A 115,343-nucleotide genomic window follows, 5' to 3' on the forward strand; every position below is an offset into this window, starting at 1 on the left:
GTGAGCGATGTTGTCCCGTTTGACACACTGGTTGCGTATCCGACAGACGTGACCGAAGTGCCCTTTCAGGATGGGCCATACACTATCGCCGCTAGCCGCAATGCGCCGATTGCAGCGGGGGCACGTTTTCCGGTCGTTCTCTTCTCGCATGGCGGAGGAGGAACGATCAAAGCGGGAGGCACCCCAGCCCCATATGCCGATCTTCTGACGTCGTTGGCGCGCGAAGGTTTTGTGGTGGTGGCGCCTTTTCACCCAGGATCCAAGCTCCCTCGTGAGGCTCTCGAAGACCGCCCCCGCCAGATCCATAGGGCGCTCGATGCCGTATTGGCCGATCCACGCTTCGCAGCGCATGCCGATCGTAACCGCCTTGGCATGACGGGATTTTCTTACGGCGGTGCCGTCACGCTGATTATCGCGGGCGCAGCTCCCAGCCTGGCTCACTTGGCGGTCTACTGCCGAAACCGCACGAACGATCCGATGGTCTGCGACGGCATCCCAACCGACGGCTCTTTGGCCAACGCGGTCGGCAGGAGATCGCCGGATACGCTCGCGGTGAAAGCGCTCGTCCTGCTTGAGCCATGGGGCTCCTTGTTCGATCGGACCGGATTGATGTCGCTCGACATGCCGACCCTGCTCTATCGCGCGGAAAGCAGCGCTCTCCAGGCTGACGGCAACATCCTCGCTCTTGCGGAGGCCTTGCCCCATCCGCCACGGCTAGAGACCGTACCAGGCGGCCATTTCATATTTTTCGGTCCATGCCCTCCGGCGCTGGAAGCGGACGCGCCCGCTGTGTGCAAGGATGCTCCGGGCATCGACCGGGCGGCAATCCATCGACGGATCAAGGTTGAAATTGGGGAATTCCTTCGCCGAAATCTCTAGCATCGCATCGGCGAGGATAAAATTACGGTGACAGTCCAGCACTGTCACCGTAATTCGAGCGATCAGTCGGACGATGGCCGCGACTACAGTGCTTCACGCACCCCTGCATGCCCCGCCGCTTTCGCCGCCTTGACGAGCTTGCGATCGAAGGTGACGAAAGCCTCGCAATGGCCGGATCTCGTCAGATGCAGGGCATCGGCGAAATCCATTCCCCTCTCGGCAAGGTCGAGCGCCGCCGCAACCGTCGCGCCGTCCTCGATCGTGACGGTCGGCAACCCCGCGAAGGCACGAAGCGCGGGTACGATGTCCGCAGTCCGATAGCCGTACGCGCTTCGCAGCACCCACTCGACTTCGAGGAGCACCGTGACGGCGGCGAAGACGTTCTCGCCATCGATCAAGGTGCGGGCACGTGCGGATTGGGTGGCGTGATCCCTGGTCAGGTAACGAACGATCAGGTTGGTATCAATCGCGATCATGCCGCCGCCTGGCTTCGGCCAGCACGCTTGCGTCCATCTCTTCGAGCATTTTCGGCTTGCCTCGGTAAGCCAGGACCCCAAACACCTCTTCCGGTCGCGTCGCCTCAAAGGCCGGCGCCGGCTTCAGCAGGATGCCCTCCGAAGTCTCCTCGACGGTGAGCCGCGTTCCCGCCTTCCACTCCCGCCGTCGGCGGATGGAGCTGGGCAGAATGACCTGGCCTTTGGTGGAAACGATCGTCGTGAGCTTGTCCGTGGCGGCCATTGCCCGACCTTTCCGATGTAAGACAGATGTAAGATAATCGCAGACGGGCCCACGTTCAAGCTGTCAGGTCGCGTGCGGAGGCCGCATCGAGTAGATCCTCCGCCTGTGACGACGATCACGTGGTTCAAAAAAGAAAAGGCCCGGTCACCCGACCGGGCCTTTTCCTTATTCTCAACTCGACGACGCCGCTCAGGCCGCCTTGGACACCAGCGCCTCGCTCTCGATCAGCTCGGTCCCGATCAAATAATCCCGGCAGCCCCGCAGGCTCCGCAGCGCGCGGTTGAAGTCGATGCCTGTCGAGACCAGCGCATGCAGGGTCGCCGGATTGCGCACGATGCCGCGCAGCACGGCGGCGAGGTCGATCTGGCCGTTCGGCTTGATCGCGGCACGGGCAAGCGCCGGCAGCGCGCGGTGGGCGGGGTCGCTGATGACGCGAACCGCGGCAAAGGGCAGCCCGGCTTCAGTGGCGTAGGCGGCCGCGATGTGGCTTTCCATGTCGACGGCAGAAGCCCCGGTCTCCGAATGCAGCGCCGCCTTGCAGGCGCGCTTGGTGACCACTTCCTCGGCACCGGCGAGGCTGCCACGCACCACGCGGCGGCGGCCCGAGGTCAGGCGGTCGATCAAATCGTCGCCGAGCGAGAGCCCTGCGGCCCAACGGGTATCGCCGTCGAGCACCTCGGTCGCCAGCACGACGTCGCCGGAGCGCAGGCTCGGGTCGAGCCCGCCGGCCACGCCGAACGAGATCACGCCGCGAATCGTCTCTGGATCCACCACCGTCAGCAGCGCCCGCAACTGGGTCGGGCTGCTGGATGAACAAATAACGGCCATTCCCGGCCCGGCTGCGATGCGGGCCTCCTGAACCAGTCCGGTCACGATCAGTATCGGCCGCGGGTCGATGGCATTACCCACGGTAAAATAGTCCCCCGTCCCCAAAGTCACATTCCGACCCCTACCACCCTGCTGTTGGTGTTCCGCAAGTTCCGATACCGCGCCAGTGCCCACAACGGAAAGAACTTTGGGTAACCATGATACCGCAGATAGAACACGCGGGGGAAGCCTGTGGCGGTGTACCGCTGCTCGTCCCACAGTCCTTTTTTGTTCTGTGTTGCAATCAGGTACTCCACCCCGCGGGCGACGGCCGGGTGATCAACCTCGCCTGCCGCCATCAGGGCAAGCAAGGCCCATGCCGTTTGCGAGGCGGTCGAGGGGGCGGCCTCCCATCCCCGGTAGTCCAGCCGGTAGCTGACGGCGTCCTCGCCCCAGCCGCCGTCCTCGTTCTGGATCGAGGCCAGCCAGCCGGCGGCCTTCCGAATCATGGGGTCCTTGCGGTCGACCCCGGCCATGTTGAGGGCGCAGAGCACCGACCAGGTTCCATAGATGAAGTTCATGCCCCAGCGGCCGTACCAGGAGCCCTCGGGGTGCTGGGTCTTCCGCAAATAGGCGACCCCGTCAGCCACGTGCTTGCTGGTCTTCTCGGTCTCGCCGAGCTGGGCCAGCATCGAGATGCAGCGCGCCGTGACGTCCTCGGTCGGCGGGTCGAGCAGCGCGCCATGGTCCGAGAACGGGATGTTGTTGAGATAGTATTCGAGATTGTTGACGTCGAAGGCAGCCCAGCCGCCATCGTCGCTCTGCATGCCCTCGATCCACTCCCGGCCGCGATCGATCGCGGCGTCGTAGCCGGTCGCACCGTGCTCCCGGCGCATGCGGTCCATCGACATCACCACCACGGCGGTGTCGTCGAGATCGGGGTAATGCGCGTTGTTGTACTGGAAGGCCCAGCCGCCCGGACGCACGTCGGGCCGCTTCACCGCCCAGTCGCCCTTCACCTCGAGCTCCTGCTTCGGGATCAGCCAGTCGAGGCCCTGCTTGGCCGCCGGCACCGCCTTGTCGCCGCCAGCTTCCAGCAGCGCATGCGCCGTCAGCGTCGTGTCCCACACCGGCGAGACGCAGGGCTGGCAATAGGCTTCGTCGTCTTTGATCACGAGCAGCTTGTCGATGCCCCGGCGTGTGATCGCGCGCGGCGGGAAGTTCTCGTCCTTGCCGAGCGCGTCGTACATCATGACGATGTTGGCCATGGGCGGGTAGATCGCGCCCATGCCGTCCTCGCCGTTGAGCCGCTCCTCGGTGAAGGCGAGCGCCGCATCGATGGCGCGCTTGCGCAAGGCCTTCGGGAACATCGGCTCGATCACGCGCAGAATCGCGTCGAGCGAGCGAAACAGCACGAACCAGGCCATGCTCTGGTGCGGCGCCTTCGCCGTCATGCCGATCGAGCGGGGATCCTGCAGGAACAGCTCGTCGATGCCGACGCCCTTCGGGTTCTTCGCGCGCGGCTTCAGCGCTGCGAGCACCATCAACGGCACCATGGTGGTGCGCGCCCAGTATGAGATCTTGTTGAGGTGGAACGGCGACCAGAACGGCAGCAGCACGATCTCGATCGGCAGCACCGGCACCGCGCGCCAACTCACCACGCCGTACATCGCAAGCAGGAAGCGCGTGAAGACGTTGCTGTTGACGGCGCCGCCGCGCGCGTGGATCGCCTCGCGCGCGCGCACCATGTGCGGGGCGTCGACGGAATCGCCGATCATCTTCAGCGCGAAATAGGCCTTCACGCTGGCGCTCATGTCGAACTCGCCGTCATGCACCAGCGGCCAGCCGCCATGGGCGCCCTGAATGCGGCGCAGGTAATTGGCGATCTTGGCTTCGAGCACGGCATCGACCGGCTCGGCGAGATAGTGGCGCAACAGGACGTATTCGGCCGGAATCGTGCAGTCGGCCTCGAGCTCGAACACCCAATGGCCGTCCGCCTGCTGGAAGTCGAGGACGCCCTGCGTCGCCGATGCAATGCTCGATTCCAGGATGCCCGATTGCAAGATCCCCGATTGAAGGGCTTCGCGGCTGGTCGCGTTCACGGAATCCATCTCGCTCGATTGCTCCGATAGTCGATTGAAATTGGCCGGGACGTCTGCCCGTCAGGGCCGCTTTGCGGCGAGAACCAGATCGGCGGCGCGATCACCGGACCGGACCGATCCCTCGATGGTTGCAGGCAATCCCGTAGCAGTCCAATCACCCGCAAGGAACAGGTTTTTCAGCGCAGTGACCGGCCCCGGGCGCAGGGCATTCTGCGCCGGCGTCGCCGCAAATGTGGCACGGCGCTCGCGCACGATCTGCCAAGGGGGCAATTGAGTGGACAGCTCGCCGGAAACGCCGCCGGCCTTGCAGACGTCGTTCCAGATCGTCTGCGCGAGTTCCTCACGCGGCATGTCGACCAGACGGTCGCTGTTGCTGATGGTCACCGAGAACCGGTTCGGGAACGCGAACAGCCACTCCACGACGCCGCCGATCACGCCGAGGATGGGCGCCGAAGCCGGCGGCGGTGTGATCCGGAAATGCGCATTCACGATGGCGCGATATTCGGTCGGCGTCTTCACGCCCGGCAGCAGGCTCGCAGCAGCCCGCGGCGGCACCGCCATCACGACGACGTCGCCCTCCCCGATCTGAACGACATCCTCGCCGCCGAAATTCAGCGCACTGGCCTTGCCGTCAGTGCTGGTGAAGGACCGCAGCTCATGGCCGAGTTGAACGGTGTGGCCGCGCTCCTGCAGGAACTTCACGGCCGGCTCGATCAGAACGGCGCTAAGGCCGTCGCGCGCGATGAGGGGACGGCAGGCCTGTCCGCCGGCAAGCAGCGTCTCGCGCACGATGGCGCCGGCAAGCCCGGCCGAGCCCTCGGGCGGATCGACGTTGAGCGCCGCGAGCAGCAGCGGCTGCACCAGACGCTGATAGAGCACGCCTTCGCAAGGAATCGATTTGCCGACCAATGTGTCTTCCGACGCCCAGATCAGCGGCGCCAGCTTCAGATAATCGGTGAGGCCGGTGTCGGGCACGCGGCGGCCTTCGTCGAGCACCCAGGTCGGCAGACGACCATTGCCGAGATCGATCTGCCAGCGCTGCCCGGTCTTGATGTCGACGAAGGGAAACTGCGCACTGTCAGGGCCGACGAGGCCGGCCTCGCTGCCGATCGAACGCGCATAGGCGCGCGCATGGCTGTTGCCCGACAGCAGCAGATGATTGCCGTTGTCGATGGTGAGATTGGTGGCGCCGTCGAAATAGGAACGGCAACGGCCGCCGGCCTGCTGCGTCGCCTCGTGCACGGCGACCTTGAAGCCGGCATTGGCGAGCCGCACGGCGGCGGAGAGGCCGGAAATTCCGGCACCGATGATATGAGCTGTCTTTTGCATCAGATGAAAGCGTAGCGAAGCAGGATCAGGATACGTGTGACCTTCGACACACGCACCGGCTGGCGCGGCGCGTTGAAGCCGCGCGCAATCAGCAGATCCAGAATGGAATGATAGTATTTCGACATGATCCGCGGCGCGCGCACCGTGCGGCGCTTGTTGCGGTTCATGATCTCGTCCGACTTCTCGAAATGCGTCTTCGCACGCTGCGTCAGCGGCAGGCAGACCTTCGGCAGCGCGCGCTCGGCGATCACGCGGTTCGGATCGTCGGAGGTGATGCCGGCATGCAGCAGCGCCTCGCGCGGCAGATAGAGCCGGCCGAGGCCAGCGTCCTCGTCGATGTCGCGCAGGATATTGGTGAGCTGAAGCGCGCGGCCCAGATGATAGGCGAGCTGGATGCCGTCTTCCTCGGGCAGGCCGAACACCCGCACCGACAGCCGCCCCACCGCGCTGGCGACGCGATCGCAATACAGATCCAGCGTCGCCATGTCGGGCGCGCGGATGTCCTGCGGGACGTCCATCTCCATACCGTCGACGATGGCGAGGAAATCCTCGCGCTTGAGGCCGAAGGTCTTGACCGAGCCGACGTAGTCCTTCAGCCGCGGCGGCGGATTGCCCTGATAGAGCGCGTCGATGTCGTTGCGCCATTCCTGAAGCGCGGCGAGCCGCTCCGTGCGCGGACCGTCGGAATCGGCGATGTCGTCGACCTGGCGGCAGAAGCTGTAGATCTGGAACATCGCTTCGCGCTGGTCATGCGGCAGGATGCGCATCGCGGCGTAGAACGAGCTGCCGGATGCGGTCGAGCCATAATTGGCGCCGGGCGAGGTCGCCTCAAGCGTCATGTGCAGTCCCCGGTCTGGAAATGGCCTTGCGTCCAATTGCGCGGCGGCCGACCTCGCCGATCATTCCGGCAAGGCTGAAGATGAGCAGTTCGAATTTGTTCAGGTGCACCCGCTCGCGCAGGGGATCGCGCACCTTCAAGAGGCGCACGATACGGTCGGCATAGGCCTGGATCACCGCGACGTCGACGCCGAGGCGGAAATCCCGGATCTCCGCAGCGAGCGCCCTGCCCTCGTCGAGCAGCGCTTCATTGCGCACGGCCAGCGCCTGCAGGCAGGCCAGCATCGCCGGCGGCGACTGCGAAAGCCCGAGCTGCTCGACCGAAGCACCGTGTGCTGCCAGTGCATCGCGCGGCAGATAGACGCGGTTGAGCTCGCGGAAATCCTTGCCGCAATCCTGCAGGTGATTGTTGATCTGCAAGCCTGCACAGAGCGCATCCGATGCGGCCCAGGTCGAGGTGCTCTCGCCGTGGACATCGAGCATGAAGCGGCCGACGGGCATCGCCGAGTAACGGCAATAGTGGATGACCTCGTCCCAGTTCTCGTAGCGCAGCTTGGTCACGTCCATGCGGAAGGCGATGAGCACGTCGAGCGCATGGCGCGGCGCCATGCCGCGCTCGGCCAGTGCACGGCGCAAAATGACGGCCTCAGCCTGGGTGTCGCCCTTGCCAAGCAGTTCCGCCTCGAGCAGGTCGAGATAAGCGAGCTTCTGATCGGGCGGCAGGGTCGCGTGATCGGCAATGTCGTCGGCGGTGCGGACGAAATTGTAATACGCCAGGATCAGGGCGCGATGACGCGGATGAATGATCCAGGACGCGACGGGAAAATTCTCGTCGCGGTCACCTTTACCGGATCGCAATTCGCTCGCAGAGGTCATCGAGGGCTGGTTTACAATCGTTTGGACAGGAAGGGCTTCTTCGCTCGCGCGGGCTCATGCCGGCGATCCGCCGCGGCCCCCATATAGGGGAATACGGCCGTAAAACCAATCCTGTCTCTCGATGGCTGCCCTTCCGCGGATCGGGCCCGAAAAGGCGGCCCCGAGGCCGCCTTTGTGGGCCAGTGGCCGAGCTTACTGGTTGTGGGTCTTCAGGACCTGGTCGCAGGCCTGCGAGATCTTGGCCCGGTTCTCCTTGAGGCAGGCCAGGATGGTGAAATCGCCCTGGTCGATGACCGGGCGGCAGAACTTCTGCACGTCGCGCGTGCAGGCCTTCTGCTCGGCGTCCGTGCCGCGCCCTGCCTGGGCAAAGGCCGCCGTCGAAAGGGATGCCGACAGCAGGGTGAGAGCGACGAGAAGCTTACGCATTGTATTCCTTCATTCTGACGGCAGAATCGCACCGGACCCGGACTGCACAGGGCGGAGGACCGGAACGGATTGTTCTGATGGCAAGTCGCCGCGACAGGTGCGGCCTCAGAGAAGGCACAAGCACTGGCAAATGCGGCCAAATTGGCGCCACGCCCACCAAATCAGGTCTTCCCTGCGCCTTCATTGGCAGATGTAAGAGATTGATACTACGTCATAATTCGGAAGCACTGCGTTTTACTGCATACCTGTTGCAGAGCTGCATCTGTCCGCCCCGCCTTTCCCGCCGGAAACACGCAGAAACAGGGCAAATCGACCGGTCCAGGTCTGGCGAGAGGCGTCGTGAACCGCCATCTCTGGCGGCCGGGCTTTGAACCTGACACTGGCTCGGAGCACTAAACTTTCGATGTGGCGAGACGTTATCACGCGTAAGCGGGCGTCGTTCCAAAACGGGATATTTGAGATGAAATTCTTTGGGCGATCTGGACTGGCAATCAAAGCGGCCGGCATCGGGGCGGCGCTGCTCTTCTCGGTTTCGGCAGGCCACGCTCAGTCGTCCGGCCCGTTTGCCGGTTTCGACGGCGCGTGGACCGGCACCGGCACGGTGTCGCTGTCCGACGGCTCCACCGAGCGGATTCGCTGCAAGGCCGACTACAAGGTCGCCGGCAGCGGCCTCAATTTGAAGCAGGCTCTGCACTGCGCCTCCGACAGCTACAAGTTCGACCTCACCAGCGACGTGACGAGCCAGGGCGAGCGCATCTCCGGAAATTGGAGCGAGTCCAGCCGCAACATCTTCGGCAATCTCCAGGGCACCGCTGGCGGTGGCCAGATCGACGTGTTCGTCGAGGCCAACGGCTTTGCCGCAAATCTGTCGCTGCGCACCAACGGCACCAAGCAGACGGTGCAGATCAGCTCCAAGGGCGAGATCCGCGGCGTCAACATCACGATGACGAAGGGCTGATTTCGTTCAGCTTGAATGGAATCATTAGCCCCCGGTTCTCGCGAGCCGGGGGCTTTTTGCTGGCATGAACTCACCCGGAACGGACTTGCCGAGATGGACCCGATACGCAGACATCTGCTCAAGGCCGCCGGGCTCTTCGTCGCCACTCGCGCCTTCGCCTATGATCAGCAGGGAGCAAACATGCAGCCTTCGTCCGTGAAGCCGCGTCACGTGCTCTGCTTCCTTGGAAAGAATGAAAGCCTGCTGCGACCGCCGAAGGCGGTGGCCGAGACGATCGCCGATTTAGGCTTCGAGATCGACCGCACCCATTCGCAAGCAAAGCCCGATCCGCACATGGAGCGGTCGTTCGGGGTGTGCTGGGACCGCGTCTTCCCGAAGGCATGGTCCGCATCCGACGAAGCGGCCGTGGCCAACCACAAATCAGTCCTCTACGTGCTGGGCCCGCCGATGGCTCAGCAGAAGACGGCCGCCTTTTCAGCCGCGGCCCTGCAGATCGTGGACGAGATGCTCGACGCGGGCGCCGTCGCGGCGAAGGGCGAGAGCGCCGGCGTCGCTCACGGCATCGCGCGGTGGCGAGGTCTCATGGATCAGGCGCGCAAGGGCGCCATAACCAGCCAGGGCCTCAGCATGACCCCCGCCGTCACCAGGGCCTGCCGCCTTGCCTTCGCCAAGCGCCCGCTCGCCGGTAACAGCTATTACGAGACCGTCGGCTATCACCTCGTCGGCCTGCCGGAGGTCCATGTCGCGAAATCGCGCGGCAACGAATGGTCCGCGGTGATGGCGATGGAGGAGATCGCCAACGCCATGGCCGAGCGCGGCATCGAGGCGACGCTGCGCGAGCGCAAGCTCACGCTCTCGCACGAGCAGGACTACGCCGAGGACGACTTCAAGTTCAATCCGTACGGGATCGTCCGGATCGAGGCGTGAGGCAGGGCAGCCTTAGCTGCCTCGCCGCTCAGATTGCCGGCTTGTCGGTCCCCTGCAGCTTGGCGTGCAGGTTGATCAGCCACATCGCCGTCGGCCGCAGGATGAAGAGGTCGGCGACCAAGGCCATCACCATCGAGAAGGCGCTGAGCCAGCCGAACAGCCGCAGCGATGGCAGGTCGGAGAACACGGTGACGACGAGGCCGCAGGCCAGCACCACCGTGGTCAGGATCAACGCCGGGCCGACCAGCACGGTCGCGCGCTCCACCGCGAGCGCCGAGCCGACGCCCGGCTTGCTCTCGAGCCGGAGGCGGTTGAGGAAGTGGATGGTGGCGCTGAGGCCGAGACCGAACGAGACCGTAAGCGCGACGACGCTGGCGAATTGCAGGCCCTCGCCCATCGCCCACAGCACCGTTCCCGACATCACCACCGGGAAGATGCCCGGCAGGATGCAGGCGAACATCACCACCCAGGAGCGGAAGGCGAGGCCGATGAAGATCGCGACCAGCGCGAATTCGACGGTGAGCCCGCGGTTCAGCTTCTCGATCATGCTGGCCGAGTTGCGCGCCGCGATCGCGGCAAGGCCCGTCACCGCGACCTCGTAGCCCGGATGCTTCTTGCGGACGGCGTCGAGCTCGGCATCGAGCTTGTCGACGATCGGCAGGAGCTGGCTGGAATCCTTGTCCGGCACGCGGCCGGCGACCACAACCGCGTCCTGCTCGGCGTCAATGAAGCGCCGCACCAGATGCTCGGGAATGACGCTGACATATTCCTTCAGCGTCGCGACGTCGGCGCTGCCGGCCTTTTCCGCAAGCCAGCGGCGCAGGGTCTCGACCGACCAGACATTGCCGACACCGGCCGCCTTCTCCACGGTCGCATGCACGTCCGCGATGGTCTGCAGCGTCTCCGGCGAATAGAGCGATTCACCCTTGGGGAACTGGATCAGCACATTGACCGGGTTGGCGCCGGTGAGCTTGGCGTCGAGCCGGTTGCTGGCAGCGACCGCCTGACGCTTGTCCGGCACCTGGTCGGCAAGCCGGTAGCGCGGCTCCAGATTGGCGTAGATGACGCCGAGGCCGCCGACGAACAGCACTGCGATCAGGCTGAACAGGCCGGGCCGGCCCACCATCCGCACCGCGATCCAATAGCAGAAATTGCGCAGCGCCTGGACGCCGGCATCCGCGCTCTGGAACTTGACCGCGAACGTCTTCTCGTTGCGCACGAGCAGCACGCCGAACACCGGCACCAGCGACAGCACCGCGACCAGCGCGATGATGGTGGCGGCGAGGCCCGCCTCGCCGAACTTGCGGATCAGGTCCGAGTTGGAGAACTGCAGCGCGATGAAGGAAATGCCGGCGGTGCCGTGCGTCAGCACGCAGGCCGGGCCCACCACCAGCACCGCGTTCTTGAACGCGGTGAACTTGTCCTGGCCCGCGATCAGCCGGTCGCGCGCGGCGAAGGTGAGCTGCATCGAGTCCGAGAAGCTGATGACCATGATGAGCGGCGTCATCACGTTCAGGAACATGTTGAGATTGAAATTGGCCCAGCCGAGCGCGCCGAGCGCCAACAGGATCGCGATCATCGGCGGAAACGCCGCGGCGACCATGAACGAGATCTTGCGGAAGAAGATGATGGCGATGATGCAGCCGGCGAGAATGCCGAGGATGTTGTAGGTCAGCCCGTCGCGTTCGACGGCATTGCGGATCTCGAGCTGCATGACCGGCACGCCCGAGAGCTGCACGTTGAGACCGGTGTCGCTGAGATCCTCCTTCATCAGGGCGCGGATGTCGCCCACGGTCTTGGTCAGCTTGCTGGACGCCACCACCTCCGGATCGAGCGACAGCACGATCAGCGCCAGCGTGCCGTCTTCCGACAACAGCTTGCCGCGGATGATCTCGTTGTTTTTGACGGTCTCGATGAACTTGTCGTAGTCGGCGCCCTCGGGCAGTTCGGCCGGAAACAGCGCCGCCGGCAGCTTGCCCGGTGCCGGCGCCTGGCGCGCCGAGAACAGCGAGACCAGCCCGCGCGTGCCTTCGACCAGTTGCAGGTCGGTGACGAAGTCGCGCAGCTTCTCCAGATTATTCCGGGCCAGCAGGTTCTTGCCCTCGACCACGACGAGGACGTCGAATTCCTCGGCCGGGAACTTCTTCGTGACCTCTTCATATTGATGGAATTCGCGACTGTCGGAGCGAAACAGCTGCGACAGCGAATCGTCGATCTTGATCCGGTGGATGCCGAACACGGCTCCGACGATCAGGACGAGCAGGACGATGCAGGAGACGATCGGCGCCCGGACGGCGATCAGCCCGATGCGCTCCAGCCCGAAGGCGATCGAGGACGTAGGTCCCTGCTCGACCTTGTCGACATGAACCTCATTCTCGCTGTGCTTTTCGAGCATGCCTTATCCAGTTCCTAAATCGGCTCGGGCTGAGAGCTTAGTGCGCCCCGCGAACGGCTTGAAAACGCCATACCAATGGGAGGCTTGCCCTTTGAAAATGCGCGGAAAATCGCCGCGAGGGGTTTAGCAGGTGAACCGGTCTTTTCGCAAGCAGGCGAAGTGTGGCCGAATCGATCAAGAAGTGGCGATCTGGACCGGGGATGCCCGTCATTCGGGCAATGCCGTGCCAATTCGACGCGGCGCGCGGTCCGCGCTCTCGTCCTTCAGCGCCACGCCGCTGACCTGCCGGGCCAGCCCCTCGCGGACCAGCCAGGCGATCTTGAAGGCGGCCTCGTCGTAGCTCAACCCGGCGTGGTGGATATTGGACACGCAATTTCGCTCGGCGTCAGTGCGGCCGGGCTTCGGCGCAAAGGTCAGATAAGCGCCGAGGCTATCGGGCGCCGACAGGCCCGGCCGCTCGCCGATCAGCATCAAGGCCATGCGCGCACCGAGAATGGCGCCGATCTCGTCGCCGAGCGCGACGCGCGCGCCTGACGCGACGACGACATGGCCGACCGCGACGTCGTCCCCTTCCGCGAGCAGCGGCAGCAGGCGCCTCACCAGGGCCACCGCATGGGCGTGGACCGCCGCCGCGGACAGGCCGTCGCCGATCACGAGCGCAAGCCGGCACGGCGCCGAAGCCGCTCGCGCCAAGACCTCGGCCGAGCCGGGGTCGAGCCGTCGTCCCAGATCCGGCCGCCGCAGATAGTCCCTGCGGTCGACCGCCTGGCTCCTCACCTCGGTGACGGCAAGCCCCAGCGCGCCGAGATCGGCGACCATACGCGCTGCATCGAAGGCGGCATGCACGGCATCGCGGGCGCGGGCATGATCGAGCGTGAAATCGAGCAGCGCCTTGGTCGGCACGCTAGCGCCGCTGCGCCCGAGCGCCACGCGCGCGGGCGTGAACGCCCGCAGATCGAGGGTCGGACGGCGCGGCAGGGCCGGATCAGACATGTCGCATCATTCGGCGGGAACGGCGGCCTCGCGCAGCCGGATCGAGTAATTCGAGGCGTTCTGCCTGCCGCTGGAGGCCGCGCGCGCAAAGGTGATGAGATGGTGCGCGATCAGGGTGCATCCGATCAGGCCTTCGACATCGCCGCGCTTGAGGCGCCCCAGCGCGAACTTCCAGAACACGCGCTTGTAGTCACCGAGCACGCCGACCTTCCAGAAGATGTTGCGCAGCATGACGAGGCCACGCCTGATGTTGGCCCAGGTCTTCATCTCGTCCGGGGTCGGCACCTTGAGGCGGTGAACATAAACGTGGTCGCATTGATACTGGAAGCGCGCGTAGACCTTCTCGGGCGCATATGCGACCGCCATCGCGTGCTTCCAGGACGCGACGACGTCGTCATAGGGCAGCAGGAAGTCGACGTTGGAATCGCGGCCGTCGTCTTCGACCAGGCGACCCTCGCGCTCCAGCCGATCCCACAGCGGCGTCTTCGGCAGCGCCTGAAGCAGGTTGATCGTCAGCAGCGGAATCCGGGACTCCTCGACGAAGCCGAGCAGCGCCTCAGACGTATTCGGCTTGTCGGTGTCGAGTCCCATGATGATGCCGGAGACGACCTCCATGCCGTAGGAGTTGATGGTGCGCACGCCCTCCAGGATCGGGACCATCATGTTGTGGTCCTTCTGCATCGCCTTCAGCGCGTCGGGATCGGGCGTCTCGATTCCGCAGAAGATGGTGATGAAATAGGCCTCGCGCATCTTCTCGAGGATCTCGGGCCGCTTGGCGATGTTGAGCGTCGCCTCGCAGGCGAGCCGCACCACGTAGCCGGTCCGCTTCTGCCATTCGATCAGATGCGGCAGCAGATCCAGCGCCGCCTTGCGGTTGCCGATGAAATTGTCGTCGACGAAATAGACCGTGTCCGTCATGCCGCATTCGCGCAGGCGGTCGAGCTCGGCGATGATCTGCTCCGGCGCTTTGAGGCGTGGATTGCGGCCGTAGAGGCCGGGGATGTCGCAGAACTCGCACTGATAGGGACAGCCGCTGGAATACTGGATGCTGCCGAGCATGTATTTCTTCACGTCGGCAAGCTCGTAGGCCGGGATCGGAAACTCCGTCATCGGCACGCGGTCCTTGGTGGTGAGCACCACCTGTTCCTCAGGACGCGTGGTGTCGCGCGACAGGATCTCGATCAGCTGGTTGGTGGCATCGCCGAGCTCGCCGACATGGAGATAGTCGAAGGACGGATAATAGTCGGGACAGGCGCTGACGGAGGGACCGCCGAGCGCGACCGGCAGATCGAATTCATGAGCGCGGCGGCAGATGTCGTTCATCTGCTGGCGCTGGATGTGCATGCCGCTGACGAAGACCACCTCGGCCCACTCGAACTCCTCCCTGGTCGTGCGACGCAGGTTCTCGTCGACGAATTTGACCTGCCAATCCTGCGGCAGATAGGCCGAGATCAGCAGCAGCCCCTGCGGCGGCATGAAGGCACGGACACCATCGGTCAGGGGATAGGAATGCTCGAACGTCCCGAACGACGAGGTGTAGCGCGGAAACACACAGAGAATCCGCCGCGACGTTCCGTTACTTTCAGCTCGCATCAAAGCTCCCCCGCCACGCTCGACCTGGTTGCGGAAATAGCCAGCCAGACACATAGCGTAATGCTGCCGCCGGAATTTCTCAATATTGTGGCACAAGCATAATTCGGAGAGGGACCAATGGTTTCCTGAAGGCCTTAGGGAGCTTCCAGCCTCAGGCGATCAGCCGCGAGGCAAAATCGGGCAGCAGGCCTGCATCGCCGGCAAGTCGGAAATCGGCGCCAGTAATCCCTGCCTGCACCAGCCAGTCGTCGAATTCCGGCGCGCGGCGCAGACCGAAGACGTCCCGGACATAGAGCGCGTCGTGAAAAGACGTCGATTGGTAGTTCAACATGACGTCGTCGGCGCCGGGGACACCCATGATGAAGGTGACGCCGGCGGCTGCGAGCAGCGTCAGCAGATTGTCCATGTCGTCCTGGTCCGCCTCGGCGTGGTTGGTGTAGCAGATGTCGATCCCGAGCGGCAGGCCGAGCAATTTGCCGCAGAAATGATCCTCCAGCCCGGCGCGGATGATTTCCTTGCCATCATAGAGATATTCCGGGCCGATGAAGCCGACCACGCTGTTGACCAGCAGCGGGGCAAAGGCGCGGGCGACCGCATAGGCGCGCGCCTCGCAGGTCTGCTGATCGACGCCGTGGTGGGCGCCCGCCGACAGCGCCGAGCCCTGGCCGGTCTCGAAATACATCACGTTCTGCCCGACCGTGCCGCGCCCCTGCGACAACCCGGCCTGCTGCGCCTCCTTCAGAAGCGCAAGGTCGATGCCGAAACTGCGATTGGCGGCCTCGGTGCCGGCGACCGACTGGAAGACGAGGTCGACCGGCACGCCCTGCCCGATCAGCGCCAGCGTCGTCGTGACATGGGTCAGCACGCAAGCTTGCGTCGGGATCTTCAGCCGCGTGATGATCTCGTCGAGCAGTCGCAGCAATTGCGCGATGACGGCCGGATCGTCGCTCGCGGGATTGATGCCGATGCAGGCATCGCCGGCACCCAGCAGGATGCCGTCGAGGATCGAGGCGGTGATACCCCTGGCATCGTCGAAGGGATGGTTGGGCTGCAGCCGCGTGCTCATCCGCCCCTTCAGGCCGATGGTGTTGCGGAAGGCGGTGGTGACCTCGCATTTCCGCGCCGCCAGGATCAGGTCCTGATTGCGCATCAGCTTCGACACTGCCGCTGCCATCTCCGGGGTGATGCCGCCCGCCAGCTTGCGCAGGATTTCGGGCGTTGCGGCATCCGACAGCAGCCAGTCGCGGAAGGCACCAACCGTCAGGGATGCCACCGGCGCGAAGGCCTTCGCGTCATGGCTGTCGATGACGAGGCGGGTGACCTCGTCGGCCTCGTAGGGAATCACGGCTTCCTGCAGGAATTGGCCGAGCGGGACGTCGGCGAGCGCCATCCGCGCCGCGATCATCTGCTCGGCGGTGTCGGCGGTGATCCCGGCCAGCCGGTCGCCGGAGCGCGGCGGCGTCGCCCTGGCAAGCAGGTCGCGCAGGTCCGGGAAGGTGTGGGTCGTGGCGTCGATGGTATGGCGGTAGACCAAGGGTCTCTCCGGGGTGCGTCGGCCGGTGGCCGACCTAAGACTATCCTGAAACTCTACCTTCGGATCAAGACGCTGAAATAACTTGCCTTTCCTACGACCAAGGACGGAGGCAGCCAACGGCCGTGTTAACGCCGCATCCATCTTCGTTCTGCATAGTTTTGCATCAAATTCGAACCACCCCGCTCACCGGCCGCTTCAGGCCATTCCGGGCCCCTGAACACCATGACATCAGACCGATCTGGGAATGCCGCCAAGCTGGCTGGCCGTTTCACGCTTGCCACCAAGCTCTATGCGATCTTCGCACTGTTCGCGCTGCTGACGGCTGCGATCGCGATGCTGTCCGACTACAACAGCCGCCGCGGCGCCGACCTGACCAGCGCGATCGAGACGGCGAACGCCGCAGCTCTGAACGTCGAGCGCGTCAACTCGCTGGTCTATGCGGTCGTGATGGAATCGCGCGGCGTCTACATGTCGACCGAGCCCGCCGTGGTGAAGAAATACGGCGAGGGCCTGCTCAAGTTCAACGCCCAGATCCTCGACGTCGTGAAGCGCTGGGAGACCATCGTTAAAGCCGACGATGCCGAGCAGTTCGCCACCTTCAAGAAGCGCATCGAGCAGTTCGTCGAGTTCCGCAAGGAACTGGTGCGCCGCGGCGTCGAGATCAATGCGGCCGCGGGCCGCGAATGGGGCGACAACGATGCCAACCGCACCGTGCGCTCGGCGCTGAACAAGGATCTCGAGGCGCTGTCCAAGGTCTATGCCGAGCGCGCCAAACAGATCGCGCGCGAGACGGAGACCAATCGCACCCTCTCCTTCGTCCTGACCTGCCTCGGCGGCGTGGCGCTGGCCCTGGTCGTGATCGGCATCGTCATCATCGCCCGCTCGGTCGCCCGGCCGCTCGCCGCGATCACCGCGACCATCAAGCAGGTCGCCGACGGCACCGAGGATGTCGTGGTGCCGCACTCCGACCGCGCCGACGAGATCGGCGCGCTGGCACGCGCGATCCAGGTCTTCCAGGAGGCCATGGGCCGCAACCGCAACCTCGCCGCGCAGGTCTCGCAGGGCTCCGCCGCGCGCGAGGAGCGCGCGCGCCACATCGAACAGTCCGTCGAGGAGTTTCGCGGGGCGATCGGCGCGATCATGCGCGGCCTCAGCGACAACGCCTCGGTCATGCGCGAGACCGCGCAGACCATCACGCGCGTCACCGCGGATGCCTCTAGCCGCGCCGGCACGGCGGCCAATGCCACCGAGCAGGCCTCGCACAACGTCACGGCGGTGGCCGGCGCGGCCGAGGAACTGTCGGCCTCGGTCGTCGAGATCGGCCGCCAGGTGCGGCAGAGCGCCGGCGCGGTCGAGCAGACCGGCCAGCGCACCGAGAAGTCGATCTCCGAGATCGAGAGCCTCGCCGCGGCGACGCAACGCATCGACGGCGTGCTCAATCTGATCCAGGCCATCGCCGAGCAGACCAATCTGCTGGCGCTGAACGCGACCATCGAGGCCGCGCGCGCCGGCGACGCCGGCCGCGGCTTTGCCGTGGTCGCTCATGAAGTGAAGACGCTCGCGGGCCAGACCGCCAAGGCCACCGCGGAGATCAGCGAGAACGTCTCGATGATCCAGGCCTCGACCCGCAACGCGGTCGATGCCGTGCGCGAGATCGGCGGCGCGGTGCGCGAGATCAACGAGGTCACCTCCGCAATCGCCGGCGCCATCGGCCAGCAGGACGCCGCCACGCGCGAGATCTCGTCCAACGCGCAAAGCGCGGCGCAGGGCAACGAGACGCTGGTCGCAAACATCACCTCGCTGCGCGACGCCATCGGCGAGACCGATACCGCCGCATCCTCGGTGTTGACGGCGGCGGGCAGCCTGACCGAGACCGCGGACACGCTGTCGCGCGAGGTGGAGAAGTTTTTCCAGAATTTGCGCGCGGGATCGGCGGACGGCCGCATCGCCAGAGCGGGATGATCAAGGCCGGATGATTGGCGCGTCCGCCGCTGCAGGGGCCGCGGCGAGCCTGCTCCAGACAAAAGTGCGAAAACAACCCCATGCACAGTAGACGGGGTCAGCACTATCAATGGCCTGGCGCGGCCTGCACGATGACTGCTGATTTTTCGAAGTCGTTCCCAAGCGGAAATGGACAGCGATGCTGAGCTTGTGCCCTTCGCCACGCCGGCGACGGCTCACAGCATCTAACAACGCCTAACGAGCTATCGGCCGGCCTCCACGCCATGTTGCAGAGCCAGACGAAGGAGTGTCCTGCCCCGCAGGCGCCGATCGCCTGAAGCCAGGAGGCACTCCGATGCCCATGTCATCCAATTTGCCATCCAATTCGTCATCCAAATCCGCAATCATCATCGACAGAGATCGACGCGCGCTTCTCGGCACCGCTGCGATTGGAATTGCAGCGGCGATCTCCGCGAGCGTGTTTTCCGTTCACGGCGCGCTGGCGGCCGACGAGAGCGTCATTCGCCCGTTCCGTATCGACATTCCCGAGCAGGATCTCGTCGAGCTCCGCCGTCGTGTGCTGGCGACACGCTGGCCCGACCGCGAGACCGTTTCCGATCAGTCGCAGGGCATCCCGCTGGCGAAGCTCCAGTCGCTCGTGCACTATTGGGGCACGGGCTACGACTGGCGGAAGATCGAAGCAAAGATGAACGCGCTTCCGCAATTCGTCACTGCTATCGACGGGATCGACATTCATTTCATCCATGTCCGCTCCAGACATCCCAATGCGCTCCCTGTCGTGATCACCCATGGCTGGCCGGGATCGGTGTTCGAGCAGCTCAAGGTGATCGATCCGCTCACGGATCCAACGGCCCATGGCGGACGGCCTGAGGACGCGTTCGACGTGGTGATCCCCTCGATGCCCGGCTACGGATTCTCCGGCAAGCCGCGCGATACCGGCTGGGGCCCCGAGCACACCGCGCGCATCTGGGCAGATCTCATGAAGCGGCTGGGTTACACCCATTACGTCGCCCAGGGCGGCGATTGGGGTTCGCCCGTCTCCAGCGCGATGGCGCGGCTGGCGCCGGCAGGCTTGCTCGGCATTCACATCAACTTGCCGGCGATCGTCCCGCCCGACATCGCCGCGATCCTCGCCGCCGGCGGGCCTGCCCCGGCGGGACTGTCCGAGAAGGAACGCACCGCGTTCGAAGCATTCAGCGCGGCTGCCAGGATGGGCAACCGGTCGTATGCGGTGATGATGGGAACGAGGCCGCAGACGGTCGGCTACGGCTTGACGGATTCTCCTGCGGGGCTGGCAGCCTGGATGCTCGGTCATCCAGGGTTCTCGCATTGGAATTACGATGGCACCGACCCCGAGAAGTCCCGCGACGAGGTGCTGGACGACATCACGCTCTACTGGCTGACGAACAGCGCGGTTTCGTCGGCGCGACTTTACTGGGAATACAGCGGGCGCAGTCCCGCTCTCGCCGCCCCCGAGAAGACCGCGGAGATCTCGCTTCCCGTGGCCATCACCGTCTTTCCCGGCGAGAGCTATCAAGCCCCGGAGACCTGGGCCCGGCGCGCCTATCGCAACCTGACCTACTTCCATGAGGTCGACAAAGGCGGTCATTTTGCGGCCTGGGAGCAGCCCGAGCTTTTTTCCGCGGAGCTACGCGCCGCGTTCAAACCGCTTCGGCGCGCGAACTGACGCGCTCAGCGGCTCGACATGTCGATCAACGCGATTCCGCGAAAGCTTTTGCGGTTGCCAGACCGAGACCGGAAGCCGGCGGTCGATTAGCCGCTATAATTTGCTTGCATTCATCGATATGGGCCATGAATAGTGGCGGCCATGGCAAGCCAGGATTTCAACGATTTGCTGGCTTTCGTGGCCGTCGCCCGCGAGCGCAGCTTCACGAAGGCCGCTTTGAAACTGGGCGTGGTGCAATCGACGCTCAGCCATACGATCAAGCGCCTGGAATCGCAGATGGGGCTGCGGCTGCTCACGCGCACGACCCGAAGCGTCGGCCTGACCGAGGCGGGCGAGCGCCTTCAAAAATCGGTTGCGCCCCGCATCGAAGAGATCGAGCGCGATATCGCCGCATTGATGTCGCTGCGTGACAAGCCGTCGGGCACGATCCGGATCACGCTCTCGGACCATGCGCTGGACACGGTCGTCTGGCCGAAGCTGTCGCCAGACTTGGGAAAATACCCCGACCTCAAGGTCGAGTTCAGCCTCGACACGGCCTTCCGCAACATCGTCGAAGACGGTTTCGATGCAGGCATCCGCCTCGGCGAGAGCGTGGAGAAGGACATGATCGCGGTGCGTATCGGTCCAGACTGGCGGCTCGTCGCGGTCGCCTCGCCTGCCTATCTGAAGGAGCATCCGAAACCAAGACATCCGCAAGACCTGCTGAAGCACGTCTGCATCAAGCGGCGCGAGGCGGCCGGCGGCCACTACGTGTGGGAGTTCGCCAGGAACGGTCCCGACCTCCGGGTGCGCGTCGAGGGACAACTGACCTTCAATGATTCCCGGGCGATGATCGACGCCGCCGTCAAGGGTTTCGGCATCGCCTATGTCCCCGAGGACATGGTGACACGGCAGGTCCGGTCCGGTGAGCTCGTCATCGTGCTCGACGACTGGTCGCCGAAATTCGACGGCTACTATATCTATTATCCGACCTCGCGGCAGAACTCGGCCGCATTCAAGGTGATCGTCGACGCGCTCCGCCATCACGAAGCGCGAGGAAGGCGCCGCTAGTTTGCCTCGGCGGCTTCATGCGCGGCGCGCTGGCGCCGCTGCCGCGTCGCTCAACGATTCGACTGGTATGACCGAGAGCCAATCAGCTGCCGTCATTTCCCGTCGAGGAAAGCCCGCACCTTGCTCACGGTCTGCGCCGGCTGCTCTTCCATGATCCAATGTCCGGAGCCGGTGACGATACCGCCGTCAACCTTGGTGCCGACTTCGCGCATGATCGCCACTTGCTGATCGCCAAACGACTTTTCAGCGCCGAGGGCCAGGATCGGCATGTTCAACTTGGTCCCGGCAAAAACCTTGTTGTCCTTGGCGTCTTTCCCGAACGCTGCGAACTGCTCGAAGGCGTAATGCATGTTGCCTGGCCGGGCGTAGAGTTTCGCATAATGGTTGCGCGTCGCTTCGTCGATTGCCTTGGGGTCGGCCGACAGCTCATTGTAGAACCGGTCGAGATAGATGCGCTCGCGGCCCTTGACCAGGCGGTCGACGTCAGGGCCGCGGAAGTTGAAATGCCACAGCATGGGGCTTTTCAGGATTTCGTCCCAGGGCCCGATGCCGGGCAGCGGCGCGTCGATGACGACCCATTTGGTGATGCGGTCGGGATGTTGCGCCGCGAGCGCATAGCCCACCATGTTGCCGATGTCGTGCGTCACCAGATCGGCTTTCTGGACGTTGAGCTTGTCCATGACCATGGCGATGTCGACGCCCTGGTTTTTCTTGTCGTAACCGGCTGCGGGTTGCGACGAAAGCCCCATACCGCGCAGGTCCGGAACGATCACGGTGTGGTCCTTGTAGAGTGCCTTGGCGAGCGGCGCCCACATGTCTCCGGTGTCGCCGAAGCCGTGCAGGAGCACGACCGCCGGTCCCTGTCCGCCAACGCGGACATGCAGGGTGACGCCGTTGACCGAGATGCGCTGGATTTTGAAATCCGCGGGAAAGGGCTCCACGGCGGCAAGCGCGGATGGGCCGCTGCAGATGATCAGGATCGTCAGGATAGAGGCGAAGATTGCCGCGATGGATCGCGCGCCGGACGTCCGGCGGCTCGGGGCGAAACTGCACATTGTTGACCTGCTCGCTCTTGTGCCGAGCGCAACAACGTCGGCAATGCACGCATTGAAGTGATCCCGTCATCCAAGCATACCATGCTACCTATGACCAGATACTTCCGCGCATTGGGCCAGTCCCGGAGAAACTGTCTGCCTATCCCATCACCCCGCCGCGCTTGATTAGCTCCTTGCCGACAGCAGCCAGATGCACCTGGTCCGGCCCGTCGCCGATGCGGATGAAGCGGGCGTAGACGTAAGCACGCGCCAGGAACGTGTCCTGCGAGACGCCGGCGGCGCCGTGGATCTGGATGGCGCGGTCCATGACACGGGCGGCCATGCTGGGCACCACGATCTTGGCCGCCGCGATCAGGTCGCGCGCGGCCTTGTTGCCTTCGCGGTCCATCTTGTCGGCGGCTTGCAGCGTCAAGAGCCGCGCCTGCGCGATCTCACAGAACGAGTTTGCGATGTCCTCGCGCACCGAGCCCTGCTCGGCAAGCGGCCTGCCGAAGGCCACGCGGGAGACTGATCGCTGGCACATCAATTCGAGCGCGCGCTGGGCGCAGCCGATCAGCCGCATGCAATGGTGGATGCGGCCGGGCCCGAGCCGCCCCTGCGCGATCTCGAAGCCGCGGCCCTCGCCGAGCAGCATGTTTTCCGCGGGCACGCGGACGTTCTCGTAGACGATCTCGGGATGGCCGACCGGCGCGTCGTCATAGCCGTAGGTCAACATATCGCGGACGATGCGCACGCCCGGCGTGTTCCTGGGCACCAGGATCATGGATTGCTGGCGGTGGCGGTCGGGATCGTCGGGCGCGGTCTTGCCCATCACGATCAGGATCTCGCAATCCTCGTTCATCGCGCCTGAGGTGAACCACTTCCGGCCGTTGATGACGTAATCGTCCCCATCGCGCATGATGGCGCACTGGATGTTGGTGGCATCGCTGGAGGCGACCTGCGGCTCGGTCATCGAGAAGCCGGAGCGGATGCGGCCCTCCAGCAGCGGCTTCAGCCAGCGCTCCTGCTGCGCCCTGGTGCCGTAGTTTGCGAGCACCTCCATGTTACCGACATCGGGCGCGGAGCAATTGAAGACCTCGGGTGCCCAGAGGATGCGGCCCATGATCTCCTTCACCGGCGCATATTCGAGATTGGTGAGACCGGGGCCGTGCTCGCCCGACAAGAACAGGTTCCAGAGCCCCTGCTCCCGCGCCAGCCGCTTCAGCTCCTGCAGCACAGGCGGCGTCCTGTAGCGCGCGGCCTCCGGCTTCACCTGCTCGTAATAGACCTCCTCGACCGGCTCGACATGTGTCCGCATGAACTGCCGGACGCGCTCCTGGAGCTCCAGCGAACGGGCGGAGTGTTGAAAGTCCATTGGGTTCTCCTCTTCCCTTCTCCCCTTGTGGGAGAAGGTGGCGCGAAGCGCCGGATGAGGGGTTGTTTCAGCGAATGCCATTGTTAGAGGAGTGCGCGGAGATAGACCCCTCACCCGGCTTCGCTTCGCGAATCCACCCTCTCCCACAAGGGGAGAGGGTGCACCGTCTCTGCGGCTGCCCGTCAGGTCCCGCGCAACAGCTCGCTCGCCACCACCCAGTCGTTGCCGTCGAACTGGAGCATATAGCCGTCCTTGATCGGGCGGAAATCCTGCGGCGTGGTATTGAGCGTGATGCCGGGCATCAGCAGCGACAGCGGCACGCTTTTCAGGTTCGCGGCCTGCGCCATGATGTTCTCGCGCGTCAGATTGTCCTTGCACTGCTTCAGCAGCACCACCAGCGCCTCGGCGACGGTGTACCCGTAGAGGCCGGCGACGTTGTTGACGTCGGCATTGGGCAGGCGCTTCTTCATGAAGTCGATATAGGCCGTCATCGCCGGATCGTCCTTCGGCGTCTCGACGAACGGCTTGAGCGCGCCGAGCGAGAGCACGCCTTTGCCGGCCTCGAGGCCCGCAGGGACCATCACGGTCGCCTTGTTGGCGCAGCCGCTAGCGAGGAAGCGCGTCGGCTGCCAGCCGACCTCGTGGGCTTTCCGGATCGCCTGCGCGCAGGCGCGCGGCGTCACCGAATAGATCATGAAGACGTCGGCCTTGGTGTTCGCCAGCGTCAGCACCTGGGAATCGACGGTGGGGTCCGCGACCTCGAAGCTCGAGGCCATCGCGATCGCCTTGTCGGCGTCGGCGCCGAGCGCCTCCTTGACGCCGCGAAGATATTCCTTGCCGGCATCGTCGTTCTGGTAGAGCACGGCGAAGCGCGCGTTCGGGTTCTTGGCACGCGCATAGGCGACGTCGATCGCAGCCTCGCTGGTGTAGTTCGGCGCCCAGGGCAGCGCCATCGACCACGGCATGTTGGCCGGATCGTTCCATTTCGAGGCCGAGCTGATCAGAAACAGCTGCGGCACCTTGTTGCTGTTGAGATATTTTGCGATCGCCGAGCTCGGCGCGGTGCCCATGGTCGCGAAGATGAAGGCGACGCCGTCGCCTTCGACGAGCCGCCGCGCCGCCTCCATGGTCTTGGGCGGCGAGAACGCGTCGTCCAGCGAGATCAAATTGAGCTTGCGGCCGCCAACCCCGCCCTTCTCGTTGACCTCGTCGAAATAGGCCGCGATCACCTTGCCCGTGATGCTGAGCGGCGAGGCCGGCCCGCTATAGGGCATGGTGTTGCCGATCTTGATCTCGGTGTCGCTGACGCCCGGACCGTAGGATTTTTGCGCGGAGACGGATGTGGACAGGCAGGCGGCAGCGAGCGCTGCGGCCAGGGCCAAGGCGGCTTTCATGGTTTCTCCCCGGTGATCTCCGCGCGAGGCGGCCGCGCGGCGTGCTGCTTTTTGTCAGCGCGTCAGATCAGCGGAGTTCCGCAAGATGGTCTTGCGTCGAGTTGCTGATGGCTTAGCCGCGCCGCTTCAAGCTGAAGCCCAGGCTGATCCAGCCCGCTCCCGCCATGATCAGGTCGATGCCGAGGAACAGGCCGAGGATATAGACGCTGTTCACCGGCCAGCGCGCGACGATCAGCAGGCCGAGCAGCAGCGTGATGACGGCCGACAGCGCCACCCAGACCCACGGGCTCTCGCGCTTCATGCTGAAGGCGAGAAACAGCCTGACGGCGCCCGAGGCGATCAGCGAGGCGCCGAGAAACAACGTCAGCAGGACCGCCGCGAACAGCGGATTCTCGAAGGTCAGGAAGCCCGCGATCACGTAGAGCACGCCGAGCAAGGCCCAGATCAGGAACTTGCCCCAGCTCTTCATCTGGAACGCGCCGATGATCTCGGTGACGCCCGCGACGATCATCATGGCGCCGACCACGATCACGCTCGCCACCGTCGCCATCACCATGCTGCCGAGCGCAATGAAGCCGGCGATGAGATAGACGACGCCGAGCGCGACGATCCAGCCCCATTTGGCATGCAGCGCCGCGATGCCGGAGCCGAGACTTGGGTGATGTGACGTGTCCGAAGCACTGGTCATGACGGCCACTCCTGCTTGCGTAGCCCGGGGGCACGCGCCAGAATAGCACGCATCGTGCCGGGACGACAGCCAGCAGAGCACCCGTACCGGCAGTAACATTGACGCAAATCAAGATCGACTGCGGCGCGTCAGCCGCGCGACCGCTCCATCTCGAGCTCGGCCTTGAGGTTGTCGAGATCGCGGTAGATCGAAGCAATCGCGAGCACGCGGCCGTCCTTGCGGTACTTCAACAGGCAGTCCTTGCCTCCGATGCTGCCGTCGATCGCGACCTCGTCAAAGCTCTCGGCGTGGCCGACATAGTTGATCGGCACGTCGTAGTGTTGCGACCAGAAGAACGGCACCGCGTCGAAGCGCTCGCGCTTGCCGAGCATGTTGCGCGCCGCGGTCTGGCCCTGGCGTTCGGCAACGACCCAATGTTCGACGCGGATGGTTTGCCGGGAATGCGGATCGGGCCAGCGCGCGATGTCGCCGGCCGCGAAAATGCCGGCGACACTGGTCTCGAGATATTCGCTCACGCTGACACCGCGATCCGCCGCAAGGCCGGCGTGCTCGGCCAGCGCAAGGCGCGGCTTGACGCCGATGCCGACCACGACGAGGTCGGCTTCGATGACAGCTCCACTCTTCAGCGTGGCGCGGGTGCCGTCGAGCTTTTCGACTGTGTCCTTGAGATGAAAGATCACGCCGTTCTCTTCATGGAGCGACCGCACGAAGTCGCCCATCTCGGAGCCGAGCACCTTCTGCATCGGCCGCTCTTCCGGCGCGACCACGTGCACCTCGATCTTGCGTGCCCGCAAGGACGCCGCGACTTCGAGGCCGATGAAACTGGCGCCGATTACCAAAGCGCGCCTGGCACTCTCCGCGGCCTTGATGATGGCGCGGCTGTCGGCGACGGAGCGCAAGGTGTGGACATGCGGCTGGTCGGCGCCCGGGATCTGCAGTTTGACGGGCTCGGCGCCGGTCGCGAGCAGCAGCCGGTCGAACGGAAGCCTGTCGCCATTGCCGAGCGTGACGTTGCGCGTCTTCGCATCGATGGCGGAGACGTCGGTGTTGAGCCTGAGATCGATGCCCGCGTCCTGATAATAGTCCTGACCCCGCAGCGGCAGCCAATCCTCCGGTGCGTTGCCCGCGAGATAATCCTTGGAGAGGTTGGGCCGGTCGACCGGCATCGCGCCGTCATCGCTGAGCATGGTGATGGCGCCGGCAAAGCCCTCGCGCCGGAGCGTCTCGGCGGCCGCGAAGCCGGCTGCGCCGCCGCCGACGATGACGAATTTCTCCGGTGTCGGCGCGTTGCGATGAGCGGTCGACGGCTTTGGCGCCTCGCGCTTGCGCCGAACGATGATGTCGTCCCGATCGCGCGCGACCTCCCACACCGCCAGCGCGTTCAGGGCCGGCGGGCGGGTGGCTTCGCCCGTGCGCAAGGAGAAGCAGGCGTGATGCCAGGGGCAGCGGATGGTGTCTCCCACCACCAGGCCCTCGGCGAGCGGCCCGTGGTAATGGCTGCAGGCCGGCTCGATCGCAAAGATCTCGCTGCCGGCCTGCACCAGCAGGACGTCCTCCTCGCCGACATGACCGAGCAGTTTGCCATCCCTGAACGCGGTCAGCGACACGCCTTTGCTCAGGTCGGGTCCGCTCGGCTTGTTGTTCTCGGTCATGGCGCCGTCTCCTTGAGCAGTCGCGGGTCAATCGTCCGAATTGGCGAGCCCCAACAGTTCCTGGCGCGTCAGCGCATTGTCGCGGAATACGCCCAGCATGCGGCTGGTGACGAGATCGGTCCCGGGCTTGTGGGCGCCGCGCGTCGTCATGCAGTGATGCGTCGCCTTGATGATGACGCCGACGCCTTCAGGCTTGAGCACGTCGTTGATGGTATTGGCGATCTGCGCGGTCATCTTCTCCTGGATCTGGAGGCGCTTCGCGTAGATGTCCACCACGCGCGCAAGCTTGCTGATGCCGACGACACGGCCCTGCGGGATATAGGCGACCCAGGCGCGGCCGACGATCGGCGCTATGTGGTGCTCGCAATGGCTCTCGAAGCGAACGCCGCGCAGCACGATCATCTCGTCATAGCCTTCGATCTCCTCGAAGGTCTTTTGCAGGATTTCCGTCGGATCCTGCGCATAGCCGGAAAAATACTCTTCGAAGGCACGTGCGACCCGGTCCGGCGTGTCACGCAGACCGTCGCGCGCGGGATCGTCACCGGCCCAACGGATCATGGTTCGGATCGCCTGCTCGACCTCCGGCCTGTCAGGCCGTTCGACCGGCGCCTGCGCCACCGCGACACGTTCCAGCTTGCGCACTTGTGACTTCATCGAGATCCTCCCCTGCAACGCGCCGCATACAGAAGCGGCTCCTCAGCTTGGACGGCTGCAATCGCAAAAGGTTCCCAGGATCAGGAAAAATCGGAGGGATGGCAGACAAGCCGGCCGGCCGGACGAGAAAGGGCCTTTATGAGGCCGCTTTCCGGACCTCGACCACCGCCTGCGCCCATTCGGCCGGCCGCTCCTGCGGCAGGTTGTGGCCGGCATCGGCGAAGACACGCCGCTCGAATGGGCCCTCGAACTTGCGCGCGTGATGGGCGGTGCCGGGATTGACGCCGTCGCTGTCGCCGTCGATCGCGATGGTCGGGACGCGGATCGGCGGTTGGCCCGCGAGCTTCGCCTCGATCGCGGCATAGGCGGGGTCGCCCGCGACCAGCGCGTAGCGGTGGCGGTAGGAGTGGATCACGACATCGACGAAGTCAGGATTGTCGAACGACACCGCGCTCCGTTCGAACGTCGTGTCGTCGAACGCCCATTTCGGCGACCACATCGCCCAGAGCTGGCGGGCAAAGCCACGCCGGTTGCGCTCCAGCGCGCGGCGGCCGCGCTCGTTGTGGAAGAGATATTGGTACCAGAGCGCCGCCTCTTCCGGCGGCGAGGCCGGCTCCATGGCGCGGGCGATGTTCTGGATGTTGTAGGAGTTGCCGGAGACGAGGCCGACAACGCGCTCCGGATAGAGCGCAGAGACCACGCAGGCCGCGCGCCCGCCCCAGTCATAGCCGCCGACGACGGCACGCTTGATGCCGAGCGCGTCCATGAAGGCCAGCAGATCCGCGCCGAGCGCCGCCTGCTCGCCGGAGCGCGGCGTGTCCGCGAAGCGAAACCGCGTCGGCCCATAGCCACGCAACCAGGGCACCAGCACCCGCGCGCCGGCCTCGGCAATGATCGGGGCGGCCTCGGCATAGGCGTTCACGTCATAGGGAAAGCCGTGGCCCATGATGCAGGGCCAGCCGTCCGGCGCGCCGTATTCGTGATAGGCGATGTCGAGGATGTCCGTGGTGACGGTTTTTTGTTGCATGATTTGCTCACGGAGTTGCGCGGTCGTAGGCCGGATGAGCGAAGTGATATCCGGAATCTGGCGCGGCCGGCCACGGATGTCGCTACGCTTATCCGGGCTATAGGGCTATCTCTGCGGGCCGGATAGCGAGATGTCGCGCTCGGCGCGGAAGACGTTGCTGTAGAGGTTGGCGATCCATTGCCGGCCGATCTCGGTCTTGTTGAGGTAACCGATCTCGGTCTGGATGTGCGGTGCGACGCTGTTCCAATAGAATTGTGGATAGCGGTTCACGATGTCGGCCGGTGAATCGTAGCCGAGCTGGCGATTGATGCCGACTTCCTCGAACTCGTAATAGAGCGCGTTGGCCTTGCGCAGATAGTTGGGATCGCCGAGCTGGCCGATGAAATCGGCGGCGCGCAGGATCGAGGCATCGACGTCATACTCATGGCCCTCCTGAGCCGGAAAGCGCGTTCCCTCGATAGCGCGGGCGATGCGTTCAGGATCAAGACCGGGAATGTGCTGCAGCCGCCGCGAGACATAGAGCTTCGAGCGGTCGACGTGATACATCATCAAGCTGGCGTCGGAGGCACCACGCGGCAACGAGATCTTGGTGTCGGCGGCATCGATGACGAAGCCGTCGATGTCATCCTCCTCGAACAGCCCGCGGACATAGCCGATATCGTGGGCGAGGCAGGCGATCAGGACATGGACGTAGTCCTCGGCCGTCAGGTGGGTATGGAGATTTCGGCCACTGAGGATCGAATGGCCCGCCAGCGTCACCAGCATCGTATGTTCGATATTATGGTAAAGGGCATCGCTGTTACCGATGCATTCCATCGCGGTGCGGGTTGCGCTCTCGACCATGCTTGCAGCGGTCTCGCCGTACCGACGCCGCATAAACGTACCCAGCAGCTTCTCCAGGGATTCAGCCGCCAGTCTCGGCAACGTCATCATGGATGCAGCCCCGCGTGTCGGTGGTGTCCCATGTCAGCTCCCGAAGTCTCGTTCTTGTCCTCGACGCAACGACCCAGCATAGCCCATCTTGGGCCGAGTGACCAAACCCCCGGGAACGCGATTACGGAAATATGTTACCGTTGTGCTATGCAAGATCGCGGTTGCGGTGAAGGCACGGCACACCCCGGCGGCGAGCCCGGCCGACGAGGCCGCGTTTATTCCACCATCACCACGTCCACGGCGACGCCGAGCTTCTGCTTCGGCGAGCCGACGATGATGCCGTCAACCGGCGAGACGTCCGAAAAGTCGCGCCCGACCGCAAGCACGATATGGTCGTTGGCAATCAGCAGATCGTTGGTCGGGTCGAAATCGACCCAGCCAAGCTCCGCCCCGCACCACAGCGACACCCAGGCATGGGTGGCATCGGCGCCTTGCAGGCGGGCCTGGCCCGGCGGCGGAATGGTGCGTAGGTAGCCGCTGACATAGGCTGCCGGCAGACCGAGCCCGCGCAGCCCTGCGATCATCACATGGGCAAAGTCCTGGCAGACGCCGTGTCGCTTGTCGAAGACCTCGTCCAGCGGCGTCGAGATCACCGTCGCCTTGGGGTCGTAGCGAAACTCGGTGCGGATGCGATGCATGAGATCGACCGCGCCCTCGAGGATGCCCGCGCCCGGCGCAAAGCTCATCCCCGCATAGGCGCTGACCGGACGCAGCACCGGCACCAGCGGGCTCGCGAAGACATAGCCGACCGGCGAGGACGGCCCGAGGCTGGTCGCCTCGAAGGCGATGTCGCGGATGCTCTCCCAGCTCGGGCTGCCCGCATCGCGCGTCGGCGGCTTACGTGACACGGAGACACGCGAACGCGAGTCGATCCGCAAATTGCGATGCGCCGCTTCGATCACCACACTCTCCGTCAGAGTGCCGAAGAAATCGCGCCGGACGTGGCGCTCGGCGGGACGCGGGCGGATATCGACCTTGTGCGAGATCAGCTCCTGGCCGCCGCCGCTCCTCGGCTCCAGCCGCAGCGTGCAGCGGGCGAAGCTGACCGGATTCTCGTACTCGTAGGTGGTGACGTGACGGATGTCGTAGATCACGCCAGCCCCGTCAGCTTTTCCGGCCGGGCGGCATTGGGGCCGTGCGGGAAGTAGTGCTGACCGATCGCCTCGGCGAGGCTGAGCAGGTCCTGCTCCAGCGCGAACAGCGACTTGACCTCGAGCTTCTCGGCCTCCGCGGTCGCCAGCATCGCCTGCATCGCCACCGCAAGGCGCTGCGGCTTCTCGATCAGGCCGTGCTCCTTCAGGCTCGGCAGCGCGGCGATGTGCTCGTTCAGCGTCGTCACCTGGAACGCCACCGAACGTGGATTATAGCCGTCGAGCACGGCAAGGTCGCGCACCGGCGCCAGGATCGGCGCCAGCAGATAGCGCGAGCGATAGGTGATCTGGCAATCCACCAGCGTCAGCAGGATGTCGAGATCCTCATCGCCGGCCTCGTCATAGGCGAACTGGCGGGTGAAGCGCGTGGTGTTGATGGCGCGCTCGGTGCGGCGGCCGATGTCGAGAAAGCGCCAGCCGGCGGCGCGGTTCATGTTCTCCTGCGCCAGCCCTGCGAGGCTCGCGAGTTCCTGCAAGGTCAGCTCGGCCGCGCTCAGCACGCCGTCGTCGCCCTCGACCTGGTAGGCCAGGCGCTCGGCCATCTCGGTGATGACCTGCCAGGCATCGGGCGACAGCCGCTCGCGCAAGGAGGTCGCCGTGCGCTGCGCCGCGCGCACCAGCGACAACGCCGAGCCGAAACGTTCCGCGCTCTGCAACGCTTCGGCGGTGATCCGCCCGGGCGCGGCGCGCGAGGTTTGCGAGATCGCGCCCCAGGCCACCAGCAGGCGCTGGATGCGTTCGCCAGATTGCAGCGAGGCCGCGGTGCCCTTGTTGGGCCCGCTCGGCGAGCCCAAAGCGCGCACCAGCCGCAGCGTCGCCTCGGCGCGTTCGAGATAGCGGCCGAGCCAGAACAGATTGTCGGCGGCGCGGCTCGGCAGCACGCCGGCGATGCGGCGGATGCGGACCTTGTCGGTCGCCGGCAGCAGCGTCGCGGTCGAGACCTGCTTGTCGGAGACCACCCAGACGTCGGCGGCGCGCGCGCCGTCGCCCATCGACACCGCGCGCGCATCCGGCTGCTCGGCGATGCGACAGAAGCCGCCGGGCATGATGGCCCAGCCGTCGGGCGTCGCCGCCGCGAACACGCGCAGCACGAAGGGCCGCGGCGTGATCTGGCCCTGCTCCCACACCGGCATGGTCGACAGCCGCACCACCTCCTGGCCGACATAATCCATGCCGCGTGCGGCGATGGCGTCGATCAGGCGCTGGCGGTCGCTCGCATCCAGCTCGCTCGCGAGCACCGGTCCCGCGCTGTCGAAACCGGGCACGCCGCGCCGGTAGGCGCCTTCGATCGCGACCTCGTCGAGCCGCGACAGCACCTCCTCGCGCGCGCTGCGCTGGCCGCACCACCAGGTCGCGATGTGCGGCATCTTCAGCTCTTCGCCGAGCAGGCGGCGGCTGAGCGCCGGCAGGAAGCCGAGCAGCGCCCGCGCCTCCAGCACGCCCGAGCCCGGCATGTTGGCGACGACGACGCCGTCCTTGCGCAGCACGTCGATCAGGCCGGGCACGCCGAGATGCGAGGAGGTGTCGAGCTCGAGCGGATCGAGCGAATTGGAATCGACCCGGCGCAAGAGCACGTCGAGCCGCTTCAGCCCGGCGACGGTGCGGATGTGGACGCGGTTGTCGCTGACCGCGAGATCGTCGCCCTCGACCAAGAGGAAGCCGAGATAGCGCGCCAGCGTCGCATGCTCGAAATAGGTCTCGCTGAAGCTGCCGGGGGTGAGCACGCCGATCCGGGGCTCGTCGCGGTCGGCGCGCGCACGAAGACTGTCGCGGAACGCCTCGAAGAACGGCGCGACGCGCGGCACGTTCATCGACTTGTAGAGGTCGGAGAAGGCGCGCGAGAGCACCAGACGGTTCTCCAGCGCGTAGCCCGCCCCCGACGGCGCCTGGGTGCGGTCGCCGAGCACCCACCAGCGGCCGTCGGGTCCGCGGCCGACGTCGGCGGCATAGATCGACAGATAGCGCCCGCCCGGCGGCGGCACGCCGCAGACGGGGCGGAGATATTCGGGACTGCCGGCAATCGCGGCCGCCGGCAGTGCGCCTTCCGCGACCAGCCGGCCCTCGCCATAGATGTCGGCCAGCACCAGTTCGAGCAGCTCGGCGCGCTGGGTGATGCCGGCGCAAAGCTGCTGCCAGTCGGCCTCGTCGATCAGGAGCGGCAGATGGCTGATCGACCACGGCCGGTCGGCGCTGTCGCCGGGCGCACGGTAGGTGACGCCGGCCTCGCGCAGATGGCGGTCGGCCATGCCGAAGCGACGCTCGATCTCGTCGGGCGCGAGCGCGCCGAAGGCATCGAAGAAGCGGCTCCAGACCGCACGCGGGGCGCCGTCGGGGCCCAGGAACTCGTCGGGGATGCCAGGCAAGCGGCGATAGTCGCGGACCCATTGGGCAAAGCGGCGCTGGCCTTCACGCTGGCCTTGCGCCCTACCCGCCTTGTCCTGCTCGGCTGCGCCCTCGCTCATGCGCCTCTCCCTGCCCCACCATCATACTCATTGCAGGAGCGGGGTCCGCAAGTCGAGGGTCAGCGGAAACTCATTTGTGCGTTCCTCGGGCGGCGGCTGGACCGGCCCCGGCGTATGGCCGTGGTCCTGGAAACGCGCCAGCCGCCGCGCCTCGGCCTCGTAGGTGTTGACTGGCTTGGTGTCGTAGCTGCGGCCGCCGGGATGGGCGACGTGGTAGACGCAGCCGCCGAGCGAGCGGCCGTTCCAGGTATCAATGAGATCAAAGGTCAGGGGCGCATGCACCGGAATGGTCGGGTGCAGGCCGGAGGCCGGCTGCCACGCCTTGAAGCGGACCCCGGCCACGGCCTCGGAGGAGCGGCCGGTCGCGGTCATCGGCAGGCGGCGGCCGTTGCAGGTGACGATGTGGCGACCCTCGACGAACCCTTCGGCCTTGACCTGAAGCCGCTCGACCGATGAATCGACATAGCGCACGGTGCCGCCGGCCGAGCCCTCCTCGCCCAGCACGTGCCAGGGCTCCAGCGCCTGACGCAGCTCCAGCGTCACGCCGCCATGATGGACGCGGCCGAAAGCGGGGAAGCGGAATTCGAGCTGGGCCAGATACCATTCCGGCTCGAACGGATAGCCGAACTGCTTCAGCTCGGTGAGAACGTCGAGAAAATCCTCCCAGATGAAATGCGGCAGCATGAAGCGGTCGTGCAGCGCCGTGCCCCAGCGCACGAACTTGCCGGCCTGCGGCTCGCGCCACATCTTCGCGATCAGCGCGCGGATCAAGAGCTGCTGCGCCAGCGACATGCGCGGATCGGGCGGCATCTCGAGCGCGCGGAATTCGACGAGGCCGAGCCGGCCGGTCGAGCCCTCCGGGGAATAGAGCTTGTCGATGCAGATCTCGGCGCGATGGGTGTTGCCGGTGATGTCGACGAGCAGATGCCGGAACAGCCGGTCGACCAGCCATAGCGGCGTCTGGGTGCCCGGTGGCGGCACGTGCGAGAGCGCGATCTCGAGTTCGTAGATGCTGTCGTGGCGGGCTTCGTCGATGCGCGGCGCCTGGCTGGTCGGGCCGATGAACAGGCCGGAGAAGAAATAGGACAGCGACGGATGCCGCTGCCAGTGCAAGACCAGACTCTTGAGCAGATCGGGCCGGCGTAGGAACGGCGAGTCCTGCGGCGAGGAGCCGCCGACCACGACGTGGTTGCCCCCACCTGTGCCGGTGTGGCGGCCGTCCACCAGGAAGCGGTTGGCGCCGAGGCGAATCTTGGCGGCATCCTCATAGAGCCCGACGGTGATGTCGACCGCCTCACGCCAATTCCTTGCCGGCTGGACGTTGACCTCGATCACGCCGGGATCGGGCGTCACCTTGATGACCTCGACGCGCGGATCGAACGGCGGCGGATAGCCCTCGACATGGACCTGGAACTGCATCTCTTCCGCTGTGGCTTCGAGCGCCGTGATCAGCTCGAGATAGTCCTCGATCCGCTCGACCGGCGGCATGAAGGCGCAGAGCACGCCGTCGCGGACTTCGATCGACAGCGCAGTACGCACCGGAACAGACGTGTTGAGATGCTCGGGCTCGACCCGCGGCGGCGATTCCGGGCGCGCCGGAAGGCTGAACACCGGCAGCTTGCCGCGCGCCTCCATCGGATCCCGCTCGATAATGTAGGGATATTGATTGGGCGGGACGTAGCCGAGCGAGCCGAGCGGCAAGCGCAGGCCGAGAGGCGAATCGCCGGGCATCAGGAACAGATGATTGCGCCGGAGAGCCCAACGCTCGCTGCGCCAGCGCGGCGGCGCGTTCCAGCGCTGCACCGGCAGCACGAAGCCGCGCGGCGTGTTGAGGCCCTGCTCGAACACGCGCGCCATCCGCGCGCGCGCTTCCGGATCGGACAATTTGGAGTCGGACGGATCGACGTTGACGGGCAACTCGGCTTCCTTCTGGAGCCAGTAGGCAGTGTCCTCGTAAGCCGGGATGATGTAGCCGGGATCGAGCCCGAGCCGTGCCACCGTACCCTCCATGAAGGCCTCAGCATCCTTCGTCTCGGCGCGCCGCGGATTCCCGATCCTGGCGATCAGGTCGGCATTCTTCCAGATCGGCACCCCGTCCTTGCGCCAGTACAGGCCAAACGCCCAGCGCGGCAGGCTCTCGCCCGGATACCATTTGCCCTGGCCGTAATGCAGAAGGCCGCCGGACGCGAAGCGCGTGCGCAGGCGGCGGATCAGATCGTCGCCCAGCGCGCGCTTGGTCGGGCCGACGGCCTCCGTGTTCCACTCGGCAGCTTCGAGATCGTCGACCGAGACGAAGGTGGGCTCGCCCCCCATGGTGAGCCGCACGTCCTGCGCGGCGAGATCGCCGTCGACCTGCTCGCCGAGATCGTTGAGCCGCGCCCAGGATTCGTCGGAGAAAGGCTTGGTGATGCGCGGCGCCTCGCGAATGCGGCGCACGCTCATGTCGAAGGCGAACTCGACCTCGGCAAAGCCGGCGCTGCCGGAAATCGGCGCAGCCGAGCGGTAATGCGGCGTGGCGGCGACCGGGATGTGGCCCTCGCCCGCGAGCATGCCGGAGGTCGCGTCGAAACCGATCCAGCCGGCGCCGGGCAGATAGACCTCGGCCCAGGCGTGCAGGTCGGTGAAGTCGTTCTCCACTTCCGGCGGTCCCTCGATCGGATCGATGTCCGGGCGGATCTGGATGAGGTAGCCGGAGACGAAGCGCGCGGCGAGCCCGAGATGCCGGAAGGTCTGGATCAGGAGCCAGGCGGAGTCGCGGCAGGATCCGGCGCCCGAGGCGAGCGTCTCCTCCGGCGTCTGCACGCCCGGCTCCATGCGGATGATGTAGCGGACCTTCTTCTGAAGTTCGCGATTGAGCTCAACCAGGAAGTTGACGGTGTTCGGAGCGTCCTGCGGGATCGAATCGAGATATTTCGCAAACAGGCGATCGGGCTTGATGGTCTCCAGATAAGGCGCCAGTTCGGTCTTCAGGTCGTTCGGATAGTCGAACGGAAAGCTGTCGGCATAGGGCTCGACGAAGAAGTCGAACGGGTTGACCACGGTCATCTGCGCCGTGAAGTCGACCTCGATCTTCAATTCGGTCGTCTTCTCCGGGAAGACATAGCGGGCGAGCCAGTTGCCTTGCGGATCCTGCTGCCAGTTCACGAAATGGTTGGCTGGCGTGACCTTGAGCGAATAGCTCATGATCGGCGTGCGCGTATGCGGCGCCGGCCGCAGGCGGATGGTCTGCGGGCCGACGTCGATCGGGCGATCGTATTTGTAGTGCGTGACGTGGTGTAATGCGACGTAGATCGACACGGGGTGCGATGCTCCAGCAGCTTTTTTGAGCAGAACACCTGATGTCAGCGCGATCAAGCACTAACAACGGGCAGGGCGTGCCTAGGAAGTATCCCGTCAGCCCGGCGGGCGAACTACGATGTCGGAGTTTGGCGCTCTGAACCTTCCGCGGCGTCATGGCCGGGCTTGTCCCGGCCATCCACGCCCTTCGCTGCAGTATCAAAGAACGTGGATGCCCGGGACAAGCCCGGGCATGACGACCTCTTGTGGGGCCACGCAATTACCCTCTTCGCGCGGCCCTACGCCGCCGACGTCAGCCGCTGCAAAAACTGCGTCACCTCGCGCCGGAGGGTCTCGACTTCGCCGTGGACGCGTTCGGAGGCGCTGTTGACGCGGCTGGCGACGCGCCCCGTATCGGCGGCGGCTTCGCTGATGCCTGACACGTTGGAGGACACTTGCGAGGTGCCGACTGATGCTTCCTGGACGTTGCGGGCGATCTCGCGGGTCGCGGTGCCCTGCTCCTCGATCGAGGCGGCGATGCTTGCGGTGATACCGTCGATCTCTGCGATGGTCTGCGCAATCGCCTCGACGGCTGCGACCGAGTTGGTGGTCGATTGCTGCATCTCGCCGACCTTGGCGCTGATCTCCTCGGTGGCCTTCGCGGTCTGGTTGGCGAGGCTCTTGACCTCGGAGGCCACGACGGCGAAGCCGCGGCCGGCCTCGCCTGCCCGCGCCGCCTCGATCGTGGCGTTGAGCGCCAGCAAATTGGTCTGCTCGGCAATTTCGCTGATCAGCTTGACGACGTCGCCGATCCGCAGCGCGGCATCCGCGAGGTTGCGAATCTCGCTGCCGGCACGATTGGCCTCATCGACGGCGCGCCCGGTGCTCGTGGTCGAGCCGGCCACCTGGCGGCTGATCTCGGCGATCGAGGATGCGAGCTGTTCCGCGGCGCTCGCCACCGTCGCAACGTTGTTCGACGCCTGATCGGACGCACTGCGCATGCCGGAGGTCTGACGGTTCGTCGTCTCCGCCGCCGCCGCCATCTGGCCGGCATCGGATTCGAGGTCGGTTGCGGCGCTCATCAGGCTGCCCGCGACTTCGTCGAGATGAGTGCCGAACTGCTTTGCGAGGCCGGCGATCTCGACCACGCGGCGACCGAGGCTGTCGGTGCCGGCATTGATGACGGTGGCCGAGCGGCGGAACGAACCGGGCAATCCGCGCGCGAGGATCTTGCGGAAATACTTGCCGCGGCTGGCATAGTCCATCGATGCCGAAGCCTCGCGGACGAAGGCGTCGGCGATGTCGAGCATGTCGTTGACCGACGTCTGGATGGCGCCGATCCGGCCGGCCTGGCGCTCGCTCAGGATCCGCGCTTCGAGATCGCCGCGCGCCGCCTTGCGGCAGACATCGGCGACCTCATCGACGGCCACCGCCGTGCGATGCTGACACCAGAGCGCGTAGCCGAGCAGCAGGATCGCCGCGCCGAGCGGCGCTGCACTGATGATTCCGGTCCAGCCGAGCAGCGAGAGGACGAACGCGATGCTGGCGAGAAGGCACGCGACTGCGGTCGCTCCCTGCGCCTTAGAGAGAGAGCACAAATTCATCGTAACCGACACCGTTTTGCTTGAGCAGACCGACCATCATTTCGAAGCTCGCACGCATGCCGTCCTTGGCATTGGCGTGGCGCGCCTCTTCCGCGCAGAGCGCCTTGTAGATCGGTTTGATTTTCTCGACCGGCGCCGGATCGGGCCTGCGTCGATTGGAATGATAGCCGATGATGTTGCCGTGATCGTCGAGCGTCGGGGTGACATGGGCGAACACCCAATAGTGGCTGCCATCTGCCGCTAGATTGACGACGTAGGCGAAGATTTCCTGCTTGGCCTGGAGCGTATCCCACAGCAGCTTGAAGACGCAGCGCGGCATGTCGGGATGGCGGATCAGGCTGTGGGGCGCGCCCATCAGCTGCTTCCAGGGGTATTTCGCCATGCGGAGAAAGACGTCATTGGCGTAGGTGATGCGGCCTTTGAGATCGGTCTTCGATACAATCAGCTCCTCCTCACCGAGGAGATTTTCCACCCCCGTGGGACGTATCGCTTGCATCGGTTCGATCCTTAAAGGCCGGCCCACCACGCTGTGGAGCCGCATCGCCCCCTGTCTACGGCAACAGTGTTAATCAGGTGTAAGCCGCGGATCCCCAGCGAAGGAACCTCGCCTCCGTATCATTACGTAGCGAACGATCGGTGCAATTCGCGCAACCACACGCGCCGCTCATCGGCCGCGCGTATCCCCCAATGACACGCAATTGCATGTGTGGTGCGCGAAGCGCGGCTACATCGTCGCGCCGAGCACCCAGGGCGCGAACTCGGCACCGCCGAAATCAAAGCTCTCGCTCTTGGTCGGCTGACCCGAGGCCGTCTTGAGGATGAGATCGAAGATGCGCTGGCCGCATTGCTCGACGCTCTCCTCGCCTTCGAGGATGGTGCCGCAATTGACGTCCATGTCCTCTTCCATGCGCTTGTACATGGGCGTGTTGGTGGCGAGCTTGATCGAGGGCGCCGGCTTGCAGCCGAACACGCTGCCGCGGCCCGTGGTGAAGCAGACGAGATTGGCACCGCCGGCGACCTGCCCGGTTGCCGCGACAGGGTCGTAGCCGGGCGTGTCCATGAAGACGAAACCCTTCTTGGTGATGGGCTCGGCGTAACGCAGCACCTCGACGAGGTTGGTGGTGCCGGCCTTCGCCATCGCACCGAGCGATTTTTCAAGAATGGTGGTGAGGCCGCCGGCCTTGTTGCCGGGGCTCGGATTGGCGTTCATCTCGGCGCCTTCGCGCTCCGTGTATTCGTCCCACCAGCGCATCAGGTCGACCAGCTTCTCGCCGACCTCGCGGCTGACGGCGCGTCGCGTCAAGAGATGCTCGGCGCCGTAGGTCTCCGGCGTCTCCGACAGGATCACGGTGCCGCCGTGGCGCACGATGAGGTCGCTCGCAGCTCCGAGCGCGGGATTGGCCGATACGCCAGAATAGCCGTCCGAGCCGCCGCATTGCAGGGCCACGGTGAGTTCGCTCGCCGGCACCGTCTCGCGCTTAACCTTGTTGGCGTCAGCCAGCGCTTCGCGCACGAAGGCGATGCCTGCCTCCACGGTCTTGCGGGTACCGCCGACCTCCTGGATGTCCATCGCGCGCAGGCGTCCTGCGAGCTTCTGCTCCTCCATCAGACCACCGATCTGGTTCACCTCGCAGCCGAGGCCGAGCACGATGACGTGGGAGAAATTGACGTGGCGCGCATAGCCGCCGAGCGTGCGGCGGAGCAGCGCCAAGGGCTCGTTCTGCGTCATACCGCAGCCGGTCTTGTGAGTCAGCGCGACCACGCCGTCGACATTGGGGAAATCGGCCAGCGGATTGTCGCCGGTGAAGGGATTCTTCTTGAAGACGTCGGCGACGAGGCTTGCGACATGCGCGCTGCAATTCACCGAGGTGAGGATGCCGATATAGTTGCGCGTGGCGACGCGGCCGTCCGGGCGGCGGATGCCTTCGAAGGTCGCCGGCAGGTCGAAATTCGGCGTCGGCTTGACGTCGGCGCAATAGGCATAGTCTTTTGAAAAGTCGCCCATGCCGATGTTCTGCACGTGCACGTGCTGGCCCGGCGCGATCGGAATGGTCGCAAAGCCGATGATCTGGCCGTAGCGGATGACGGGCTCGCCCACCGCGATCGGCTTGATCGCGACCTTGTGCCCGGAGGGGATGCGCTCGACCGTGGTCACGCCGTCGGCGACGACGGTGCCGGGCGGCAGGCTGGCACGCGCGATCACCACGCCATCATCGGGATGCAGGCGGATGACGGGGCTGATGGTCATGGATATCTCCTGTATCGAAATGATCGTGCCCCGGACGCAGCGCAGCGTGAAACGATGCGCTGCTGATCCGGGGTCTGGTTGTTACGTCATGCGCTTCGTTAGCGACTGGGTCCCGGCTCTGCGCTGCAGCGCTTTGCGCTGCAACGCGTCCGGGACACGAGATCAGGCCTTCCCGCCCGAATCCTTGCGGGTCGCGTTGACCTGCATCTTGGCGTAGGTCGTCATCAGGCCGACCTCGTTCGACAGCGTCACCAGCTTGAAGCCCATGTTGATGGCGCGCGCTGCGCCTTCGGCGCCGCTGCAATGGATGCCCGGGTTGAGGCCGCGCTTGCCGCATTCCTTGATGATCTTCTCGTAGATCGCGAGGATCTCGGGCTCGCTGCGGTCGAGCTTGGGCTCGAGGCCGTAGGAGAAGCCGAGATCGGAGGGTCCGATATAGACGCCGTCGATGCCTTCGACGTCGAGGATCGCTTCCATGTTCTCGACCGCGGTCTTGGTCTCCATCATCGGCAGCAGGATGGTGTCGGCATTCGCGGTCTTCTGATACGAGCCGGCGGTGCCGTACATGCCGGCGCGGATCGGGCCGTTGGAGCGCACGCCCTGCGGCGGATATTTGGAATAGGAGACGAGGTTCCTGGCTTCCTGCGGCGTGTTGACCATCGGGCAGATCACGCCATAGGCGCCGCCGTCGAGCACCTTGCCAATGATGCCGGGCTCGTTCCAGGGCACGCGGACCATCGGCGTGACCGGATGCTTGTCCATGGCCTGGAAGCACTGCACCATCGAGAGATAGTCCTGCACGCCATGCTGCATGTCGACGGTGACGCTGTCGAAGCCGCATTGCGCGATCATCTCGGCCGAGAAGCCGGAGGGTATAGCGAGCCACGCGTTGACCACGGCCTTGCCCGACTTCCAGATTTCCTTGACCTTGTTCGCCACGTTGCCTTCCTTCTTTGTTGTTTGGACCGTGTTATTTGGACCTTCGTCACCATGACGAGCGCCGCGACAGCACGACCCGCTGTTAGCGCGAACCGGAGCGCCGCGCTACGCTCGCAATGACGCAACGCCTATGCGCTCGCGCGCTGGATACTGACTTCGCTGACGCCGACCCCGCTAGCGGCGCTCACTATTGCCGCCCGGGTGTCGCCCGGCAAGGGGACGCCGTTTCGAGGCCGCTCTGTCACGATTTTCCGCCCCGGATCGCCCGGAATCGGCCGACCCCGATCCCACCGCCAGCGTCGTCCACCTTCGAATCGACGTCAAACCGTCGCCCGACGCCCCCGGTTCCGGCCGTCATGCCGCTCACTCCTCCGCATTGGCCTCCTCGCTTGCGCCAAGCTCTGCAAGACTCTGTTCGAGCGCGCCGAGCATCTCCTGCAATTCGGCGAGCTTGCGTGCACCGAAGCGTCGCGTGATCTCGGCATAGATCGCCTCCGATGTCGGCGCCACCGAGGCCATCAGCTTCACGCCCTCTTTCGAGATCGAGACCATGCTGCGACGCTGGTCCGCCTTGGCGGTCTTGCGTTCGATCAGATTGCGCGCCTCGAGATCGCGCAGGATGCGCGACAGGCTCGGTCCAAGCAGGAACGCCGTGCGCGCGAGTTCCGTGACCTCGACGGCTTCAATGGCCGCCAGTGCACGCAGGATGCGCCATTGCTGCTCGGTCAAGCCGTGCTCGCGCAGCGAGGGACGAAACTGCCGCATCACCGCTTCGCGGGCCCGCAGCAGCGACATCGGCAGCGAGCGCGAGAAATCGCGCATCGGCACCTGTCTTGCGGTAGGTCCTGCGGCAGGCGCGCTTCCGTTGGCCGGATCAGCCGGTCTCTTCACCATGATGCCCTTTCAAACCGCAAAACGTTTGCAGTGCAGCAAGCCGAAATCGTGTTTGACGCATTCATTTAACATGTTAAGTATCTCCCGGCACCCCAATTTGTAAGATCACAAATGGCGCTTTCCAACGACGATATCCAAGCTTGCGCGAGGCGTCTGCACGAGGCGGAGAAGACCCGCGTGCAGATCCGGCAGCTGTCGCAGGATTTCCCCGGCATCACGATCAACGACGCCTACGCGATTCAGAAGGCCTGGGTCGACGTCAAGATCGCCGAGGGACGCATCGTCAAGGGCCACAAGATCGGCCTGACCTCGAAGGCGATGCAGAGCGCGCTCAATATCGACGAGCCCGATTCCGGCGTGCTGCTCGACGACATGTTCTTCGCCGATGGCGGGATCATTCCGACCGAGCGCTTCATCGCCACACGCGTCGAGGCCGAGCTCGCCTTCGTCATGAGCAAGCGGCTCGCGGGGCCGGGCTGCACGCTATTCGACGTACTCAACGCCACCGATTTCGTGGTGCCGGCACTTGAAATTCTGGACACCCGCATCGAGCGCGTCGATCCCAAGACCAAGGCGACGCGAAAGATCTTCGACACCATCGCCGACAATGCGGCGAATGCCGGCATCGTGCTCGGCGGGCGGCCGATCCGCCCGCTCGACGCAGACCTGCGCTGGATCGGCACGCTCTGCTTTCGAAACGGCCAGCTCGAAGAGACCGGCCTTGCCGCTGGCGTGCTCAATCATCCGGGGACCGCCGTCGCCTGGCTCGCCAACAAGATCGCGCCGCTCGGCCTTGCACTGGAGCCTGGACAGGTCGTGCTGGCCGGCTCCTTCATCCGCCCGATCGAGACCCGCAAGGGCGACACAATTCAAGCCGATTATGGCGCCTACGGCTCGGTCAGCTGCTACTTCGCTTAGACGCATAAAAATACAGGGAGTGAAACCGCGGTGCCGCATTTCACGATTGAATATTCGGCCAATCTCGATGGCCGCCTCGATATCGCAGCGGTGTGCGAGATCGTGCGCAAGGCGGCGGTCGAGACCGGCATCTTCCCGCTCGGCGGCATCCGCGTCCGCGCCATCAGGTGCGAGCACTATGCGATCGCTGATAACAGGCAAGACTATGGCTTTCTCGACATGGTCCTGCGCATCGGCGAAGGCCGCGACCTTCCCACGCGCAAGAAAGCCGGCGAGCATGTCTTCCAGGCGCTCTCCCGCCATCTCGATCCCGTCTTCGCTGCCAGCAAGTTCGCTTTGTCGTTCGACATGCAGATCAACGACAAGGACACCAGCTGGAAGCGCAACAACATCCACGACGCCCTGAAAGCGGAAGCCGCCCATGGATAAGCCCAGCCCGAAAGCCGATGTGTTCCAGACCAACCGCGACCGCGTCGCGCCGCTGCTGAAGAAGCTGCGCACTGAGGGCATCGGTCACATGATCGACGGCAAGACCGTTGCCTCGATATCAGGCGAGACGTTCGAGACGAAGTCACCGGTCGACGGCACGACGCTCGCGAGCGTCGCGCGGGGCACTGCCGAGGACATCGACCGCGCCGCAACCGCCGCGGCGCTCGCCTTCAAGTCCTGGCGCGACATGGGCCCGGCGATGCGGAAGAAGCTGCTGCATCGCGTGGCCGACGCGATCGAGGACAATGCCGACGACATCGCGGTGCTCGAATGCATCGACACCGGCCAGGCCTATCGCTTCATGGCCAAGGCCGCGATCCGCGCCGCCGAGAATTTCCGCTTCTTCGCCGACAAATGCGCCGAGGCGCGCGACGGCCTCAGCACGCCGAGCGACGAGCACTGGAATATCTCGACGCGCGTGCCGATCGGCCCGGTCGGCGTGATCACGCCGTGGAATACGCCGTTCATGCTCTCGACCTGGAAGATCGCCCCTGCCCTCGCTGCCGGCTGCACGGTCGTGCACAAGCCGGCCGAGTGGTCGCCGGTCACCGCCAGCATCTTGTCGAGGCTCGTCAAGGAGGCCGGCGTTCCCGACGGCGTGCTCAACACCGTCCACGGTTTTGGTGAAGAGGCCGGCAAGGCGCTGACGGAGCATCCCGCGATCAAGGCGATCGGCTTCGTCGGCGAAAGCGCGACCGGCTCGGCGATCATGGTGCAGGGTGCACCGACGCTGAAGCGCGTGCATTTCGAGCTCGGCGGCAAGAACCCCGTGATCGTGTTCGACGACGCCGATCTCGACCGCGCGCTCGATGCCGTCGTGTTCATGATCTACTCGCTCAACGGCGAGCGCTGCACGTCATCGAGCCGTCTCCTGGTTCAGGCCGGCATTGCGGACAAGTTCACCGAGAAGCTCACCGCGCGCGTGAAGGCGCTGAAGGTCGGCCATCCGCTCGATCCCTTGACCGAGATCGGACCGCTGATCCACGAACGCCATCTGGCAAAGGTGTGCTCCTATTTCGACGTCGCGCGCCAGGATGGCGCTGTGATCGCCGTCGGCGGCAAGGCCCATGACGGCCCGGGCGGCGGACATTATGTCGAGCCCACCTTGGTCACCGGCGCCCACGGCAAGATGCGGGTGGCACAGGAGGAGGTGTTCGGCCCGTTCCTCACCGTGCTTCCCTTCAAGGACGAAGCTGAAGCCATCGCGATCGCCAACGACATCCGCTATGGCCTGACCGGCTATGTCTGGACCAACGATGTCGGCCGCGCACTGCGCGTCGCCGACGCGCTGGAGGCCGGCATGATCTGGCTGAACTCGGAAAATGTCCGCCATTTGCCGACGCCGTTCGGCGGCATGAAGGCCTCCGGCATCGGCCGCGACGGCGGCGATTACTCGTTCGATTTCTACATGGAAACCAAGCACGTCTCGCTGGCGCGGGGCACGCACAAGATTCAGAAACTGGGAATTTGAGTCATTCCGGGGCGTGCGAAGCACGAGCCCGGGATCCATAACCACAAGCCGGGGTTATGGATCCCGGGCCTGGCCCTACGGGCCATCCCGGGATGACAAGCCGAAAGAGGGGAAACGCAAATGCCCGTACCGCAACACATCTTCGAGCCGCCGTTCAACATCATCCGCTCCAGCCACGTCGTGCTCGACGTGACCGATTTGAAGCTGAGCCGCCAGTTCTACGAGACCATTGTCGGTCTGCATGTTGAGGACGCCGACGACAAGGTCGTGTACCTGCGCGCCGCGGAGGAGCATCAGCATCACTCGCTGGTGCTGCGCAAGGCGGCGGTGCCCGCCTGCGCGCGGCTCGGCTTCAAGGTCGGCAACGACGGAGATCTCGACAAGGCCGCCGCGTTCCTGTCAGAGAACGGCCTTTCTTACGCTTTCGTCGACCAGCCGTTCCAGGGCCGGACCCTGCAGTTTACCGATCCCTTCGGCTTCCAGATCGAGCTCTATGCGTCGATGGACCGCCGGCCGCATCTGCTGCGCCGCTATGATCTCTACAGGGGCTGCCACCCGCAGCGGCTCGACCATTTCAACGTCTTTGCCGCCGAGGTGCAGGACACCGTGGAGTTCTACGCCCGGCTCGGCTTTCGCCTCACCGAATACGCCGAGGAGGATGGACCGAACGGGCGCATCGCCGCGGCCTGGATGCATCGCAAGGGCAATGTCCACGACTTCGCGATCACCAACGGCAAGGGCCCTCGCCTGCACCATTTCGCCTACTGGACGCCGACGGCGATGAACATCATCCATCTCTGCGACGTCATGGCATCTCAAGGTTTCGTCAAGAACATCGAGCGCGGCCCCGGACGCCACGGCATCTCGAACGCGTTCTTCCTCTATGTCCGCGATCCCGACGGACACCGGCTCGAGCTCTACACCAGCGACTATTTCACGGGGGATCACGACCACGAGCCGCTGCGCTGGTCGCTGCGCGATCCCCGCCGCCAGACGCTGTGGGGCGCCCCCGCGCCGCGCTCCTGGTTCGAGCAGGGCTCGCCGTTTAGCGGGCAGGCCGTGCGTGAGCCGAAGTTTGTCGCGGACGTGCTGGTGGCGGACTGATGCCCATGACCAGCCGAGCTTCTCTTCCTGTCGTCCCTGCGAACGCAGGGACCCATAACCACAGGGAGGAGTTTTGCGAAATTTGGTCGTTCGGGATCGTCACCGTGCGCTATCGATGGATCACGCGGTTTGGGTCCCTGCGTTCGCAGGGACGACAAGAGAGATAGACTGCCTATGAAACTCCCTCGCCTCGCTACCTATTCCGTCAAGGGCGATGCCCGTTATGGGGCCGTCCTCGAGGGCGGCATCGTCGACCTCTCCACACGTTACGCAAAACACTATCCGACGCTGCGCGAGGTGATCGCGGCCGGAAAGCTCGCGAGCCTCGCCGAGGAAGCCGCCAGCCGCGCGCCGGACCACGCGCTCGATGACATCACCTGGCTGCCGCCGGTGCCCGCGCCGGAAAAGATCATCTGCATCGGCGTGAACTATCCCGACCGCAACGCCGAATACAGGGATGGCCAGGACGCGCCGAAATATCCGAGCATGTTCATGCGCTCGCCGCGCTCCTTCGTCGGCCACGACACGCCGCTGGTGCGCCCGCGCGCGTCCGCGCAGCTCGATTATGAGGGCGAGATCGTGCTGGTGATCGGCAAGCAAGGGCGGCATATTCCGGAAAGCGCTGCGCTCGATCACATCGCCGCGCTCACGCTCTGCAACGAAGGCTCGGTGCGCGACTGGCTGCGGCATGCCAAGTTCAACGTGACGCAGGGCAAGAACTTTGATTCCAGCGGCAGCCTCGGCCCATGGCTCGTGCCCTACCTGCAGGAATCGCAGATCGCCGACGTCAGGCTCACCACGCATGTCAACGGCGAGCTCAGGCAGGACGACCGTACCATCCGGCTGATGTTCTCCTTCCGCTACCTCATCAACTATATCTCCACCTTCGCAACCCTCGTCCCCGGCGATATCATCGTCACGGGCACGCCGACCGGCGCCGGTGCCCGATTCGATCCGCCGCGTTACCTGAAGCCGGGCGATGTCATCGAGGTCGCGGCCGAAGGCATCGGCAGCTTGCGAAATGGCGTCGTCGACGAGGCCTGATCAACGAACGAATGGAATGATGCAATGACCACCCTCACCGGCGGCGAAGCGATCGTAAGCGGCCTGGTCGCCCATGGCGTCGACACCGTGTTCGGTCTACCCGGTGCGCAGGTCTACGGCCTGTTCGACGCCTTCCATCAGGCCCAGCTCAAGGTGATCGGCGCGCGGCACGAACAGGCCTGCGGCTACATGGCGTTCGGCTACGCGCGCTCCAGCGGCAGGCCCGGCGTGTTCAGCGTGGTGCCCGGCCCAGGCGTGCTCAATGCCAGCGCCGCGCTGCTCACCGCGTTCGGCTGCAACGAGCCGGTGCTGTGCGTCACCGGCCAGGTGCCGACGCAATTTCTGGGCAAGGGCCGCGGCCATCTGCATGAGATGCCGGATCAACTCGCGACCTTGCGTACCTATGTGAAATGGGCCGACCGGATCGAATATCCCGGCAATGCACCGACGGTCGTCGCGCGCGCCTTCCAGGAGATGATGTCGGGACGGCGTGGCCCGGCCTCGGTCGAGATGCCCTGGGATGTCTTCACCCAGCGCGCGGACACCGCCGCGGCGCAGGTGCTGGAGCCGCCGCCCGCCCCGCAGCCTGATCCCGATCTCGTGAAGCAGGCGGCCGCGCTGATCAAGGCAAGCAAGGCGCCGATGATTTTCGTCGGCAGCGGCGCGATCGAGGCGAGCGAGGAGATCCTCGAGCTCGCTGAGATGATCGATGCGCCCGTGGTTGCCTTCCGCAGCGGCCGCGGCATCGTCTCCAACGCGCACGAGCTTGGGCTGACCATGGCAGCCGCCTACAAGCTGTGGCCGACAACCGATCTGATGATCGCAATCGGCACGCGCGCCGAGCTGCCGGCATCCGGCTTCCGCTGGCCCTATCAACCGAGCGGACTGAAATCCATTCGGATCGACATCGATCCGGTCGAGATGCGCCGGCTCGCCGCCGATGTCGCGATTGTCGCCGACGCCAGCGACGGGACCGCCGATCTCGCTGCAGCTGTGAAGAGGGCCGGCTATGCGAGGAGCCATGGCCGGCGCGGAGAGATCCGCGAGGCCACCGCGGCCGCGCAAGCGGAGATCCAGCGCATCCAGCCGCAGATGGCGTATCTCAACATCCTGCGCGAGGTGCTGCCGGCGAACGCGATCGTCACAGATGAATTGTCGCAGTTCGGCTTCGCGTCCTGGTACGGCTTTCCGGTCTATGAGCCCCGCACCTTCATCACCTCGGGCTACCAGGGCACGCTCGGGTCGGGCTTCCCGACTGCGCTCGGGGCCAAGGTCGCCAATCCCGACAAGCCGGTGGTGGCCATCACCGGCGATGGCGGCTTCATGTTCGGCGTGCAGGAGCTTGCCACCGCCGTGCAATTCAACATCGGCGTGGTGACGCTGGTGTTCAACAACAACGCCTACGGCAATGTCCGCCGCGACCAGCGCGAACGTTTCGACGGCCGCGTGGTGGCATCCGACCTCGTCAACCCGGATTTCGTCAAGCTCGCGGAGTCCTTTGGCGTTGCCGCCGCGCGCGTCACAGCGCCCGATCAGTTCAAGGCGGCGATGGAAAAGGCGCTCAGCCATCGCGGGCCGTATCTGATCTCGGTCGAGGTGACTCGCGATTCGGAGGTCAGTCCGTGGGCGTTCATTCACCCGCCGAAGCCGTAATTGCTGTCATTCCGGGATGCGCCGTGAGGCGCAGGCCCGGAATCCATACTCCCGATCGTTGTTATGGATTCCGGGCTCGCGCTACGCGCGCCCCGGAATGACGAAGATTACCGCGTCCGGCGAAACGTCAGATTGATCCGCTTCCGCCCCAGCAGCGCATGCTCGCCCTCCACAAGCGGCGCGACGCCGTGATAGGCGAGCCGGCTGGCTCCGCCCCAGACCACGACGTCGCCATGCACCAGGCGGAAGCGGCGCGGCTTGTTGCTGCGGACGAGGCCACCGAACAGGAAGGTCGCGGGCAGGCCGAGCGAGACCGAGACGATCGGCGCCGCATAATCCAGCTCGTCCTTGTCCTGATGCAGCGACAGCCGCGTGCCGGGCTCGTAGCGGTTGACGAGGCAGGCATCGGGCGCGAAGTCTTGAAAGCCGCCCTGCTCCGCGGCGTGGCGCGCAAGATCGCGGAGCACCGGCGGCATTTCGGGCCATGGCGCGCCGGTGCGCGGATCGATGGGATCGTAGCGATAGCCGGTGTGGTCGGTGATCCAGCCACGCTCGCCGCAATTGGTCATCGCCACCGACATCAGATGGCCGCCGGGCGTGGTCATCCGGCGGAATGGCGATTGTGCCACGATGGCGCGCACGGCGGCGATCAGCCCGGTCTCGATCGGCTTGACGAAGCCGCGCAGCAGCACGGCGCCGTCCGCGATCTCCTCGCGCGACGGCTGCGCTTCGGCAACGCTATCGAACAAATCAGCCGTCAACGCTCCGCTCATTTGGCATCGTGAAAAATTACACCCAGTGTGTGGCGCTGACCTGACCTGATCCGGCTGACGCCATGGCGCAGATTAACGCGGTAAGTGCCGCGTGTCCCCTGCACCGGGCGGTGATGCACAGCGAAGGCAACCGCATCACCCTGCGCCAGCGGCACGACCTCGGCGCGGGACTGCATGCGCGGCCGTTGCTCGGTCAACACGAATTCGCCGCCGGTGAAGTCGCGGCCCGGCTCGGAGAGCAGGATGGCGACCTGGAGCGGGAACACGTGCTCGCCATAGAGGTCCTGATGCAGGCAGTTGTAATCGCCCGCCTCATATTGCAGCAGCAGCGGCGTCGGCCGCGCCTGCCCCGCCTCGTGGCAGCGCTTGAGGAACGCGGCATGCGCTGTGGGATAGCGGATGTCGATCCCCATCGCCTCGTTCCAGCGATTGGCGACGCCTTGCAGATGCGCATAGAGCGCCGGGCGCAATTGCGCGATCAGATCGGGCAGCGGATAGGAGAAATATTTGTATTCGCCCCGGCCGAAGCCGTGACGGCCCATGACGATGCGGCTGCGGAAGTGCGTGTCGTCGGCGTAGAGCGCGGCAATCGCGCGGCACTGGTCCGGCGTCAGCAGGTGCTTGAGGACGGCGCAGCCCTGGGTGTCGAGTTCGGCCGTGATCTGCGGCCAGTCGAGGCCGTCGACGTGGGCGGTGAGGTCGGGAACGGAGGATTGGGCCGTTTTGCGTGCGGTCATTGTCATAACAATCACCCTGGCGGCCCGACGTTCACCCCGCCACCCGATTTCCGAGAACCGTCTCCGCGTCATTGCGAGCGAAGATCGATACCGAAGTCAAGCAGACCAGTTTCGTAGGGTGGGCAAAGGTGCTCTTGCGCCGTGCCCACGACTTCGTAAGACGTGGGCACGCTTTCGCTTTGCCCACCTTACGGGACCGTCGCTCGCGGACCTAGCCCCGCACCGGCAGTGTCACCACGTCATATCCATGCCTGATCGTCCGCTTCAGCACGGGATCCTCGAGCTCGAACTCGAAGCGCTCCGCTGGGCGGATGCCGCCCTTGGCTGCAAACGTGCCGCCGAACATGGCGCAACCGTCGGGGAATTTCCCTCCTTCGAAGCCGCGCGCGATGAGGTCCTTGACCGGCAGCATCGCGTCGAGCGTACCCTCCTGATAGAGCACGCGCTCGCCCTTGATGGTGGCGTAGGAGCGCAGGATCATCTTGTCCCAATGACCGATGACGTCCTCCAGCTCCCACAGCGTCAAGGCGATCGGCTTGTCGCACATCTGCTTGGACACCGTGACGTTGTAGGCCTCGACCTTGCGGTCGGTGTGGTCGGAGCCGCAGCCGACGAAGATGCGGCCCTGCCAGCCGATCAGCACGAACTCGACCTCGCCGGAGGAATCCCCGCCAGTGCATTCGATGCTGTCTTCCTGGGTCAGCCGCCGCGCCGAGGCGCGGTAGTAGATCGGCGTCGAGGCCGGCGGGGCGATGCCCATCTCCTGCAGCTCCTTGATGTGCTTGTCGCGCGCGACGGGGTCGCGGCCGGTCCACCCGGCGATGACCATCTGGTCGATCGCGAGCGTCAGCGGCGTGGTGGTATCCTGGGCATCGACGGTGAAAGTCAGGTCAAACACGAATGACGGCCTCCATGCCGGCAGCAAGTTCAAAAATACGATGGTCCGTTCCGCCCGCGCCCGCCAGCATCAGGCCGACCGGGACGTCGCCCTGGCGATGCGCCGGCAGCGAGATGGCGCAGCCGTCGATCATGTTGATCAGGGTGCAGTTGCGCAGCGCGCGCAGGTTTTCTCTGGTGAATGCCTTGTCGTCGGCGAGGTCGGCGATCTTCGGCGGCGTGTTGGGCGTGGTCGGCAGCACCAGCGCGTCATAGGGCGCGATGCGGGCGTTGACGCGGGCGATCAGCGAGCGGCGCTCGTTGAGGAGATCGATGTAATCGGCCGCGCTCTGCGCCTCGCCGCGCATGATCCGCACGGAGACGCGGGGATCATAGACATCGCCCTTGGAGGTGAGGAGATAGCGGTGCCAGGCGTAGCTCTCGGACGCGGCAAAGCCGCCCTTGGCGTTCATCGGGCCGATGTCGTGGAACTCCGCCATCTCGATGCGCTCGATGATGGCGCCATGATCGGAAAGCGTTTTCAGGGCGCGCTCGAACGTCTCGGCGACTTCAGCATCGAGGTCGTCGAGCGCGATTGTGGTCGGCACCGCCAGTCGCATGCCCTGGATCGGACGCGGCTTCAGCGGGGCGATCGGCTCGTTCGCGAGCACGGCATCGAGTATGGCACAGCAACTGACTGATCGTGCCAGCGGCCCGATGCTGTCGAGCGAGAACGACAGCGGCACGGAGCCATCGAGCGGCACGCGCCGCTGCGTCGGCTTGTAGCCGACGATGCCGTTATAGGCCGCCGGAATCCGGCACGAGCCGCCGGTGTCGGTGCCGAGCGCGCCGTGGGCCATGCCATCGAGCACGGACACCGCCGCGCCGGCGGAGGAGCCGCCCGGCACATGGCCTTGGGCCCGGTTCCAGGCGCCCTTCGGCGTGCCGTAGTGCGGATTGATGCCGATGCCGGAATAGGCGAACTCGGTCATGTTGGTGCGCCCGATCACGACGAAGCCGGCCCTGCGCAGCCGCGCCACTGTCGCCGCATCCTGCTCGGCCGGCGGCGAATCGTCGAGCGCGCGGGAGCCGGCGCGTGTCACCTGGCCCTTGATGTCGAACAGATCCTTGATCGAGATCGGGATGCCGGCATAGCGCGATGGCGCCGCCTTGGCCTTGCGCAAGCCGTCCATCGCATCCGCCGCCGCGAGCGCGGCGTCCTTGTCGACATGGAGGAAGGTGCGCTGCCCCTCCCCGGCGGGATCGGCGATCCTGGCGATGCACGCCTCGACCAGCTTGCGGGCGGTGGTGCGGCCGCTTTCGAGGTCTTCGGCGAGCTTCGCCAGCGTCGGAAATTCGGGCATGTCTGTCTCACGGAATATTGTCGCGCGCAATCTATAGCGCTGCCTCAGTTCGACACAAGCATTGTGCGCATGATGGCATGCATGCGTATTGCTGGACCGTTGACGCACCATGGTCGATTGTCGCATCAAGCTTGAAACGGGCGGGCGTGAGCCTGCCTTATCAAGATTTGCTTTCTGGGAGGGCGTTCCGACATGGCCGAACCGCAGCGCGCGCGACCGAAACCGACGCCGGAAACCCAGCATTTCTGGGACGGCACCAAAGCGGGCGAATTGCGCCTGCAACGCTGCGACGCCTGCGCGCATGTCTACTTCCCGCCGCGCCCGTTCTGCCCGTCCTGCGCCTCGCGCAAGGTCAGCATCTTCAAGGCGAGCGGCAAGGGCTTCCTCTACAGCTACGTGATCAATCACCGTCCCGCCGCGCCCGGCTTCACGCCGCCATACGCGATCGCCGTGGTGGAGCTTGCCGAAGGGCCGCGGATGATGAGCAACATCATCGACTGTCCGCAGACGTCCGAGGCGCTCGAGCTCGACATGAAGCTCGAGGTCGCCTTCCAGGCGCTCGACGACAAGATCACCCTCCCCGTGTTTCGTCCGGCGAAGGGGTAAGCCATGCGCAAGAATCAGGTTGCCGTCGTCGGCGCGGCCGAGACCACCGAGCTTGGCGTCATCCCGAACGCCTCGCAGCTCCAGCTGCACGCGGATGCGGCGCTCAACGCGATCGCCGATGCCGGACTGAAGCTCTCCGACATCGACGGCTTTGCCACCGCGGTCGAGACGCCGCAGCAGGTCTGCCACTATCTCGGCATCAAGCCGACCTGGGTCGATGGCACCTCGGTCGGCGGCTGCTCGTTCATGCTGCACGTCCGCCATGCCGCGGCGGCGATCGAGGCGGGCTTGTGCAAGACCGTGCTGATCACCCATGCCGAGAGCGGCAAGTCGATGATCGGCAAGGCGCCGCGCTCGATCCCGGCGGACAGTCTGCAGGGCCAGTTCGAGGCGCCCTTCGGCGTCTACGGTCCGCCCAGCATGTTTCCGATCCCCGTGCTGCGGTTCATGAAGACCTACGGCGTCACGCACGAGCAGCTCGCCTCCGTGGCGGTGGTGCAGCGGGAATGGGCGGCGAAGAATCCGCGCGCGATGATGAAGGACCCGATCACGGTCGCCGACGTGCTCAATTCGCGCATGATCGCCTATCCGTTCCGCCTGCTGCAGTGCTGCCTCGTCACCGACGGCGGCGGCGCGCTGATCCTGACCTCGGCCGACCGCGCCAGGGATTTTCCGCGCAAGCCCGTCTACATCATGGGCACCGGCGAGAGCGTGGAAACGCCGATGGTCAGCCAGATGGAGACCTTCAACTCCTCGCGCGCGTTCAAGACCGCGGGCCCCCTCGCGTTCAAGGAGGCCGGCATCGCCCACGGGGACGTCGACCATCTCATGATCTACGATGCCTTCGCGCATCTGCCGCTGTTCGGCCTCGGCGATCTCGGATTCATGCCGCATGAGGAGACAGGCAAGTTCATCGCGGACGGCAATACGCGCCCGGGCGGCAAGCTGCCGCTCAACACCAATGGCGGCGGATTGAGCTATATGCATTCGGGCATGTACGGCATGTACGCGCTGCAGGAGAGCGTGCGGCAGATGCGCGGCATCGCGCCGGCACAGGTGCCGAATGCGAGGATTTCGGTGTGCCATGGCGTCGGCGGCATGTTCGCAGCGAGTGGCACGATCGTGTTTACGAACGAGAGGTAAGCGGCTGTCATTCCGGGGCGTCGCGTCAACGACGAGCTATGATGCGCAATTGCGCATCATAGCTCGCGCCAAGGGGCGCGCCCCGGAATGACGGCGGAAATTGGAACGGCAGCGGAGAAACCCCCATGAGCAAATCACTGCAAGACAAGGTCATCATCGTCACCGGCGCAGGCCGCGGCATCGGGCGCGAGATCGCGCTGCTCTGTGCGGCGGAGGGCGCCAAGGTCGTGGTCAACGATCCCGGCGGAGCCTCGGACGGCGCCGGCTCGAACGCTGCGCCTGCCGAGGAGGTGGTCGAGGAGATCAAGAAGCGCGGCGGCACGGCCGTCGCCAATTTCGAAAGCGTCGCGGAAGCCATCCCCGCCAGCAAGATCGTGAAGACCGCGACCGATCATTTCGGCCGGCTCGACGGCGTCGTCAACAATGCCGGTATCTTGCGCGACATGATCTTCCACAAGATGAGCGTGGAGGCGTTCGAGGCCGTCATCAAGGTGCATCTGATGGGCTCGTTCTATGTCAGCCACGCCGCGGCGCGGATCTTCCGCGAGCAGGAGTCGGGCTCCTTCGTGCACTTCACCTCGACCTCCGGCCTGATCGGCAATTTCGGCCAGGCCAACTACGCCGCCGCCAAGCTTGGCATCGTCGGGCTGTCCAAATCCATCGCGCTGGACATGGGCCGTTTCAACGTCCGTTCGAACTGCGTCTCGCCGTTCGCCTGGACGCGCATGATCGGCACCATCCCGACCGAGACTGAAGCGGAGAAGGCGCGGGTCGAAAAGATCAAGCAGATGGGGCCGGAGAAGATCGCGCCGCTCTGCGGCTATCTGATCTCCGATTCCGCCAAGGACGTCACCGGCCAGATCTTTGGCGTGCGCATGAACGAGATCTTCCTGTTCAGCCAGAACCGTCCGATCCGCTCGGTGCAGCGGAGCGAAGGCTGGACGCCGCAATCGATCGCGGAACACGGCATGCCGGCGCTGAAGGGCTCGTTCTACAAGCTCGACCGTTCCGCCGACATCTTCACCTGGGATCCCGTCTAGCCGCATTTCCGGCATTCCTGCCCTGCGATCTCCGGTTGTCTTGTCCGGAGATCGCCCCGGTTTACGCCTGATTGCGGGCGAATGGTCGCCTCCCAACGAAACTTTGGGAGGAAACCATGACAAGAATACTGACCAACTCCGACGACACGACTGCAGGCGGCGGTCTCGGCCGCCGCGCGCTGCTGCAGGGTGCAGCGACACTCGCCGCATCGACCCTGCTCGCCTCCAATGCTGACGCCCGCGACTTCGGCGCCAATGCCGAGCCGCAGCGCTATCCCGACCCCGACATCATCGCCATCGATCCCAAGCGCTTCAAGGCCAAGGTCGGCAACACCGCAATCAAGCGGCTCTACACCGGCTGCCTCTGGGCGGAAGGGCCGGCGTGGAATGCGCAGGGACAATATCTCGTCTGGAGCGACATTCCGGCCAACCGGCAGCTGCGCTATCTCGACGATGACGGCCATATCTCCGAGCAGTTCCATAAGCCGTCCAACGAGGCCAACGGCAATTCGTTCGACACCGAGGGCCGCCAGCTCAGCGCTGAGCGCACCCGCCTCGTCCGCTACGAGCATGACGGCTCGGTGACAGCGCTGGCCGAGCAGGCCGGTGGCAAGCCGCTCAACGGCCCGAACGATATGGTCGTGCATCCCAACGACAAGGCGATCTGGTTCACCGATCCCGGCTACGGCGCGATCAGCATCTACGAGGGCAAGCTCGCCAATACCGGCTCGCTGCAGCCGCACCAGAAGGAAGCCGTCTATCGCCTGGACACCCAGACCGGACAGGTGGCGAAGGTCGCGGACGAGCCGTTCAAGCCGAACGGCATCGCCTTCAGCCACGATTACAAGAAGCTCTATGTCTGCGACACCGGCATCACGCACTATCCTGAAGCCAAGAACGTGGTGTGGGCCTACGACATCGACGGGGCCAAGCTGTCCAATCCGAAGAAGCTGATCGACATGACGCTCGACGGCAAGTCCGGCTTCCCTGACGGCTTGCGCGTCGACACCGAGGGCAACATCTGGGTCGGCGCCGGCTGGGTCGGTCCCGGCTATGACGGCGTGCAGGTGTTCGCGCCGACCGACGGCGCACGCATCGGGCAGATCCTCTTGCCCGAGACCTGCGCCAATGTCTGCTTCGGCGGCAAGAAGCGCAACCGCCTGTTCATGACTGCAAGCCAGTCGCTCTATGCGGTCTATGTGGAGACGCAAGGCGCGCATTTCTGTTGAGTGCCCCACTCTCTCCGCGTCATGGCCGGGCTTGACCCGGCCATCCACGCCTTACCGCGCGATGCCAAGAACGTGGATGCCCGGGACAAGCCCGGGCATGACGGCTGAGTATCGGGCAGCAACGTGGCCCGGTAGCTACCCCGTATTCCTCAGCCCCGCCGAAATCCCGTTGATCGTCAGTTGAATCCCGCGCAGCACCTGCTCGTCGGGGTTCTGCGCGCGATGCTCCTTCAAGAGTTCGACCTGCACGTGGTTGAGCGGGTCGAGATAGGGGAAGCGGTGGCGCACCGAGCGCTCCAGCAGCGGATTGCCTTGCAGCAAGCGGTCCTGCCCCATGATGTCCAGGAGCGTCTCGATGCAGGAATGCCATTCGCGGCGAATGCGGCCGAATATTTTTTCGCGCAAGGCTTCGTCGGGCACCAGCTCGGCATAGCGCGAGGCGATCGCGATCGAGCTTTTGGCGAGCACCATGTCCATGTTCGAGAGCAGCATGCGGAAGAACGGCCATTCCCTGTAGAGCTCCTTCAGGAACGGCATGCCCTTGTCGGGATGTTCAGTGATCCACTGCTCGACCGCGCTGCCAAAGCCGTACCAGCCCGGCAGCATCAGCCGGCACTGCGCCCATGAAAACACCCAGGGGATGGCGCGCAGATCCTCGATCGCCCGGGTCTTCTTGCGCGAGGCCGGACGGCTGCCGATGTTCAGCGTCGCGATCTCGTTGATGACGGTCGAGGACCAGAAATAATCGACGAAGCCGTCGGTCTCGTAGACGAGGCCGCGATAGGCTTTGAAGGCGAGGCCCGACAATTCGTCCATCGCGGTCAGATATTCGCGGCGCGGCGCGCTCTGGCGCGGATGCAAGAGACTTGCTTCAAGCGTCGCCGCCGCGAGGATTTCCAGATTGTTGCGGCCGACTTCGGCGTTGGAATATTTCGACGAGATGATCTCGCCCTGCTCGGTGATGCGGATCTGGCCGTTCACGGCGCCGCCGGGCTGCGCGATGATGGCGTCGTAGCTCGGACCGCCGCCGCGACCGACCGAGCCGCCGCGGCCGTGGAACAGGCGTAAGCGCACGTGATGCCGCTCGAACACTTCGACGAGGTTGATCTCGGCCTTGTAGAGCTCCCAACCCGAGGTGACGAAGCCGCCGTCCTTGTTGCTGTCGGAATAGCCGAGCATGACCTCCTGCACGCTGCCGCGACTGTCGACCAGGCGGCGGTAATCGTGCAGCGACAGCATGCGGTCCATGATGCCGCTGGAGGCCTGCAGATCCTCGATGGTCTCGAACAGCGGCACGATGTTGATGGCGCTGCGCCCGGAGGGATGGACCAGGCCGACCTCCTTCAGGAGCACCGCGACCTCGAGCATGTCGGACATGCCCTTGCACATCGAGATGATGCATTGGGGAATGGCGTCCGAGCCGAACATCGCATGCGCTTCCGCGGCGGCATGGAAGACGTTGAGCTCGCCCATGGTCTCGTCGCTGTACTTGACGAAGGGCGAGACCAGCGCGCGCGTCGAGCGCAGCTCGTTGGTCAGCAGCGAGATGCGCGCCTCCTCGCCGAGCGCGAGATAGGACATGCCGGGATTGGCGGCGTCCATCAGCTCGGCGATGGTGCGTTCGTGCACCGCCGAGTTCTGGCGGATGTCGAGCCGGGCGAGATGGAAGCCGAAGCAGTCCACCGCGCGCCGCAGCAGCCGCAGCCGGCCGCGGGCGATGACGCGGGCATTGTTGGAGATCAGCGAGCGGTGCAGCACGTCGAGATCGGCCTGCAGCTCCTTCACGCTCGCATATGGCGCGCCCTTGCCGACCGGCCGGCGCGTGATCTCGACCGCGAGCTTTTCGGCCGTCGCGGTCAGGCGCGCATAGATGCCTGAGACCGCCAGACGATAAGGCTCGCCGCTCCGGTGCGGCGAGGTATCCGGCGAGCGTTCCGCCAGGTTGCGCAGCTCTTCGGAGACGTCGGCAAGATGCGCCGCGATCGACAATTCCGAGCCGAGCACGTGCAGCTCTTCCAGATAGAACTGCATTACCCGGCTCGACTGCAGCCGCAGCGTGCCGCGCATGACGTCGGCGGTGACGAAGGGATTGCCGTCGCGGTCGCCGCCGATCCAGCTGCCCATGCGCAGGAACGAGGCGAGCTCGGAAGCCGCCTGCTCGCCGCCCTCCTCCAGCCGGTCCTCGAGGGCGTTGACCAGCCGCGGCACCTCGCGCAGGAAGGTGTAGTCGTAGAACGACAGGCCGTTGGCGACCTCATCCAGCACGGTGAGCTTGGTGCGGCGCAGGAGATTGGTCTGCCACAGCGTCAGCACCTCGCGGCGCAGCTGCTCGTCGCTGGCATCGGCCTCCTCCGCGGTCAGCGCCACGCGCTCGCGGCGGTCGAGCAGGCCGGCGACCTCCATCTCGCGGTCCATAGTGCTCTTGCGGCGGACTTCGGTCGGATGCGCGGTCAGAACCGGGCTGACCAGCGCGGACTTGAAGAAGCTGCGGAGCTGATCGGGCTTGATGCCGGCGTCCCTGGCATGGGCGAGCGTTTCCGCCAGCACGCCGGAGCTCTTGCCTGCGCTGCGAGCTCGCATCTGGCGGATGTTGTTCTGGTCTTCGGCGATGTTGGCGAGGTGGGAGAAGTAGCTGAAGGCGCGGACGATCCGCACCGTCTCGGAGGTCGACATGCTGTCGAGGATCTGCTCGAGCTCGCGGCGGGCGAGCCGGTCCTCGTCGCGGTGGAAGCGGATCGAGGTCTGGCGGATGCGCTCGACCAGGTCGAACAATTCGGCGCCCTCCTGATCGCGCACGGTGTCGCCGAGGATGCGCCCGAGCAGGCGGATGTCGTCCCGCAGCCGCGCATCGGCCTCCAGCGCCTGGACGTCCTCGGGGCGGTTGGCGCGATGCTCGGCGCTGTCGGATGGTGCGGTCTGGAGGGACATGGCTCGCTCCTCTTCAAGAGCTCCTTGCGGCTCCTCAGTCCGGTGGAGTGTGCGATATTTTTCTACCGCAGTGCAAGACGAAGTTGGGGGCATTGCACACTGCCGGCCAAACTCGTGTCCCGGACGCGCTGCAACGCCTTAAGCGTTGCTGCGCAGAGCCGGGACCCAGAAAGCCGCACCGTCCCTGCCTCTGGGCCCCGGCTCTGCAGCGCACCACGCCGCGAAGGCGCGACGCGCTGCGCTGCGTCCGGGGCACGAGAGCTCTCTTCAACTGATAAAACACGCCTTCGCCTTCTCGCGGCGTATTCCGCCCGAGCTTTGCTGTCCGTTTCGCCCTCATCGAGAACAAAGGGCGCAGGGAAGGCCGGGCGCCGGCTGGCACCCAGGGTCCGCACGCGACAAGACGCACGCGGGGTGACCACAGGTGACGCCGGGACATCCCGGCCTTCCCTGCGCAATGGTTTTACGGCTTATGGCGCGCTCTCCCCGGGGAGCGATGCACTATTGCCCCCGTCGCCTTGCGGATCACTGATGCGCGCGCCCGGTCGGGCCGCTTCACCACCGCAAGCCTTGACGCACAGACCCCGGGCGTCAGGACCACACGCTTTTGCCGTCCGCGGACGTCCCTCCCCGGACAGTCGGAAGCTCGCGCGTGCTCGCTTCCAACGCCGTAAAGAAACGCTGTGACCGCGCCGTGTCGTGCCGCGGATCGCGATGGCTCGCAGGGGTCGCCCGCCCTGCCACCCCGTCACGCGCCGGCGCTGCCGCGTCCATCGCATCCCGGCCTACGTATCGTGACGATCGCGAAACGCCCCTTTGACGGGCCGGGATGGAATGCGGTTTAGCCGAAACGGAGAATTCGGTCAATCAGAATATTTTACAACCCCGTCCCTTGACCTGCATGTAGCGTGTTTTGCCCGTCGGGCAACGCGAGGGATTGGGGGCGGAGGGCCGCAACTGCCTGGACGCCGAGCTGCGGCTCGATAGGGGTTGAGCTCAGGCACTGTAAGCGGACATGAAAGACGACGGCCGCGCAGGTCTCCCTGGGGCCAGCAGCACACGTTCATGGGCGTATCGCATGCCGGGACATATTCCGCCGGAACGGCCGCACGAACATGGCGGCGAAGGCAAGAGCGACCAGCCGCCCCGGTGTCGCCGAGCTCGGCTGCGTCGAGACCACCAGCGGACTTGCAGCGACGACCGCCGTCAGGCCTTTCGACGCCTGGATCGTCAGCGCAGCCACCGACACGCCCGCGATCACATCCACGAAGTAATGCCCTCCGACCAGCGGGGTCGCGACGAGCATTCCCCCATTCAGCACCAGCAGGGCGGGACGCAGCCACCAAATGCTCCATAAGCTCCAGATGCTGAGAAGCGCCGTGGCAGCGTGAAAGCTCGGGAAAGTGAGGATGCCGCCGAGCTTCACGATGTTGAGAGCTCGCAACGTGCCATCGCGCAGCATAGGTATGTCGCTCGCCTGTCCTCCATATCCGTTCGCCTTGAACAGCTCGGTGTCGGAGGGCAGTCCGAACTCGAAATAGGTGCCGATCGCCGGAAGCAGGGAGGAGACGACAATCACCACGCACAACGCCAATGTCGACGCCATCACGAACTGCTGCAGACGGATATATTGACCCATCAACCCCAGTACGACCGGAACGCAGAAGGCCGGCACGAGGATCATTGCGTAGAAGAACTTGGCGTACAGCAGCAATTCCGGATGGGCCATCGCAAAATGGAAATATGCAGGCCAGTCCAGGCCGAGCAATCGGTCAAGCTCGGCAAATCTGGCGTCCTGCAGCGGCATCGCGGCGCCCAAGCCGATATACGACAGCGGCGCCGCACAGATCGTGACAAAACCCATCTGCGCAAATGCGAGCATAGTGAACGCCGGCCGCTCGCCCCAGCCCCACCGCATGAGCCACAACCCGGCAACCGCCAGCGCCGGCGCTGTGACGACCTCCGTCGTCATCAAGCCTTCCAGCGTGAAGGTTGTTACGGCAAGCCCGACGCAGAGCGCCAGCGCCCATCCAACCACAAGACTCCAGTTGACCAGTTGCAACCTGTTCGCGATCCGTCGTTCCGTGTGACCGACCAAGCGCAGCTGTTCCTTGACAACACAATTGCTCTCGCAAAAGGCGGCGCACTGAACATTCCAATTCCCATGCCGGCCCACGTGCAATTTCGCGCAATGCTCCCAGAAGTTTAGCGCCCACACCGTCCGGTTGCATCTCGTGACTAACGCCATCGTTATTATTGGTAAAAATTTTGTTTCCAAGCGTTGCTGGCAGCGTTCCGATAATGGGAATCGGCCTGGCGCAGGACGAGGCGCGGTCTCGGCGCTAGGGTCAAACGGAGTTGAGATACTGTTGAGGTGTCTGCTCAGGGGTCATCAGCCGACGACTCCGCAAGCTATGCCGGCTTCCCCTCTACGGGCGGAGGCGGACATTGACGGATCCCCACCTCACGCCGGCACGATCACCTTGCCGATCGGCCACAGCGCGATGCCGGCGAGTTTCAAATGGGCCCAGGCGAAGGGGATGCCGATGATGGTGATCGCGAGCGCCAGCCGGTCAATAAGTGGCCGAGCGCCAGCCACCAGCCGGCGAGCACGAACCAGATGTTGCCGATCAGCGCGTAGGATGGGTGGAGCCCTTGCGAAACCCATCATGCCTCGTCAACGGTCGGGTTGATGGGTTTCGCTCTCGCTCTACCATCCTACGAGGCTCAATCTGTTCGCCGTCTCAATGGCCCTTGGTACAGCCGAATTTTGCAATCTTGGTACTGGTTTCATGACCAAGCGTAACGCATCTAACTCCTAACACCACGACCGAAGCGATCCCGATCGGCAGTTTCAGTGGGAGCCCCGGTCAATAGATCGCGGACACTTCCACACTGTCTGGCAGTTTGTGGATAGCCGTCGCGCTCACGCTGACTGCAATCGTTGCATCAGGAGACAATGACTGAGGAGATGATCCAATGAAGGCGATCGTTGTAACGGAACAGGCCGCGGGAACGGCGGGGATGAAGCTGGTGGACCGGCCCGAGCCGCAGGCTGCGATAAACGACGTCGTGGTTCAGGTTCATGCGTCGGGATTTGTCCCGACTGAGCTGACGTGGCCTTCGACCTGGACTGATCGCCTCGATCGCGACCGAACACCGTCGATCCCTGGACACGAGCTGGCCGGAGTGGTCACTGCTCTTGGCTATGGAACGACAGGGCTGGTGTTAGGACAGCGGGTGTTCGGCCTGGCGGACTGGTATCGCGACGGCACGCTGGCCGAGTATGTGGCAATCGAGGCGCGCAATCTTGCGCCGCTGCCGGGCGACGTCGACTTCACAGTGGGGGCGAGCCTGCCGATCTCGGGGCTGACCGCATGGCAAGGGCTGTTCCAGCATGGCCGTCTCAAATCGGGGCAGAGCATCCTGGCACACGGCGCGGCCGGCGCAGTCGGGTCGATGGTGACGCAACTCGCACGAGAGGCCGGCGCCTACGTCATCGGCACCGGACGCGCCGCCGACCGTCAGACGGTGCTCGACTTCGGCGCAAACGAGTTCGTCGACCTCGACAAGGACTCGCTGCAAGACGTCGGCAAGGTCGATCTGGTGTTGGATGTCATCGGCGGTGACATACAGAAGCGGTCGGTAGAACGCATTCGAGCCGGAGGAACACTGGTGACCATCGTCGGGCCGGCCGAGGCGCGGCCCTCCGATGGATTGGCGGTCGACTTCGTCGTCGAGTCGGATCGCGCCCAACTCAGTGAGATCGTCCAGCGGGTGCGGGATGGACGACTGCGGACGAACATCGGCAAGGTCTCGACCTTCGACGATGCGGTCGCCGCCTTAAATCCGACCGGGCGACGCAAGGGAAATACGATCATTCGCGTTCGTCCCTGACGGGAGCATGCTCATTGATGTCCGCAGCGCGTAGGATGGGGTGCACTTGCGAAACCCATCCTACGAGCCACGAGTTGGGCCTCACGCCGGCACGATCACCTTGCCGATCGGCCAGAGCGCGATGCCTGCGAGCTTGAGATGGGCCCAGGCGAAGGGGATGCCGATGATGGTGATCGCGAGCGCCAGTGCCGTCAATAAGTGGCCGAGCGCCAGCCACCAGCCGGCGAGCACGAACCAGATGATATTGCCGATCACGCCGAGCGGGCCCGTACCGATATCCTCGACACCGGTGACGTCGTAGCGGTTGACCGCCCGCGAACCGAACGGCAGCAGCGTGTAGACGGCGATGTTGAACGCCGCCCGCGCCCAGGGCAGGCCGATGATGGTGATCGCCATGATGACCGCGGCGATCACCCAGCCGAACGCCATCCAGGCGCCGCCGAAGAGGATCCAGAGGATGTTGAGCAGCATGGAAACGGGGGTCATGGGATGATCCGGGGGTGGATGATCCCGTGCATATAGGCATGAAATCTGTCTCTGCTAAGACGGCCCCGATTTCCGCTCCCCTCCAAGCTCATAATCCGTGACGCCGGCTGCGTTCGGCGCGCAGCGATGTGCCGACAAACCCAACATCCTCGATCCCGCGCGAGATCTCCTTTGAGCAGAGCCAAAGCGTCAGCGCGGCGGCGCCGATCGCGGCCAGCCCCGAGATGACAACAGGACTAGGGCAGAATGTGGCGAGTAAGTTGTCGAGCGGAACGGAGCCGGTGGGCCGGTGCGGGCTGCAAGACGATGCCAGGGCCCAACCGGACAGCATCACGGCGGCCGCGTTCACACCGGCCAAAATCGCCACGACGATCGCAAGGCCCTTCCTGACGGAGAGTGCGAGATCAATCGTCTTCACGACAGCGCAATACGCGGCCACGGCGACGAGAGCCGGGACCCATCCAGAACCCCCGGCTGCGATCGCCTGGGCCTGACCGCTCCAGGCCCACAGCGCAACGACGCACCCGAGCAGTGTCAGATTGACCTTCACGGCTTCGGGAAATTTGCAGCGAAGCACCCACACATTCGCTTTCTCGATCAGGTCCAGCACTGCGCAGGCGATCAGCCCGGCCGCAAAACCACCGAGATGCACGCCCCAGTCGATCCGCGAATTGCCGAGCGCAAACGCGACGTTCAATCCGATATTGATCGCGAAGAAGTCGATCCTGACGTCGAGCTTGCCGAGGATCCACAGGCAGAGCAGCGCTCCGAGGATGCCCGAGGTGGCGCCGGACGCGCCGACCGTCAAATAGGGCGTGGAATGGATACCGTTGCCGATGACGGCACCGAACACCATCGCGCAGAGATAGATGAGGAGGAAATAGGCCGGCCCGACCCGCCGCTCGAGATGGGCGCCCCACAGCACCAGGCACAACATGTTCATGGTGAGGTGGATGAAATTGACGTGCAAGAAGCCATAGGCGACGAGGCGCCAATATTCGTGCCGCGCGATCGCGGTCGCATACATGCCGCCGTAGCGATACAGCAACTCCGCCGGCGCCGCCGGACCACCCGCCTGGATGAAGCAGAAACCCGACGCGAGGACCGTCACCGTCATCAGCGTATAGACGGCGGCATGGGGGACTTCGAAAAAGCCAGGACTGGCACGGTATGAGGGCATGGACGATCGCAGGGGATTGGCGTGGGAATGCCAATCTAGCCGAGCCGCTCGATGATTGCTACTCCAACGCGTACCAGACGGCCCCGGCTACCGCCCCTCGAATTTCGGCTCGCGCTTTTCCATGAAGGCATTCATGCCCTCGGCCATGTCCTGGGTTTTGAACAGCGGCAGGAGCTGGAGATAGACGTGGTGGACATGGTCGTGGAAATTCTCGTTGAGGCCCATCCGCATCATGCGCTTGGAGGCCTGCACCGCGAGCGGCGCGTTGGCGGCGATCTCGCGGGCGACCGCCGTGGCGCGGCTCATCAACTCGGCACCCGGCACGACCTCGTTGGCGAGGCCCCATTCCAGGCACTCGCGCGCGCCGAGCGTGCGGCCGGTGAAGATGAGCTCTGAAGCCTTGGCCCAGCCGAGCATGCGCGGCAATAGCCAGGTGCCGCCGGATTCCGGCACCACGCCGCGCTTGACGAAGGCGGCGGCGAGCTTGGCGGATTCCGCCATGATGCGGATGTCGCAGCCGAGCGCGGTGTCCATGCCGTAGCCGGCGGCGCCGCCGTTGACGGCGCAGATGGTCGGCTTGTCCATCGCCTGCAGCACCGTCGGCGGCGTGTTGCGCAGGTTGATCGTGGTCGGCGAGGACGCCGCGCTGAGGCCGTTGCCGTCACGCTCCTTGCGCAAGTCGAGGCCGGCGCAGAACGCCCTGCCCTTGCCGGTGAGGATCACGACGCGGACGTCCTTGTCCTCGTTGGCTTCGGTCAGGAGCCGCGCCAGATCGTTGAGCATCGGGCCGGAGATCGTGTTCATGCGCTCCGGCGCGTTCAGCGTGATGGTCGCGATGTGATCGGCGACTTCGTAGAGGACTTCGTTCGCGGCATCGGTCATGACAAATGTTTCCTCGTCCCTGATCTCGTAGGGTGGGCAAAGGCGCGCCTGCGCCGTGCCCACGATCTGCCAACGTATTCTGATCGAGATGGTGGGCACGCTCCGCTTTGCCCACCCTACGGGTCCTCGTCGAATTGTCAGATCTTCCGCCCCGCCTGCTCCCAATAGGGATCGCGCAGGCGGCGCTTGAAGATCTTGCCGGAATCCTCGCGCGGCAGGCCGGTGCGGATCTCGATGTGCTTGGGCACCTTGTAGTCGGCAAGATGCGCCTTCAGCGCGGCGCGAACACCTGCAGCATCCAGCGTGACGCCGGCTTGCGGCTCCACCACCGCCATCAGCGCCTCGCCGAACTCGGCATCGGGGATGCCGAACACGGCGCAATCATGCACGCCTGATACGGCGTGCAGCACGGACTCGATCTCGGCCGGGTAGATGTTGACGCCGCCCGAGATCACCATGTCGCGCTTGCGGTCGCAGATGAAGACGTAGCCGTCCGCGTCGATATAGCCGACGTCGCCCGAGGTGATGAAGCCGTCGCGGTCGATCTCGGCGCGCTTCTCCGGCTTGTTGTGGTAGGTGAAATCGGCGAGATCGGTCATGCGCGAATAGATCTCGCCGATCTCGCCGACGCCGAGCACGCTTCCGTCCTCACCAAGGAAGCGCAGCTCGGCGCCGGGCGAGATTTTGCCGACGGTACCGGGCTTCTTCAGCGCGTCCTCGGAGGTCGCGAACGTCACCGCGCTGGATTCGGTCGAGCCGTAGAATTCGTAGATCACCGGCCCCCACCATTCGATCATGGCGCGCTTGACGTCGGCCGGACAGGGCGCGGCGGCATGGATGACGTGGCGCAGCGAAGAGACGTCGTACTTCCTGCGCACCGCCTCCGGCAGCTTCATCAGCCGGATGAACATGGTCGGCACCATGAAGATCGTGTCGATTTCAAATCGCTCGATCAGTTCGAGGAATTCTTCAGCCTCGAAGCGCGGCATCAGCACCAGCGCGCCGCCGAGCTTTCCGGCGCGGATGCCGAACGAGTTCGGCGCCGAATGATAGAGCGGACCCGGCAGGATCGCGCGGGCGCCGGGCTTAAGCCCGTAGATCATCGCGCGCATGCGCTCGCCGGCGGTCTGCTGCTCCGGCGTCGGCGCGTTGCGCCGCACGCCCTTGGGATGGCCTGTGGTGCCCGAGGTGTAGATCATGTTCATGGGCTGCGGCACCACGGGGCCGTCATAGGGCTGGAATTGCGCGAGCCAGGCTTCGAAATCGATGGCGAAGTCCGGCGTCTTCAGATGATCGGGATCGATCTTGTAGCTGGACAGGATCTCCGGCGGCGTCGGCACGCTGAGCACGGTGACGCCCTCAGGGATCGCATCGCGCAAGGCGTGCAGCATGTCGGCATGTCCGATCAGGACGGACGTGCCGGTGTCATCAAGGATGTAGGTGATCTCCTCCGGCTTGAAGTGCCAGTTGATCGGAACGCCATAGGCCCCGAGCCGCATCGCGGCGTAGGCAGCCTCCAGGAAGGCGATGTCGTTGCGCATCAGCATGCAGACGCAATCGCCTTGGCGAACGCCGATCTTGGCGAGGCCTGAGGCGATGCGGTCGGCGCGGTTGGCGACCTCAGTGTGGGTTCGGCGGCGCTCGCCGGAGACGATGCCGAGGAATTGGGGCGTTTCGCTCATTGTTGTTTTCCGATCTTTCGTCGGGTTGAAGGGCATCGAACCAACCACGATCGTCATTCCGGGGCGCGCCTCTTGGCGCGAGCCCGGAATCCATACTCCCGATCGTGGTTATGGATTCCGGGCTCGATGCTTCGCATCGCCCCGGAATGACAGAAAGCTAATCCGCATACTTCGCCGCGCGCTTCTCCAGATTGGAGCGCACCGCCTCGGTCTGGTTCGCGGTGCCGATCAGCTTCTGCTGCTCGACCGACTCCGCCAGCAGCGCCGGACCCGGATCGACCGAGAGATTGTTCAGCAGTCGTTTTGCCGCGCGGATCGCATCGGGGCTCTTGCCGGCGATCTCGCGTGCGGTCTCCAGCGCCGCGGCGCGCGGGTCGTCGCAGATGCGCGTGGCGAGGCCGTAGGTCATCGCCTCCTGCGCGGAGAAGATGCGCCCCGTATAGGTGAGATCGCGCAGGATGTCGTCGCGCACGAGGCTCGCAAGGATCGGCGTGCCCGCCATGTCAGGCACGAGGCCCCATTTGATCTCCATGATCGACATCCGCGCATCCGCCGAGAGGAAGCGCATGTCGGCGCCGAGCGAGAGCTGGAAGCCGCCGCCGAAGGCGACGCCGTGCACGGCCGCGATCACGGGAACCGGAAGCTGGCGCCAGCCCCACACCGCCTGTTGCGGGAAGTTCGCCTGGCCGTGCGTGCGCTTGGTGAGATCGCGATTTTCGCCACCCGGAATTCCGTTGCCGCCCTTCTCCTTCATGGCGGCAAAACGCCCCATGTCGAGACCGGCGCAGAAGGCGCGGCCTTCGCCTGAGAGCACGACGACGCGCACGCTCTTGTCCTTCGAAAGCCGGTCCGTTGCGGCGACAAGCGCCTCGAACATGGCCTGATCCAGCGCATTCATCTTGTCCGCGCGCACCAGGCGCACGTCGGCGACGCCTTCCGAGATCGAGATCGAGACGCGCTCTTCCATGGATGAATTCTCCCTTAGTTCTTGCCTGTTCTTGTTCAGTGCCGCTTTACAGGACGCTGGCGGCCGGATTTAGTCAATCGACCAATTAACTGACAATCCGTACGGGAGAAACAGCCATGTTCAAGGAAAATCTTCTCGCTGGACGGCGCATTCTCGTGACCGGCGGCGGCACAGGTCTCGGCAAGGCGATGGCAGCGCGCTTCCTCCAGCTCGGCGCCGAGGTGCACATTTGCGGCCGGCGCAAGATCGTGTGCGACGAGACCGCAACCGAGCTGATGGATCTGTATGGCGGCCGCGTCACCAGCCACGGCGTCGACATCCGCAACGCGCTCGCGGTCGAGGAGATGGTGGAGACCATCTTCCGCGACGCGCCGCTGACCGACCTCATCAACAACGCCGCCGGCAATTTCATCTCGCGCAGCGAGGACCTGTCGCCGCGCGGCTTCGATGCCGTCGCCAACATCGTCATGCACGGCACGTTCTACGTGACGCAGGCGATCGGCAAGCGCTGGATCGCCTTGAAGCAGCCCGGCAACGTGGTGTCAATCACCACGACCTGGGTGCGTAACGGCTCGCCCTACGTCGTGCCGTCGGCGATGAGCAAGTCGGCGATCCATGCCATGACGATGTCGCTCGCGGCCGAATGGGGCCGCTACGGCATCCGCCTCAACACCATCGCGCCCGGCGAAATCCCGACCGAAGGCATGAGCAAGCGCATCAAGCCCGGCGACGAGGCCGGCGCGCGCACCAAGGCGATGAACCCGATGGGCCGCGTCGGCACCATGGAGGAACTGCAGAACGTCGCCGTGTTCCTGATCTCCGGCGGCTGCGACTGGATCAATGGCGAGACCATCGCCATGGACGGCGCGCAGGCGCTGGCGATGGGCGGCAATTTCTACCAGCTCCGCGACTGGAGCGACGACGACTGGAAAACCGCGCGCGAGAGCATCATGGCGCAGAACGAGAAGGACCGGGCGAAGCGGGGGTGATGTCGCGTTGCAACGGCGTGGGGGTGTAAGGGGCTGACGCTCTACCCTCACCCTCAACTGTCGTCCCCGCGAGGCGGGGACCCATAACCACAGGGAGAGGTGCGAGGCGAGGCTGGTCACTCCGAGTCTTCGCCAAATCCTTGCTGCGGCGTATGGGTCCCGGATCTGCGCGCGCTTATGGCGCGCTTGTCCGGGACGACAGCGGGGCTCCCACCTTGTCTTCCCCCGCGGATGACGCCACACTCCCGGGCATAAGAACAAGACGCCACGGGAGAAACATGTCCACACAGCCATTGGCAACTCTTGCCGACATGGTGCGCGAACGCGCCAAGAGCCGCGGCAACGCCATCGCCTACGAGTTCGAGGGCCGCCTCACCAGCTTTGCCGAATTCGACGCGAGGACCAACAAGGTCGCCAACGCGCTGATTGCGATGGGCGTGAAGAAGGGTGACCGCATCGCCTATCTCGGCAAGAACAGCGACCTCTATTTCGAGCTGCTGATGGGCGCGATGAAGGCCGGCGTGGTGACGGCGCCGGTGAACTGGCGGCTCGCGGGGCCCGAGGTCGCCTTCATCGTCGAAGATTGCAAAGCCGCGGTGCTGTTCGTCGGGCCGGAGTTCATCACGCAGGTCCGCCAGATCAGGGATCAGCTGCCGGGCGTGCGCACGGTTATCACCACGGAAGGCGGCGCGCCGGAATGGCAGGATTTTGCGGCGTGGCGGGATGCGCAGAGCGGCGACGATCCCGGGGTGCCGATCGACACGAAAGACATCGCGATCCAGCTCTACACGTCCGGCACCACGGGCAAGCCGAAGGGCGCGATGCTGAGCCACGCCAACTTCCTCAACCTCGTGCAATCAGGCAATGCCGAGGACAAGCCGGAGTGGAACCGGTGGTCGACCGACGACGTCTCGCTGGTGGCCATGCCGGTCTTCCACATCGGCGGCTCCGGCTGGGGCGTGATGGGCCTCTATCACGGCGCCCGCGGCGTGATCGCGCGCGAGTTCGATCCGACCAAGGTTTTGGATTTCTTCGAGCTATCAGGCATCACAAAACTGTTCATGGTGCCGGCGGCGATGCAGTTCGTGGTGCGGCAGCCGCGCGCCAGGACGGTGGACTTTTCACGATTGAAATACATGCTCTATGGCGCCTCACCGATACCGGCGGCGCTGCTGAAGGAGTGCATCGAGGTCTTCAAATGCGGCTTCGTGCAGCTGTATGGGATGACCGAAACCACGGGCACCATCGTCGCGCTCCCGCCGGAGGATCATGTCGAGGGGCTGGAGCGGATGCGCTCGGCCGGCAAGGCGCTGCCGGGTATCGAGATCGCAATCCTCGACGTCGACGGCAAGCCGTTGCCGCCACGAGAGGTCGGCGAGATCGCGACGCGCTCGGGCTCCAACATGGCGGGCTACTGGAATTTGCCGGAGGCGACGGCGTCGACGCTGCGCAGCGACGGCTGGCTGCGCACCGGTGATGCCGGCTATATGGACGAGGACGGCTATCTCTACATCCACGACCGCATCAAGGACATGATCATCTCCGGCGGCGAGAACATCTACCCCGCCGAGGTCGAGAGCGCGCTGTGCGATCATCCCGACGTCGCCGAAGCCGCGGTGATCGGCGTGCCCGACGACAAATGGGGCGAGGCGGTGAAAGCGGTTGTCGTGATGAAGCCCGGCAAACAGGCGAGCGCCACCGACATCATCAACTTCACCCGGACGCGCATCGCCGGCTACAAGACGCCGAAGAGCGTGGAGTTCTTTCCGGCGCTGCCGAGGAATCCGAGCGGCAAGATTTTGCGGCGGCAATTGCGGGAGCCGTATTGGGCGGGGAAGGATAGAAGGGTGAATTGATCCCGCTGTCGTCCCGGACAAGCGAAGCGCAGATCCGGGACCCATAGCCCCAGGGAGAAGTTTGGCGACGACTCGGAGTTACCAGTTCGCGACAAACTTCTCCCTGAGGTTATGGGTCCCCGCGTACGCGGGGACGACTCGCGGAGAGAGAACGCGCGATAACAGTCAATGCTTCCCCGGCCCCATATAGCCGAACAGGAATCCCGCGACCTTCCGCATCTGGATCTCCTCGCTGCCTTCGGTGATCCGATAGCGGCGGTGGTGGCGGTAGATGTGCTCGAACGGCTTGTGGCGTGAATAGCCCATGCCGCCGTGGACCTGCATGGCGCGGTCGGCGGATTCGCAGCAGAGGCGGTTTGCCCAGTAATTGCACATCGAGACGCGGTCGGAGAGCGTGCGCTCGATCTGCTCCTCGGTGAGCTGGTCCATCTCCCAGGCGGTCTTGCGGATCAGAAGGCGCAGCATCTCGGCTTGCGTGGCAAGCTCGACCAGCGGGAACTGGATCGCCTGGTTCTCGGCCAGCGCCCGGCCAAACGGTTTTCGCTCGCGCGCATACTTTACACTCTCGTTGATGCAATAGACCGCCGCGCCGAGCGAGCTCGCAGCCTGACGGATGCGGTTCTGGTGGACAAAGCACTGCGCCAGCGACAGGCCGCGGCCGACCTCGCCGAACAGCGCGTCCTCCGGCACGAACACGTCGGTGAAGCTGACGCGCGGATGATCCGTCGGCATGTTGAAGGTCCACATGTACTCCTCGACCTTGACGCCGTGGCTCTTGGCCGGAACCAGGAAGCAGGTGATGCCGCGGGCATCGCCGTCATTGCCGCCAGTGCGCGCAAACAGCGCGCAGTGCGTCGCGACGTGCATGCCTGTGGTCCACATCTTCTCGCCGTTGATGATCCAGCCCTTGACGTTGTCGCGGGTCGCGGGCACCGCGCGCGTCTCCATGTGGGTGGCGTCCGAGCCGTGATGCGGCTCGGTCAGGCCAAAAGTGATGCGGTACTTGCCCTTGATCGAGCCGTCGATCATCGCCTTCTGGTCGTCGCGGCCGTAACGGTCGAGCATGGTCACGACGGGGAAATTGCCGACGATGGAGTGCTCGTTCTGGAGATCGTTGTGCAGGCCGAGACCCTTCGCCGCAAAATGCTCGCGGATCACGGCCATCCAGAGGTTGGAGCCGTCCTTGCCGCCATACTGCCTGGATACCGGAAAGCGGAGATGCCCGGCGGCATCGGCGAGATCCTTGGCCTTGCGCAGCAGCGCCTCCCATTCATGGCGCGGCAGGCCGCCATTCTCGAAATCGGTGCGCGCCCATTCGCGGCGATGATCGAAGAAGCGGATGTTGTCGTCGGCCTCTTCCAGCGGCTTGATCTCGCGTTCGATGAAACGATCGAGCTCTGCGAGATAGGCGACGAGATCGGCAGGCAATGAGAAATCCACAGGTTCTCTCCCGGATTGATTTTATCGTTTTGCGTTAAGGCGCTAGGCGCGTTTCGGCTTCGTGCGATTAAGCTGAGAAGAGCGCGTGCAAGTCAAGCAAAGCGAGGCGTGTGACGCGCGCAAGGCGCATCAGCGCAATTCGATGGTGCTCCAGCGCCGACGCGCGGTAGTATGCGGTCAATATTCCTTGACGAGAAAATGCGGGAGCGCGCGATGGAGCTGAAATTCTCAAGAGTGGAACGCAAGGGGCCGGTCACGATCGTCACACTGTCGCGTCCCGAGGTCTACAACGCGCTGCACACCGACGCGCATTTCGAGCTGCAGAAGGTATTCGACGATTTCTCCGCGGATGCCGAGCAATGGGTCGCGATCGTCACCGGCGCCGGCGACAAGGCGTTCTGCGCCGGCAACGATCTGAAGTGGCAGGCGGCGGGGGGCAAGCGCGGCTGGGACAAGGGCGGCTTTGCCGGCCTCACCGCGCGCTTCGACTGCGACAAGCCTGTTATCGCAGCGGTGAACGGCGTCGCCATGGGCGGCGGCTTCGAGATCGCGCTGGCGTGCGACCTCATCATCGCCTCGGAGAATGCGACCTTCGCCCTGCCCGAGCCGCGCGTCGGCCTTGCCGCGCTCGCCGGCGGCCTGCACCGGCTGCCGCGGCAGATCGGGCTGAAGCGCGCCATGGGCATGATCCTCACCGCGCGCCATGTCAGCGCCAAGGAAGGTTTTGAGCTCGGCTTCGTCAACGAGGTCGTGCCGCAGGGCGAAGCGCTGTCGGGCGCGCTGCGCTGGGCGGACATGATCACCAAGAACTCGCCGATGTCGATCCGCGCGTCCAAGCAGGCGATCCAGAAGGGACTCGGCGTCTCGCTGGAGCAGGCGATCGAGGAACAGCGGGAGTATCCGGCGGTGAAGGCGATGGTGGCCTCGCAGGACTACATCGAAGGCCCGAAGGCGTTCTCGGAGAAGCGGCCGCCGAAATGGGTGGGGAAGTGACCGCGCTTTGCGCGGTCATTCCGGGGCGCGCCGACAGGCGCGAGCCCGGAATCCATCGGGCGGCAGAACGCGCGGATCAATGGATTCCGGGCTCGTCGCTACGCGACGCCCCGGAATGACGGGGCGCCGCCTACCCGCCCCGCCCCAGCTCACGCTTGTACGACGCGTAATTCGGCTGATCGACGGCGAGCTTGTCCATCGTGGTCGCCCACAGGTGCTCGGCAAGGCCCGGCGTTGCGAGGTCGACCTCGCCCTTGGCGATGCGCTCGGCGAGCGCGTGGTTGAGTTCGGTCACCGAGCCGTCGATGCCCAGCAGCGCGCGCAGGCGCGCCACTTCCTCAGCATCACTCCCCTCCTCCCGCGTCAGCTGTCGCGTGACGAGGTCGAGGATGTTGATGGCGACGCGCAGCTTGAAGGCCTGGTGACCGCTGATCAGCGGCGTGATGTCGTTGCGCAAGAAATCGGCGACCGATTTGGTCAGCTCGATCGGGGTCGGTTCGTCCTGCATGCGTCAGCTCCCGCGCGGCGCCAAGAGCCGCAACAGATCGATTTCGGTCTCGCTCGCGCGGCGGCCGATCATGGCACGTTCCATGGAATGGTCAGGTCCCTCGCGAAAGCGCTGCATCATGCCGCCGCACATGATGCCCCAGCGCAGCGTGCCCATCACTTCCCAGAATTTGACACGCACCGGATCGACCTTGCGGCCGGCAGCCTGGTAGCCCGCAAACAGCTCCTCGCGTGTGCCAAAACCGCCGACGGGCTTGTCGATCTCGCCGAAGCGCCAGGAGTTGACGCAGACCCAGCCGAGATCCTCCATGGGATCGCCGAGATGGGCGAGCTCCCAGTCGAGCACGGCGCGCACGCCATCGCGGCCGATGATGAGATTGCCGTTGCGGAAATCGCCGTGCACCAGCGTGGTTTCGGTCGACGGGCCGGGATCGTGGTCGCGCAGCCAGCGCAGCGCCAGCTCGAACACGGGCTTCGGCCAGTTCAGGCTGTGATAGTCGCGCTCGAACTCGGAAATCTCCTGGGTCGCCGACCTGCTGCGCAGCTCGGGCAGCCTGTCCTTTGGCAGTCGATGCAGGCCTGCGAGAATGCCGCCGATCTGCCGCGCCAGATGCGGCCGCGCGGCCGCATATTCGTCATCGCGAAGAATCTTGCGCGCGATGGTCTCGCCCTCGATCCGCTGCATGATGAAGCCGGTGCCGAGATCATCTTCCGGCACGAGCACATGCATTACCCGCGGCGACGGCACGCCGGCCTCATAAGCGAGCTGCATCAGCTGCGCCTCAGCCGCAAGGCCCGCCGCGCGCGTCGGCGCTGCGCCATACCCCTTCGGCGAGCGGCGCAGGATTGCGCCGATCACGCCATCGGGATGCGTGATGTCGAAGCGCCAGGTTTCCTGGCTGGCACCGCCCGACAGTTTGGCCGCAGAGGTCGCGCCGGTCGCGCCGTTGCACCAGCGTTGGACGCTGCGCGAAAGCTCAGTCTCGATCATTTGCCTTTGAACTGCGCGGGACGCTTCTCCAGGAACGCGCCCACGCCCTCGCGGAAATCCTGGGTGTCGCCGGCGCGGAGCTGGCACTGGAATTCGAGGTTGAGCTGATCCTCGAAGGAATTTTCGGGGCTGTCCCAATAGAGCTTGCGGATCAGCGACAGCGCCACCGTCGGGCCGCTGGCGAGATCGCGCGCGAGCTTCATCGCCTCCTCCATCAGCACACCGTCGTCATAGACGCGGTTGACGAGGCCCCATTCCAGCGCCTTCTCGGCCGGCAGCCGCTCGCCCATCAGCGACAATTCGATCGAGCGCGCCCGGCCGACGAGGCGCGGCAACAGCCAGGTCGAGCCGCAATCCGGCACGAGACCGATGCGGCGGAAAGCCTGCAGGAAGTACGAGGACCGCGCGCACAAAATCATGTCGCCGAGCAGCGCGAAGCTCATGCCGGCGCCCGCCGCCGGACCGTTGACCGCGGTGACGATCGGGCAATGCAGATTGCGAATGCGGCGCAGGAAGGGGTGAAAGCCGGTCTCCAGCGTCAGGCCGGCCTTGGTCTTCTTCGACTGGTTGTTGCGCCCTTGCAGATTGGCGCCGGTACAGAAGGCGCGGCCCGCGCCGGTCAGCACCACGCAGCGCACCTCATCCTTCTTCTCCTCGATCGCATCGAGCGCCTCGGCAAGACCGCCCAGCATATCCACGGAGACCGCGTTCATCACCTCCTGATGGTCGAGCCTGAGGACCGCGACCGAGCCATCGAAATCGAGCGTGACGTGTTTGAACTGCATGGTTTCCTCGTGAGTTGCGGCCTGCGTCAGTTTCGCAGACCGGAATTCGTTTTGTCGGGGCGCATATTTGATTTTTGGCGCGGTCTTGTCCATGGTGATCAGAGCATAGCAAGCAATCTTGCGCGCAGCGGCTGATGCGCCGCATCCCAAGATGTCTCGCCCAAAAACAGGAAACGCGGCATGAACCTTTTCGACCTCTCCGGCCGCGTCGCCGTGATCACCGGCGGTAATGGCGGTATCGGCCTCGGCATCGCGCAGGCGCTCGCCGGCCAGGGCTGCAATGTCTCGATCTGGGGCCGCAATGCCGACAAGAACAAGGCTGCGGCCGCGAGCATGGCGGGGCTATCAGGCAAGGTCGATGCCCGCGTCTGCGACGTCACCGATCCGGCCTCGGTCAACGCCGCGATGAAGGCGACGCTCGACATTTTCGGCCGGGTCGACGGCTGCTTCGCCAATGCCGGCATCGGCGGCGGCGGCCGGCGCTCCTTCATCGAGCGCACCGAGGACGAATGGCGCAGGATGTTTGCGACCAATCTCGACGGCGTGTTTCACGCGTTCCAGGCCGCGGCGAGACACATGACCGATCGCGCCAATGCCGGCGATCCCTTCGGCCGGCTGGTCGCGACCTCGAGCCTCGCCTCGATCTTCGGCACCGCGCGCAACGAGCATTATGCGGCAACCAAGGCCGCGATCAACGCGCTGGTGCGCGCGCTCGGCGTCGAGCTCGCCCGCCACGGCGTCACCGCGAATGCGATCCTGCCGGGCTGGATCAAGAGCGACATGACGTCGGGTCTCATGGCCAACGAAAAATTCGTCGCCAACGTGATGCCGCGGATTCCGGTGCGGCGCTTCGGCGAGGCATCCGATTTCGGCGGCATCGCGGTCTATCTGATGAGCAAGGCGTCGTCGTATCACACGGCCGATACGTTCGTGATCGACGGCGGCTATACGGCGTTCTGAGATTTCGCAGGGTGGGCGAAGGCGCTCTTGCGCCGTGCCCACCGTGAGCATTTTCGAATGTCGTGGTGGGCACGCTGCGCTTTGCCCACCCTACGGCTTCTCGTTTTGTCAGCGCAGAAGGGAATGGGCAAATGTTCTCACACATCATGATCGGCACCAACGACCTCGACAAGGCCAAGTCGTTCTACGACGACCTGCTGAGCACGCTCGAAGTGCGGCCGGCCAGGGTCGACGGCCACCGCATCTTCTACATCACCAAGACCGGCGTGTTCTCGGTGTCGAAGCCGATCAACGGCGAGCCGGCGACTTGCGCGAATGGCGGCACCATCGGCTTTGCCTGCAATTCACCGGAGCAGGTCGACAAATGGCATGCAGCCGGGATCGCGGCGGGCGCAAAATCGATCGAGGATCCGCCCGGCATCCGCCAGGGCCCCGGCGGCAAGCTCTATCTCGCCTATTTGCGCGACCTCGACGGCAACAAGATCTGCGCGATGCATCGGATGCCGAGCTGAGCTACACACTCGGTGTCGTCCCGGCGAAAGCCGGGACCCATAACCACAGGGAGAAATGAGGGCACGAAGCTCTCAACTCCGAGTCATCGCCAAACCACTCCCTGTGGCATCGCGACGAGCGCCAAGCGCTCGCGCGGAGGTCCCGGATCTGCGCTTCGCTTGTCCGGGACGACACCGGCGAGGGAGCGCCGCCCTCCACGCCATTCAAACAACATTTCAAACGACCCAGCGATATTCCATCGCGTGGCATGGCTGCGCGTGAAAAATGCGCGCTCGCACTTTGGCCGCGCTGCGACTATTCTCGTGACCAGAACGATCTCAGCGTCCCCGGGAGGAACAATGACAAAACACACCTATATTCCCCGCACCACCAACTACACCCTCAACCCCGGCGACGAGCTCAACGACCTCCGGATGTCGGACCAGGTCCGGCCGCTCTATGATCACGTCAAGAAGTTCATCCGCGACACCGTCGAACCGATGTCGATCGAGTTCGCCAAGGCGGGCGAAGGCAAGGAGGATCGCTGGAGCTTCACGCCGAAGCAGCTCGAGGTGCTGGAAAAGGCCAAGAACAAGGCCAAGCAGGAGGGCCTCTGGAACTTCTTCCTGCCCGACGATGAGACCGGCCAAGGCCTGAAGAATCTCGATTACGCCTATATCGCCTCCGAGCTCGGCAAGAGCCCGCTGGCGTCCGAGAGCATGAACTGCTCGGCGCCCGACACCGGCAACATGGAGGTGCTGGAGCGCGTCGGCACCAAGGAGCAGAAGGAGAAGTGGCTGAAGCCGCTGCTCAACGGCGAGATTCGCTCGGCCTATGTCATGACCGAGCCGAACGTCGCCTCCTCCGATGCAAAGAACATCTCGACGACTGCAAAGCTCGTCGGCGACGAATGGGTCATCAACGGCGAGAAGTATTACATTTCCGGCGTGGGCGATCCCCGCTGCAAGATCCTGATCGTGATGGTGAAGACCAATCCGGACGCGGCGCCGAGCAAGCAGCAGTCGCAGATCCTGGTGCCGCGCGACACGCCCGGCGTCGAGGTGCTCGGCCCGATGTACGTGTTCGGGCAGGACCACGCCCCGCGCGGCCACATGCACATGCGCTTCAACAATGTGCGCGTGCCCAAGGAGAACATGCTGCTCGGCGAAGGCCGCGGCTTCGAGATCTCGCAGCTCCGCCTCGGCCCCGGCCGCATCCATCACTGCATGCGCACCATCGGCAAGGCCGAGAAGGCGCTGGATCTGATGGTGCAGCGTGGCCTCACCCGCGAAGCCTTCGGCAAGAAGATCGCCCATCTCGGCGGCAACATGCAGATCATCGCCCAGGCGCGCTGCGAGATCGAGGCGATGCGGCTGATGGTGCTGAAGGCGGCCAAGGCGATGGACGTGCTCGGCAACAAGGAGGCCCGCGTCTGGGTCTCCATGGTCAAGGCCATGGTGCCGGAGCGCGCCTGCAAGATCATCGACCAGGCGATCCAGATGCACGGCGCTACCGGCATCTCGCACTGGACCCCGCTCGCCGAGATGTATCAGGACGTCCGCCATCTGCGCTTTGCGGATGGCCCGGACGAGGTGCACTGGATGGTTGTGGGACGCCACGAGCTGAGCATGGCGTGATCAGATGCCGTAGGGTGGGCAAAGGCGCTTCGCGCGCCGTGCCCACCATCTCTCTGTTGCAAGAAGTGCGTGGGCACGCTTTCGCTTTGCCCACCCTTGTATTAGCGCGCCGGATTAGAATGGCCTCGTTCCGTGAGGAATGGCCCAGCCCGGGTGGCCGCCCGGGCTGGGCCGCCGATCGATCGGATCGATGCCCACCGAAGCCTTGAGGGCTGCGTTTTGTAGCAAGATCGCGGTCGGCACTTCATCGGGACCCGCATGGTTGAACGAACTTCAGGTTCGCATCACAAGGGAGGGTCGAGGAAGATGGCCAAACGTAACACGATCTGTGCTGGAATCGATACCAGCAAAGATAAGCTCGACGTGGCGCTCGATGGCAGTTCGGAGGAACTGCAGGTCAAGAACACGGCGGAAGGCCACCAGGAACTGGTGGAGTGGCTGAAGCGCCACAAGGTCAAGCGGGTTGGGATCGAGGCAAGCGGTGGTTACGAGCAGGCGGCGGTCGCCGAACTGCGACGCCAGCGGTTTGTCGTCATCGTGTTTCAGCCGATCCAGGTCCGCGCCTATGCCACGTTCCATTTGCAACGGGCCAAGAACGACAAAATGGATGCCGCATTGATTGCGGCCTGCACCGCCGCGGTCAAGAAGATCCATCCCGCTCCAGACCCCCGGCTGCAGCCTTTTGCCGTGCATCTGACGATGATCGACCAGATCAAGGAGGACATCGCAAAGCTCAAGAATCGGCTGGAGAGCTGCCCTGACGAACGTATCCAGAAGTTCTGGAAGGAGCAGATCGCTCTGTTGGCCAAGCACAGACGAGCCGAGTTCAAGGCCCTGGTGGCAGCGATCCGCAAGCATCGCGATCTCGCCGCACGGCTCGATCTGATCTACAGCGTTGGCGGCAGCGGCTTGCCGACCGCGGTTGCCATCTTGATCAGGATGCCCGAGATCGGTCAGATCACCCGCGAGCAAGCCGCAGCCCTCACCGGGCTTGCGCCGTACGATGACGACAGCGGCAAGCATGTCGGCGCCCGCAGGATTGACGGCGGACGCCAGCGCTTGCGTCAGGCGCTCTACACCGCAGCTCTTCCGGCATCCTTCCGCTGGAATCCGCAGCTCATGGCCCTGTACAGCCGGCTGATCGCCGCCGGCAAGGGCCACAAGCGCGCGCTGGTCGCCTGTGCCAGGAAGCTGATCGTCATCATCAACGCCGTCGTCGCCCGCGGAACACCGTGGGTCGCCGAACCGCCCAGAACCGCGAGTGTGTCCGTCACCTGATCTCGTTTCTTTGTTCGATCAGGCGACCGTTTCTTCGTCCCGACCTGCCGTCAAGACGACGCCGCGCGCCGCGGCCGTCAAGGATGGCCGTCGCGCTCGTCTCACCTCACGTCGACTGCCGCCAGGCCACGCCTTGACGGCCGCAAGCACGGCGTCATGCTCGCGGAAATCGGGCGTGCTTTAATGGTTGCTACGGAAGATCGTAGGGCGGATTAGCGAAGCGTAATCCGCCGACTTTCGCGTGACGAAGATGGCGGATTACGCCTGCGGCTAATCCGCCCTACGCAGTGGACTCGCGGAGAGTGAGCACCGCCTACGTCGCCGCCTCGACCTTGTCCTGCGTCTTCGTCTCGAAATCGCTCGCATCGTGCCGCTCGTGCAGCTGGCTGGCGGGATCGCCCGAGACGCGGTTGACCATGCGGCCGCGCTTCACGGCGGGGCGCTGCGCGATCTGGTCGGTCCAGCGCTGCACGTTCTTGTAGTCCTGCACCGAGAGGAATTCGCCGGCGCCATAGACCAGCCCCTTGGCAAGCGCGCCGTACCAGGGCCACACCGCCATGTCGGCGATCGTATACTCCTTGCCCGCGAGATATTCGTTGTCGGCAAGGCGCCGGTCGAGCACGTCGAGCTGGCGCTTGGTCTCCATCGCGAAACGGTCGATGGCGTATTCGATCTTGGTCGGCGCATAGGCGTAGAAATGGCCAAAACCGCCGCCGAGATAGGGCGCGCTGCCCATCTGCCAGAACAGCCAGGACATCGCCTCGGTGCGGCTCTTGATGTCCTTCGGCAGGAAGGCGCCGAACTTCTCGGCGAGATAAAGCAGGATCGAGCCGGACTCGAACACCCGGATCGGCTCCGGACCGGAGCGGTCCATCAGCGCGGGGATCTTGGAGTTCGGGTTGATGTCGACGAAGCCGCTGCCGAACTGGTCGCCGTTGCCAATTCTGATCAGCCAGGCGTCGTATTCGGCCCCCTTGTGGCCGAGCGCCAGAAGTTCCTCCAGCATCACCGTGACCTTCACCCCGTTCGGCGTCGCCAGCGAATAGAGCTGGAAGGGATGCTTGCCGACCGGCAGCTCCTTGTCGTGGGTGGGACCGGCGATCGGGCGGTTGATGCTGGCGAACTGCCCGCCATTTTCCTTGTTCCAGGTCCAGACCTTGGGCGGCACGTAGGCGGGGGTGTCGGTCATGCGAGGGGCTCCGGCGGAAAGATGCGCCTGCATTAATTAGCCCGCGAATGGCCGATGACAAGCCCTCCGAGTTGCATTGCCGGGCGGGGCGTCTCACCGTTTCGTCATGGCAAGCTTCCTCCCCGTCGTGCCGGGGCCGCAGGGGCGAGCCCGAAAATCCATCGCGCCGCCGGGAATGCTCTGAAAAATGGATTCCGGGTTCTCGCTGGCGCGAGCCCCGGAATGACGGCGTCACCCAGGACGCCGCGGCCTGCGGGTGGAGCGCGACGTCTACACACAAGATGCCTCGCCGAATCCGGCCTGTCATCGTGAGTGACGATCAGCTAGCGTCACCTTGCTTCGCGCACGAAAGCAACGAGAACGCGAAGGCCGCCGGGAGAGAGAGCCATGAAATCGCCGATCTGCGACATGCTGGGCATAGAATTCCCACTGCTGGCCTTCAGCCATTGCCGCGATGTCGTCGCCGCCGTCAGCCGCGCCGGCGGCTTCGGCGTGCTCGGCGCCACCGTGCACACGCCCGATACGCTCGAACGCGAGCTGAAGTGGATCGACGATCACGTCGACGGCAAGCCCTACGGCATCGACGTGCTGATCCCTGAGAACATCTCGACCGCGGGCGAGAAGGACGTCACCTGGAAGAGCCTGGAAGCGCGCGTGCCGCAGGAGCACCGAACCTACACGCGCGAGCTCCTGAAGAAGTACAATATCGAGCTGACGACCACGGAGGTCGCAGCCGATCAGCCGCAGCCGTTCGACGGAAAGACAGCGCTGCAGCTGCTCGAGGTGTCCTTCAATCATCCGATCCGCCTGATCGCCAATGCGCTGGGCGTGCCGCCGAAGGCCATGATCGAGATGGGCAAGAAGCACGGCGTCCCCGTTGCGGCGCTGGTCGGTGCCAAGGAGCACGCGCTGCGTCAGGTCGCGGCCGGCGTCGACATTCTCGTGGTGCAGGGCACCGAGGCCGGCGGCCATTGCGGCGAGGTCTCGACCATGGTGCTGGTGCCCGAGGTGATCAAGGCGATCAAGCCCATCCGCGACGTGCCGGTGCTGGCGGCCGGCGGCATCATGACGGGGCGGCAGATGGCGGCGTGCATGGCGATGGGCGCGGCCGGCGCCTGGACCGGTTCGGTGTGGCTTGCGACGGTCGAAGCCGAGACCACGGAGATCTTTCGCGAGAAGATGATTGCGGCCTCTTCCCGTGATGCAGTCCGCTCGAAAGGCCGCACCGGCAAGCCGGCGCGCCAGCTCCGCTCGGTCTGGACCGATGCCTGGGATCGCGCGCCGGACAGCCCCGGCGCACTGCCGATGCCGTTGCAAAGCGTCATCAGCCGCGACGCCTTCAACTCGATCGACCGCGCGGCGGCGAGCGGTAACGCCAAGGCGCGCGACCTCGTCAGCTATTTCGTCGGCCAGGGCGTCGGGCTGGTCGACAGCGTGAAGTCGGCGGGCGCGGTGGTGCAGGAGTTCAAGGAAGATTTCGCCGAAGCCGTCGAGCACATGAATGCGCTGGTGGCGGAGTAGGTGTAGACCCTCATGGTGAGAAGGCGCGCAAGTGCCGTCTCGAACCATGAGAGCCCGCGGCCCATCCTTCGAGACACCTGCTTCGCAGGCTCCTCAGGATGAGGTCTGAGATGTCTGAGAGAGTGAAGAAGCAAGAACAATGGCGACCGTTTCCCCTGACCGCATCCCCGTCATCGTCGGCATCGGCGAGATCGTTGACCGTCCCAAGGAGATCACCGACGGCCTCGAGCCGCTCGACCTGCTGGAGCAGGCGCTGCGGCGCGCGGAAACAGATGCCGGCGCAAAGCTGCTGGGCGAGGTGCAGTCGCTCGATGTCGTCAACTTCCTGAGCTGGCGCTACCGCGATCCGGAGCAGCTGTTGGCGCAGCGCCTCGGCATCACGCCTTCGCATTGCTATTACGGCCCGGTCGGCGGCGAGAGCCCGATCCGCTACCTCCACGAGGCGGCCAAGCGCATCGCACGCGGCGAATGCACCGTGGCCGCGGTCTGCGGTGCCGAGGCGCAGTCGACTGCAACCAAGGCCGAGCGCACTGGGGCAAAGCTGCCGTGGACGCCGTTCGCCCATGATGTCGAGGAGCCCAAGCGCGGTGCGGCGTTCCAGAAGCCGCTGGCGGTGAAGCTCGGCGTGTTCCGCCCCGTCACGGTCTATCCGTTCTACGAGGCCGCCTCCTCCGCGCATTGGGGCCAGACGCCGCGCGAGGCGATGGCCGAATCAGGCACGCTGTGGTCGCGCTATTCGGAAGCCGCCGCGCAAAATCCCAATGCCTGGCTGAAGCGACGTTATGCGCCGGAGGAGATCACGACGCCGACGGCGGACAACCGGCTGATCGCCTGGCCCTATAACAAGCTGATGGTCGCCAACCCCAGCGTCAACATGGGCGGTGCGCTGCTGGTCACCAGCCTCGCCAAGGCGCGTGCGCTCGGTATCGCGGAGAGCAAGCTGGTCTATCCGCTCGGCGGCGCCTCGGCGGAAGAGCCGCGCGACTATCTCCTGCGCGACCAGTTCTACGAGAGCCATCCGCAGAACGCGGTGCTGAAAGCGGTGATGGACCTTGCCGGCGGCGATGGCAAAAACTTCGACGCCATCGAGCTCTATAGCTGCTTCCCCTGCGTGCCCAAGATGGCGCGGCGGACGCTTGGTCTCGGCGCCGACGTGCAGCCGACCGTGACCGGCGGCCTCACCTTCTTCGGCGCGCCGCTCAACACCTACATGACGCATGCGGCCTGCGCGATGGTGCGGCGTGTGCGTGACGGCGCAAAGCTTGGCCTGCTCTATGGCCAGGGCGGCTTCGTCACCAAGCATCACGCACTGGTGGTGGCGAAGGCGCCGCCGCGCGAGGCGCTGGCGCAGGAGACGAGCGTGCAGACCGAAGCCGACCGCAACAAGCGCGCGGTGCCGGAGTTCATCACGGAGGCCTCGGGCAAGGGCAAGGTCGAGAGCTTTACGGTGCTCTACGGCCGCGGCGGCGATGCCGAGCACGGCGTGGTGATGCTGCGGACGGAAGATGATAGGCGCACGCTGGCGCGGATCCCGGCGAGCGATAGCGCGACGTTGGCGCATCTGCTGAACATGGATCGCACGCCGGTGGGATCGCTCGGGGAGATCGCCATGGCTGCGGACGGCGTGCCGGAGTGGCGCGTGGCGTGATCTCTCGTGTCCCGGACGCGGTGCGGCGCGAAGTGCCGCTCCGCAGAGCCGGGACCCAGAAAGCGACACTGTACTTTGAGAAGAGATGGGCCCCGGCTCTGCAGCGCATCACTGCGTGCTGCGCTGCGTCCGGGGCACGAGACCGCCCTACCCCTTCGGCGCCTGCTTTTCCGACGCGGTCGCCGGCTTGGCCTTGGCGCCGACCACGCGCACCGCATCGCCATCCGAGAGGCCGTCCGGCGGCGCGGTGATGACGCGGTCGTCCGCTGTTATGCCCGAGGCGAGCTCGATCTCGCGGCCGAGGTCGCGGGCGATGGTCACGGGCTTGAACAGAACCTTGTCGTCCGCACCGACGGTGGCGACGCGCAGCCCGTTGCTGTTGAAGATCAGCGCGCTGGCGGGGATGCTGAGCGGCGCGGAATCGCGCTGGAGGTTGAGCTTCACGCTGGCATAGCCGCCGGGCATCAGCTCTCCGTTCGAATTGTCGAGCCCGAGCTGCATGCGCGTGGTGCCGGAGGCGACGTCGACGGCCTGCGAGGACGCCTCCACCGTCGCCTGGAAAGTCCGGTTCGGATACTCGGGCAGCGTGATCGTCGCCTTGGCGCCTATCTTGATCGCCGGCACGTAGTTCTGGGGCACGTTGACATAGACGCGCAGCTTGGTGATGTCGGAGATCACGAACATCGCCGGGCCCGAGCCGCCACCGGCATTGATCAACGCGCCGACATCGGTGTCGCGCGCGGTGACGACGCCGTCGAACGGCGCGGTGATCTTCTTGTAGCCGGCCAGCGCTTCCAGCCGCTCGACATTGGCCTTGCCCGAATTGACGGCCGCGTTCTTGTTAGAGAGATCGGCGGTGCGCTCGTCGATCTCCTGCGCCGAGACGAAGTTGGAGGCGACCAGCGTCTTGCGCCGGTTCAGCGTTGCTTCCGACAGCCTGGCGCTGGCCTGCTGGCTGGCGAGGTCGGCTCTAGCCTGAAGCAGTTGCTGATCGAGGTCCGGCGCCTCGATCTCGGCGATCACCTGACCGGCCTTGACGCGGGCGCCGATATCGGCGCTCCAGCTCTTCAGATAGCCCGACACGCGGGCGAAGATCGGGGCGCGATAATAGGCCTCCAGCCGGCCCGGCAGATCGATGGTGGCATTAAGCGCCTTGGCGCTGGGCTGGGTCACCGCCACGCTGGGAACGGCCTGATCGTCGGTCCATTCCTTCAATTGGGAGCTCTGCTCCTCGCGGGCACGGATGCCGGTGCCGACGACGAGGCCCGCCGCGATCAGCGCCACCACGCCGAAGATGCCCAGTTTCCGGTGCGACACCGGCGAGCGGGGTTCAGTGGGCGACATGCGGGGTCTCCAACGGGGCGGCGGCTTTGGCGCCTTGTTTCTTGTGGACCATGCTGAACACCACAGGAACAAACATCAGCGTGGCGAAGGTTGCAAAGATCAGGCCGCCGATCACGGCGCGGCCGAGCGGCGCATTCTGCTCGCCGCCCTCGCCCAGCCCCAGCGCCATCGGCGCCATGCCGATGATCATGGCGAGCGCGGTCATCAGTACCGGGCGGAACCGGACGAAGCCGGCTTCCAGCGCGGCGGCAATGGGATCACCGAGCTCCTCGTAGCGTTCGCGCGCGAAGGAGATCACGAGCACGCTGTTGGCGGTGGCAACGCCCATGCACATGATGGCGCCGGTGAGCGCGGGGACCGACAGCGTCGTCCCTGTCGCGAACAGCATCCAGACGATGCCGGCGAGCGCGGCCGGCAGCGCCGTGATGATCACGAACGGATCGGACCAGGACTGGAAGTTCACGACGATCAGGAAATAGATCAGCACGACGGCACCGAGCAGACCGAACAACAGGCCGGTGAAGGCGCTGTTCATGGTCTGCACCTGCCCGAGCAGCACTACCGAAGAGCCCTTCGGCACTTCCTTGGCAGTGTCGGCGATCACCTTGCGGATATCGGCGGCGACTGCGCCGAGATCGCGGCCCGAGGTGGTCGCAAAGATCTGCACCATCGACTGGATGTCGTATTGCGAGACAACCGCGCTCGAGCTCGAACGCCTGATGTCGGCGATGCCGCCGAGGATCGGCGACTGCGCATTGCCGGCCGCGGTGATCGGCAGCGTCTGCAGCGCGCTGAGCGAATCGATCTGGTACTGCGGCGTCTGCATCACGATCGAGTAGGACACGCCGTTCTCGGGGTTGAGATAGTAGGTCGGCGCCACCTGCGAGGAGCCGGCGAGATTGACCACGAGGCTGTTGGTGACGTCGCGCTCGGTCAGGCCGACATATTGCGCGCGGGTGCGGTCGACATCGATGTTGAAGGTCGGCGCGTTCGGCGATTGCTGGATGCGCGCATCTGCAACGCCGGGGATCCTGCGGACTTTTGCCAGCAGATTGTTGGCGTAAGCGAAATTGGCACTGAGATTGGCGCCGCGGATCTGCAGGTCGATCGGCGCCGGCGCGCCGAAATTCAGGATCTGGCTGACGATGTCGGCGGGTAGGAACGCGAAGCTGACGCCGGGGAACAGTCGCGGCAGCTGCTCGCGCAGCACGCGTACGTGTTCCTCGGTCGGCTTGTGGCCTTCTCTCAGCTTGATCTGGATGTCGCCGTCCTGCGGGCCGATCACGCCGGTGTTGTTGTAGGTCATGTTGATGCCGGAGATCGGCATGCCGATGTTGTCGGTCATGGTCTCGATCTCGCCTGGGATCAGCTTGCGGACCGCTTTCTGCACGTCGGCGAGCTGGTTGGCGGTCTCCTCGACGCGGGTGCCGACCTGGGTGCGGACATGCATCAGGATGTTGCCGGCATCGACCGCGGGAAAGAAGTTGCGGCCGAGGAACGGCACCAGCGCGAAGGATGCGCCGACCACACAGAGGAAGCCGATCACGAACACCGCGCGGTGCGCCAGCGCCAGCCCGAGGAAGCCATGGTAGCCGCCGCGGATGCGCTCGAACCGTGCCTCGAAGCCACGCTGGAACCAGACGAGCGGATTGCGCGATTTCGGCGGCCCGCCCTCGTGATGGACATGCGCCTGCAACAGATAGTTCGCCATGGTCGGCACCAGCGTGCGCGACAGGATGAACGACCAGATCATCGCGAACATCACGGCTTCCGCCATCGGCACGAACAGGAAGCGCGCGACGCCCGAGAGGAAGAACATCGGCACGAACACGATGCAGATGCACAGCAGCGACACGAAGGCCGGCGTCACGATCTGGTTGGCGCCGTCGAGGATCGACTGCTCGACCGGCTTGCCCTGCTCCAGGTGGTAGTTGATGTTCTCGATCGTGACGGTGGCGTCGTCGACGAGGATGCCGACCGCGAGCGCGAGCCCGCCGAGCGTCATGATGTTGAGCGTTTCGCCGATCGCCGACAGCATGATGATGGCGCCCAGCACCGACAGCGGGATCGAGACCGCGATGATGATGGTCGAGCGCCAGCTGCCGAGGAACAACAGGATCATGACGCTGGTGAGCAGGGCCGCGATCACGCCTTCGACGGCGACGCCTTGAATCGCGCCGCGGACGAACACCGACTGGTCACCGATGAAGCCGATCTTGAGCGCGTCGGGGAGCTGGTCCTTGACGTCGATGACCTTCTGCTTGATGCCGGCGATGATGTCGAGCGTCGAGGTCGCGCCCGCCTTCAGCACCATCATCAGCACCGAGCGGTTCCCGTCGACATGGACGATGTTGGTCTGCGGCGGATTGCCGTCGCGCACGGTGGCGACGTCGCGCACATAGACCATGGCGCCGTTGACGGTCTTGATCGGGAGGTTACCGAGCTCGTCGATCCGAAGCGGCGAGTTGTTGAGCTGGATGTTGTACTCGAACTGCCCGATCTTCTGGGTGCCGACCGGCGTGATCAGGTTTTGCGCGGCGAGCGCATTGGCGACGTCCTGGCCGGACAGGCCGCGAGCCTGCAGCGCGGTGGGATCGAGGTCGATCTGGACCTGGCGCTGCTTGCCGCCGAATGGATAGGGGATCGCCGCGCCGGGCACGGTGACCAGCGGCGTGCGCAGATTGTTGATGCCGATATCGGCGAGGTTCTGCTCGGTCAGGCCGTCGCCCGACAGCGCCACCTGGATGATCGGCACGGTGGAGGCCGAGTAGTTCAGGATCAAGGGCGGCGTCGCGCCGGGCGGCATCTGCTTGATCAGCGTCTGCGAGATCGCGGTGACCTGGGCGTTGGCGGTACGGATGTCGACGTTGGGCTGGAAGAAGATCTTGATGATGCCAAAGCCGTTGTAGGAATTGGCCGTGATGTGCTCGATGTCGTTGACCGTCGTCGTCAGCGCGCGTTGGAACGGCGTGGTGATGCGGCCCGACATCTGGTCCGGCGGCAGGCCGGTGTACTGCCAGACCACGCCGATCACGGGAATGCGGATGTCCGGAAAGATGTCGGTCGGGGTCCGCAGCGCCGCGAGCGGTCCGATGATCAGCAGCAAGAGTGCCAGCACGACGAACGTATAGGGCCGGCTCAGGGCAATACGGACCAGAGCAATCATGCGCCAGGCAAATCCGGGTCAGATGAGAATACGGAATCTGCCCCCACGGCGATCCCCATTCCCCTTTACCCGAGCACCGCCGGAAACGCTAATAAGCAGAACTATCCTGCATTCACTTCCCTGCTACCGCACTGCGAAATCGACATCGCAGCTATGCGGCGGCCTGTCTCAGGCGGCGCGGACCGCGTTCAGGAACTTGCCGACCTCGAGCTTGAGGCGATTGGAGTCGCGGGACAGCATCTGCGCCGCCGACAGCACCTGCGAGGACGACGCGCCGGTCTCGGCGGCCCCCCGCTCGACCTCGCCGACATTGGACGAGGCCTGCTGGGCGCCCTTGGCCGCCTGCTGCACGTTTCGTGTGATCTCCTGCGTCGCCGCCCCCTGTTCCTCCACCGCCGCGGCAATGGCCGCAGCGATTTCGGACAGCCGCGCGATGGTGCCGCCGATGTCGCGGATCGCCGCGACGGATTCCTGGGTCGCCGACTGAATGCCGGTGATCTGCTGCGCGATCTCACCGGTCGCCTTCGCGGTCTGCGCGGCAAGGGCCTTGACCTCGGAAGCCACCACCGCGAAGCCGCGACCGGACTCGCCGGCCCTCGCCGCCTCGATCGTTGCGTTGAGCGCGAGGAGATTGGTCTGCCCCGCGATCTGGTCGATCAGTTCGACGACGTCGCCAATCTTCGCGACCGCTCTCGACAATCCGTCGATATGCCCGTCGGTCAGCCGGACCTGATCAACGGCTTCGTTGGCCATTCGCGCCGAATCCTGCACCCGGCGGCTGATCTCGTTGACGGACGACGACAGCTGCTCGGTCGCCGACGCGACCGACTGGACGTTTGCGGAGGCTTCCTCCGAACCGTCGGCGACGGTGACGGCGAGCTTCTGCGCCCGCGCGGCCGTCACGTTCATCGCGCCGGCAGAGGCTTCCAGCTCGGTCGACGCCGAACTCACCGCGTCCACGATCTCGCCGACTGCAGTCTCGAATTGACCGGCAAGCCGGTGCATGTCGGCACGGCGCTGTTCGGCCGCGATCTGGTCCTGCCTGATCTTGGCGTCCGCGACCTCGTGCGCCTTCTGCTCGGCCTTGACCTTGAACGTCTCCACCGCGTGAGCCATGTCGCCTACCTCGTCCTTGCGGCCAAGCCCGGGGAGAACCACTGCGAAATTGCCGCCGGCCAATTCGTCCATCGCGGCCGTCAGTGCCGAGAGCGGACGCACGATCCTGGAAACCGCGACCCAGAAGCTCAGCAATGTGAGGCCGAGGCTCGCAAGCAGGATTGCAACGCTGATGATCAGGTTGGAGGCGCTCGCCTTCGCCTGTTCGGCGGCCTCCGTACCCGCCGCCGCGCCGATTGCATCCGCGAGCCCAAGAATGGAATTGATGGCCGTCGTCGCGCGGCTCACATAATCGCGGCTGCCGATCTTGTACTCGCCGCTCGGACCTGCGGCGAGGATTTCGGCACGCAGTGCGCCATAGGTCTGAAAGTAATCCTCATTCACCGACTTGATGGCTCGCGCGAGTGCTGCCGGAACGTCGGTGCGGTCGGCGATCGGGGCAACCGTCTCCCAGGCGAGCTCCACGTGGCCGCGGAAGGTCGCGATCCGGCCGATGCCGTCCGCGGCGAGCTTCGCGTGCGAACTGATCAACCCGCCGAGAAGCGCACGTTCGCGCCCGGCGTTTTCTGCCATCTCCGCTGTCAGGTGCCGGAGGCCGACGAGGCGTGCCATGGCCGCCGAAGGCGAACTGGTCAGCGTTTCCTGCGTCAGGCGCAGTCTGTTGGCGGCGACCTCGATCAAGTCGGTGATCGCCGGGGCAAAGGCCTTGACCACCTCGGCGTCCCGCTCCGACCCAGGCTTGGCCAGATTCGCATCGACCCTGCGGCGCAGGCTCTCGAAGCTTTGGAATGCCCGTTCGGCTTCCGAGATGCGTTGTTCGGCGCCCTTCATGGCCGTGACGCCACGCAAGCGCTGCACGGCATCGCGGAAGGCCCGATCCGACGTCGCGCGCACAGCATCGATTTCAGAGCGGCGATCGGCCGGAAGCACCTCGGGCGAATTCAGCGCCGCATTGGTCATGCCCCGCTCCTTCGCCCACTGCCCTGCGCTGTGCAGCAACGATTGCGAAATGCCGTTGAGGCCGACGAAGATCTCGGCCTCCTGACGGTCGTGGTAGGCGTGAATGGCCGTGTAGCCGGTGGCCGCCACTCCCATCAAGGCAAGCGCCGAAATGATGACCGGTAGGACCGTGCCAATTCTGAGATGCACCGCTGGCTTCCTTCTCCCGAGTGCCGCTTCCTCTGGACGAAGGAATCGACCCTCACGAGAGATACAAGAAGCCCGCAACGCGATGTTGTCTCACGTCAAAGTGCGGCCGCGCTGCCGGGGGCGCCACCGCATATGCTTATCAAAACGTTGCCCGCGATAACGCGCGCGTGCAACGCTGGTACGTCGTGCTGTCCTCAGGCGGCGCGGACGGAGTTGAGGAACTTGCCGACCTCGAGCTTGAGACGATTGGAATCGCGGGACAGCATCTGCGCCGCCGACAGCACCTGCGAGGACGCCGAGCCGGTTTCGGAGGCGCCGCGCTGGACGTCGCCGACATTGGACGAGACCTGCTGGGTACCCTGGGCGGCCTGCTGAACGTTACGGGCAATTTCCTGGGTGGCCGCGCCCTGTTGCTCCACGGCCGCGGCGATCGTTGCGGCAATCTCCGACAAACGCGCGATGGTGCCGCTGATCTCGCCGATGGCACTGACCGAATCCTGCGTCGCCGCCTGAATGCCGCCGACCTGCTGGCCGATCTCTCCGGTGGCCTTCGCCGTCTGCTCGGCGAGCGCCTTGACCTCGGAGGCCACGACGGCGAAGCCGCGACCCGCCTCGCCGGCCCGCGCCGCCTCGATCGTGGCATTGAGCGCCAGCAAATTGGTCTGGCCGGCGATCGCATTGATGAGCTCGACGACGTCGCCGATCCGCGATGCGGCCCGCGACAATTCGCTGACACGTTCGGTGGTGGCATGCGCCTGGCTGACCGCCTCGCTCGCGATCCGGGAGGAGTCCTGCACCTGGCGGCCGATCTCGCGCACCGAGGACGACATCTCTTCGGCGGCCGACGCCACCGAGTGGACATTGGTGGACGCTGCTTCCGAGCCAGATGCGACCACCGTGGCCAGCTCCTGCGCCCGGCCCGCGGTCGAGGACAGCGTCGAGGCTGACGCCTCGAGCTCGGTTGCGGCCGACGACACCGTCTCGACGATCTCGCCGATCGCGGCCTCGAAGCCGTCGGCAAGCTTGGTCATGTCGGCCTTGCGCTGCGTCTCGGCACGGCGCTGCACCGCCTGCACCTCGTCGCGGCTGAACCGGATGATGGTCTGCACGGTCTGAAGGTTGCGCAGTGCCTCGCCGATCTCGTCGTCGCGCTCGATCACGATGCGGTTGTCGAGCTTGTCCTGCACGAGGTTGACCAGGGTGTCGTTGAGCTGTTGCATCGGCCCCTGGATCGCACGCATGGTTGCAAGGCCCGCGAAACCGACGACGACGGCACCGACGACGGCCAGCGCCGACAGGATCAGGCTGGCCGAACCACCGGAAGCGAGCGCGCCGCCGATGCCGAGCCCGAGCATGAACAGCGCCTGGAGCGCCATGGTCGTGACGAGACGCGCCTTCAACGTCCTCGTGAAGACGCTGAAACGGTCGAGCCACGAGCGGCGGCGGATGATGCCGGCGTCGACGCGATAACCATGCGCCTTCTTCTCGCGGATCGCGGCGTAGACCTCCTCGGCGAGCTTGCGCTGATCGGCCGGCAGTTTTGTGCGGATCGAGGTGTAACCCTTGAGCTGGCCGTTCTCCCGGATCGGCGAAGCAGTTGCCAGCACCCAGTAGAAGTCGCCGTTCTTGCGGCGATTCTTCACCGCGCCGAGCCAAGGCTTGCCGGCCTTCAGCGTGTTCCAGAGATTGTCGAACGCCTCCGGCGGCATGTCGGGGTGGCGAACGATATTGTGCGGCTGGCCCATCAGCTCGGCCGATGTGAACCCGGCCGCGGCGAGGAAGTCTTCGTTGAAGTAGGTGAGCTTGCCCTTGAGATCGGTGCGCGAAACGATCAGCGTCTCGTCGCTGACCGGATATTCGACATCAGTGACGGGAAAATTCTTGCGCATTGGGGCCCCCCAATGAATTGACTATTCGTTCATTCCAATTCGGACGGCCGCTGTTCGAGTCGTCTTGGCGTCATTCTCATAAAGCGAGTTTAACCAACGATGAAACGGAACCACCGTGCGTCTACGGGTGCTTCCCCTTGATGCTACCTGTAGGCAACATCATGCTACCGGCCGCAAAAAAGGAAACGAGCGGCGCTTTTGACGCCGCTCGTTCCTGGAGCGATAGCTGTGCGCGCGAACTTATGCCGCGCGGACGTTGGTCAGGAACTTGCTGACCTCATTCTTCAGCCGGCCCGAGTCGTTCGACAGCATTTGCGCCGCCGACAGCACTTGTGAGGACGCCGTGCCGGTCTCGGTCGCTCCGCGCTGCACGTCGGTGATGTTGGAGGAGACCTGCTGGGTGCCTTGCGCGGCCTGCTGCACGTTGCGGGCGATCTCCTGGGTCGCCGCGCCCTGCTCTTCCACCGCCGCCGCAATCGCCGACGAGATTTCCGACAGGCGCTCGATGGTCGAGGAGATCTCCTTGATGGCGCCGACCGAGTCGTTGGTCGCCGCCTGGATGCCGGAGATCTGCTGGCCGATCTCGCCGGTGGCCTTCGCGGTCTGCTCGGCGAGCGCCTTCACCTCCGAGGCCACCACGGCGAAGCCGCGGCCGGCCTCGCCGGCACGTGCGGCCTCGATGGTCGCGTTCAGCGCCAGCAGGTTGGTCTGGCCGGCGATGGTGTTGATCAGCTCGACCACGTCGCCGATGCGGGACGCCGCCTTGGAAAGCTCGCTGACCCGCTCGGTGGTGGCGCGCGCCTGGCCGACGGCATCGCCCGCCATTCGCGCCGATTCCTGCACCTGACGGCTGATCTCGCCGACCGACGAAGCCATCTCCTCGGTCGCCGAGGCCACCGACTGCACGTTACCAGATGCCTGGTCGGATGCGGTGGCGACGACGGAGGCGAGCTCTTGCGCCCGCTCGGCGGTCGAGCTCAGCGATCCGGCCGAGCTTTCCAGCGCGCCGGATGCGGCGGACACCGTTTCCACGATGCCGCCCACCTGCGCTTCGAAGCTGTCGGCCAGCTCGTTCATGGTGCGCTTGCGTTCGCGATCGGCAGCGGCCTGGTCCTGGGCACGTTGCTCGATGCTGCGCTTGATGTCGTCCTGCATCGAGCTCAGCGACGTCGCGAGCCTGCCGACCTCGTCGGCCTGATCGATCTTGAGCTGCTGGTTGAAGTCGCCCTTGGCGATGCCGTCGGCGAAATTGGCGCAGTCCTGGATCGGCCGCGCGATCTTGCGTGCAGCGAACGAGATCAAGAAGATCGCCGCCAGCCCGATGACGAGGCCGACACCGAGCTGCCAGAACGTGCTCGACGTCGCGCGGGCACTGAGCGAGGCATCCAGCTGCCGTGCGGACGCCAGCACGACCTCGCGCGGGACCGAGATCACGACCGACCACGCATTCTCGGTGAGCCCGAAGCGGATCGGCGCATAGATATCGATGTTGGCGAACTTCGGATCGTCCTGCACTGCGCTTTTGCCGGCCTTGACGATGGCGAGGCTCTCGCTCCAGCGCGGATCGGCTGCCGAAGCGTTCTTGCCGATCACGTCCTGATTGGCGCTGTTGGCCACGATCAGGCCGGTATCGTTGAGGATCGCGACCTTGCCCTTGCCCTCGAACAGCGAGGCATTGATCTTGAGGGCCAGCTTCTGCACGAAGTCGAGATTGTAGTCGGCGCCGGCAACGCCGCGGAACTTGCCGCCGATCATGACCGGCACCGACATGGTCGCCAGGAAGACGGCCTTGCCCTGCACGATGTAGGGCAGCGGACCGAGGATGTTCTCCTTACCCGTCGTGTTCGGATTGATGTACCAGGCGCCCTTCACCAGACCGTTGGGATGCCGCTCGCTGCTGTCGTACTCGACCAGCGGCTGAACGGCGATGTCGCCGTTGGCATTGCGCGTCCAATAGGGCAGGAACCGGCCGGTATTGTCCGATCCAACCTCCTTGCGGCCCTTGAACGCCGCGTCATCGCCATCCAGCGCGCCGGGCTCCCAGGCAGAATAGGTACCGTTGAAAGCAGGATTGAGCTCGAGCACGTGGCGGAGCAGCGCGTTGAACTGAGCGCGCCGGGCTGCGATGGGGGTGCCGGTCTTCTCGTCTGCCAGCGTCGCGAACGCATGCGCGATGGTGCGCGCGGCATCAAATCCGACCTCCAACTCGGCCTTGATGGCGCTGGCTTCGGTGGCAGCGCGGTTCGTCAGGCTTTCCTTGGTCTGATTGTCGACCAGCTGCATGACCTCGTGGGTCACGTACTGGTTCATGCTGCGTGGAGAAGAGGCCGTAGCCGATCAGCACGACGCAGGTGACCGCGAGGCAGAGGCCGGCGATCAGGGCAATCTTCAACTGGATGGAGCGAATGGCAGAAAACGAAAACAGCTTCACGATGGGCCTCCGAAATGCTGCGAGGACTTTTAGTTCCCCGCGTTCGGAACCCGTAAAGATTTGGAACCGTATGACCCACGTGAAAAATAAGTCCGGGGCCGGGCGGTGCGCCAAAAGCAAAGAGCGGCGCCGATGACGCCGCTCTTGCGTAGTTTGATACCTGTCCGAAAGGATCAGGCCGCGCGCACGTTGGTCAGGAACTTGCTGACCTCATTCTTCAGCCGGCCCGAGTCGTTCGACAGCATTTGCGCCGCCGACAGCACTTGTGAGGACGCCGTGCCGGTCTCGGTCGCTCCGCGCTGCACGTCGGTGATGTTGGAGGAGACCTGTTGGGTACCTTGCGCGGCCTGCTGCACGTTGCGGGCGATCTCCTGGGTCGCCGCGCCCTGCTCTTCCACCGCCGCCGCAATCGCCGACGAGATCTCCGACAGACGCTCGATGGTCGAGGAGATCTCCTTGATGGCGCCGACCGAGTCGTTGGTCGCCGCCTGGATGCCGGAGATCTGCTGACCGATTTCGCCGGTGGCTTTCGCGGTCTGCTCGGCGAGCGCCTTCACCTCGGAGGCCACCACGGCGAAGCCGCGGCCGGCCTCGCCGGCACGTGCGGCCTCGATGGTCGCGTTCAGCGCCAGCAGGTTGGTCTGGCCGGCGATGGTGTTGATCAGCTCGACCACGTCGCCGATGCGGGACGCCGCCTTGGAAAGCTCGCTGACCCGCTCGGTGGTGGCACGGGCCTGGCCGACGGCATCGCCCGCCATCCGCGCCGATTCCTGCACCTGACGGCTGATCTCGCCGACCGACGAAGCCATCTCCTCGGTCGCCGAGGCCACCGACTGCACGTTGGTCGAGGCTTCCTCCGAAGCGCTGGCAACGGTGGTCGCCAGCCTCTGGGAGCGGTCGGCGGTCGAGGTCAGCGTCGAGGCGGAGGCTTCCAGCTGGGTCGAGGCCGACGACACGGTCTGGACGATCTCGCCGATCATGGTTTCGAATTCGCGGGTGATGTTGTCGACGCGGCGGCCGCGCTCGATCTTGGCTTCGGCATCCGTGGCCGCAGCCTCGTCGGCGGCTTTCTTGGCGATCAGCGCCTCCTTGAAGATCTGGAGCACGTCGGCCATGGCGCCGATCTCGGTCTTCTCGCCCCGGTGCGGGACTTCGGCGGAGAGGTCGCCCTTGCCCAGCGCCTGCATCGGCTCGATGATCGAGTTGATGCCCTTCGAGACGTCCTGGACGAGATAGAAGCCGACGCCGATGCCGATGATGACGGCGGCGCCGAGAATGATCGAGACCAGCATGAAAGCATAGGAGTAGCTGTCCGCGGCATCCTGAGCCGCCTGATCGCCACCCTTGGTGTTGAGCTCGATGTCCTTCATCAGGACCTCATCCGACGCAAGACCGATCTTGTTGACCGTCTTGCTGTTCAGCTCCTGGGCTTCGTGCGGGACCTTGCCGACCTCCTTGCGCGAGAGCGCCATCACCTCCTCGGTGCCCTTCTTGTAGTCGTCCCAGAGTTTTGCCCACTGGTTGTAGAGCGCCCGCTCCTCCGGCGAGGTGATCATTGGCTCGTACCGGCCGCGGATCTTGGCGAGCGCCTCGATCACTGTCACACCCGTCTTCTCGTTGGCGAGTTTTTCGTCCAGCGTTTCGGAAAGCATGTGCTGGCGGACCACGTTGCGATAGGTGATGACGCTCGCACGAAGCTCGCCAAGCACCCGCACACTGGGCATCCAGCTCGTGGTGATGTCGATCGTGTTGGCATTCATCGACCGCATTTTCATGACGGCCAGGAGACCCATGCCGGCCATTGCGACCAGCAGGAACGCCACGACACTGATGATCTTGGCGCGGATGGAAATGGTGGCAAGCATAATCGGGTCTCTTTGTGCTGGCGCGGTGCGCGTCCGGAGGTATTACGAATCAACCAAAGGGAGCAGCACCAACATCCAACACCAGAGCACCTGCGCAGATGTTAACTACGACTCCGTACGAGTACGGAGCCTCAAAGAGATGAACACGTCGCTAAAAATGCTCTGCGCTCAGCGCATGAGCCTAAGCGCGTCGGAGAAAAATTCAGCGCCGCCGAAGTTTCCGGACTTCAGAGCGAGCAGCATGTCGGCTTGCGCGCCCACCGCATGCAGCACCGGGACACCTGCCGCGATTTCCACTCCGACGAGAAATCCGGGAATCTTCAACCGATCGACCACCGCACCGGAGGTCTCGCCGCCGGCAACGATCAGTCGCCGCACGCCTGATTTTACAAGGCTTTCCGCGATGTCGGCCATGGTCTGCTCGATCGCGTGGCCGGCCGCGTCGCGACCGTGCCGCGCCTGCAGTGCGGCGACCTGATCGGGCGTCGCGCTCGAGGCGATCAGCACCGGCCCCTCCGCAAGCCGCGGTCTCGCCCAGTCCAGCGCACGCTGCGCTTCGCCGCCCCCCGTAATGATACGGTCCGGATCGAGGTGAAGCACCGGCATGACGCGTTCGGCGTTGGAGATCTGCTGAAGCGTCGCCTGAGAGCAGCTCCCGGCGAGGCAGGCCGCCGGTCCGCCGACGGCAATGCCGGTCTCGCCGTTCGCCCCGGCTGATTTGACTTTACCCGTCGACACCAGCGCACGCGCGAGCCCGAGGCCGATGCCGGAGGCGCCGACCGACAGCCGATGCTCGGCGGCGACGAGGCCGATGGTCTCGAGGTCGCGGTCGAAGACCGCGTCGATGATGGCAGCGCCGATGCCCTTGCCCGCCAGCTCGGCCAGCCGCGCCCGCACGGCATCTGCGCCGCGCGTGACGGTGGCGAGATCGACGAGACCGATCTGCGTCCTGCTCTGGCGCGCCAGCACGCGCACCAGGTTGGAATCGTGCATCGGGTTGAGCGGATGGTCCTTCAGCGGGCTCTCGTTGAGCGGCACCGCGCCGACGAAAAGGTTGCCCTGGTAGACGGTGCGGCCGGTCTCCGGGAAGGCCGGCGTCACCAGCACCGCACCTTCGCCGCCATCGGCACGCAGCGCGTCCATCACCGGGCCGATATTGCCGGCGTCGGTGGAATCGAAGGTCGAGCAGATCTTGAACAGCACGTGGCCGGCGCCGCGGCCGCGCAGCCACTGATCCGCCGCGCGCGAACGCGACACGGCAAGGCCGGCCTCGATCGAGCGGCTCTTCAGCGACACCACGACGGCATCGACCTCGGGCAGTGCGAGATCGTCCGCGGGCACGCCGATGGTCTGCACGGTGCGCAGGCCCGCGCGTGTCAGCGTGTTGGCGAGATCGGAAGCGCCGGTGTAATCGTCGGCGATGCAGCCCAACGCAAGTGTCACGGCTTCACTCCTGCATAAGGCTTGAACCAGGCAAGGCCGTCGGTGGTCTTGCCGCGCGGATTGTACTCGCAGCCGACGAAGCCGGCATAGCCGAGGCGGTCGAGCTCTTCGAACAGGAACGGATAGTTCAGCTCCTCCCCGTCAGGCTCGTTGCGCGAGGGGATGCTGGCGATCTGGATGTGGCCGATGATCGGCATCATCTCGCGCAGCCGCATCGTGACGTCGCCATGGATGATCTGGCAGTGATAGATGTCGAACTGGAGCTTGAGGTTCGGAAGCCTCAGCTCCTGGATCAGATCGCGCGCAAAGCCGAAATCGTTGAGGAAGTAGCCAGGCACGTTGCGCGCATTGATCGGCTCGAGCACGATATCGATGCCGTGCGGGGCGAAGAACTCCGCAGCCCATGCCACCGATTTGTAGAATGCCTCGATCGCGACGCGCTCGCCGCGGTTGGCGATGCCGGCCATCAGGTGCAGCCGCTTGACGCCGGTCGCCTTGGCGTAAGGCAGAGCCGTCTCCAAGCCCGCCTTGAGATCGGAGAAGCGCGAGGGGAGCGCCGCAAAGCCCTTCTCGCCGGCGTTCCAGTCGCCCGGCGGCAGGTTGAACAGCGCCTGGGTCAGGCCGTTGCGCTTGAGGCGGTCGCCGACCGCCTCGGCCGGATGCTCATAGGGAAAGAGAAACTCGACCGCGGTGAAGCCAGCCTGGGCTGCGGCATCGAAGCGATCGAGGAACGGCACCTCGGTGAACATCATCGAGAGATTGGCGGCAAAACGGGGCATTGGCGTCCTCTTCGTTACTTGTCGCCGGGCAGCTTGACGCCGGTGACCTGCGCATACATCCGCGCCACCGAGGCGTCGTCGTCCCGGCCCATGCCGGCGGCCGATGTCATCAGGAACATCTGGAGTGCGGCGGCAGAGACCGGCACCGGGAATCGCGCGCTGCGCGCCATGTCCTGGATGATGCCGAGGTCCTTGACGAATATCTCGACGGCGCTGCGCGGTGTGTAGTCGCCGTCGAGCACGTGCGGCATGCGGTTCTCGAACATCCAGGAATTGCCGGCGGAGGCCGTGATCACCTCATAGACCTTGCGGATGTCGAGGCCCTGCTTGGCGGCGAACGCCATCGCCTCCGAGGCGGCGGCGATGTGCACGCCGGCGAGCAGCTGGTTGATCATCTTGAAGGCGGCGCCCTGGCCGGCGGCGTCGCCGAGCTCGTAGAGCTTTGCGGCCATGGCATCGAGCGCAGGCCGCGCCTTCGCGAACGCTGTGGGGCTGCCGGAGGCGAGGATCGTCAGCTCGCCTTGCGCGGCGCGCTGCGCTCCGCCGGAAATCGGTGCATCCAGATAATGCCGGCCGGTCGCCTCCAGCTGCTTGGCAAGGCGTCGTGCCACGTCGGGGTCCATCGTGGCGGAGGATACGAAGGCGCTGCCTTCAGGCATGGTCTCGGCGGCCCCATCCTTGCCGAACAGGACGGCTTCCGTCTGCGCAGCATTGACGACGACGCTGACGACGATGTCCGCGCCCTTGGCCGCCTCGGCCGGCGTTTTGGCACCCGCGCCACCATCCTTGACGAAACGCGCCACCGCCTCGGCCGAAACGTCACAACCGGTGACGGCGTGGCCGGCGCGCTTCAGCGAGGTCGCCATGCCAAACCCCATCGAGCCGAGCCCGATGACCGCGATGCGCTGATTTTGTGACGTGGAGGCGGACATGCAACTAACCCTTGCGAACGTTTCCCGGACGGCCGGCTTTTGCGGCGGCTCGGCGAACCGATATCACGGCTTGGCCGCGCTGCCAAAGCGTGAGACAAGCGGGCATGACGGCCATGAAACCTGAAGCGAGCAACGAGACGCGGCTGCGCGAGGACATCTGCCGCTTCGGACGGTCCCTGTTCGAGCGCGGGCTGACGCCCGGCTCCTCCGGCAATATCAGCGTCAGGCTGGACGGCGGCGGCTGGCTGGTGACGCCGACCAATGCCTCGCTCGGTTTCCTCGATCCTGCGAAGCTGTCGCGGCTGGACGAGAAGGGCCGGCTGGTGTCGGGCGATGCCCCGACCAAGGAAGTTCCGCTGCACAATGCGCTCTATGACACGCGCGGCAGTGCCCGCGCCATCGTGCATCTGCATTCGACACACTCGGTCGCGCTCTCGATGCTGCCCGAGATCGACCCGCGCGCCGCGCTGCCGCCGATGACGGCCTATTATCTGATGAAATGCGGCGCCACCGCGCTCGTGCCGTACTACCGCCCCGGCGATCCCGCGGTCGCGGATGCGATCAAGGGCCTGGCGGGGAAATATTCATCGGTGCTGCTCGCCAATCACGGCCCGGTCGTTGCCGGCGACACGCTGGAAGCCGCGGTGTTCGCGACGGAGGAGCTGGAGGAGACGGCGAAGCTCTATCTGCTGCTGCGGGGGATGAACCCGCGCTATCTGTCACCGGAACAGGTGGCGGATCTGGTGAAGGTGTTCGGGGTGACGTTGCCGGAGCATGGGCACGGGCATTGAACCACACTCACCGCCGTCATCCTGAAGCTTCACCTTGCGATGCGATGCATCGCAAGGTGAAGCCTCGAAGGATGGGCTCCGGGTGCTCGCGGCTCATCCTTCGAGGCGCGCAAGAGCGCGCACCTCAGGATGACGGCGGAGGGTGCGGCGACGGCGTCAACGCCTACAGCCCCAGATACGCCTTCCTCACGTCGGGATTGCCCCTGATCTCGGCCGCGGGCCCCTGCATCAGCACGCGGCCGGTTTGCAGGATGTAGGCGCGGTCGGCGATCTCCAGGCACTCGGCCATGCGCTGCTCGACGATCAGAACGGTCATGCCGGCATCGCGGATGCGCTTCACCGCCTGGAAAATCTCGTCGACGAGCTTTGGCATGATGCCCTGCGAGGGCTCGTCCAGCATCAACAGACGCGGGCGCGTCATCAACGCGCGGCCGATCGCAAGCATCTGCTGCTCGCCGCCGCTTAGCGTTTCGGCGCGCTGCTCCAGGCGCTCGGCCAGGCGGGGAAACAGTTGGAAGACGAGATCGAGCGGCCCCTCGCGGTTCGCGTCACCGCGGTAGAGATAGCTGCCGAGACGCAGATTGTCGCGCACCGACAGGCGCGGGAACAGGCGGCGATTCTCCGGCACATAGGCAATGCCGGTCGCCGTGATGTGGTGCTGCGCCATGCCGTCGAGGCGCTTGCCGTCGAACGTCACCGTGCCGGAACGCGGCCGCTCGGCGCCGGCGATGGATTTGAGCAGCGTCGATTTGCCCGCGCCGTTGGCGCCGGCGACGCAGACGATCTCGCCCTTCTGGACCTCGATCGAGATCGCGGAGATCGCGACCAGGCCCTGATAGGCGGTCGTGACTTCACGCACGCTGAGCATGACGATCTCCCAGATATGCGCTGATCACCTTGGGATCGCGAACGACATCGGCGGGCTTGCCCTCGACCAGCACCTTGCCGAGATCGAGCACGATGGCGCGATCGACCAAGGGCATCACGATCTCCATGACGTGCTCGACCATCAACACGGTGATGCCGGCATCGCGCACCTTGCGCACCAGCGCGACACCAGTCTGCGCTTCGGTCGGCGTCAGGCCGGTGAGGACTTCGTCGAGCAGCAGCAGTTTCGGTTCGGTCGCGAGCGCACGGGCGACTTCGAGACGGCGCTTCTCGGCGGGCACGAGGTCGCTGGCAAGCACGTCGGCGCGCGCGGCAAGGCCGGTGAACTCCAAGACCTCGTGCGCCTTGCGACGGGCCTCGCGCATCACGGTGTTGCGCACCAGCGCGCCGACGATGACATTGTCGATCACCGTCATGGTCTCAAAACTCTTGACGACCTGGAAGGTGCGGCCGACGCCGCGCTGGCAGCGTTCGGCCGCCGGCATGTGGGTGACGTCCTCGCCGTCGAAGAGAATCGAGCCTTGCGTCGGCGGCAGAACGCCTGCGATGAGATTGAACAGCGTCGACTTGCCGGCGCCGTTGGGGCCGATCAGGCCGACGATCTCGCCGCGGCCGACCGAGATCGAGACGTCGCTGTTGGCGACGAGGCCGCCGAACCGCTGCCAGACGCCGCGGGTTTCAAGAAGCGCGGTCATCGTGCGGCCCCCGTCTTCTTCCGGCGTGAAAACAGGCTGAGCAGTCCCCGCGGCAAGGCCAGCGAGATCAGGACGATCAGCGTGCCGTAGACGATGAGGTCGACACCGCGCCCGGAGCCGCCGAACTTGAAGCGGGTCAGCTCCGTCAGCGGGATCAGGATGGCGGCCCCTAACACCGGCCCCCACAGGGTGCCGATGCCGCCGAGCACGGCGGGCAGCGCCATCAAGAGCGAGAACTGGAAGCCCATGACGCTTTCAGGATCGATGTAGGAGACGAACTGGGCATAGAAGCTGCCACCCACCGCGACCAGGAAGGCGGAGACGGCGGCCGCGCCCATCTTGGAATTGAACACGTCGACACCGAGGCTCTCGGCCGCGTCCGGATTGTCCTTCACCGCACGCCACCAGAATCCCCATTTTGAGTTCTCCAGCCACCAGGTGACGAACCAGGCGAGGCAGCACAGCGCCAGCGCGAAATAGAAGTATGGCAGCTTGGTGCGCAGGAACTGGAATTTCAGCCAGCTGTCGCCGCGGATTGGAATGGTGATGCCCATCGCGGCGCCGGCCCATTCCCAGTTGTGGAACAGAAGCAAGCCGATCTCGGCGATGACGATGGTGGCGATCACGAAGTAATGGCCGCGCAGGCGGAAGAAGGGATAACCGAGCCCCATCGCGATCAGCGCCGACACGACGCCGCCCGCCAGCATGCCGAACCAGGGCAGCACGCCGAACTTCGTGAACAGCAGCTCGGTGGTGTAGGCGCCCAGGCCGAAATACAGCGCGTGCCCGAGCGAGATCTGCCCGCAATAGCCGGACAGGATGTTCCAGCTCTGCGACAGGCCCGCATACATCAGCGTCAGGATCAGGATGTTCTGGACGACGACGTCCTTCACGAACAATGGCGTCGCTGCGGCAATCGCGGCGAGCACCGCGGCGATGATGAGGTCGCGGCGGCGCCGCGCTGCAAAATCCTTGTCCATCAGATCGATCCGAACAGGCCGCGCGGCCGGATGAAGACGACCAGCAGATAGACCGCGTAGATGCCGACCGATTTCAGCGACGGCGGCAGCACCAGCGCGGTGGTCGCTTCGACGAGGCCGACGATGATGCCGCCGGCAAAGGCGCCGAACACGCTGCCGAAGCCGCCGAGCGCCACCGTGACATAGGCGATCAGCGCAAAGGACGCGCCGACATCGGGATAGATATAGAAGAAGCTCGCCATGATCGCGCCAGCGAGACCGACCAGCGCGGCACCAAGGCCCCAGCCGAACGCGAACACGCGGTTCTTGTCGATGCCGACCAGCGCGACCGCACCGGGATCTTCGCGGGTGGCTTCCAGCGCGCGGCCGAAATCGGTGCGATGGATGAAGAAGTAGAGGCCGGCAAAGGCGAGGATCGAGACCAGCGCACCGACCAGCTGCGGCTCCGGCAGGAAGATGCCGGCGACCGAGATGGTTTTGCCACCGAGCCAGGATTGCGGAATGCTGCGATAATCAGGCGTGAAGAAGAACTGCGCCAGGCCCCGCATCACGATGGCAAGGCCGAACGTGGTGAAGATCTGCACCATGCCGGCGTTGGCCTTGGCCCGCATGGCGAAGCGTACAATGAGCAAGTAGACCACCGCTCCGAAGATAAAGAGCGCCGCGGCGACCAACGGCGCCGAAAGCAAGGGGTCGATCGCGAAGAACGCGAACAGGAAGAAGGACAGGTACATCGCGATCATCAGGAACTCGCCATGAGCGAAGTTCGTGACGTCCATCAGGCCGAAGATCAGCGCGAGGCCGACCGCGATCAGTCCGTACAGCAGCCCCATGAGGAGGCCGCTCGCGAGACTCTGGATAATGGCTTGCGCTGTCAAAAGTCTGTCCCCCGAAATAGATCCTCATCCCGAGGAGCGCGCTCAGGCGCGCGTCTCGAAGGATGGCCAGCCCTCGTCCTTCGAGACGCGGACTACGCCCGCTCCTCGGGATGAGGGCGGGAGCTGCATCCGAGCTCCCGCGTCCCAGTCTTACTTCATCGGCCAGACCGCCTCGGCGATCGCGGCCTGCGGCGGGAAGATCGTGACGAACTTGCCGCCGATATATTGCAGCAGCACCGGGTCCGCATCGTTGTTCTGGCCCATCTCGTCGAACTTGACGCGCTTCCAGGGCATGATGGTCTGCTCGCCCGGGATGTCGGTCGCGGCCAGCGCATCGCGGATCTTCTCGCCGTCGGTCGACTTGGCGCGGCTGATGGCGTCGGCGAGGATGATCAGGCCCATGAACTGGCGCGAGGTGAGGTCGTTGAAGTCCTTGCCCGACCGCGTCTTGAACATCTCGTTGATCTTGCCGACCATCGGGCGCTTCTGCGCGAGGTCGAGCGAGAACGTGCCGCGCGAGATCACGCCTTCGAGCTTGTCGCCGACGGCATCATAGAGCGCCTTCTCGGAGAAGCCGGCGTCCTGCGCCACGATCGCATTCGGCTTGTAGCCGAGCTCGGCCATGGTCTTGACCAGGAGGATGCCGTCGGTGGTGTAGCTCGAGGGCATCAGCACGTCGGCATTCGCGGACTTGAGCTGCTGCACCTCGGCCGAGAGCGAGGGCGAGTTGGCGCGATACTTGATGTCGGTGACGATCTTGTAGGCGCGCTCGCCGGCGATCTTGGCCTGGGCGTTGCCGGAATCGGTACCGAAGATGGTGTCCTCGTGGAACAGCGACAGCGTCTCGATCTTGGTGCCCTTCTTCTTCATGGCGTCGAAGAAGTCGAACATGGCGGCCGAATACATCTCGTCATGCGGCGCGGCGCGGAAATAGTACTTCAGGCCGCGGCGATGCAGGCTGGGCGAGGAATTGTCGGCGGACACAAACGGGACCTGGTAGCGCTCGCAGATCTGGCTCACCGTGACGGCGACGGCGCTCTGATAGGTCCCGATGATGGCTGAGACCTTCTCCTGCGTGATCAGGCGCTCGGCTTCGGCGCGGCCCTTCTGCGGATCGGCCTGGTGATCGGCGAACACGAGGCGGACCTTGGCGCCGCCGAGGCCCGGCAGGCCCTCGCCCTTCGCCAGCGGCAGGTCGAAATCGGTGTCCTTGTTGATGACCTCGAGCGCGGTCTCATAGGCCTTCTGCGCATCGACGCCCTGCTGCGCGCTGCCGCCGGAGAACGGATAGATGACGCCGATCACGACTTCGGAAGTCTGTGCGCGCGCCGCCAGCGGCACCAGTGCGGCAGTCGCGGTGGCTCCCAACAACACGTCGCGGCGAGTGATCGTCATGGCAAAGTCCCCTGTACTGAATTTCGGCTGATCGAATGAAGCGATTGATGGATGCAGTAAAGCCCTAACATGCAGCATACGCTGCCCATTAAATCACGGCCATGGTCCTGTTCTTGAGATCCGTCACCAGCATCAGGCCGGGCGAATGCGTGATCGCGAACGGGAGCTTGGCGGCGTTGATGACGGATTGCGGCGTCACGCCGCAGGCCCAGAACACCGGAATCTCGTCGTCGGCGACCGGCACCGGATCGCCGTAGTCCGGCTTGGCGATGTCCTTGATGCCGATCAGATGCGGATGGCCGAGATGGACGGGCGCGCCGTGCACGGCGGGATAGCGCGAGGTGATCTGCACCGCGCGGATCGCATCCGAAGGCTTGAACGGACGCATCGACACCACCATGGGGCCGGCGAACGGACCGGCCTCGCCGCAGGCGATGTTGGTACGATACATCGGCACGCGCACATTGCGCTCGATGTGCCGGATCGGCATGCCCTCGTCGAGCAAGGCTTCTTCGAACGAGAAGGAGCAGCCGAGCACGAAGGTCACGAGATCGTCGCGCCAATGCTTCGTCACATCGGTCGGCTCGTCGACGACCTCGCCGTCGCGCCAGACGCGGTAGCGCGGCACGTCGGTGCGGATGTCGAGATCGGCGCCGAGCGAAGGGATGTGCGGACTGCCGACATCGGACATGCCGATGATCGGGCACGGCTTCGGATTGAGCTGGCAGAAGCGATGAAAGGCGCTGGCATATTCCGCCGGCAGGATCGCCAGATTGCCCTGGACGAAGCCGGGGGCGACGCCTGCGGTGGAGGCGACCAGCCCTTGCCGGTAGGCAAGCCGCGCCTTGCGGCTCGGAAGGGCGTCGGGCGTTTCAGTTTGCTGCACTGCCACCAAAACAGTCATGTAATCGACCTGCCTATAAACTCGACAAAGACAGCCAACACCAAGCGTGCTATAAAGTCTAATCGTCCTTTCTAATCGATATCGATAAATCTATTTTATCGGCAAGGAAAATCCTTTCAATGCTGGACTTCAGGTCGATCGAGACTTTTCTCTGGGTCGTAAAGCTCGGCAGCTTCCGCGGCGCCGCAGCACGGCTCAATACGACCCAGCCGGCGATCTCCCAGCGCATCGCCCAGCTCGAGCGCGAGATGGGCGTCAAGCTGCTCAACCGCGACCACCGCGTCGCCTCGCCGACGCCGAGCGGCCGGCAGATGATGGTCTATGCGGAGAAGCTGATCGGCCTGCGCGCTCAGATGATGGCGGAGATCGGCGACCGCTCGGCGATGCGCGGCGTGATGCGGCTCGGCGTCGCTGAGACCATCGTGCACACCTGGCTGCCGCGCCTCGTGAAGAGCGTGAACCAGGTCTATCCGAATCTATCGCTCGAGATCGAGGTCGACATCACGCCCAACCTCACCGCGCGCCTGCTCGCGCAGGAGATCGAGCTTGCCTTCGTGGTCGGACCGTTGTCGGCGTCGGGCGTGCATAATCGCGTGCTCGCAGATTACCCGATCGGCTTCCTCGCAAGCCCTTCGCTCGGCCTCGGCAAAGGCCGGGTGACACCGGCGGAGCTTGCGCGGTTTCCGATCATCACCTTCCCGCGCAAGACCAAGCCTTACGAGGTCGTGCGCGAGGTATTCGACCGGCCGGAGCTGCCGCCGATCCGGCTGCACGCGTCCGCATCGCTAGCGACCGTTATCCACATGGCGGTCGAAGGCCTCGGCGTCGCCGTGATCCCCGACGCGATCGTCGAGAACGAGCTCGCCGACGGGCGGTTACAGCTGCTCGACACCGATCTTGCGATCGCACCGCTGACGTTCACCGCTAGCTGGCTCGCCTCGCCCGACGTCGTCGCCGTGGAGCGCGTCGCCGAGCTTGCACGGCAGATTGCGCAGAGCAGCCTCGCAGTTGACGCGCCCGCGCTGGCGCGTCATTGAAAAAGGCGCCGGACAACCTTCAACGTCATTCCGGGGCGATGCGACAGCATCGAACCCGGAATCTCGAGATTCCGGGTTCGGCTCTTCGAGCCGCCCCGGAATGACAACTGAGAGACTGACCGCATGAGCCGAGCCGCCACCAATCTGCAAATCGATTCCGCCCGCCTCTGGGGCTCCATCCACGAGACCGCGCAATTCGGCGCGACGGCCAAAGGCGGTGTGCGGCGGCTAACGCTGAGCAGCGAAGACAAGCAGGTACGCGACTGGTTCCGCCAGGCCTGCGAGGACGCTGGTCTCGAAGTGCACACCGACGCACTCGGCTCACAATTCGGCCTGCGCAAGGGCCGCGACATGTCGAAGCCGCCCGTCGGCATCGGCTCGCATCTCGACACCCAGCCGACCGGCGGCAAGTATGACGGCATTCTGGGCACGCTCGGCGCGCTGGAGGTGATCCGCACGCTGAACGATGCCGGCATCGAGACCGAAGCGCCGATCTGCGTCGTCAACTGGACCAACGAGGAAGGCTCGCGCTTCGCGCCCGCGATGATGGCCTCCGCCGCCTATGTCGGCGACTTCACCACCGACGACATTTTGTCCCGCAAGGACGCCGAGGGCACGACCGTCGGCCAGGCGCTGGACAGCATCGGCTATCGCGGCGACAAGCCGGTCGGCTTCCAGAAGCTTGGCTGCTTCGTCGAATTGCACATCGAGCAAGGCCCGATCCTGGAGGCCGAGGGCAAGACCATCGGCGTGGTCGATTCCGGCCAGGGCGTGCTGTGGTATGACGGCAAGATTTCCGGTTTCGAGAGCCATGCCGGATCCACGCCGATGCCGCTGCGGCGCGACGCGCTGGCGACGCTGTCGGAGATCGTGCTGGCGATGGAATCCATCGCGAAGAAGCACGGACCGAATGCGGTCGGCACCATCGGCGAAGCCGTGATCGCAAACCCCTCGCGCAACGTCATTCCGGGCGAGATCGCCTTCACCATGGATTGCCGCAGCGCGGACGGCGCCATCATGGACGCGCTCGATCGCGATCTGCGCGCCGCAATTGCCGAGATCGCCGCGCGCCGCAAGGTCGAGGTCAAGATCGACCTGGTCTGGCGCAAGCCGCCGACGCATTTCGATCCCAAGCTGATCTCGGCGGTCGAGAACGCGGCAAAGACGCTCGGCTATTCCTCGCGCCGCATCACCTCCGGCGCCGGCCACGACGCCTGCAACCTCAACACGATCATGCCGGCGGCGATGGTGTTCGTGCCCTGCAAGGACGGCATCAGCCACAACGAGCTGGAGGATGCGACGCAGCCGGACTGCACTGCTGGCACCAACGTTCTCATGCATACCGTGCTGGCGATCGCCGGCGTCGCGTCCTGACCGGAGAGAGCCATGCGCGGAGTTTTCGTCGACGCCAATGAAGCGCTAGCCGTGATCATGGAACGGCTGGAGAAGCCCGGGGATCCCAAGGTGCGGATCCACCGGGATCCCGACATCAAGCCCGAGCAATATCCTGACATCCTCGATGGCGCCGAGATCGCCATCGTCGATCACACCGCGCTGCCGACCGAGGTGGCGAAGAAGTGCACCGGCCTCAAGCACGTCGTGTTCCTCGGCACCGGCGCGCGCAGCTACATGAACCCTGAGGAGCTGGCGGAACTCGGCATCTCCGTGCATCTGATCAAGGGCTATGGTGATACCGCGGTCGCCGAATCCGCAATCGCGCTGATGTGGGCGTCGGCCCGCGGCATCGCGATGATGGACCGCGAGATGCGCGTCGGCAACTGGCTGCGCGAAGACGGCATGCAGCTCACCGGCAAGACACTCGGCCTGATCGGTTTCGGCGGCATCGCCGCCGAGGTCGCGCGCATTGCGTCCGGCAGCGGCATGAAGGTGATCGCCTGGAATCGCTCGCCGAAGAGCCATCCGGGCGTGGAATTCACCGATCTCGACAGCGTGCTGGCAAGGAGCGACGTCGTGTCGCTGCACCTGCTGCTCAACGACGAGACGCGCGGCATGATCACGCGCGAGAAGATCGCAAAAATGAAGCGTGGTGTCATCCTCATCAACACCGCCCGCGCCGCTGTCGTCGACGAGGCCGCCATGATCGACGCGCTGAAATCCGGCCACATCCGCCATGCCGGCCTCGACGTCTTCAACATCGAGCCGCTGCCCGGCGATCATCCGCTCACAAAACTGCCGAATGTGACGCTGTCGGCGCATTCGGCGTTCCGTACACCGGAGGCGAGCGAGAACCTGATTGGCGCGGCGTGGGAGCACTGCCGCCGGATCGTGAATTCGTAGGGTGGGTTAGCCCTGCAGTACGCGAAGCGCATCTGCAGGGCCTAACCCACCTCTGTCTATTCCGCGGAGACTGAAGAGGCGGGTTACGGCTTCGCCTAACCCACCCTACGTCCTCCCCCCGCCAAATTGTGAAGGGATAAGAGCAATAACAATGGCCGACTATCGCACCATCAAGGCAGAGCCGCTCACCAACGCCATTCGTGCCATCGTCAAGGCGGGCGGGTCTTCGGACCGCGAAGCCGAGCTCGTGGCCACCAATCTGGTCGAGGCCAACCTCAAGGGCCATGACTCCCATGGCGTCGGCATGATCCCGCGCTATGTCCAGAGCGTCACCAATGGTGGCCTCGCGGTGAACGCGCACGTCAAGATCGTGCTCGACACCGGTCCGCTCCTCACTCTCGACGGCCTCACCGGCTACGGGCAGGTGATCGGTCATGAAGCAATGGAGCTGGCAGCCGAACGCGCTAAGCGAAACGGGGTGTGCCTCGTCGGCCTCTCCAATTCGCATCACATCGGTCGCATCGGCCACTGGGCTGAGCAGTGCATCGACCACGGACTGGTCTCGATCCACTTCGTCAACGTCATTTCCCGCCCGATCGTGGCGCCCTGGGGCGGCAGCGATGCGCGCCACGGCACCAACCCGTTCTGCGTCGGCATCCCGCGCGCCGGCAAGGACCCGATCGTGCTCGACTTCGCCACCAGCAGGATCGCACAAGGCAAGACCCGCGTCGCCCACAACAAGGGTGTCGCGCTCGAGCCTGGCACCATCATCGACAATGAAGGCAAGCCCACCACCAACCCGCGCTACACCGTGATCCCGCCGCACGGCGCCATCCTCCCCTTCGGCGAGCACAAGGGCTCCGGCCTCGCGCTGGTCTGCGAAATCCTCGGCGGCGCGCTCTCCGGCGGGCAGGTGGTCAAGGGCCCCTCCGACGGCAAGTACAACGTCCTCAACGGCATGCTCTCGATCGTCATCGATCCCGGCAAGCTCGGCACCGGCGAAAACCTCGCGCGCGAAGTCGAGAGTTTTGTTGCCTGGCAAACCGGCTCGCCGCCTGCCCCCGGCGTCGACAAGGTCAGAATCGCCGGCGAGCCCGAGCGCGAGACCAAGAAGAAGCGCCTTGCCGAAGGCATTCCGGTCGATCCGACAACCTGGCAGGAGATCATCGAGGCCGGGAAGAAATTCGGGCTGGATCAGACGGCGATCGAGGACATCGCTGGCTGATCGAGAACGAAATAGAAATCGTAGGGTGGGTTAGCCGCAGGCATAACCCACCACCTTCTTCGCCGAGAGGTGGGTTACGCCAAGCAGATGCGCTTTGCGCATCTGCTTGGCTAACCCGCCCTACGCATTCTCCGTCAATCCACCATATCCGCGACGGCCTTGCCGCAGGCCGTGGTGTCGGCGTTGCCGCCGAGGTCCTTGGTGCGGAGCGTGCGTTCGGCCAGCGTGCGCTCGATCGCCTCGACGATCGATTGGCCGGCTTCCTTCTCGCCGAGATGCTCGAGCATCATGGCGCCCGACCAGATCGCACCGATCGGGTTGGCGATGCCTTGGCCGGCGATATCAGGCGCCGAGCCGTGCACCGGCTCGAACACCGAGGGGAAATCGCCCTCGGGGTTGATGTTGCCTGACGGCGCGATGCCGATCGTGCCGGTGCAGGCCGGACCGAGGTCGGAGAGGATGTCGCCGAACAAATTGGAGCCGACCACGACGTCGAACCAATCCGGATGCAGCACGAAGTTCGCGGTGAGAATGTCGATGTGGTACTTGTCCCACTTCACACCCGGAAACTTCTTGGCCATCGCCTCCACGCGCTCGTCCCAATAGGGCATGGTGATGGAGATGCCGTTGGACTTGGTCGCCGAAGTCAAATGCTTCTTCGGCCGCGACTGCGCGAGCTCGAAGGCGAACTTCAGGATGCGGTCGACGCCGGTGCGGGTCATCACCGTCTGCTGGGTCACGAACTCGCGGTCGGTGTCGGGGAACATGCGGCCACCGACGGAGGAATATTCACCTTCGGTGTTCTCGCGCACCACCCAGAAATCGATATCGCCGGGCTTGCGGCCCGCCAGCGGCGACGGCACGCCGGGCATCAGCCGCACCGGGCGCAGGTTCACATACTGGTCGAACTCCCTGCGGAATTTGATCAGCGAGCCCCACAGCGAGACGTGGTCCGGAATCTTGGCCGGCCAGCCGACCGCACCGAAATAGATCGCATCGTGCTTGCCGATCTTGTCCTTCCAGTCATCGGGCATCATCTGGCCGTGCTTCTCGTAATAGTCCCACGACGAGAAGTCGAAATGGTCGAAATGCAGGGAGACCCCGTGCTTCTTCGCCGCCGATTCCAGGACGCGCAGGCCCTCAGGCATCACTTCCTTGCCGATGCCGTCACCGGGAATGACCGCGATCCGGTATTGTTTCTTGCTCATCGAGAACGTCCTTGGTTGGTCCGGCAGCCGCCGCCTTTTGACCGCACTGCAATGGACCAAACGCAGCGGCAGCGCAACGCTGCACTGCAATGTTGACCATGGCGCGGCCAAGCGCCTACTGATTTTATCCTGTTCCTATCCTGCGAGTACCCTCATGGATCTGCATCTGCGTGGCAAGCGCGTCCTGATCACGGGCGCGTCCAAGGGCATTGGCGCCGCAGCCGCCGAAGCGTTTGCCGAGGAAGGCGCACACCTCCTGCTCGCCGCCCGCAACGGCGACCAGCTCAAGGCGCTGGCCGAGCGCCTGCGCTCCGCCCACCAGATCGATGCCGCAACGAGCATCGTCGATCTTCGCAAGGCTGAGGATCTGGCGCGGCTCGCGAAGGAAGCGGCCGACATCGACGTGCTCGTCAACAATGCGGGCGACATCCCCGGCGGCTCGATCGACAAGATCGACGAGGCGACCTGGCGTCACGCCTGGGAATTGAAAGTGTTCGGCTATATCAACCTGACGCGGCAGATCTACGCGCAGATGAAGGCGAAGGGCGGCGGCGTCATCGTCAACGATATCGGCGCGGCCGGCGAAAAATTCGACGCCAACTACATCTGCGGCAGCGCCGGCAATGCCGCGCTGATGGCCTTCACCCGCGCGCTCGGGGGAAAAAGTCTCGCCGACAACATCCGCGTGGTCGGCATCAATCCCGGCCCCGTCGGCACCGATCGCCACGTCACCCTGCTGAAGACGCGGGCCAAGCACCAGTTCGGCGACGAGAACCGCTACAAGGAATTCCAGAAGAGCCTGCCGCTCGGCCGTCCCGCGCATGCGCGCGAGATCGGCGACCTCATGGCGTTCCTGGCGTCGGACCGCGCCGGGTATACGTCGGGTGTGATCTACACGGTCGACGGCGGCATCAGCGCTGGATGGGTTAACTGACCTCGGGGACCGTCGTTCCGGGGCGATGCAAAGCATCGAACTATGGTGCGCGATTGCGCACCTGAGAACCTCGAGATTCCGGGTTCGCCCTTCGGGCGCACCGGAATGACAATCTAGAGCTAGGAGTACAATAATTGTCTCAAGACCTGATCCGTGAAACCGCCTGCGCCGTCGTCGACAAGCTGCGGTCCGGCGATGTCTCGCCGCTCGAACTGCTGGATGTCGTGGAGAAGCGCATCAGTGAAGTCGACGGCAAGGTGAACGCGCTGCCGATCCTGTGTTTCCAGCGCGCGCGGGACAGCGCCAAGGCCTTGATGCGGAAACCCGCCGGCGCGCGGGGGCTGCTCGCGGGCCTGCCGGTGCCGATCAAGGATCTGACCGACGTTGCGGGCGTACTGAACACGCAGGGCTCGCCGATCTTCAAGGACAATATCCCTGCCAAGTCCGACCTCATGGTCGAGAACCTCGAGGCCAACGGGGCGGTCGTCTACGCCAAATCCAACACGCCGGAATTCGGCGCCGGCGCCAACACCTTCAACGAGGTGTTCGGCGCGACCCTCAATCCCTGGGATACTTCAAAATCCGCGGCGGGCTCTTCCGGCGGCGCGGCCGTGGCGCTGGCCACCGGCATGGCCTGGCTGGCGCAGGGCTCCGACATGGGTGGCAGCTTGCGCAGCCCCGCGGCTTTCTGCGGCGTCGTCGGCATGCGCCCGAGCATCGGCCGCGTCGCGCATACCCCCAAATCCGGCATCGATCGCAATCTCGGCGTGGTCGGCCCGATGGCGCGCAACGTCGAGGATCTCGCGCTGCTGCTGGA

Annotated in this window: 92 protein-coding genes and 2 pseudogenes (2 of these 94 running past the window's edge); 33 read left to right on the forward strand and 61 right to left on the reverse strand. The window is 65.0% G+C overall.

Annotation, left to right across the window (positions count from 1 at the left end; genetic code table 11):
• Positions 1-879, forward strand: partial view of a dienelactone hydrolase gene (locus GDN70_RS27220; RefSeq protein WP_152103281.1) — the 3' portion only. Its footprint begins 165 nt before the window's first position; only the last 879 of its 1,044 coding nucleotides appear in the window; its start codon lies off the left edge, out of view; its stop codon occupies positions 877-879.
• An 83-nt stretch (positions 880-962) separates the two neighbouring features.
• Here the strand turns inward: GDN70_RS27220 and GDN70_RS27225 are convergent, their stop codons facing one another.
• From GDN70_RS27225 to GDN70_RS27260, 8 genes are all read right to left on the reverse strand, one after another.
• On the reverse strand, positions 963-1,355 hold the full coding sequence (locus GDN70_RS27225; protein ID WP_038971555.1) for a type II toxin-antitoxin system VapC family toxin: 393 nt from the start codon (positions 1,353-1,355) through the stop codon (positions 963-965).
• Positions 1,342-1,617, reverse strand: coding sequence for an AbrB/MazE/SpoVT family DNA-binding domain-containing protein (locus GDN70_RS27230; RefSeq protein WP_038971556.1), 276 nt, complete (start codon positions 1,615-1,617; stop codon positions 1,342-1,344). The genes GDN70_RS27225 and GDN70_RS27230 overlap by 14 nt, the downstream gene beginning before the upstream one ends.
• Positions 1,618-1,806: 189 nt before the next feature.
• Entirely contained in the window at positions 1,807-2,556 is a 750-nt protein-coding gene (locus tag GDN70_RS27235) for a phosphorylase (protein WP_038971557.1), read from the reverse strand.
• Entirely contained in the window at positions 2,553-4,535 is a 1,983-nt protein-coding gene (shc, locus tag GDN70_RS27240; protein WP_038971558.1) for a squalene--hopene cyclase, read from the reverse strand. Before shc ends, GDN70_RS27235 begins: the two co-directional genes overlap by 4 nt.
• A gap of 51 nt (positions 4,536-4,586) precedes the next feature.
• The gene (gene hpnE / locus GDN70_RS27245) at positions 4,587-5,855 is read right to left on the reverse strand and encodes a hydroxysqualene dehydroxylase HpnE (protein ID WP_038971559.1); all 1,269 of its coding nucleotides are present in this window, start codon (positions 5,853-5,855) and stop codon (positions 4,587-4,589) included.
• The gene (hpnD, locus tag GDN70_RS27250; protein WP_038971560.1) at positions 5,855-6,694 is read right to left on the reverse strand and encodes a presqualene diphosphate synthase HpnD; all 840 of its coding nucleotides are present in this window, start codon (positions 6,692-6,694) and stop codon (positions 5,855-5,857) included. Before hpnD ends, hpnE begins: the two co-directional genes overlap by 1 nt.
• Complete coding sequence (gene hpnC, locus GDN70_RS27255; RefSeq protein WP_038971561.1) at positions 6,684-7,568, reverse strand: squalene synthase HpnC; 885 nt, start codon at positions 7,566-7,568, stop codon at positions 6,684-6,686. Before hpnC ends, hpnD begins: the two co-directional genes overlap by 11 nt.
• 192 nt (positions 7,569-7,760) lie before the next feature.
• Entirely contained in the window at positions 7,761-7,994 is a 234-nt protein-coding gene (locus GDN70_RS27260) for a hypothetical protein (protein WP_028143219.1), read from the reverse strand.
• Between the two features lie 460 nt (positions 7,995-8,454).
• On the opposite strand from GDN70_RS27260, the gene GDN70_RS27270 reads away from it, so the two are divergent.
• Positions 8,455-8,952, forward strand: coding sequence for a hypothetical protein (locus GDN70_RS27270; RefSeq protein WP_028143220.1), 498 nt, complete (start codon positions 8,455-8,457; stop codon positions 8,950-8,952).
• 93 nt (positions 8,953-9,045) lie between these two features.
• Positions 9,046-9,879 (forward strand): hypothetical protein, encoded by an 834-nt coding sequence (locus GDN70_RS27275; protein WP_152103282.1) that lies wholly within the window; start codon positions 9,046-9,048, stop codon positions 9,877-9,879.
• Positions 9,880-9,907: 28 nt separating this feature from the next.
• Here the strand turns inward: GDN70_RS27275 and GDN70_RS27280 are convergent, their stop codons facing one another.
• From GDN70_RS27280 to GDN70_RS27295, 4 genes are all read right to left on the reverse strand, one after another.
• Entirely contained in the window at positions 9,908-12,274 is a 2,367-nt protein-coding gene (locus GDN70_RS27280) for an RND family transporter (RefSeq protein ID WP_028143222.1), read from the reverse strand.
• Positions 12,275-12,481: 207 nt separating this feature from the next.
• On the reverse strand, positions 12,482-13,267 hold the full coding sequence (gene eutC / locus GDN70_RS27285) for an ethanolamine ammonia-lyase subunit EutC (protein ID WP_028143223.1): 786 nt from the start codon (positions 13,265-13,267) through the stop codon (positions 12,482-12,484).
• 6 nt (positions 13,268-13,273) lie between these two features.
• Positions 13,274-14,860, reverse strand: a complete 1,587-nt coding sequence (locus tag GDN70_RS27290) for a B12-binding domain-containing radical SAM protein (protein WP_038971571.1) — start codon at positions 14,858-14,860, stop codon at positions 13,274-13,276.
• A 151-nt stretch (positions 14,861-15,011) separates the two neighbouring features.
• Complete coding sequence (locus GDN70_RS27295; RefSeq protein ID WP_038947785.1) at positions 15,012-16,394, reverse strand: ethanolamine ammonia-lyase subunit EutB; 1,383 nt, start codon at positions 16,392-16,394, stop codon at positions 15,012-15,014.
• A 222-nt stretch (positions 16,395-16,616) separates the two neighbouring features.
• Between GDN70_RS27295 and GDN70_RS27300 the strand changes: the two genes are divergently transcribed.
• The 3 genes from GDN70_RS27300 to GDN70_RS27310 all read left to right on the forward strand — a co-directional run bounded on the left by GDN70_RS27300 (position 16,617) and on the right by GDN70_RS27310 (position 21,093).
• The gene (locus GDN70_RS27300) at positions 16,617-18,356 is read left to right on the forward strand and encodes a methyl-accepting chemotaxis protein (protein ID WP_038947784.1); all 1,740 of its coding nucleotides are present in this window, start codon (positions 16,617-16,619) and stop codon (positions 18,354-18,356) included.
• Positions 18,357-18,690: 334 nt separating this feature from the next.
• Positions 18,691-20,043: an epoxide hydrolase family protein gene (locus GDN70_RS27305; RefSeq protein ID WP_152103283.1), complete on the forward strand. Its 1,353-nt coding sequence runs from the start codon at positions 18,691-18,693 to the stop codon at positions 20,041-20,043.
• A gap of 141 nt (positions 20,044-20,184) precedes the next feature.
• Positions 20,185-21,093, forward strand: coding sequence for a LysR family transcriptional regulator (locus GDN70_RS27310; RefSeq protein ID WP_152103284.1), 909 nt, complete (start codon positions 20,185-20,187; stop codon positions 21,091-21,093).
• Positions 21,094-21,185: 92 nt separating this feature from the next.
• On the opposite strand, the gene GDN70_RS27315 is transcribed toward GDN70_RS27310, so the two are convergent.
• The 16 genes from GDN70_RS27315 to hpaR form a co-directional block, all read right to left on the reverse strand.
• Entirely contained in the window at positions 21,186-22,148 is a 963-nt protein-coding gene (locus GDN70_RS27315) for an alpha/beta fold hydrolase (protein ID WP_152103285.1), read from the reverse strand.
• A 139-nt stretch (positions 22,149-22,287) separates the two neighbouring features.
• Positions 22,288-23,502, reverse strand: coding sequence for an acyl-CoA dehydrogenase family protein (locus GDN70_RS27320; protein ID WP_152103286.1), 1,215 nt, complete (start codon positions 23,500-23,502; stop codon positions 22,288-22,290).
• 182 nt (positions 23,503-23,684) lie between these two features.
• Entirely contained in the window at positions 23,685-24,896 is a 1,212-nt protein-coding gene (locus GDN70_RS27325) for an ABC transporter substrate-binding protein (protein WP_152103287.1), read from the reverse strand.
• Positions 24,897-25,008: 112 nt separating this feature from the next.
• Complete coding sequence (locus tag GDN70_RS27330; protein WP_026201537.1) at positions 25,009-25,584, reverse strand: HdeD family acid-resistance protein; 576 nt, start codon at positions 25,582-25,584, stop codon at positions 25,009-25,011.
• Positions 25,585-25,712: 128 nt separating this feature from the next.
• Positions 25,713-27,236 (reverse strand): FAD-dependent oxidoreductase, encoded by a 1,524-nt coding sequence (locus tag GDN70_RS27335; protein WP_038971566.1) that lies wholly within the window; start codon positions 27,234-27,236, stop codon positions 25,713-25,715.
• Between the two features lie 27 nt (positions 27,237-27,263).
• Positions 27,264-27,890: a GTP cyclohydrolase I FolE gene (gene folE / locus GDN70_RS27340; RefSeq protein ID WP_028143232.1), complete on the reverse strand. Its 627-nt coding sequence runs from the start codon at positions 27,888-27,890 to the stop codon at positions 27,264-27,266.
• Between the two features lie 136 nt (positions 27,891-28,026).
• Positions 28,027-28,917 (reverse strand): alpha/beta fold hydrolase, encoded by an 891-nt coding sequence (locus tag GDN70_RS27345; protein ID WP_028143233.1) that lies wholly within the window; start codon positions 28,915-28,917, stop codon positions 28,027-28,029.
• A gap of 105 nt (positions 28,918-29,022) precedes the next feature.
• On the reverse strand, positions 29,023-29,850 hold the full coding sequence (locus GDN70_RS27350; protein WP_028143234.1) for a hypothetical protein: 828 nt from the start codon (positions 29,848-29,850) through the stop codon (positions 29,023-29,025).
• Between the two features lie 215 nt (positions 29,851-30,065).
• Positions 30,066-30,944 carry a transglutaminase family protein gene (locus tag GDN70_RS27355; protein WP_028143235.1) on the reverse strand — a complete coding sequence of 293 codons (879 nt, stop codon included), beginning with the start codon at positions 30,942-30,944 and terminating at the stop codon, positions 30,066-30,068.
• Positions 30,941-33,463 carry a circularly permuted type 2 ATP-grasp protein gene (locus GDN70_RS27360; protein WP_028143236.1) on the reverse strand — a complete coding sequence of 841 codons (2,523 nt, stop codon included), beginning with the start codon at positions 33,461-33,463 and terminating at the stop codon, positions 30,941-30,943. The genes GDN70_RS27355 and GDN70_RS27360 overlap by 4 nt, the downstream gene beginning before the upstream one ends.
• A 27-nt stretch (positions 33,464-33,490) precedes the next feature.
• On the reverse strand, positions 33,491-36,760 hold the full coding sequence (locus GDN70_RS27365; RefSeq protein WP_028143237.1) for a DUF2126 domain-containing protein: 3,270 nt from the start codon (positions 36,758-36,760) through the stop codon (positions 33,491-33,493).
• Between the two features lie 278 nt (positions 36,761-37,038).
• Positions 37,039-38,343: a methyl-accepting chemotaxis protein gene (locus tag GDN70_RS27370; RefSeq protein WP_028143238.1), complete on the reverse strand. Its 1,305-nt coding sequence runs from the start codon at positions 38,341-38,343 to the stop codon at positions 37,039-37,041.
• Positions 38,321-38,884 carry a PAS domain-containing protein gene (locus GDN70_RS27375; RefSeq protein ID WP_244625829.1) on the reverse strand — a complete coding sequence of 188 codons (564 nt, stop codon included), beginning with the start codon at positions 38,882-38,884 and terminating at the stop codon, positions 38,321-38,323. Before GDN70_RS27375 ends, GDN70_RS27370 begins: the two co-directional genes overlap by 23 nt.
• 183 nt (positions 38,885-39,067) lie before the next feature.
• Positions 39,068-40,591: a UxaA family hydrolase gene (locus GDN70_RS27380; protein ID WP_028143240.1), complete on the reverse strand. Its 1,524-nt coding sequence runs from the start codon at positions 40,589-40,591 to the stop codon at positions 39,068-39,070.
• Between the two features lie 162 nt (positions 40,592-40,753).
• Entirely contained in the window at positions 40,754-41,530 is a 777-nt protein-coding gene (locus tag GDN70_RS27385) for an HpcH/HpaI aldolase/citrate lyase family protein (protein WP_008549964.1), read from the reverse strand.
• A gap of 363 nt (positions 41,531-41,893) precedes the next feature.
• Entirely contained in the window at positions 41,894-42,424 is a 531-nt protein-coding gene (gene hpaR, locus GDN70_RS27395) for a homoprotocatechuate degradation operon regulator HpaR (RefSeq protein ID WP_028143241.1), read from the reverse strand.
• A 111-nt stretch (positions 42,425-42,535) separates the two neighbouring features.
• On the opposite strand from hpaR, the gene hpaH reads away from it, so the two are divergent.
• The 6 genes from hpaH (at position 42,536) to GDN70_RS27425 (ending at position 49,103) form a co-directional block, all read left to right on the forward strand.
• On the forward strand, positions 42,536-43,342 hold the full coding sequence (gene hpaH, locus GDN70_RS27400; RefSeq protein ID WP_038971575.1) for a 2-oxo-hept-4-ene-1,7-dioate hydratase: 807 nt from the start codon (positions 42,536-42,538) through the stop codon (positions 43,340-43,342).
• 30 nt (positions 43,343-43,372) lie between these two features.
• The gene (locus GDN70_RS27405; RefSeq protein ID WP_038971576.1) at positions 43,373-43,771 is read left to right on the forward strand and encodes a 5-carboxymethyl-2-hydroxymuconate Delta-isomerase; all 399 of its coding nucleotides are present in this window, start codon (positions 43,373-43,375) and stop codon (positions 43,769-43,771) included.
• Positions 43,764-45,302 (forward strand): 5-carboxymethyl-2-hydroxymuconate semialdehyde dehydrogenase, encoded by a 1,539-nt coding sequence (gene hpaE, locus GDN70_RS27410; protein ID WP_038971577.1) that lies wholly within the window; start codon positions 43,764-43,766, stop codon positions 45,300-45,302. Before GDN70_RS27405 ends, hpaE begins: the two co-directional genes overlap by 8 nt.
• Before the next feature lie 120 nt (positions 45,303-45,422).
• On the forward strand, positions 45,423-46,406 hold the full coding sequence (hpaD, locus tag GDN70_RS27415) for a 3,4-dihydroxyphenylacetate 2,3-dioxygenase (protein WP_038971578.1): 984 nt from the start codon (positions 45,423-45,425) through the stop codon (positions 46,404-46,406).
• A gap of 174 nt (positions 46,407-46,580) precedes the next feature.
• On the forward strand, positions 46,581-47,450 hold the full coding sequence (locus GDN70_RS27420; RefSeq protein ID WP_038971579.1) for a fumarylacetoacetate hydrolase family protein: 870 nt from the start codon (positions 46,581-46,583) through the stop codon (positions 47,448-47,450).
• 24 nt (positions 47,451-47,474) lie between these two features.
• On the forward strand, positions 47,475-49,103 hold the full coding sequence (locus GDN70_RS27425) for a thiamine pyrophosphate-dependent enzyme (RefSeq protein ID WP_152103288.1): 1,629 nt from the start codon (positions 47,475-47,477) through the stop codon (positions 49,101-49,103).
• A gap of 107 nt (positions 49,104-49,210) precedes the next feature.
• Here GDN70_RS27425 and alkB read toward each other — a convergent pair whose 3' ends face one another.
• The 4 genes from alkB to GDN70_RS27445 all read right to left on the reverse strand — a co-directional run bounded on the left by alkB (position 49,211) and on the right by GDN70_RS27445 (position 52,853).
• Positions 49,211-49,864, reverse strand: a complete 654-nt coding sequence (gene alkB, locus GDN70_RS27430; RefSeq protein WP_152103749.1) for a DNA oxidative demethylase AlkB — start codon at positions 49,862-49,864, stop codon at positions 49,211-49,213.
• Positions 49,865-49,872: 8 nt separating this feature from the next.
• The gene (locus GDN70_RS27435) at positions 49,873-50,619 is read right to left on the reverse strand and encodes a 2OG-Fe(II) oxygenase (RefSeq protein ID WP_095424965.1); all 747 of its coding nucleotides are present in this window, start codon (positions 50,617-50,619) and stop codon (positions 49,873-49,875) included.
• 205 nt (positions 50,620-50,824) lie between these two features.
• Positions 50,825-51,511: a DUF2848 domain-containing protein gene (locus tag GDN70_RS27440; RefSeq protein ID WP_095424966.1), complete on the reverse strand. Its 687-nt coding sequence runs from the start codon at positions 51,509-51,511 to the stop codon at positions 50,825-50,827.
• Complete coding sequence (locus GDN70_RS27445) at positions 51,504-52,853, reverse strand: amidase (protein WP_095424967.1); 1,350 nt, start codon at positions 52,851-52,853, stop codon at positions 51,504-51,506. The genes GDN70_RS27440 and GDN70_RS27445 overlap by 8 nt, the downstream gene beginning before the upstream one ends.
• Positions 52,854-53,045: 192 nt before the next feature.
• Here GDN70_RS27445 and GDN70_RS27450 point away from each other — a divergent pair, with 192 nt between their 5' ends.
• The 4 genes from GDN70_RS27450 (at position 53,046) to GDN70_RS27465 (ending at position 56,871) form a co-directional block, all read left to right on the forward strand.
• A complete protein-coding gene (locus tag GDN70_RS27450; protein WP_038947757.1) occupies positions 53,046-53,459 on the forward strand; it encodes a Zn-ribbon domain-containing OB-fold protein in 414 nt (137 codons plus the stop codon).
• A gap of 3 nt (positions 53,460-53,462) precedes the next feature.
• On the forward strand, positions 53,463-54,602 hold the full coding sequence (locus GDN70_RS27455) for a thiolase (RefSeq protein WP_095424968.1): 1,140 nt from the start codon (positions 53,463-53,465) through the stop codon (positions 54,600-54,602).
• Positions 54,603-54,727: 125 nt separating this feature from the next.
• Positions 54,728-55,642: an SDR family oxidoreductase gene (locus tag GDN70_RS27460; protein ID WP_038947755.1), complete on the forward strand. Its 915-nt coding sequence runs from the start codon at positions 54,728-54,730 to the stop codon at positions 55,640-55,642.
• Between the two features lie 116 nt (positions 55,643-55,758).
• On the forward strand, positions 55,759-56,871 hold the full coding sequence (locus tag GDN70_RS27465; RefSeq protein ID WP_028143254.1) for an SMP-30/gluconolactonase/LRE family protein: 1,113 nt from the start codon (positions 55,759-55,761) through the stop codon (positions 56,869-56,871).
• Positions 56,872-57,006: 135 nt separating this feature from the next.
• On the opposite strand, the gene ppc is transcribed toward GDN70_RS27465, so the two are convergent.
• The 3 genes and pseudogenes from ppc to GDN70_RS27480 form a co-directional block, all read right to left on the reverse strand.
• Positions 57,007-59,799, reverse strand: coding sequence for a phosphoenolpyruvate carboxylase (ppc, locus tag GDN70_RS27470; RefSeq protein ID WP_152103289.1), 2,793 nt, complete (start codon positions 59,797-59,799; stop codon positions 57,007-57,009).
• 1,063 nt (positions 59,800-60,862) lie between these two features.
• Complete coding sequence (locus GDN70_RS27475; RefSeq protein WP_173015878.1) at positions 60,863-61,897, reverse strand: phosphatase PAP2 family protein; 1,035 nt, start codon at positions 61,895-61,897, stop codon at positions 60,863-60,865.
• A gap of 366 nt (positions 61,898-62,263) precedes the next feature.
• Positions 62,264-62,433, reverse strand: a pseudogene (locus GDN70_RS27480) (YccF domain-containing protein); the annotation flags it as partial.
• 345 nt (positions 62,434-62,778) lie between these two features.
• Here GDN70_RS27480 and GDN70_RS27485 point away from each other — a divergent pair.
• Positions 62,779-63,696, forward strand: coding sequence for an NADP-dependent oxidoreductase (locus GDN70_RS27485; RefSeq protein ID WP_152103291.1), 918 nt, complete (start codon positions 62,779-62,781; stop codon positions 63,694-63,696).
• 81 nt (positions 63,697-63,777) lie between these two features.
• Here GDN70_RS27485 and GDN70_RS27490 read toward each other — a convergent pair whose 3' ends face one another.
• From GDN70_RS27490 to GDN70_RS27510, 5 genes are all read right to left on the reverse strand, one after another.
• A complete protein-coding gene (locus GDN70_RS27490) occupies positions 63,778-64,182 on the reverse strand; it encodes a YccF domain-containing protein (protein WP_028135280.1) in 405 nt (134 codons plus the stop codon).
• An 88-nt stretch (positions 64,183-64,270) separates the two neighbouring features.
• Positions 64,271-65,362 (reverse strand): rhomboid family intramembrane serine protease, encoded by a 1,092-nt coding sequence (locus tag GDN70_RS27495; RefSeq protein WP_038947750.1) that lies wholly within the window; start codon positions 65,360-65,362, stop codon positions 64,271-64,273.
• Between the two features lie 87 nt (positions 65,363-65,449).
• On the reverse strand, positions 65,450-66,244 hold the full coding sequence (locus GDN70_RS27500) for an enoyl-CoA hydratase/isomerase family protein (RefSeq protein ID WP_173015879.1): 795 nt from the start codon (positions 66,242-66,244) through the stop codon (positions 65,450-65,452).
• Positions 66,245-66,381: 137 nt separating this feature from the next.
• On the reverse strand, positions 66,382-67,926 hold the full coding sequence (locus GDN70_RS27505; protein ID WP_038947746.1) for an acyl-CoA synthetase: 1,545 nt from the start codon (positions 67,924-67,926) through the stop codon (positions 66,382-66,384).
• 157 nt (positions 67,927-68,083) lie between these two features.
• Positions 68,084-68,893, reverse strand: coding sequence for a crotonase/enoyl-CoA hydratase family protein (locus tag GDN70_RS27510; RefSeq protein WP_152103293.1), 810 nt, complete (start codon positions 68,891-68,893; stop codon positions 68,084-68,086).
• A 116-nt stretch (positions 68,894-69,009) separates the two neighbouring features.
• Here GDN70_RS27510 and GDN70_RS27515 point away from each other — a divergent pair, with 116 nt between their 5' ends.
• A complete protein-coding gene (locus GDN70_RS27515) occupies positions 69,010-69,882 on the forward strand; it encodes an SDR family oxidoreductase (protein WP_038947744.1) in 873 nt (290 codons plus the stop codon).
• A 278-nt stretch (positions 69,883-70,160) separates the two neighbouring features.
• Positions 70,161-71,738, forward strand: a complete 1,578-nt coding sequence (locus GDN70_RS27520) for a fatty acid--CoA ligase (protein ID WP_028143263.1) — start codon at positions 70,161-70,163, stop codon at positions 71,736-71,738.
• A gap of 165 nt (positions 71,739-71,903) precedes the next feature.
• Here the strand turns inward: GDN70_RS27520 and GDN70_RS27525 are convergent, their stop codons facing one another.
• Complete coding sequence (locus GDN70_RS27525; protein WP_097668798.1) at positions 71,904-73,178, reverse strand: acyl-CoA dehydrogenase family protein; 1,275 nt, start codon at positions 73,176-73,178, stop codon at positions 71,904-71,906.
• 213 nt (positions 73,179-73,391) lie between these two features.
• Here GDN70_RS27525 and GDN70_RS27530 point away from each other — a divergent pair, with 213 nt between their 5' ends.
• Positions 73,392-74,171, forward strand: coding sequence for an enoyl-CoA hydratase-related protein (locus GDN70_RS27530; RefSeq protein WP_038947741.1), 780 nt, complete (start codon positions 73,392-73,394; stop codon positions 74,169-74,171).
• Positions 74,172-74,301: 130 nt separating this feature from the next.
• On the opposite strand, the gene GDN70_RS27535 is transcribed toward GDN70_RS27530, so the two are convergent.
• From GDN70_RS27535 to GDN70_RS27545, 3 genes are read right to left on the reverse strand one after another with little or no spacing between them, the layout of a single operon-like run.
• Positions 74,302-74,679, reverse strand: coding sequence for a DUF6285 domain-containing protein (locus GDN70_RS27535; protein ID WP_028143266.1), 378 nt, complete (start codon positions 74,677-74,679; stop codon positions 74,302-74,304).
• Positions 74,680-74,682: 3 nt separating this feature from the next.
• Complete coding sequence (locus GDN70_RS27540) at positions 74,683-75,669, reverse strand: phosphotransferase family protein (RefSeq protein WP_028143267.1); 987 nt, start codon at positions 75,667-75,669, stop codon at positions 74,683-74,685.
• Entirely contained in the window at positions 75,666-76,454 is a 789-nt protein-coding gene (locus GDN70_RS27545) for an enoyl-CoA hydratase/isomerase (RefSeq protein ID WP_038947737.1), read from the reverse strand. The genes GDN70_RS27540 and GDN70_RS27545 overlap by 4 nt, the downstream gene beginning before the upstream one ends.
• A 180-nt stretch (positions 76,455-76,634) precedes the next feature.
• Here GDN70_RS27545 and GDN70_RS27550 point away from each other — a divergent pair, with 180 nt between their 5' ends.
• The 4 genes from GDN70_RS27550 to GDN70_RS27565 all read left to right on the forward strand — a co-directional run bounded on the left by GDN70_RS27550 (position 76,635) and on the right by GDN70_RS27565 (position 80,821).
• A complete protein-coding gene (locus tag GDN70_RS27550; RefSeq protein ID WP_028143268.1) occupies positions 76,635-77,414 on the forward strand; it encodes an SDR family NAD(P)-dependent oxidoreductase in 780 nt (259 codons plus the stop codon).
• Positions 77,415-77,545: 131 nt separating this feature from the next.
• Positions 77,546-77,926, forward strand: coding sequence for a VOC family protein (locus GDN70_RS27555; protein WP_028143269.1), 381 nt, complete (start codon positions 77,546-77,548; stop codon positions 77,924-77,926).
• A 339-nt stretch (positions 77,927-78,265) separates the two neighbouring features.
• Entirely contained in the window at positions 78,266-79,543 is a 1,278-nt protein-coding gene (locus tag GDN70_RS27560; protein WP_028143270.1) for an acyl-CoA dehydrogenase family protein, read from the forward strand.
• A gap of 306 nt (positions 79,544-79,849) precedes the next feature.
• Entirely contained in the window at positions 79,850-80,821 is a 972-nt protein-coding gene (locus tag GDN70_RS27565) for an IS110 family transposase (RefSeq protein ID WP_049801720.1), read from the forward strand.
• A gap of 313 nt (positions 80,822-81,134) precedes the next feature.
• Here GDN70_RS27565 and yghU read toward each other — a convergent pair whose 3' ends face one another.
• Positions 81,135-82,010, reverse strand: a complete 876-nt coding sequence (gene yghU, locus GDN70_RS27570; RefSeq protein WP_028143376.1) for a glutathione-dependent disulfide-bond oxidoreductase — start codon at positions 82,008-82,010, stop codon at positions 81,135-81,137.
• Between the two features lie 387 nt (positions 82,011-82,397).
• Here yghU and GDN70_RS27575 point away from each other — a divergent pair, with 387 nt between their 5' ends.
• A complete protein-coding gene (locus tag GDN70_RS27575; protein ID WP_028143377.1) occupies positions 82,398-83,531 on the forward strand; it encodes a nitronate monooxygenase in 1,134 nt (377 codons plus the stop codon).
• Positions 83,532-83,670: 139 nt separating this feature from the next.
• Positions 83,671-85,179, forward strand: coding sequence for an acetyl-CoA acetyltransferase (locus GDN70_RS27580; protein ID WP_028143378.1), 1,509 nt, complete (start codon positions 83,671-83,673; stop codon positions 85,177-85,179).
• Between the two features lie 147 nt (positions 85,180-85,326).
• Here GDN70_RS27580 and GDN70_RS27585 read toward each other — a convergent pair whose 3' ends face one another.
• The 9 genes and pseudogenes from GDN70_RS27585 to ltnD all read right to left on the reverse strand — a co-directional run bounded on the left by GDN70_RS27585 (position 85,327) and on the right by ltnD (position 101,293).
• Positions 85,327-86,523, reverse strand: coding sequence for an efflux RND transporter periplasmic adaptor subunit (locus GDN70_RS27585; RefSeq protein WP_028143379.1), 1,197 nt, complete (start codon positions 86,521-86,523; stop codon positions 85,327-85,329).
• Positions 86,510-89,689 (reverse strand): efflux RND transporter permease subunit, encoded by a 3,180-nt coding sequence (locus GDN70_RS27590; protein WP_028143380.1) that lies wholly within the window; start codon positions 89,687-89,689, stop codon positions 86,510-86,512. The genes GDN70_RS27585 and GDN70_RS27590 overlap by 14 nt, the downstream gene beginning before the upstream one ends.
• Before the next feature lie 168 nt (positions 89,690-89,857).
• On the reverse strand, positions 89,858-91,954 hold the full coding sequence (locus GDN70_RS27595; protein ID WP_244625830.1) for a methyl-accepting chemotaxis protein: 2,097 nt from the start codon (positions 91,952-91,954) through the stop codon (positions 89,858-89,860).
• A gap of 194 nt (positions 91,955-92,148) precedes the next feature.
• Entirely contained in the window at positions 92,149-93,843 is a 1,695-nt protein-coding gene (locus GDN70_RS27600; protein WP_095425348.1) for a methyl-accepting chemotaxis protein, read from the reverse strand.
• A gap of 240 nt (positions 93,844-94,083) precedes the next feature.
• Positions 94,084-96,274 (reverse strand): annotated as a pseudogene (locus GDN70_RS27605) (methyl-accepting chemotaxis protein).
• Positions 96,275-96,447: 173 nt separating this feature from the next.
• On the reverse strand, positions 96,448-98,139 hold the full coding sequence (locus tag GDN70_RS27610) for a methyl-accepting chemotaxis protein (protein WP_152103294.1): 1,692 nt from the start codon (positions 98,137-98,139) through the stop codon (positions 96,448-96,450).
• Between the two features lie 168 nt (positions 98,140-98,307).
• Positions 98,308-99,582, reverse strand: coding sequence for a 3-oxo-tetronate kinase (otnK, locus tag GDN70_RS27615; RefSeq protein ID WP_038972751.1), 1,275 nt, complete (start codon positions 99,580-99,582; stop codon positions 98,308-98,310).
• The gene (otnI, locus tag GDN70_RS27620; protein WP_028143385.1) at positions 99,579-100,361 is read right to left on the reverse strand and encodes a 2-oxo-tetronate isomerase; all 783 of its coding nucleotides are present in this window, start codon (positions 100,359-100,361) and stop codon (positions 99,579-99,581) included. The genes otnK and otnI overlap by 4 nt, the downstream gene beginning before the upstream one ends.
• Before the next feature lie 14 nt (positions 100,362-100,375).
• On the reverse strand, positions 100,376-101,293 hold the full coding sequence (ltnD, locus tag GDN70_RS27625) for an L-threonate dehydrogenase (protein WP_038972753.1): 918 nt from the start codon (positions 101,291-101,293) through the stop codon (positions 100,376-100,378).
• A gap of 104 nt (positions 101,294-101,397) precedes the next feature.
• Here ltnD and GDN70_RS27630 point away from each other — a divergent pair, with 104 nt between their 5' ends.
• Positions 101,398-102,084, forward strand: coding sequence for an aldolase (locus GDN70_RS27630; protein ID WP_038972754.1), 687 nt, complete (start codon positions 101,398-101,400; stop codon positions 102,082-102,084).
• A 163-nt stretch (positions 102,085-102,247) separates the two neighbouring features.
• Here the strand turns inward: GDN70_RS27630 and GDN70_RS27635 are convergent, their stop codons facing one another.
• The 6 genes from GDN70_RS27635 to GDN70_RS27660 form a co-directional block, all read right to left on the reverse strand.
• Positions 102,248-102,952 (reverse strand): ABC transporter ATP-binding protein, encoded by a 705-nt coding sequence (locus GDN70_RS27635; RefSeq protein WP_028143388.1) that lies wholly within the window; start codon positions 102,950-102,952, stop codon positions 102,248-102,250.
• Entirely contained in the window at positions 102,936-103,667 is a 732-nt protein-coding gene (locus GDN70_RS27640) for an ABC transporter ATP-binding protein (protein ID WP_028143389.1), read from the reverse strand. The genes GDN70_RS27635 and GDN70_RS27640 overlap by 17 nt, the downstream gene beginning before the upstream one ends.
• Complete coding sequence (locus tag GDN70_RS27645) at positions 103,664-104,647, reverse strand: branched-chain amino acid ABC transporter permease (RefSeq protein WP_028143390.1); 984 nt, start codon at positions 104,645-104,647, stop codon at positions 103,664-103,666. The genes GDN70_RS27640 and GDN70_RS27645 overlap by 4 nt, the downstream gene beginning before the upstream one ends.
• Complete coding sequence (locus GDN70_RS27650; RefSeq protein ID WP_240536472.1) at positions 104,647-105,480, reverse strand: branched-chain amino acid ABC transporter permease; 834 nt, start codon at positions 105,478-105,480, stop codon at positions 104,647-104,649. The genes GDN70_RS27645 and GDN70_RS27650 overlap by 1 nt, the downstream gene beginning before the upstream one ends.
• A gap of 195 nt (positions 105,481-105,675) precedes the next feature.
• Positions 105,676-106,920, reverse strand: a complete 1,245-nt coding sequence (locus GDN70_RS27655; RefSeq protein ID WP_026201530.1) for an ABC transporter substrate-binding protein — start codon at positions 106,918-106,920, stop codon at positions 105,676-105,678.
• An 88-nt stretch (positions 106,921-107,008) separates the two neighbouring features.
• Positions 107,009-107,824, reverse strand: a complete 816-nt coding sequence (locus tag GDN70_RS27660) for a putative hydro-lyase (RefSeq protein WP_028143392.1) — start codon at positions 107,822-107,824, stop codon at positions 107,009-107,011.
• A 119-nt stretch (positions 107,825-107,943) separates the two neighbouring features.
• On the opposite strand from GDN70_RS27660, the gene GDN70_RS27665 reads away from it, so the two are divergent.
• From GDN70_RS27665 to GDN70_RS27680, 4 genes are all read left to right on the forward strand, one after another.
• Complete coding sequence (locus GDN70_RS27665; protein WP_018315615.1) at positions 107,944-108,861, forward strand: LysR family transcriptional regulator; 918 nt, start codon at positions 107,944-107,946, stop codon at positions 108,859-108,861.
• A 123-nt stretch (positions 108,862-108,984) separates the two neighbouring features.
• On the forward strand, positions 108,985-110,235 hold the full coding sequence (locus tag GDN70_RS27670; RefSeq protein WP_038972755.1) for a Zn-dependent hydrolase: 1,251 nt from the start codon (positions 108,985-108,987) through the stop codon (positions 110,233-110,235).
• Between the two features lie 12 nt (positions 110,236-110,247).
• A complete protein-coding gene (locus GDN70_RS27675; protein ID WP_028143394.1) occupies positions 110,248-111,159 on the forward strand; it encodes an NAD(P)-dependent oxidoreductase in 912 nt (303 codons plus the stop codon).
• A 151-nt stretch (positions 111,160-111,310) separates the two neighbouring features.
• A complete protein-coding gene (locus GDN70_RS27680; protein WP_028143395.1) occupies positions 111,311-112,384 on the forward strand; it encodes a malate/lactate/ureidoglycolate dehydrogenase in 1,074 nt (357 codons plus the stop codon).
• A gap of 134 nt (positions 112,385-112,518) precedes the next feature.
• On the opposite strand, the gene GDN70_RS27685 is transcribed toward GDN70_RS27680, so the two are convergent.
• Positions 112,519-113,592, reverse strand: coding sequence for a tartrate dehydrogenase (locus GDN70_RS27685; protein ID WP_028143396.1), 1,074 nt, complete (start codon positions 113,590-113,592; stop codon positions 112,519-112,521).
• A 154-nt stretch (positions 113,593-113,746) separates the two neighbouring features.
• On the opposite strand from GDN70_RS27685, the gene GDN70_RS27690 reads away from it, so the two are divergent.
• Together GDN70_RS27690 and GDN70_RS27695 are read left to right on the forward strand one after the other, a co-directional pair.
• Positions 113,747-114,526: an SDR family oxidoreductase gene (locus GDN70_RS27690; protein ID WP_152103295.1), complete on the forward strand. Its 780-nt coding sequence runs from the start codon at positions 113,747-113,749 to the stop codon at positions 114,524-114,526.
• A gap of 134 nt (positions 114,527-114,660) precedes the next feature.
• Positions 114,661-115,343, forward strand: the 5' portion of a protein-coding gene (locus GDN70_RS27695) for an amidase (protein WP_097669160.1). The gene runs 736 nt beyond the window's last position; the window shows 683 of its 1,419 coding nt (coding positions 1-683); it begins with the start codon at positions 114,661-114,663; its stop codon lies beyond the right edge, outside the window.

The sequence above is a fragment of the Bradyrhizobium sp. TM102 genome (genome assembly GCF_009176685.1).
GTDB lineage: Bacteria > Pseudomonadota > Alphaproteobacteria > Rhizobiales > Xanthobacteraceae > Bradyrhizobium > Bradyrhizobium ottawaense.

Coding starts and splice junctions, on each gene's coding strand:
- GDN70_RS27650 (WP_240536472.1), bottom strand. CDS start 105,480: ATGGGGCTGCTGTACGGACTGATCGCGGTCGGCCTCGCGCTGATCTTC.
- GDN70_RS27500 (WP_173015879.1), bottom strand. CDS start 66,244: ATGACCGATGCCGCGAACGAAGTCCTCTACGAAGTCGCCGATCACATC.
- GDN70_RS27565 (WP_049801720.1), top strand. CDS start 79,850: ATGGCCAAACGTAACACGATCTGTGCTGGAATCGATACCAGCAAAGAT.
- GDN70_RS27425 (WP_152103288.1), top strand. CDS start 47,475: ATGACCACCCTCACCGGCGGCGAAGCGATCGTAAGCGGCCTGGTCGCC.
- ltnD (WP_038972753.1), bottom strand. CDS start 101,293: ATGTCCGCCTCCACGTCACAAAATCAGCGCATCGCGGTCATCGGGCTC.
- GDN70_RS27450 (WP_038947757.1), top strand. CDS start 53,046: ATGGCCGAACCGCAGCGCGCGCGACCGAAACCGACGCCGGAAACCCAG.
- GDN70_RS27225 (WP_038971555.1), bottom strand. CDS start 1,355: ATGATCGCGATTGATACCAACCTGATCGTTCGTTACCTGACCAGGGAT.
- GDN70_RS27305 (WP_152103283.1), top strand. CDS start 18,691: ATGCCCATGTCATCCAATTTGCCATCCAATTCGTCATCCAAATCCGCA.
- otnI (WP_028143385.1), bottom strand. CDS start 100,361: ATGCCCCGTTTTGCCGCCAATCTCTCGATGATGTTCACCGAGGTGCCG.
- hpaE (WP_038971577.1), top strand. CDS start 43,764: ATGGATAAGCCCAGCCCGAAAGCCGATGTGTTCCAGACCAACCGCGAC.
- hpaH (WP_038971575.1), top strand. CDS start 42,536: ATGGCGCTTTCCAACGACGATATCCAAGCTTGCGCGAGGCGTCTGCAC.
- GDN70_RS27560 (WP_028143270.1), top strand. CDS start 78,266: ATGACAAAACACACCTATATTCCCCGCACCACCAACTACACCCTCAAC.
- GDN70_RS27690 (WP_152103295.1), top strand. CDS start 113,747: ATGGATCTGCATCTGCGTGGCAAGCGCGTCCTGATCACGGGCGCGTCC.
- GDN70_RS27585 (WP_028143379.1), bottom strand. CDS start 86,523: ATGTCGCCCACTGAACCCCGCTCGCCGGTGTCGCACCGGAAACTGGGC.
- eutC (WP_028143223.1), bottom strand. CDS start 13,267: ATGTCTGATCCGGCCCTGCCGCGCCGTCCGACCCTCGATCTGCGGGCG.
- GDN70_RS27680 (WP_028143395.1), top strand. CDS start 111,311: ATGGCCGACTATCGCACCATCAAGGCAGAGCCGCTCACCAACGCCATT.
- GDN70_RS27485 (WP_152103291.1), top strand. CDS start 62,779: ATGAAGGCGATCGTTGTAACGGAACAGGCCGCGGGAACGGCGGGGATG.
- hpaR (WP_028143241.1), bottom strand. CDS start 42,424: ATGGTGAAGAGACCGGCTGATCCGGCCAACGGAAGCGCGCCTGCCGCA.
- GDN70_RS27445 (WP_095424967.1), bottom strand. CDS start 52,853: ATGCCCGAATTTCCGACGCTGGCGAAGCTCGCCGAAGACCTCGAAAGC.
- GDN70_RS27545 (WP_038947737.1), bottom strand. CDS start 76,454: ATGCAGTTCAAACACGTCACGCTCGATTTCGATGGCTCGGTCGCGGTC.
- GDN70_RS27610 (WP_152103294.1), bottom strand. CDS start 98,139: ATGCTTGCCACCATTTCCATCCGCGCCAAGATCATCAGTGTCGTGGCG.
- folE (WP_028143232.1), bottom strand. CDS start 27,890: ATGAAGTCACAAGTGCGCAAGCTGGAACGTGTCGCGGTGGCGCAGGCG.
- ppc (WP_152103289.1), bottom strand. CDS start 59,799: ATGTCCCTCCAGACCGCACCATCCGACAGCGCCGAGCATCGCGCCAAC.
- hpnE (WP_038971559.1), bottom strand. CDS start 5,855: ATGCAAAAGACAGCTCATATCATCGGTGCCGGAATTTCCGGCCTCTCC.
- GDN70_RS27380 (WP_028143240.1), bottom strand. CDS start 40,591: ATGACCATCAGCCCCGTCATCCGCCTGCATCCCGATGATGGCGTGGTG.
- GDN70_RS27275 (WP_152103282.1), top strand. CDS start 9,046: ATGGACCCGATACGCAGACATCTGCTCAAGGCCGCCGGGCTCTTCGTC.
- hpnC (WP_038971561.1), bottom strand. CDS start 7,568: ATGACCTCTGCGAGCGAATTGCGATCCGGTAAAGGTGACCGCGACGAG.
- hpnD (WP_038971560.1), bottom strand. CDS start 6,694: ATGACGCTTGAGGCGACCTCGCCCGGCGCCAATTATGGCTCGACCGCA.
- GDN70_RS27600 (WP_095425348.1), bottom strand. CDS start 93,843: ATGCGCAAGAATTTTCCCGTCACTGATGTCGAATATCCGGTCAGCGAC.
- GDN70_RS27540 (WP_028143267.1), bottom strand. CDS start 75,669: ATGATCGAGACTGAGCTTTCGCGCAGCGTCCAACGCTGGTGCAACGGC.
- GDN70_RS27325 (WP_152103287.1), bottom strand. CDS start 24,896: ATGAAAGCCGCCTTGGCCCTGGCCGCAGCGCTCGCTGCCGCCTGCCTG.
- GDN70_RS27345 (WP_028143233.1), bottom strand. CDS start 28,917: ATGCAACAAAAAACCGTCACCACGGACATCCTCGACATCGCCTATCAC.
- GDN70_RS27435 (WP_095424965.1), bottom strand. CDS start 50,619: ATGACAATGACCGCACGCAAAACGGCCCAATCCTCCGTTCCCGACCTC.
- GDN70_RS27660 (WP_028143392.1), bottom strand. CDS start 107,824: ATGACTGTTTTGGTGGCAGTGCAGCAAACTGAAACGCCCGACGCCCTT.
- yghU (WP_028143376.1), bottom strand. CDS start 82,010: ATGACCGACACCCCCGCCTACGTGCCGCCCAAGGTCTGGACCTGGAAC.
- GDN70_RS27640 (WP_028143389.1), bottom strand. CDS start 103,667: ATGACCGCGCTTCTTGAAACCCGCGGCGTCTGGCAGCGGTTCGGCGGC.
- shc (WP_038971558.1), bottom strand. CDS start 4,535: ATGGATTCCGTGAACGCGACCAGCCGCGAAGCCCTTCAATCGGGGATC.
- GDN70_RS27665 (WP_018315615.1), top strand. CDS start 107,944: ATGCTGGACTTCAGGTCGATCGAGACTTTTCTCTGGGTCGTAAAGCTC.
- GDN70_RS27230 (WP_038971556.1), bottom strand. CDS start 1,617: ATGGCCGCCACGGACAAGCTCACGACGATCGTTTCCACCAAAGGCCAG.
- GDN70_RS27315 (WP_152103285.1), bottom strand. CDS start 22,148: ATGTGCAGTTTCGCCCCGAGCCGCCGGACGTCCGGCGCGCGATCCATC.
- GDN70_RS27535 (WP_028143266.1), bottom strand. CDS start 74,679: ATGCAGGACGAACCGACCCCGATCGAGCTGACCAAATCGGTCGCCGAT.
- GDN70_RS27490 (WP_028135280.1), bottom strand. CDS start 64,182: ATGACCCCCGTTTCCATGCTGCTCAACATCCTCTGGATCCTCTTCGGC.
- GDN70_RS27300 (WP_038947784.1), top strand. CDS start 16,617: ATGACATCAGACCGATCTGGGAATGCCGCCAAGCTGGCTGGCCGTTTC.
- GDN70_RS27495 (WP_038947750.1), bottom strand. CDS start 65,362: ATGCCCTCATACCGTGCCAGTCCTGGCTTTTTCGAAGTCCCCCATGCC.
- GDN70_RS27655 (WP_026201530.1), bottom strand. CDS start 106,920: ATGACGATCACTCGCCGCGACGTGTTGTTGGGAGCCACCGCGACTGCC.
- GDN70_RS27575 (WP_028143377.1), top strand. CDS start 82,398: ATGAAATCGCCGATCTGCGACATGCTGGGCATAGAATTCCCACTGCTG.
- GDN70_RS27460 (WP_038947755.1), top strand. CDS start 54,728: ATGAGCAAATCACTGCAAGACAAGGTCATCATCGTCACCGGCGCAGGC.
- GDN70_RS27290 (WP_038971571.1), bottom strand. CDS start 14,860: ATGCGAGCTGAAAGTAACGGAACGTCGCGGCGGATTCTCTGTGTGTTT.
- GDN70_RS27260 (WP_028143219.1), bottom strand. CDS start 7,994: ATGCGTAAGCTTCTCGTCGCTCTCACCCTGCTGTCGGCATCCCTTTCG.
- GDN70_RS27310 (WP_152103284.1), top strand. CDS start 20,185: ATGGCAAGCCAGGATTTCAACGATTTGCTGGCTTTCGTGGCCGTCGCC.
- GDN70_RS27330 (WP_026201537.1), bottom strand. CDS start 25,584: ATGACCAGTGCTTCGGACACGTCACATCACCCAAGTCTCGGCTCCGGC.
- GDN70_RS27685 (WP_028143396.1), bottom strand. CDS start 113,592: ATGAGCAAGAAACAATACCGGATCGCGGTCATTCCCGGTGACGGCATC.
- GDN70_RS27550 (WP_028143268.1), top strand. CDS start 76,635: ATGAACCTTTTCGACCTCTCCGGCCGCGTCGCCGTGATCACCGGCGGT.
- GDN70_RS27270 (WP_028143220.1), top strand. CDS start 8,455: ATGAAATTCTTTGGGCGATCTGGACTGGCAATCAAAGCGGCCGGCATC.
- GDN70_RS27505 (WP_038947746.1), bottom strand. CDS start 67,926: ATGAGCGAAACGCCCCAATTCCTCGGCATCGTCTCCGGCGAGCGCCGC.
- GDN70_RS27635 (WP_028143388.1), bottom strand. CDS start 102,952: ATGCTCAGCGTGCGTGAAGTCACGACCGCCTATCAGGGCCTGGTCGCG.
- GDN70_RS27555 (WP_028143269.1), top strand. CDS start 77,546: ATGTTCTCACACATCATGATCGGCACCAACGACCTCGACAAGGCCAAG.
- GDN70_RS27350 (WP_028143234.1), bottom strand. CDS start 29,850: ATGATGACGTTGCCGAGACTGGCGGCTGAATCCCTGGAGAAGCTGCTG.
- GDN70_RS27670 (WP_038972755.1), top strand. CDS start 108,985: ATGAGCCGAGCCGCCACCAATCTGCAAATCGATTCCGCCCGCCTCTGG.
- GDN70_RS27465 (WP_028143254.1), top strand. CDS start 55,759: ATGACAAGAATACTGACCAACTCCGACGACACGACTGCAGGCGGCGGT.
- hpaD (WP_038971578.1), top strand. CDS start 45,423: ATGCCCGTACCGCAACACATCTTCGAGCCGCCGTTCAACATCATCCGC.
- GDN70_RS27590 (WP_028143380.1), bottom strand. CDS start 89,689: ATGATTGCTCTGGTCCGTATTGCCCTGAGCCGGCCCTATACGTTCGTC.
- GDN70_RS27420 (WP_038971579.1), top strand. CDS start 46,581: ATGAAACTCCCTCGCCTCGCTACCTATTCCGTCAAGGGCGATGCCCGT.
- GDN70_RS27455 (WP_095424968.1), top strand. CDS start 53,463: ATGCGCAAGAATCAGGTTGCCGTCGTCGGCGCGGCCGAGACCACCGAG.
- GDN70_RS27280 (WP_028143222.1), bottom strand. CDS start 12,274: ATGCTCGAAAAGCACAGCGAGAATGAGGTTCATGTCGACAAGGTCGAG.
- GDN70_RS27675 (WP_028143394.1), top strand. CDS start 110,248: ATGCGCGGAGTTTTCGTCGACGCCAATGAAGCGCTAGCCGTGATCATG.
- GDN70_RS27520 (WP_028143263.1), top strand. CDS start 70,161: ATGTCCACACAGCCATTGGCAACTCTTGCCGACATGGTGCGCGAACGC.
- GDN70_RS27645 (WP_028143390.1), bottom strand. CDS start 104,647: ATGGACAAGGATTTTGCAGCGCGGCGCCGCCGCGACCTCATCATCGCC.
- GDN70_RS27515 (WP_038947744.1), top strand. CDS start 69,010: ATGTTCAAGGAAAATCTTCTCGCTGGACGGCGCATTCTCGTGACCGGC.
- GDN70_RS27360 (WP_028143236.1), bottom strand. CDS start 33,463: ATGAGCGAGGGCGCAGCCGAGCAGGACAAGGCGGGTAGGGCGCAAGGC.
- GDN70_RS27510 (WP_152103293.1), bottom strand. CDS start 68,893: ATGGAAGAGCGCGTCTCGATCTCGATCTCGGAAGGCGTCGCCGACGTG.
- GDN70_RS27580 (WP_028143378.1), top strand. CDS start 83,671: ATGGCGACCGTTTCCCCTGACCGCATCCCCGTCATCGTCGGCATCGGC.
- GDN70_RS27630 (WP_038972754.1), top strand. CDS start 101,398: ATGACGGCCATGAAACCTGAAGCGAGCAACGAGACGCGGCTGCGCGAG.
- GDN70_RS27530 (WP_038947741.1), top strand. CDS start 73,392: ATGGAGCTGAAATTCTCAAGAGTGGAACGCAAGGGGCCGGTCACGATC.
- GDN70_RS27335 (WP_038971566.1), bottom strand. CDS start 27,236: ATGACCGAGAACAACAAGCCGAGCGGACCCGACCTGAGCAAAGGCGTG.
- GDN70_RS27320 (WP_152103286.1), bottom strand. CDS start 23,502: ATGGACTTTCAACACTCCGCCCGTTCGCTGGAGCTCCAGGAGCGCGTC.
- GDN70_RS27375 (WP_244625829.1), bottom strand. CDS start 38,884: ATGCGGCTCCACAGCGTGGTGGGCCGGCCTTTAAGGATCGAACCGATG.
- GDN70_RS27370 (WP_028143238.1), bottom strand. CDS start 38,343: ATGAATTTGTGCTCTCTCTCTAAGGCGCAGGGAGCGACCGCAGTCGCG.